Here is a 112,531-nt window from a genome sequence, read left to right on the forward strand (position 1 = left end):
CTCGAAGCTGGCGTCACCGCCGTCGAGGCCCGCCTGATAGATCGCCAGGACCTCGTCGGCGTCCTCGCTCCGCATCGGCCGGACCGTGACCCCCGGCGGAACGGGAGCCCGGCGGCCCGACGGGACGGGCGCCCGGCCGTCCGGCGGTGTCACCGCGCCGAGGAGCTCGTCGAGCAGGGCCCGGACGCGGCGGTCGATCTCCTCGCGGATCGGCCGGATCTCGTCGGCGGACCGCCCCGCCGGATCGGGGAGCCGCCAGTCGAGGTACCGCCGGCCGGGAAGGACCGGGCAGGAGTCACCGCAACCCATGGTGACCACCACGTCGGCCGCCCGGACCGCGTCGCCGCTCAGCGCCTTGGGAGACCGCGCGGACAGGTCGATGCCGAGCTCGCCCATCACCTGGACGACGGCCGGGTTGACCTCCGAAGCCGGCGCGGAGCCGGCGGAGCGGACGCGCACCCGCCCGGCGGCGTGGTGTTCGAGCAGGGCGGCGGCCATCTGGGACCGTCCGGCGTTGTGCACGCAGACGAACAGCACCTCGGGGATCTCGGGCACGTCCGTCACCCCTCCATCGCGCCGAACGCCTGCCGGGGCCGCAGGAGCGCCGACAGCCGTGTCAGCGCGGCCGGGTTGATCCAGTAGTAGACCCAGGTGCCCCGGCGCTCGGAGTCGATCAGACCGGCCTGCTTGAGCACCTTGAGGTGATGCGAGATCGTCGGCGCCGTCAGCTCGAAGGCCGACGTCAGGTCGCAGACGCACGCCTCCCCGCCGTCATGGCAGGCGATCAGCGACAGCAGGCGCAACCGGACCGGGTCGGCGATCGCCTTGAACAGCGGTGCCAGGTCCTCGGCCTCACCGGCGGTCAGCGGCTCGCACGCCAGCGGCGCGCAGCACGCGCCCGCGTCGGCCTCCGTCACGTCGAGCAGCGACAGCCCCTTCTTTGACATGCTTCTAATTTGACATGTGTCTATGCAGCACCGCAAACTGACGGCACGCCACTGATTAGATACCTATCTAATCAGAGCCCCCGTCGCTCCTCCCGACCCGTGGAAGGACCATCCGATGTCCCGTGTCCAGCTCGCCCTGCGCGTCGCCGACCTGGAGGCCTCCGTCGCCTTCTACACCCGGCTCTTCGGCGCCGAGCCCGCCAAGCGCCGGCCCGGTTACGCCAACTTCGCCATCGCCGAGCCCCCGCTCAAACTGGTCCTGATCGAGGGCGAGACGGGCGAGGAGACCCGGATGGATCACCTCGGGGTCGAGGTCGAGCACACCGACCAGGTCGCGGCCGCGGCCGCGCGTCTCAAGGAGGCCGGCCTGGCGACGGTCGAGGAGGCCGGCACGGCCTGCTGCTACGCGGTGCAGGACAAGGTGTGGGTGCGCGGTCCCGGCTCCGAGCCGTGGGAGGTCTACGTCGTCAAGGCCGACGCCGACACCCTCGAGAGGCCCACCGGCTCGGCCTGCTGCCTCCCCGCCACCGGCGAGTCCCGGCCCGCCTCCGGCCGCTGAAGGCCGGAGCGCCGGAACCGATCGTCGCCCCGTCCGTGAAATGGACGAGCGCCCCGCCACCGGAACCGGTGGCGGGGCGCTCGCTCGGCGTCCGTGGGATCAGACGTCGTAGTACAGCTCGAACTCGTGCGGGTGCGGGCGGAGCCGGATCGGGTCCAGCTCGTTCTCGCGCTTGTAGGCGATCCACGTCTCGATGAGGTCCGGCGTGAACACACCGCCCTCGAGGAGGTAGTCGTGGTCGGCCTCGAGCGCGTTCAGAACCGCCTCCAGCGAGCCCGGGACCTGCGGGATGTTGCGCGCCTCCTCGGGCGGCAGCTCGTACAGGTCCTTGTCCACCGGCTCCGCCGGCTCGACCTTGTTCTTGATGCCGTCGAGGCCGGCCATCAGCATGGCCGAGAACGCGAGGTACGGGTTGGCGGACGGGTCCGGAACGCGGAACTCCAGGCGCTTGGCCTTCGGGTTCGACCCGGTGATCGGGATACGGACGCACGCCGAGCGGTTCCGCTGGGAGTACACCAGGTTGACCGGCGCCTCGTAGCCCGGGACCAGGCGGTGGAAGGAGTTCACCGTCGGGTTGGTGAAGGCCAGCAGCGACGGGGCGTGCTTGAGCAGGCCGCCGATGTAGTAGCGCGCGGTGTCGGACAGGCCCGCGTAGCCGACCTCGTCGTAGAAGAGCGGCGAGCCGTCCTTCCACAGCGACTGGTGGCAGTGCATGCCGGAGCCGTTGTCACCGAAGATCGGCTTGGGCATGAAGGTCACGGTCTTGCCGTGCTGCCGGGCGACGCTCTTGATGATGTACTTGTAGAGCATCATCTTGTCGGCCATGGTCAGCAGCGTGTCGAAGCGGATGTCGATCTCCGCCTGACCGGCCGTGCCGACCTCGTGGTGCTGCATCTCGGTCTCGATGCCGCACTCGATGAGCTGCCGGACCATCTCCGAGCGCAGGTCGGTGAAGTGGTCCATCGGCGGCACCGGGAAGTAGCCGCCCTTGAACCGCGGCTTGTAACCGAGGTTGCCGCCGTCCTCCTTGCGGCCGGTGTTCCACGCGCCCTCGATGGAGTCGATGTGGAAGTACGACTCGTGCGCCTTCGTCTCGAAGCGCACGTCGTCGAAGATGTAGAACTCCGCCTCCGGGCCGAAGAACGCCGTGTCCGCGATGCCGGTGCCGCGCAGGTAGTCCTCCGCCTTGCGGGCGACGTTGCGCGGGTCACGGGTGTACGGCTCGCCGGTCAGCGGGTCGTGGACGAAGAAATTGAGGTTCAGCGTCTTGTGCTGGCGGAACGGGTCGACCACAGCCGTCGACGGGTCCGGCAGCAGCAGCATGTCCGACTCGTGGATCTCCTGGAACCCACGGATGGACGAGCCGTCGAACATCAGCCCGTCGGTGAAGACGTTCTCTCCGAAGTTCTCCACCGGGAACGTGAAGTGCTGCGTGGTGCCGGGCAGGTCCGTGAACCTGCAATCGACGAACTGCACCCCTTCGCTCCTGATGAAGTTCAGGACCTCTTCGGCGTTGTTGAACATCCAACCTCCTTGGGGCGTTCTCGTGCGGTTAGAACGTTAGGTACCCGCCGTTTCCAAGCCATGTCCCATGTGTTTCGCGTGTGTTACGGCCACCCTGGAACCGTTCGAACGCGGTTCGGCGGATAGCTTTGAGGGTATGACTGAACGTCGGCGCTCGATCGGATCATGGATCGAAGGGGCTCGCGCGGCAGGCGTGGACCTCGGGTACCCCGGTGAGCGGATGGGCCTCCCGCGCGAGGGGACGGGCTCCGCGGCGGGGTACGGCCGGCGGCTGGGCGCCCTGGTGATCGACTGGCTGATCGCCCTCGCGGTCGCCGCCGTCCTCGCGGGCGCCCTGCACGTGGGCGCGCAGACCCGCAGCCTCCTCACGCTGCTCGTGTTCGGCGTGATGGTGTGGCTGCTCACCGGGTCGATCGGGACGACGGTGGGCAAGCGGCTGTGCGGGCTGCGCGTCGTCCGCGTCGACGGCGGCCCGATCGGGCCGTTGTGGGCCTTCGTGCGCGCGCTGCTGCTGGTGCTGGTCGTGCCCGCCCTCATCTGGGACCGCGACTACCGCGGCCTGCACGACCGCGCCGCGAACAGCATCGTCGTACGGCTCTGAGCCGTATCTCTCCGAGCGGGCCCGCCGTCCCCGGGAGGGCCCGCCCCGCTAACGCGTGCGGGGCTTGGGGCCCTTCGGCATCCGGACGCCCTTCGGGATCGGGCCCTTGGGCATCTGCATCGCCTGCGGCAGCGCGTTGAGCCGGTCGATCAGCTCGCTGACCTGCTCCTTCTTGAGGTTGCGCGGCAGTCTGGTCAGGTGGCGCTGCAGCTTGGCGATCGGGACCTGGCCCTCTTCGGAGCCGACCTGGATGTCGTAGATCGGCACCTCGGAGGCGGCGCGGGAGATGCGCTTCTTCTCGGCGCCGATCAGCTTGCCGACCCGCGAACGCGGGCCCTCCGACAGCAGGATCACGCCGGGCGTGCCGATGACGCGGTGCACGACGTCCATGTTGCGGTTGGCCTGCACGGCGGGGGTGACGACCCAGCGGCCCCGCATGTTCTCCACCAGGGAGGCGGCGGCGCCCGGCCGGCCCTCGAGCATGGAGTACTGCGTGCGCTGCGCCATCTGACCGAACACGATCATGCCGACCAGGATGGCGACCAGGACGCCCAGCGGGATCAGGTAGAGCGCCTGACCGAGCAGCAGCCCGAGGACGACGAAGACGACGAGGACGCCGAGGGCGGACGCGAAGACGATCGGCATCGCCTTCGGGTTGGCCTGGTGGACCAACGAGGCGACCATGCGCAGCTGCTTGACGCGACCGGCGCGCTCGTCCTGCGTGCCTTCCTGGGGCTTCTTTGGCATGGATGGAAGGATACGAGGCTTCGTGACCCTAGTCGAAAGCGGGCCAGCGAGCCGTTAACAAATTTCGATCCAGCCACAGCGGGTGTAAAGCGTTGACATGATCCGGTCCGCCGTCTTAGCGTCCCGAAGCAGGTTTCCGCTGCTCTTGGAGTCGTCATGGCGTGGTCCGATGTACGTGCTTCGGTATGGAAGGTTCCGCTTCTCGTGTCAGCTGGTCTCGCCACCGTGATGGCGACCACGACGCCCGGCTCGGCGGAGGTGACCCCCGCGAACCAGTCCCGCGTCGCCTACCACCAGTGGACGTCGGCGCGCGACTTCGCCGCCGGCTCCTCCGAGGGGGTGCGCCGGCTGGGATCGGGCGCGCTCACGATCGCCCATCCCGTCGGCACCACCACCTACACCGACCCCTACGGCGCCGGCACCAAGACCTGGGACTACGCCCGCTGGACCTCCCCGAGCGTCTCGGTCGGGTTCGGCGCCAGCCAGCTCGTCGCCTCCTGGAACGCCAGCACGCCGCACGGCAGCTGGCTGCAGGTGGAGATGCGCGGGCACACCGGCGCGGGCGCCGAGACGAAGTGGTACGTCATGGGCCGCTGGGCGTCCGACGACCCGGGCGAGGGCGGAGACATCTACCGCACCTCGGTGCCGGGACAGAAGGACGGCGACGGCAACGTCGACATCGACACCTTCGTCGCCGCGAACTCCCTCACGTCCTACCAGCTGCGCGTGACGCTCTACCGCCTCCCCGGCGAGCACGTCCGCCCCGTGCTGCGCTCGGTCGGCGCGATGGCCTCGCTCGTGCCGTCCCGTACGACGGTGCCGGCGAGCCCGCTCGGCGGCGCGGAGGGCATCGAGCTGAAGGTGCCCGCCTACTCCCAGGACATCCACAAGGGCCAGTACCCCCAGTACGACAACGGCGGCGAGGCGTGGTGCAGCCCGACCTCGACCTCGATGGTCGTCGCGTACTGGAAACGCGGGCCGTCCAAGAAGGACCTCGCCTGGGTCGACCCGTCCTACGCCGACCCGCAGGTCGACTACGCCGCCCGTAATGTCTACGACTACAACTACCAGGGCGCGGGCAACTGGCCGTTCAACCCGGCGTACGCCGCCCGCTTCGGCCTGAACGGCTTCATCACCCGGCTGCGGTCCCTCAACGAGCTGGAGCAGTTCATCAAGGCCGGCATCCCGGTCGTGACCTCGCAGTCGTTCAAGGCCTCGGACCTGCCGGGCGCCGGCTACAGCACGAACGGCCACCTGATGGTGGTCGTCGGGTTCACCAAGAGCGGCGACCCGATCATCAACGACCCGGCGTCGCCGTCGGACGCGGCCGTGCGGCACGTCTACCCGCGGGCCAACTTCGAGAACGTCTGGCAGCGCAGCTCCTCCAGCGGCGGCATCGCCTACATCATGTACCCGCCCGGCCACCGGCTCCCGCCGAACGTCCACGGCGTCGAGAAGAACTGGTGACGGCGCTCGCCTGAGACGCGCGGTCCCCGAAGAACTTCTGTCCCCCCGGAAGAGAGGAACGCCCCGGCCCGCGGCCGGGGCGTTCCCCTGTGCTCGTGTCGGTCGGCGGTGTCCGTGTCAGGCCTGGCGGGCGGTGATGGCCTGCTGGTAGAGGCGTCCGGCGCGGTAGCTGGAGCGGACCAGGGGCCCGGACATGACTCCGGCGAAGCCGATGGCCTCGGCTTCGGCCTGTAGTTCGACGAATTCTTCGGGTTTGACCCAGCGTTCGACGGGGTGGTGGCGGGGGGAGGGGCGTAGGTACTGGGTGATGGTGAGCAGTTCGCATCCGGCCTGGTGCAGGTCCTGCATGGCTTCGGTGATCTCGTCGCGGGTTTCGCCCATGCCGAGGATGAGGTTGGACTTGGTGACCAGTCCGGCTTGGCGGGCGGCGGTGAGGACGGCCAGGGAGCGTTCGTAGCGGAAGCCGGGGCGGATGCGTTTGAAGATGCGGGGGACGGTTTCGAGGTTGTGGGCCAGGACTTCGGGGCGTGCGGAGAAGACCTCGGCCAGGAGGTGGGGGACGTTGTTGAAGTCGGGGATGAGCAGTTCGACGCCGCAGCCGGGGATGGCCTGATGGATTTGGCGGACGGTTTCGGCGTACAGCCAGGCGCCGCCGTCGGGCAGGTCGTCGCGGGCGACGCCGGTGACGGTGGCATAACGCAGGCCCATGGTGGCCACGGAGTCGGCGACGCGGCGGGGTTCGTCGGGGTCGTAGGCGGCGGGTTTGCCGGTGTCGATCTGGCAGAAGTCGCAGCGGCGGGTGCATTGGTCGCCGCCGATGAGGAAGGTGGCTTCGCGGTCTTCCCAGCATTCGTAGATGTTGGGGCAGCCGGCTTCCTGGCAGACGGTGTGCAGGCCTTCGGTGCGGACCAGGTCGGTGAGTTCGCGGTATTGCGGGCCCATCGACAGCCGGGTCTTGATCCAGGGCGGTTTGCGCTCGATCGGTGTCGCGGCGTTCCTGGCCTCGACACGCAGCAGCTTCCGGCCCTCAGGGGATACGGCGGTCACCCGTCCAGGGTATGTCCGTATTCACCCGTGTTGCGCAAGGCGGTCCCATAGTGGACGATCTTCCGGGAAAAGCGCGGTCGCGACCCGGAACAGTGCCGGCTCCGTGCTCCACGTCGGCCCGCCGAGGCGCCGGTGGGAGGTTGAGATCGGTGTTTTATCTCGTTCTCACCATACGTAGCTGTCGATCTCTCTAAGGTGACGTGGGTGTCGCGTGCGGATGATGTATGACGGAGGTCAGGCGTGCGAGTGGCCATGACGTACCTCAGGCTTCCGGAGGCCGAGGGCGGAGGCGATCCGGGGGCCCGCGCCCGCGCGGTGTTCGGCAGCGGTAACTGGCGGGAGAAGCACCCCGTGCTCCCCGTCGCCGGTGCGTGGCAGGCCCTGCACTACCTGCTGACCGGCGACCCGTGGGACGGCCCGCACCCGGCCGCGGACGTCGTCTGCGGCGGGCGGCTGCTCACCGAGGACGGCGCGGAGGAACTCGGCGTCGACGTCATCTACCTGACCGCCGAGCGGGTCAAGCTGGCCGCCGACCACCTCACCGCGACCGAGTTCGCGCGGATCGCCGGACGCTACGACGCCGAGCGGATGGCCGAACTCGGCGTCCAGGGCGCGGAGGACTGGGTGGGCGAGCCCGCCGAGGCGATCCGCGACGGGGAACTGCGCGTGGTGTACGAGCGGCTCACCCGCTTCTTCGAGGCCGCCTCGGCCGAGGGACAGGCCATCTTCAAGGCGATGGGCTGACCCCGCCGTGGCCGGTGCCGTCAGGAGGTGACGGGCCGGCCGAGCATCGCGTCGAGCGAACGGTGCGCGGTGCCGGACGCGTCGAGCGCCTCGGCGAGGCGCGTCTCGGTCAGCGCGAGCACCTCGGGCACGGTGACCTCGCGGCCCAGCTCGGCGGAGAGCGACGTCGTGCCCGCGTCGCGGATGCCGCAGGGCACGATCTTGTCGAACCACCCCAGGTCACAGTCGCAGTTGATCTCGAATCCGTGCATCGTGACGCCGCGCGACACCCGGATGCCGATCGCGCCGACCTTGCGGTCGGGAACGCCGGGCACCCACACTCCGCTGCGGCCCTCCACCCGCTTGGTGGCCAGGCCAAGGTCGGCGCACGTGGAGATCAGCGCCGCCTCGATGGTGCGGACGTACGCGACGACGTCGACGGGCTCCCGGAGCTTGACGATCGGGTACCCGACGAGCTGGCCGGGGCCGTGCCAGGTGATCTTTCCGCCGCGGTCCACGTCGATCACGGGCGCGCCCGGATCTCCGATCGGGCGGTCCAGCGGCTCCGTGCGCTTGCCCGCCGTGTAGACCGGCGGGTGTTCCAGCAGGAGACAGACGTCGGGGATCTCGTCGGCGACCCGCCGCTCGTGCAGCCGGCGCTGCAGCTCCCACGCCTCCTCGTACGGGATCGCCCGCTCGCCGAAGCCGGCGTGGATGAAGACCAGGTCGCCGGCGCCGGTGTTCACGGGCCGCTCGCCGAGGACGGTGGTGGATTCTTCGCTGACACTCACGACCATCAGCGTACGTCCTTCTAGAACGACGCCAGCAGCCGAGGCTCGATCCGTGTCTCCTTGACGCCGCCGGAGCCGTCCGCGGCGACCTGGTAGGCGCCCTGGCCCTCGACGTACGACACGGCCTGGACGAACTCGGTGCCGACGTAGTGCAGCGCGACCGCCTCGTCTGCGGCGTACCCGTCGGGCAGCTCGCCCTCGGCGACGAGACGCTGCAGCAGCGGCCGTCGCTGCCGGTCGCTGTCGTAGTGGACGCCGCACGAGTAGGGGAGCAGGCCCAGCCCGTCGGTAAGGGGACGCAGCTGCGGGCCGAAGGAGTCGGTCGTGCCGCCGACGTGCCAGCACAGCGCTCCGGCGCTCTGCCCGCACAGGACGACGCCCGTCCGCCAGGCCTCGGCGAACGCGTCCGCGAGGCCGTGCAGGCGCCACAGGGCCAGCAGGTTGGCGACGCTTCCCCCCGAGACGTAGACGAGGTCCTGGGCCAGCAGGTGCGCCGCCGGGTCCTCGTGGTTCGGCATCGGGAACAGCGCCAGGTGGCTCACCTCGGCGTCGGTCCCGGCGAGCGCGGCGTAGAAACGGGCGATCGCGTCGGCGGCGTCGCCGAGCGCGGTCGCGAGATAGCAGACCCGCGGGCGGTCCTGGCCGGTGAGGTCCAGGGCGTACCGGAGAAGGGGGCTCGGCGTCAGCCCGTAGCGGTCGTTGGGCATGAAGCCGCCACCGCCGATCGCCACGATGTGCGGTTTACCGTCGGTGCTCATCTCTCGCCCTCTCCCTCGCCTCGCGGCCGGATCGTCCCGCGCCGCCGGCCCGCCCGCCGCGCCGGGCCGGGCCGCATCGCCCGCTCGCCCTCCGCGGCACCCGGCCACTCGTCACGGTACGGCCCCCGGGCCGGGCCGTGCAGGCGGAGTGGCGCGTTCGTTGCGACTTCCTGGGAGAGACCCGACCGACCTCCTGCGCTTTCCCCGGCCAACCGACCCCGACCGACCTCCTGCGCTCCCTCCGACCAACCGACCCCGACCGACCTCCTGCGCTCCCCCCGACCAACCGACCCCGACCGACCTCCCGGGTCCCCGGGCGTTCAGGGGAGGATGCCGGCGAGCGCGGACGCCAGGTCCGGATACCGGAAGCCGAAGCCCGCCGCGGTGAGGCGGGCGGGCAGGACGCGCTGGCTCACGAGGACGCCCTCGTCGGCCAGCCCGCCGAGCGCCAGCCGCAGCGCGAAGGGCGGGACGGCGAACGGGGTCGGCCGGTGCAGCGCGCGGCCGAGGGCGGTGGTGTAGGCGGCGTTGGTGACGGGTTCGGGGGCGGTGAGGTTCACCGGTCCCTCCAGCGGGCCGCCGATGAGGAAGCGCAGCGCCGCGACCTCGTCGGCGAGGGTGATCCAGCTGAACCACTGGCGGCCGCTGCCGAGGCGCCCGCCGAGCCCGGCGCGGAACAGGGGGAGCATCCGGCCGAGCGTGCCGCCCTCGCGCGCCAGCACGACGCCCGTGCGCGGGATCACGACGCGGATCCCGGCCTCGGCGGCCGGCGCCGTGGCCGCCTCCCAGTCACGGCAGACGTCGGCGAGGAAGCCCTCGCCCGGAGGACTGTCCTCGTCGACCGTACGGTCGCCGGTGCAGCCGTAGTAGCCGACCGCCGAGGAGGAGACCAGGAGCGAGGGCGGGTCGTCCAGGGCGGCCAGCGCCCGGCAGAGGGTACGGGTGCCCTCGATGCGGCTGTCGCGGATCTCCTGCTTGTAGCAGTCGGTCCAACGGCGATCGCCGATGCCCGCTCCGGCGAGGTGGACGACCACGTCGACGCCCTCCAGAGAGGCCGTGTCCACCTCCCCGAACGGATCCCAGCGGACCTCGTCGTCGGCCGCGGGCCGCCGTCGTACGAGCCTGAGAACGGTCAGGCCCTCGTCGCGCAGCGCGCGGACGAGGGCCTGACCGATGAGTCCGGTCGAACCGGTGATGGCGATCTGCACGATCGCAGCTTAGTTAGCGGACCGAACGAAAGACGGAGCCGACACAGACCTTAAAGGCCGAGTTCGGCCTCGAAGTTGCCCTCCTCGAGGCGGTTCTTCACCGTGGTGAGGAACCGCGCGGCGTCGGCGCCGTCCACCAGGCGGTGGTCGTAGGTCAGCGCGAGGTACACGATCGACCGCACCGCGATGACCTCGCCGAGCTGCGGGTCGTCGATGACCGCCGGACGCTTGACGACGGAACCGGTGCCCAGCATGCCGACCTGCGGCTGGTTGAGGATCGGCGTGTCGAACAGCGCGCCACGGCTGCCGGTGTTGGTGATCGTGAACGTGCCGCCCGTGACCTCGTCGGGGCTGACCCGGTTGGTGCGGGTGCGCTCCGCCAGGTCCGCGATCCGCTGGGCCAGGCCGGCGAGGTTGAGCTGACCGGCGTTGTGGATCACCGGCACCATGAGGCCCTTCTCGGCGTCCACCGCGATGCCGAGGTTCTCGACGTCGTGGTAGGTCACCTCGTTGGTCTCGGAGTTGATGACGGCGTTGAGCTTCGGGTGCACCTTGAGCGCCTCGACGGCCGCCTGCGCGAAGAACGGCAGGAAGCTGAGCTTCACGCCCTCCCGCGCCAGGAAGTCGTCCTTGGCGCGCTCGCGCAGCCGCGCGATCTTGGTGACGTCCGCCTCGACGACCGTGGTCAGCTGCGCCGACACCTGCAGCGACTCGACCATGTGCCGGGCGATCGACTGACGGGTGCGGGACATCTTCTCCGTGGTACCGCGCAGGCGCGACACCTCCGCCGGGACCGGCGCGGCCGGGCGGGCGGCGGGAGCGGCGGGAGCCTGTGCGGCGGCCGGGGCGGGCTGCGCAGGCGCCGGAGCGGCCTGGGGCGCCGGCTCGGGCGCCGGCTGCGGCGGCGCCTGCTTGGCCCGGGCGGCCTCCAGGACGTCCTGCTTGCGGATGCGCCCGCCGACGCCGGTGCCCTTGACGGTGGCCAGGTCCACGTCGTGCTCGGCCGCCAGCTTGCGGACGAGCGGCGTGACGTAGGGGCTCTCACCCGACGGCTGCTCGGCGGCCGTCTCCTGCTGCGGCGCGGGGGCCGGGGCCTCCTGGCGCGGCTCGGGCTGCGGCTGCGGCGCCGCGGCAGCCGGCTGCGCGGCCGGAGCGGGCGGGGCGGCCTGCGGGGCCGGGGCCGGCGGCCAGGACGGCGCGGCCGGCTGCTGCGGCTCCGGCTGCGGCGCCGGGGCGGCCTGCGGGGCCGGGGCGGGCTCGGGCTGGGCCTGCTCCTGCTGCGGGGCGGCGTCGGCGGTCGCCTCGCCCTCCTGGGCGATGACGGCCAGCTCCGCGCCGACCTCCACGGTCTCGTCCTCGGCGACGGTGATGCTGCTCAGGACACCCGCGGCCGGCGACGGAATCTCGGTGTCGACCTTGTCCGTCGACACCTCGAGAAGCGGCTCGTCGGCCTCGACGCGCTCACCCTCCTTCTTGAGCCAGCGGGTGACGGTGCCCTCGGTCACGCTCTCGCCGAGCTGGGGCATGGTTACGGAGACCGGCATGGTTCTCAGCGACTCCTTGTGATACGTCGTGTTCTGGGTACGTGCGGGGTCAGCCGTGGACGTGCAGCGGCTTGCCGGCGAGCGCGAGGTGAGCCTCGCCGATCGCCTCGGACTGGGTCGGGTGCGGGTGGATGAGCTGGGCGACCTCGGACGGCAGGGCCTCCCAGTTGTAGATCAGCTGGCCCTCGGTGATGAGCTCGCCGACGCGGCTGCCGACGATGTGCACGCCCAGCACGGGACCGTCCTTGGCCGCGATCACCTTGACCTCGCCCTGCGTGCCCAGGATCTTGCTCCGGGGGTTGCCGGCCAGGTCGTAGGTGAACTCGATGATGTCGTGACCGCGCTCGCGGGCCACCGCGGAGGTGACGCCCACCGACGCGACCTCGGGCTCGGAGTAGGTGATGCGCGGAACGCCGTCGTAGTCGATCGGCGCCGGGTCCAGACCGCCCAGCCGTTCGGCGACGAGGATGCCCTCGGCGAAGCCGACGTGCGCCAGCTGGAGCGTCGGGATCAGGTCGCCGACCGCCGAGATGGTCGGGACGTTGGTGCGGCAGTACTGGTCGACCTTCACGAAACCGCGCTCGGTCTCGACCCCGACCTCCTCCAGGCCCAGGCCCTCGGAGACCGGGCCGCGTCCGACGGCGACCAGCATGAGGTCGGCGTCGAGGGTCTTGCCGCCCTGGAGGGTGACGATGACGCCCGACTCGGTGTGCTTGACGCTCTCGAACCGCGCGCCGAGCTCGAACTTGATGCCGCGCTTGCGGAAGGCCCGCTCCAGCCGCTTGGAGCTGGACTCCTCCTCCAGCGGCAGCAGGTGCGGCAGCGCCTCGACGATCGTCACCTCGGCGCCGAAGGACCGCCACACGCTCGCGAACTCGACGCCGATGACGCCGCCGCCGAGGACGACCACGGACTGCGGGATCCGGTCGAGCACGAGGGCGTGGTCGCTGGAGATGACGCGCTCGCCGTCGATCTCCAGGCCGGGCAGCGACCGGGGCACCGAGCCGGTGGCCAGCACGATGTGCCGGCCCTCGTACGTCGTGTCGCCGACCTGGACCGTGGTGGGACCGGTCAGCCGGCCCTCGCCCTCGACGATCGTGATGCCCTTGGACTTGATCAGCCCGGTCAGGCCCTTCACGGTCGTGCTGACGACCTTGTCCTTGTAGGCGTGCACGCCCGGCAGGTCGATGCCCTCGAACCGGGCCTTGACCCCGAACGTGGCCGACTCGCGCGTCTGGTCGGCCACCTCGGCCGCGTGCAGCAGCGCCTTGGTCGGGATGCAGCCGCGGTTGAGGCACGTGCCGCCGAGCTTGTCCTTCTCGATCAGTACGACGCTCAGACCCAGCTCGACCGCCCGCAGGGCGCACGCGTATCCGCCGCTGCCGCCACCTAGGACGACGATGTCGTAGGGGCTATTCGACACAGGACGCTCCTTCGATGCCCGCTCGGGCGCCTCCGGCCCGGAGCGATTTCTTTTCCCGCACGCATCTTTCCACTTCCGGCCGCCGGGCCGGGACAGCGCCTCCCATTGGCCGCCGTCCGCCCGTCGGGACGGCGTCTCCCGTCGGCCGCCGTTCGCCCGTCGGGACGGTGCCCCTCACTCGCGCCGTCCGCCTGGCCGGGGCGGTGTCTGCTGCTCGCACCGCCCGCCAAGCCGGGGCGGTGCCCATCGCTCGCGCCGCCCGCCCGGCCGCTGTGCCGCGCGGGGGACGCGCCGTTCCCGCGTGCGGCCTGCCCCGGGAGGCCCGGCGCGCGCCGCGCACCGGGCCTGCCGATTCCACGTCGGTCACAGGGCGCCGGCGGCGACGTCCTCGGCGATCTGGACCAGGGTGCGGACCGCGGACCCGGTGCCGCCCTTCGGCGTGTAGCCGTACGGCTGTCCCTGGTTGAAGGACGGGCCGGCGATGTCGAGGTGCGCCCAGCGCACGCCGTCCGGCACGAACTCCTTGAGGAAGATCCCGGCGACCAGCATGCCGCCCCAGCGCTCGCCGCTGATGTTGGCGATGTCGGCGACGGCCGAGTCCAGGCCCTTGCGCAGCTCCTCGGGCAGCGGCATCGGCCAGGCGGACTCGCCGGCGCGGCCGGCGGCGTCGACGACCTTCTCGCGCACGTCGTCGTCGTTGGCCATGACGCCGGTCGTCCGGGTGCCGAGCGCGACGAGCTGGGCGCCGGTCAGGGTGGCGACGTCGACGATCAGGTCGGGCTCGTCCTCGCCGGCCCGGACGATCGCGTCGGCCATGACGAGGCGGCCCTCGGCGTCGGTGTTGAGCACCTCGACGGTCTTGCCGCCGTAGATGGTCAGCACGTCGGAGGGGCGCTGCGCGGTGCCGCTCGGCATGTTCTCCGCGATGGCGAGGTAGCCGACGACCTTGACCTTCGGGCCGAGCGCGGCGATGGCCTTCAGCGCGCCGAGCACGGCGCCGGCGCCGCCCATGTCGGACTTCATCCAGTCCATGGACTCGCTGGGCTTGAGCGACAGGCCGCCGGAGTCGAACGTGATGCCCTTGCCGACGAACGCGACGGTCTTGGTGGCCTCGGGGTGCTCGTAGGCGAGACGGACGAGGCGCGGCGGGTTGGCCGAGCCCTGGCCGACCCCGACGATCCCGCCGTAACCGCCCTCCACCAGGGCGTGCTCGTCGAGGACCTCGACCGACAGGCCGGCCTCCTCGCCGTGATCGCGCGCGATGGCGGCGAGGTCCTCCGGGTTCAGGTCGGACGGCGGGGCGTTGACCAGGTCGCGGACCAGGGAGACGGCCTCGGCGAGCGTACGGGCACGGTCGAGGGCGCCCTGGACCTCGCCGTTCGTGTCGGCCTCGGTCACCACGGTGATCTCCGCGACCGGCTGCTTGTGACCGTCGCCGGTCCGGTAGCGCAGGTAGGAGTAGTTGCCGAGCAGCGCGCCGGTGGCGACGGCGGCCACCTCGTCCGCGGTGGCGGCGGGCAGCAGGACCGCGACCGAGCCGGAGCCCGCGAGGGAGCGCAGCGCGGCACCGGCCGCCCGGCGCAGCACCTCGGCGTCGTAGGACTCGCCGAGCCCGACGGCCACGACGAGCGGAGCGGCCAGGTTGCCGAACGTCGGCACCTTGGTGACCTCATCCGGCTTGCCCTCCGCGCCCAACCCGCTCAGCGCGTCGACGAGGCGGCCCTGGAAGGCCTCGTCGACCCCTGCGGCACCGGGCGCCAGTGCCGGTCCGGAGTCGTCGGTCACGAGACCGATCACGACGGCGTCGACGTCAAGAGAAGCGGATTGAGCGTTGGCAAGGTTGAGGTTCGTCACACAGCCCGATGGTAGTCCTGCCTCGCAGTTCTTTGTTCGAGTCCACGGACTTGGGCGATCTTCGCCGCGCGTCGTCCGGACCTTCACCCTCGACCGGTCGATTACCATTCCTCGACTGGCCCCGTCGTCCTGGGGCATCCCAGGGCCGCCTCTGGCCGAGGGGAAGCGGGCAGCGGCGGCGCGTCCACGGGGACGGCGGCCCGCGGGACATCACACGCGCCATGGCCAGGGCGCGTTCCGCGACCGGCGCGGGAGCTTCACTCTCGGGACGCTCCCGCGCCTTCTCCGATCCGCGCCGTCCCGCCCCCCGGACGGTCGGCCCACGCCGCGAAGCCTGCGTCGGCATCGGCGCGGCGGTGGGCCCGCGCCGGGGCGTCTACGCCACCGCGAGTACGACGATCGCCGCGGTCGCGGACGTCTCCACGAGCGCGCCCAGGACGTCGCCGGTGACGCCGTCCAGGCGCCGTACGGCGTGCCGGAGCAGCGCGGTGGAGACCAGGAGCCCGGCCGCCACGGCCACCGGGGCGAGGACGGCCGGGCGCGCGCCCCCGGCGAGCAGTCCCGCGACCGACGCGGCGGCCGCGACGACCGCCGTCGCGGCCGCGGCGTCCCGGCGCCGTACGGTCCCGGCGACCAGGGCGCCCAGGCCCTCCGGGCGGGCGGCGGGGATCCCCGCGCGGCAGGCCCACGTCACCGCGAGCCGCCCGGTCACGGCCGCGGCGGTCACCGCGACCGCCCGGTGCGGCGCCTGGGCCAGGGCGGCCACCTGGATCAGCAGCGTGAACACGAGCGTGATGACCCCGAACGGCCCGATGTCGGACCGCTTCATGATCGCCAGGGCGTCCTCGGCCGGGCGCCCGCTGCCGAGCCCGTCGGCGAGGTCGGCCAGCCCGTCCAGGTGCAGACCGCGGGTGAGCAGCGCCGTCGTCCCGACCGCCAGGGCGGCGCCGAGCAGCGGCCCGGCGCCGAGCAGGCCCGCGACCGTGAGCACCACGGCGGCGGCCACGCCGACCAGGAGACCGGCGGCCGGGGCCAGCGTCATCGCCCGCCGGGCGGTCTCCCGGTCCACGCGGCCGCACCGCACCGGGAACACGGTGAGCAGCGACACGGCGAGGCGGAGTCCCTCCGCGCCGAGGATCCGCTCGTTCTCTTCCCTCACGACGTCCTCCGGGGGTCCTCCGCCGGCGCGCGTCTCCCGGCGGTCACGGCAGGTCGAGGACCCGGCCGGCGACGACCAGGGCGGTCTCCTCCGACTCGGCGGCCAGGCGCTGGTTGAGCCGTCCCAGAATGTCACGGAAGGCGCGTCCGCTCGCGGTGCCGGGAACGATGGACAGGCCGACCTCGTCGCCGACCGCGACGACGTGCGCCCGCGTGGACCGCCACGCGCCGACCAGCTCGTCCAGGCGCGGCGTCACCGCCTGGGGACGCTCCCAGGCGCCGAGTTCGTCGAAGACCGCCGTCAGCCAGGTGCCCATCCCGTCGATGAGAAGGGTGCCCCTCGCGTCGCGCAGGAGGCCGGCCAGGTCGATCGTCTCGGTCGTCTCCCACCAGCGGGGGCGGCGCCGCCGGTGCGCGCTGATCCGGTCGCGCCACTCCGGGTCGTCCGCGTGCATGATCCCGGTCGCGACGTACGTCACGTCCGGGTGCGCCATGACCCGGAGCTCGGCCTCTCCGGACTTGCCCGACCGGGCGCCGCCCAGGATCAGCGACCGCCACGGCCCGGACGCGGGGCGGATCCACCGGTCCAGCCGGCGTTCCAGTTCGGCCGGGGAGGCGACGCGGTGGTCGACGTGGACGGCCTCGATCCGCGTCTCCTCGGTCACCGCGCCGGCGCGCCGGAGCCGCCCCAGGTGCGACGGGTCGCCGACGAGGTCGAGGAGCACGGCGTCGTACGGCTCGGGGCCGGCCGGTTCGGGGCGGGCGCCCGGCCCGGCCGCGAGCAGGACCCGGTGCCCGCGCGGCGTACGGAGGTCGTATCCGCCGGGCACCTCGCGCCGGTCGCACTCCTCCGGCGGGACCCCGTCGAGGAGGACACGGGTCGGCTCGACGCGGAGGCGCGCCGCGCGCATCCGGGTGCAGGAGGAGCAGCGGCAGCCGGGCTCGGGCCAGCCGTGCGGCCCGGCCGTGCCGAGCAGGTCGATCTCCATGTTCACCGCCCCTCACCCGCCCGGCCGCCGGCCGGGACCTCGAACCCCGTCCCGTCGCCCCCCGGAGCCTCGAACGCCGCCCGCCGGGCGGCCCGGCGCAGGGCGAGGAGCACCGGGCGGCCGGTGACGGCCACCAGGATCGCCGTGAAGATCGCCCGCGGTACGTCGAACCCGAGGGAGGTGGCGAGGTCGAACGCGACGAACCTCCCGAGATTGTCGGCGAGCGGAGCGCCCGGGTGGAACGAGATCGAGCTCGACATCCCCCCGGCGAAGGGCCACAACCCGAGATTCTGCAGCCACCCGTAGAGGAACCCGGCGACCGCGCCGTACGCCGCGAGCATCGCGATCTCCACCCGGCCCCGTGGCCGTCGCGGCAGGCACCCGGCGAAGAACCCCACCCACGCCGCGCCGAGGATCTGGTACGGCAGCCAGGGGCCCACGCCCGCCGTGATCAGAGCGCTGGCGAACATCGTCACCGACCCCAGCAGGTAGCCGAACCCGCGTCCCAGCACCCGCCCGCCGTGCACGAGCACGAAGAACATCGGCTCGAACCCGGCGACGTTCGTGCCGAGCGGCCGGAGCGCCGCGCCGACCGCGCCGAGCACGCCCAGCAGCGCGATCGCCTTCGCGTCGATGCCGCCCTCGGCGACCTCGGCGAGCGCCACCGCGAGCAGCAGCGGAAGGAGCAGCACGAAGATCCACGGCGCGAAGGTCGACTGGGTGATCCGCGCCCCGGGCGTGACCAGCAGCGGCCAGCAGAACGCGGCCAGCCCCGCCAGCGACACGAGCACGAGCGCCGTCCCGGACCGCGCGCGCAACCGGACCGGGTTCATGCCAGGACCTCACGGGCCTGGTCCACCGTGAGGACCGGCGCCGGAGCGAGGATCTTGCCGACCTGGGGGGCGAACGCCGGCGAGGACACCACCACCTCGGCGGTCGGCCCGTCGGCGACGATCTCGCCCTCGGCGACGACCACGGTGCGGGTCGCGACCTCGGCGACCAGTTCGACGTCGTGGGTGGCCAGGACCACCGCGTGCCCGTCGGCCGCCAGGTCGCGGACGATCTCCACCAGGCGTTCCTTGGCGGTGTAGTCGAGGCCGCGCGTCGGCTCGTCCAGCAGGACCAGCGGCGGCCGTCCGGTCAGGACCACGGCCAGCGCGAGGGACAGCCGCTGCCCCTCCGACAGGTCGCGCGGATGCAGGGCGTCGTCGACGCCGGGCGCGAGCCGCTCGAACAGGGAGCGGCAGGTGCCGCGCTCCGCCGCCATGTCGCGGTCCGCGGCGGCGCACTCGGCCGCGACCGTCTCGGCGTACAGCAGGTCGGCCGCGTCCTGCGGGACCAGGCCGGCGTTCCGGACCATGACGCGCGGCGGCGTCTCGTGCGGCGCGGCGTCGCCGACCCGCACCCGCCCGCCCGCCGGGCGCACGAGGCCGACCAGGGCGCGCAGCAGCGAGGACTTGCCGGCGCCATTCCGTCCCATCAGCGCGATCACCTCGCCGGAGGCGACGGACAGGTCGATGCCGCGCAGCGCCGGCACGGGGCCGTACCGGACCTCCAGGCCGCGCACGGACGCGAGCGTCCGCCCGTCGCCGTTCAGCGAGGGCGGAGCGGGCGGCGGCGCCGCGGCGAGGCGCTCGCGCAGGGGAGCGGCGGCGCGCCGGGCGTCCCGTACGGACAGGGGCAGCGGCGACCAGCCCGCCAGCCGCCCCAGCCGGACCACGGGCGGCGCCACCGGCGAGTCCACCATGATCGCGCCGGTCGGGCCGTACGCGGGCGGCCGCCCGTCGCCGGGCAGCAGCACCATCGTGTCGGCCAGGTGGACGACCCGTTCGAGGCGGTGCTCGGCGAGGACCACGGTGAGGCCGAGGTCGTGCACGAGCCGCTGCAGCGTGGCCAGGACGTCCTCCGCCCCGACCGGGTCCAGCGCGGACGTCGGCTCGTCGAGCACGAGGACCTTCGGGTGCGTGGTCAGCACCGAGCCGATCGCGACCCGCTGCGCCTGCCCGCCGGACAGCGTGCCGAGCGGGCGGTCCCGCAGCCCGGCCAGGCCGAGCAGGTCCAGGGTCTCCTCGACGCGCCGGCGCATGACGTCCGGCGGGACTCCCAGGGACTCCATGCCGTACGCCAGCTCCTCCTCGACCACGTCGGAGACGAACCCGGCCCGCGGGTCCTGGCCGACGTAGCCGACGACGTCGGCGAGGTCGCGCGGCGGATGGTCGCGGGTGTCCCGGCCGGCGACGGTCACCCGTCCGGACAGCACGCCGCCGGTGAAGTGGGGGACCAGGCCGTTCACCGCGCGCAGCAGCGTGGACTTGCCCGTGCCGGTGCGCCCGGCGACCAGGCACAGCTCCCCCTCCTCGATCTCCAAGTCCACGTCCGTGAGCACCGGCGTCCCGCCGTAGCGGAAGCCGACCCGCTCGAAACGGATCATGTCCGGATCCTCCGGAGGAGCACCGGGGCGAGGGCGAGCAACACGCCGGCCGCCGGCAGCGCCGGCAGACCCGGGGCGGACCCCGGCACGGGCCGCAGGCCCTCGGTGCCGGCGAGACCGGCGACGGTCATCGCGGCGGCGGCCAGCACACCCGAGCCGCCCGTGACCCACTCCGGCAGCGCCCACGGATCCGGGCGGTACCGCGTCCGGGGGGAGCGGCGGCCCCCGAGCCACAGGCCGGCCGCGGCGCAGACCGACCCCGCGAGCAGCATCGGCGTCCCCAGCGCCGCCGGCGCCTGCCCGTCGAGAAGCCCGTACAGCCCGGCGCACACCGCGAGGAGCCCGCCGAGGACCAGGGCCGCGGTGGCCCGTCGCCGCGCGCGGGGCACGGCCGCGGTACGGCCGTACCCGCGCGCGTCCATCGCGGCGGCCAACTGCACCGACCGGTCCAGCGCCCCCTCGAGCACCGGCATGGCGAGCCGCCGCAGCGACCGGATCCCCCGGTCGGCGCGGCCGCGCAGGCGCTGCGCGTCGCGGACCCGCCGGACGTGCGCGACCGCCTGCGGCGCGAACGTCATCGCCACGACGACCGCGACGCCCACCTCGTACAGCGCCCCGGGCACCGACTTGAGCAGCCGGCTCGGCGCGGCCAGCGCGTTCGCCGCGCCGACGCAGACGAGGACGGTGGCGAGCCGCAGCGCGTCGTACCCGGCGACGGCCAGGCCCTCGGCGGTCACCGGCCCGCCGACCCGCAGCCCCGCCATCCAGGACGGCAGGGTCACCGACGGCAGCGTGACCAGCGTGGTGCCCGGCGCCTGCGCCGCGAACACCGCCCCGAACACCAGCCGCACCACGACCACGAAGACGCCGATCCGCAGGAACATCCCGTACGCCCGCGCCCAGGGGTCGTCGGTCCGGCGCACCGCGACGACCGTCCCGGTCACCGCCCCGACCAGCAGCAGGAGCAGCGGGTCGGTCGTCCGCGTGGCCGCCGTCGCGAGCCCCAGCGCCCACAGCCACCAGGCCCCGGGATGCAGCCGACGAGTCATGCGTCCTCCTGCGTCGGAGGAGCGACCAGAGGTGCTGCGCGCGCGCTCATCGGCGCGACCGGCGGACCGCGACGAGACCGCCGCCCGCGGCGACGACCACGATCAGGCCGATCCCGGCGTACAGCCCGACCGGCGTCCCGGAGTCCTTCTTCTTCGCGGCGGTCGTCTTCGAGGCCGCGGTCGCGGTCGGGGACGGGGCGATCGGTATGCCGCAGGTGCCGAAGGAGTCGATGGCGCAGATCAGGCCGCTCTTGTCCGCCTGCGGGCTGCCCGCCGCCGCGAGGACGTCGGAGCCGGTGGCGTTCTCCGGAACGGTCGCGCAGTACCGCTTGGAAGCGCGCGGCACCTGGCCCTTCGGGGCGTCGCCCGCCTCGCCGTAGTCGATGACGACGGCGACGCGCTTCTTGCCCGCCGGGGTTCCGCTCCCGGGCCCGCAGATCGCGGCGAAGTCCGGCTTGTCGCGGGGCGGGGTCCCGGTGTTCCCGCTCGACTTCGCGAACCGCCATCCCTCGACCGCGCCGTCCTTGGGATGGGCCTGGGCGGGGCCCGTGCTCGCGAAGGCCCACGTGCCGCCCTTGGCCTGCCAGTATCCCCAGAACGCGACGCCGTCGGCGTGCGCCTCGGACATGGGCGCGAACACCAGGGCGGAGGCGAGGAGGCCCGCCCCGATCTTCGTGGCGGAGCGAGCGGCTGCGATCTTCGGCATGGGCGCCTTTCTGGGGGCAGGGCGGTCCCCGGTGAAGCGGGCGCACCGAATGCCGCACGCGCCCGGACTCCATCCGCAGACCACGACGGAACGACGGAGCCGCTCGCGCCGGCGCGGGCATTCCGGCTCGCCGCCGGGCGGGACGCCCGTACGGCCTACGGTTGCGGGTCAGCGCCGGACTTGGACCGGCTTCCCCCGCGACGGCGCGTGTGCTGCTGCCGATGAGTTGACCACGGGGCGGTGAACGGCGTCAAAACGGCCGGTCCCGGTAACCTGCGGATCATGAGGCGGGTCCGAGCGCGACGCCGACCTCGGAGGCCGCCGCGGCCCATGGCCGGGGCGGCCCGACGAGCCGGACGATCCGGACGGGAATGAGGAGAGCGATGCCCTGGAGCTGGCGGTACGAGAAGTCCGACGGGACGCCGGTGGAGGCCCCCGGCTTCGGCGAGGAGACCTGGACCACCCAGGCCGACGCGGAGTCCTGGGTGGGGGAGAACTGGCGCGGTCTCCTGGAGGCCGGCGTCGACCAGGTGTCCCTCCTGGAGGACGGGCGGGTGGAGTACGGCCCGATGAGCCTCCACCCCGAGGCAGGCTGAGCGCCGCGCCGGCGCGCGGGCGGCGGGTTCCGCCGGGCTCCCGGTGAGGGAGGCCCGGCGGACGCCGGCGCCTACGGGCGGTGCGACGGGCTGACGGTCTTGGCCGGGTCGCGCTCGACGACCGGCGCGAGGATCTCGTCGACGCGCTGCAGCAGGTCGGCCTCGAGCTTGACGCCGGCGGCCTTCACGTTGTCCCGCACCTGCTCCGGGCGGGTGGCGCCGATGATCGCCGAGGAGACGTTGGGGTTCTGCAGGACCCAGGCGACGGCGAGCTGCGCCATCGACAGGCCCGCCTCCTGCGCGAGCGGCTTGAGCCGCTGCACGCGGGTCAGCACCTCGTCGTCCAGGAGCCGCTGGATGAACGCGGCGCCGCTCTTCTCGTCGGTGGCGCGCGAGCCCGCGGGCGGAGCGGCGCCCGGCTCGTACTTGCCGGTCAGCACGCCCTGGGCGATCGGCGACCAGACGATCTGTCCGACGCCCTCCTTCTCGCACAGCGGCACGACCTCGGACTCGATGACCCGCCACAGCATGTTGTACTGCGGCTGGTTCGAGACGATCCGGTCCAGGCCCATCTCGTCGGCGATCTTCAGCGCCCGGGCGATCTCGTCGGCGCGCCACTCCGACACGCCGATGTAGAGCACCTTGCCCTGGCGTACGAGGTCGTCGAACGCCTTGAGGGTCTCCTCGAGCGGGGTCTCGTGGTCGAACCGGTGCGCCTGGTACAGGTCGACGTAGTCGGTCTGCAGGCGGCGCAGCGAGCCGTGGATCGACTCGAAGATGTGCTTGCGGGACAGGCCGCGGTCGTTGGGACCGGAGCCGGTGGGCCAGTAGACCTTGGTGAAGATCTCCAGCGACTCCCGGCGCTGTCCCTTCAGAGCGCGGCCCAGGACCTCCTCCGCGCGGGTGCCGGCGTAGACGTCCGCCGTGTCGAAGGTGGTGATGCCCTCCTCGAGGGCCGCCTGGACGCACGCCTTGGCGGCGTCCTCCTCCACCTGGGAGCCGTGCGTGATCCAGTTGCCGTACGAGATTTCGCTGACCATGAGGCCGCTTCGGCCCAAATGACGGAACTCCATGCTCGGAACCCTAAGCGGCGGAGGTCAGACCTGGTCCTTCTGGCCCGGCTTGAGGCGCGGCTGCGGCATGCGGAACCGGCGGATCTGCATCGACCGGGTCGCGGTGTAGAAGCCGATGCCGCGGAGGTTGTCATCGGGGAAGCGCTCCTGGGCGAGCTTCTTCACCCGCCTGCCCAGGTAGATCGACTCGCCGATGATCAGCACGAGCATGACCGGCCAGCCGAACTGGTAGACGTACGCCTTGACGGTCATCGGCGCGACCATCGCCAGCAGCAGGATCAGCAGGGTGAGGTACATGAAGTACTCGCCGAACGTGCGCCGGGAGTCGACGAAGTCGCGGGCGAGCCGGCGGGCCGGCCCCTGGTCGCGTTTGGGCAGGTAGCGGTCGTCGCCGCGGGCCATGCCCTCCTTGACCTTCTGGCGGTCACGGGACTGGCGCTCGCGGGCCTGCGCGTAGGCCTCCTTGCGCGTCTTGGGCGCGGTGATCGGCTGGCGGTTGCGTCTCTCCGCCTCGCGGCGCTTGGGCGTGGGGCGGCCCTTCCCTCCCGGTTTGACGCTCTCCGGGGTGGCTTCGGGCTCCTGCGTGGCGGTATCGGTACGGCGTCGGAACACGCAGATCAGCCTACCGGCGCTCGCGGCGAACATAATGACTGTCTTGGACGTTAACGCGTAGGGTGGTCAGCGAAACCCCAGCAGCGTTGTTAGGCACCAGCGGAAGGGACCGGCCACGCGCGATGAGCGTGATGAAGCGTATGTCGATGATCTTCAAGTCCAAGGCCAATAAGGCACTGGATCGGATGGAAGATCCTCGGGAGACCCTTGACTATTCCTACCAGCGCCAGCTTGAGATGCTGCAGAAGGTCCGCCGGGGGGTCGCGGACGTCGCGACGTCTCGCAAGCGACTGGAGCTGCAGATCAACCAGCTCGAGCAGCAGCAGAACAAGCTGACCGAGCAGGGCAAGAAGGCTTTGCAGGTCGGGCGGGAGGACCTCGCCCGCGAGGCGCTGACCCGCCGGGCGGGTCTGGACAGCCAGCTGAACGACCTGCGCGCGCAGTACCAGCAGCTGCAGGGCGAGGAGGAGAAGCTCACGCTCGCCTCCCAGCGCCTGCAGGCCAAGGTCGACTCCTTCCGTACGCGCAAGGAGACGATCAAGGCCACCTACACGGCCGCCGAGGCGCAGACCAAGATCAACGAGGCGTTCTCCGGCATCTCCGAGGAGATGGGCGACGTCGGCCTGGCGATCCAGCGCGCCGAGGAGAAGACCGAGAACATGAAGGCGCGCGCCGGCGCCATCGACGAGCTGCTCGCCTCGGGCGCCCTGGAGGACTACTCCGGTCCGCGCGACGACATCCAGGCCGAGCTCGACCGCATGGGCAGCGGCCCGGGCGTCGACCTCGAGCTCGAGCAGATGAAGGCCGAGCTCGGCATGGGCTCGGCGCCGAAGCAGCTCGACGCCGCGCCGGGTCAGGCGCAGGGCCAGCAGGCCGCCCCCCATCAGCAGGCCCAGCAGCAGCCCCAGCGGCCGTACCAGCCGGGGGAGGGCCACCAGTGATCGTCCGGCTGATGGGCGAGGGCCAGCTGAACGTCGCCGACGGCGACCTGGCCGCCCTGAACGACCTCGACGCCGAGCTCGAGAAGGCCATCGAGTCCGGCGACGAGGAGCAGTTCCGCGGCGCGTTGCACGCGCTGCTCGAGCGGGTGCGCACGGTGGGCAGGCCGCTGCCGCCCGAGGACCTCGAGCCGTCGGACCTGATCCTGCCGCCCGCTGACGCGACGATGGATGAGGTCCGCGCGATGTTGGGTGACGAAGGACTCATCCCCGACTGACCCGTAAGGCACAAAGCGGGCCTGTCCGCACGTTCTATCTGAAGAAGCGTCGGACGGGAGGAAGGGGACATGATGGAGCGCTCGCGCTTCGCACCCGACCGAGGGCTCACATCGCGCATGCTGCTGACGATGTTCCTGCTGGGGCTGCTGTACATCGTCTTCGTCGGGTTCTTCTTCGTGTTCGTGCCACGGCTCTGGCTGGTCGTCCTGGTCATCGCCGTGGCCTTCCTCCTGGCCCAGTACTTCTTCTCCGACCGGCTCGCGCTGTTCGCCATGCACGGGCGCGTCGTGTCGGCGGAGGAGGCTCCGGAGCTGCACGGCGTGATCGACCGGATCTGCGCCATGTCGGATATGCCGAAGCCGAAGGTGGCGATCGCCGACACCGACGTGCCGAACGCCTTCGCCACCGGACGCAATCAGCAGAACGCCGTGGTCTGCGTCACCACCGGCCTGCTCCGGCGGCTCGACCCCGTCGAGCTGGAGGCCGTGCTGGCCCACGAGCTGTCCCACGTCGCCCACCGCGACGTCGCGGTGATGACGATCGCGTCCTTCCTCGGCATCCTCGCCGGCCTGCTCACGCGGTTCGGCCTGGAGTGGGGCCTGTGGGGCGGGTTCAACGACCGTGACCGCAACAACAACGACCAGAGCACCGCGATGGTCCTTCTGGTCGTCATCGGCGTCAGCGCCGCGGTCTACGCCATCAGCTTCCTGCTGACCCGCGCCCTGTCGCGCTACCGCGAGCTGTCGGCCGACCGCGCCGCGGCTCTGCTCACCGGACGGCCCTCCGCGCTGGCGGCCGCGCTCACCAAGGTCACCGGCGAGATGTCCCGCATCCCGACCAAGGACCTGCGGGCCGCCGAGCCGTTCAACGCCTTCTACTTCGCGCCCGCCTTCACCAAGGGGATCAGCATCTCGACGCTCTTCTCCACCCACCCGTCGCTGGACCAGCGGCTCGAACAGCTCGCCAAGATCTCCGCCCAGCTCGGCCGGGGAGCCTGATCCGGGCGACACGCCGCTGGTGGACCAGGGAGTCTTACACATGGGGTTCCTCGACACACTGCTGGGCCGGTCGAAGCCCAAGAAACCCGACCTCGACCGGCTGTTCGCGCTGCCGACCGCGGCCGTGACCCTGGAGGCCGCGGCCGGCCTGACGCCCACGGGAGTCGGCGCCGTCTGCTTCCGCGCGGCCGAGGGAGCGGCGTTCGCGCAGATCGAGAAGGACGTGCGCGAGCTCCTGGACGCCGGTGAGGGGCCGAAGGTCGAGCTGAGCACCGACACGTACGGCTACACCTGGCTGGTCGCCCGGCACCCCGCGACCGACCTGGAAGGCCTCGTCACGGACCTGCACGCGGTCAACGCCGCCCTGGAGTCCGGCGGGTTCGGCCCCCAGCTGCTCTGCTCGCTCGTGGCCTTCACCGGCCCGGACGGCAGGCGCTTCGGCCTCGTCTACCTCTACAAGCGCGGCACCTTCTACCCCTTCGCCCCGATGTCGGGCGAGAGGCGGGACAACGCCCTGGAACTGCAGGTACGCGGCGCGGTCGGCGCGGACCTGCCCGTCGAGGGTGACCTGAGCCGGTGGTTCCCGGTATGGGGCGCTCCCGGGCTGTGACCTTCGTCCTCGAGGCCGTCGGCGTACGCCACGGCGATGCCGTCATCCTCGACGGCATCAGCGTCACCCTCCGATCGGGGCACTGCACGGCGATCGCCGGGCCCAGCGGCGCCGGCAAGTCGACGCTGCTGCGCCTGCTCAACCGGATGCTGGAGCCGACCAGCGGCCGCGTCCTGCTCGACGGCACCCCGCTGCCCGCGCTCGACGTCCTCGCGCTGCGCCGCCGCGTCGGCCTCGTCGCGCAGCAGCCGACCCTCCTCACCGACACCGTCCTGGACGATCTGCGGGTCGGCCGTCCCGGCCTGACGGAGGACGAGGCCCGCTCGCTCCTCGCCGAGACCGGCCTGCCGCCCGCCTTCGCCGAACGCCCGACCGCCGGGCTCTCCGGGGGAGAGGCCCAGCGCGTCTGCCTGGCCCGTACGCTGGCGCTCCGCCCCGAGGTGCTCCTCCTCGACGAGCCCACCTCCGCACTGGACCGTGCCAGCGCCGCGGCCATCGAGCAGGTCGTCAAGGACCTGCGCGCGGCCGGCGGCACCGCCGTCCTCGTCAGCCACGACACCGCGCAGGCCCGGCGCCTCGCCGACGACGTGATCGTGCTCCGCGCCGGACGACTGGCCGAACACGGCCCTCCGGACGAGGTGGCCTACCTGCGGACCGCGACCTCGTGAGGACGCGAGCCGAGAGCACGGCTCCGCCGGCCGCCCCTGCGGCGGGAGGCCTCGTGAGTGCTGTCACCCCTACGGCGGAGGAGGTCTCGTGAGTGCGGTCGCACCTGCGGCGGAGGAGGTTTCATGACCCATGAGGTGCACGTCCCGTCGTGGCCGGGCGTCGTGGCCTCGCTCGCGCTGGTCGCCGTCGCGCTCGGGATCGTCGCGCGGGCACGTCTGCGGATCAGCCGCGAACTCATCGTCGCCGCCGTCCGCGCCGGCGTCCAGCTCATCGCCGTCGGCGCGCTGCTGCTCGCCATCTTCAGGTACGCCGGCCTGCCGGGGGCGTTCGCCTGGGCGGCGGTCATGGTGGCGATCGCCGGGCAGGTCGCGGGGCGGCGCGGCTCGGGGGTGCCCCGGTCGCGGGTGGCCGCCACCGCGGGCCTGGCCGCGGGCGGCGGCACGACGCTGCTCGCCCTCGTCCTGCTCGACGTCATCCCCGCTCAGGCGCGCGTCGTCGTCCCAGTGGCCGGAATGATCATAGGTGGCTCGATGCAGGCGGCCGGCCTGGCGCTCCGGCGCGTACGGGACGCGGTGACGTCCGGCCGGGCCGCGATCGAGGCGCGGCTGTCGCTCGGTCTCACCGCCCGCGAGGCGTTCGCGCCGCACACCCGCGACGCGCTCCACACCGCCCTGCTGCCCGTCGTCGACTCGACGAAGGTCGTCGGCCTGATCACCCTGCCCGGCGCCATGACCGGCCTGATCCTCGGCGGTGTCGACCCGCTCACCGCGATCCGCTACCAGATCGTCGTGATGTACATGCTGCTCGCGGCGGCGGCCATCAGCGCGTACGTCACCACCCGCCTCGCCGAGGCCGCCCTCTTCGACGAGGCGCACCGCCTGCGCTGCTAGGGCCCGTCCTCGATCGGACGCGCCCGAATCGGCGCGCGCGACGCTGCTAGGGTGGGTTTCAGCCTGAAATCGCTGGTCAAAGCCGAATACGAGGCTTCAATGACGGTGACCACATTCAGCACCACCGGGCGGAGATCCACTTCCCGGCTCCCCGCGGAGATGACCACATTCGTCGGACGCCGGCGCGAGCTGGCCGAAGTGAAACGCCTGCTGTCGGTGTCCCGCATCGTGACCCTCACCGGGCCGGGCGGGGTCGGCAAGAGCCGGCTGGCCCTGCGGGTGGCCGCCGAACTGCGACGCGCCTACCCGGACGGCGTCTGGCTGGCCGAACTCGCGGAGCTGGACAATCCGAAGCTGCTCGCCCAGACGCTGGTCGCCGCGCTGGGAATCACGGCCCGTTCGGCCGAGCGCCCCGACGAAGTGCTCATCGAGCATCTGGCCGGCAAACGGACGCTGGTGATCCTGGACAACTGCGAGCACCTCCTCCAAGAGTGCGGCCTGCTCGCGCGAACGCTGCTGCGCGAGGTCCCGGAGCTGCACATCCTGGCCACGAGCCTGCAGCCGCTGGGCATCTTCAGCGAGCAGACGTACGTCGTGCCGACGCTGTCCCTGCCCTGCGACGGAGCGCCGCAGGGGGCACAGTCCGCGATGTCCGACGCGGTCCGGCTCTTCACGGAGCGGGCCGAGGCGGTGTTGCCCGGATTCGCCGTCACCGATCGTAATCGTGAGGTCGTCGAGCGGATCTGCAAGCGCCTGGACGGGCTTCCGCTCGCCATCGAACTCGCGGTGGTACGGCTGCGCGCCCTCTCGGTCGAGCAGCTGCTCGACCGGCTCGACGATCGTTTCCGGCTCCTGTCCATGGAGTCGAGAGCCGTCACGTCGCGCCATCAGACACTCCGCGCACTGATCGACTGGAGTTACGCTCTGTGCACGGAGAAGGAGCGTCTGCTGTGGGCGCGCGTCTCGGTGTTCACCGGCAGCCTGGATCTCGAGGCGGCCGAGGAGGTCTGCGCCGGGGACGGCATCGGCCGTGGCGAGATCGTCCAGTTGGTGGTCGGCCTCGTGGAGAAGTCGGTCCTCGTCCGGGAGGAGGGCCCGGGCGGAGTTCGGTTCCGGCTGCTGGAGACCATCCGGCGATACGGCCGGGAGCGGCTCGCCGACTCCGGCGAGAGGTCGACGGTCGAACGCCGGTACCGCGACTACTACCGGAGAGTCGCCCGCGACTCGAAGGCCCGGCTGTTCGGCCCGGCGCAGGTCGAGACGCTCAACCGGCTGAGGGTCGAGTATCCGAACCTGCGTTCCGCTCTGGAGTACTGCTACGCCGAGCGCGCCGGGCTCTGCATCGACATGGCCAGCAACCTGCTGTACCACTGGGTGACCAGCTACCACCTCGGGGAGGGGCGCGACTGGCTGGAGCAGGGCCTCGCCGATCCCGGGATCCACGTCGAGATCAGGGCACGGGCGCTGGCGGCGTGCGGCTGGCTCGCCATCATGCAGGGAGACCCGGCGTCCGCGACCCGGATGCTCGCCGAGAGCAGAGCCCTCGCCGAGCAGAACGGACTGGAGCACATCCTCGGTTACGTCGCGTCGTACTCCGGGACGGTCGCCATGCACCAAGGGGACGGCGAGGCGGCGGTCGGGTTCTACACGGAGGCGGTGACCCGTCACCGCGCCGTCCAGGATCCTCTCGGCGAGGTGCTGGCGCTCACCCGGCTCGCCCTCGCGTACTCCTCGCTGGACGAGTCCGAGCGCGCCGTCGCCGCCGCCGAGGAGGCCATGGCCATCTGCGACGTCCACGGAGAACGCTGGCAGCGGGCGTACGCGATGACGGCGCTCGGCATCGAGACCTGGCGGCAGGGCGATGCGCGGCGCGCCGCGTCTCTGGAACGCGAGAGCCTGCGGTTCAACCGCCTGCTCGGCGACACGCTGGGAACGGGCCTGAACATCGAGGCGCTGGCCTGGATCGCCGCCGCGGAGGGGGACCACGAGCGAGCCGGCCGGCTGCTGGGCATCCTGGGCAATCTCTGGGAGGGAATCGGCGCGCGGATGCCGGGATACGGATACCTCGCGATCCATCACGAGGAATGCGTGGCCCGTACACGTCAGGGGCTCGGTGAGGAGGCGTTCCGGGCGGCCGTCGAACGGGGGACCCGCCTCTCGGAGGACGAGGCGCTCGACTACGCCCTTTCGGAGCGGCGGCCGCCTCCGCCCGGCCCGGCCGCCAAGGTGGTCGGTGACAGATGGGCACCTCTGACGAAGCGGGAGACGGAGATCGCCCGGCTCGTCGCGCGGGGAATGAGCAACAAGGAGATCGCGGCCTCCCTGGTGATCGCCCAGCGCACCGCCGAAGGCCACGTCGAGCACATCCTCGCCAAGCTCGGCTTCACCTCCCGCACCCAGATCGCCGCCTGGGTCTCCGAACAGACCTCCCCCTGATAAACGGCAGGTCGCGGCCAAGATGTACGGGAAGTTGCACACAAGTTCATCGAGTCCGCCTCGGAGGAGATATTCCGCATCCTGGCCCGCGAGGGCCATCTGAGGGGGCTCCGACGAAGCGTGTTCGTCGAGAGGCTCGCCTTCTACTTGGGCGAGATCAACGCCATCCATCCCTTCCGCGAAGGTGCTGGATGAGCTGGTCGAGCCGTTCGACGGGCTTCGCTGAAGCCGGAGCACCGGCGGTCGGCGGAAAAGGGCCGCGGCGACCGCCGGTGCTCCGGCGGAACGACTAGGGGAGCGCGAGCATCTGGTCGAGGGCCACGCGGGCATAGTGGGCGGTCTCGGCGTCGACCGTGATCTGGTTGACCACCTCGCCGCGCGCCAGGGACTCCAGCGACCGGACCAGGTGCGGCAGGTCGATGCGGTTCATCGTCGAGCAGAAGCAGACGGTCTTGTCGAGGAAGACGATCGTCTTGTCGGGGTGACGGTCGGCGAGGCGCTTCACGAGGTTCAGCTCCGTGCCGACGGCCCACGCCGATCCGGCGGGCGCCTCCTCGAGCATCCGGATGATGTACTCCGTCGACCCGATGTGGTCGGCCTCCTTGACGACCTCGTGCCGGCACTCGGGGTGCACGAGCACGTTGACGCCGGGGATGCGGGCCCGTACGTCGTCGACGGACTCCTTGCTGAACCGTCCGTGCACCGAGCAGTGCCCGCGCCACAGGATCATCGTGGCGGCGCGCAGCTCCTCCGTGCCGAGACCGCCGTCCGGCCGGTGAGGGTTGTAGACCACGCAGTCGTCGAGCCCCAGGCCCATCTCGAGCACGGCGGTGTTGCGGCCCAGGTGCTGGTCGGGCAGGAACAGCACCTTCGAGCCCTTGGAGAACGCCCATTCGAGGGCGCGGCGCGCGTTGGAGGACGTGCAGACGGTGCCGCCGTGCCGGCCGACGAACGCCTTGATGTCGGCCGAGGAGTTCATGTACGTGATCGGAACGACGTCGCCGGCGATCCCCGCGTCCTCCAGGACCTCCCAGCACTCCTCGACCTGGTCGTAGGTCGCCATGTCGGCCATCGAACAGCCGGCGGCCAGGTCCGGGAGGACGACGCGCTGGTCCGCACCGGTCAGGATGTCGGCGGACTCGGCCATGAAGTGCACACCGCAGAAGACGACGTACGGCGCCTGCGGCCGGGCCGCGGCCTCCTGGGCGAGCTTGAACGAGTCGCCGGTGACGTCCGCGAACTGGATCACCTCGTCGCGCTGGTAGTGGTGGCCCAGCACGAACAGCCGTTCGCCGAGGGCCGCCTTGGCGGCACGGGCCCGCTCGACCAGGGCGGGGTCGGAGGCGGGCGGCAGATCGCCCGGGCAGGAGACACCGCGCTCGCTCGCCGGGTCGGCACCGCGGCCGAGGAGCAGCAGGGGGCTGCCGATGTCGATCGTCACTGGGAGGCTCCCTTGGCAGACTTATCGTCTTTCTGACGATACGTCATCGTACGCGCGGGCGGTCAAGTGGCCGGGAGCGGGCGTGAAAGAACACGCTCATTGGGGAATGCCCCCCGGCAGCGGGTACGTTGTGCGGAGAGGCAAGCGACAACATCACGGCCGCCGCGAGGCGACCGGGCCAATCGGGAGTCAGCACATGACGGTTCCAGCCGAGACCGGCACGCAGCAGGGCGTCGTCCTTACGGACGCCGCCGCGGAGAAGGCCAAGAGCCTGCTCGAGCAGCAGGGCGAAGAAGGTCTCGCGCTGCGCGTGCAGGTCCAGCCGGGTGGGTGCTCGGGCCTGATCTACCAGCTCTACTTCGACGACCGTGAGGTGGACGGCGACTTCGTCCAGGACTTCAACGGCCTCGCCGTCCGCGTCGACCGGATGAGCGTCCCCTACCTCGCCGGTGCCACGATCGACTTCGTCGACACCATCGAGAAGCAGGGCTTCACGATCGACAACCCGAACGCCAGCGGCTCCTGCGCCTGCGGCGACTCGTTCCACTGAGCCTCCAGGGCTTCACGCGATGATGCCCGTGACCGGGCCTGTCCCGGTCGCGGGCATCCGGCGTGTCAGGACCCGGTGAGGCAGTACCCTTGCCGGGTTTGGAACGCCCTTCGAGACGGCCCCGCGTTCATGACGAGGCCGCCGAACCGACGAGGAGATCGACGTCGTGCGCATCGCTGTAGCCGGCTCCATCGCAACCGACCACCTGATGAGCTTTCCGGGACGGTTCGCTGACCAGCTCATTCCCGACCAGCTGCACACCGTGTCCCTGTCCTTCCTCGTCGACGAGCTGGAGATCCGGCGCGGCGGCGTGGCGGCCAACATCTGCTTCGGCATGGGCCTGCTCGGCCAGCGGCCGATCCTCGTCGGCGCGGTGGGCGACGACTTCGCCGACTACCGGTCCTGGCTGGAGCGGCACAACGTCGACACGTCCTCGGTGCACGTGTCCGACCTCCACCACACCGCGCGGTTCCTGTGCACGACCGACCAGGACCACAACCAGATCGCCTCGTTCTACACGGGCGCGATGAGCGAGGCCCGCCAGATCGAGCTGCAGCCGATCGCCGAGCGGGTCGGCGGCATCGACCTGGTCCTCATCGGCGCCGACGACCCCGACGCGATGATCCGTCACACCGAGGAGTGCCGCGCCCGTGGCATCCCCTTCGCGGCGGACCCCTCCCAGCAGCTCGCCCGGATGGATGACGTGCGGGAGCTGATCGACGGCGCCGCGTACCTGTTCACGAACGAGTACGAGGCGTCGCTGTGCGAGCAGAAGACCGGCTGGTCGAGCGAGGAGATCCTGTCCCGCGTCGGCGTCCGCGTCACCACGCTCGGCCCGAAGGGCGTCCGCGTCGACCGCGCCGGTGAGCCGAGCCTGCACATCGACGCAGCCCCGGAGGTCGCGAAGGTCGAGCCGACGGGCGTCGGCGACGCGTTCCGCGCCGGGTTCCTCACGGCGCTCTCCTGGGGGCTGTCCCTCGAACGCGCCGCGCAGACCGGCAACCTCCTCGCGGCGCACGCGCTGGAGGTCGCCGGCCCGCAGGAGTACACCCTCCACGGCGAGCGCTTCGTCGAGCGGTTCGCCGACGCGTACGGAGCGGACGCCGCCGCCGAGATCGCCCGGCACATCTGACCGTTCTCCGCGCTCGCTCCGCCCTTCGAAGGCCGGAGCGAGCGCTCACCCGTTCAGGCCGTCCAGATCAGCGACCGGAGCGTGAGCGGCGCGCGTCGTCTGGACTGAGGAGCGCAGGGAGCGAAGCGACCGGAGCGACGAGGGAAGACGGCGCGTTGGGCGCCGCGAACCGCGCTCGCGGAGCGAGCGCAATTCAATACGTACGGCGTATGTGGAAGGCCCAGCCGCGGGGGAGGGTCTCCTCGCGGACGAAGTCCTGGGACTTCATCCGGCACCAGGCGGGCACGTCCGTGCGCGCGGCGACGTCGTCCGCCTGCACCGCGATGATCTGGCCGACCGGCACCTCACCGATGCGCTCGGCGAGCATGATGATCGGGATCGGGCACTTGCGGCCCAGCGCGTCGATGGTCAGGACCGGCATGGGCCCGGTGTACGCCGGGGGCGTCGCCTCCCGGGGGATCTCCCGCTCGGCCCGGCGGCGCCTCAGCCCCATCGCATCTCCCTACTCACTGAGTGGTCATCCCCGCCGTACGGCGGAGCCGGGCCACGGCTCCGGGCAGAACCGCGAGGAAACGGTCGACGTCGGTCGCGCTGGTTCCGCGAGGGAGCGATACCCGGACGTTCCCGTGGGTAATCACCCCCATCGCCTCCAAGACGTGGCTGGGACGCAGCGTATCGGCCGTACACGAACTGCCGGAAGACACCGCGAAACCGAGCCGGTCGAGTTCGGTGAGGAGCGCCTCGCCCTCGACGTACAAACAGGAGAACGTCACCAGGTGCGGCAGGCGGCGCACGGGGTCGCCGATGACCTCGACGTCCTCGATGAGGTGGGGCACGCGCTCACGGATCCGGTCGACGAGCGCGGAGAGCCGCGGCCCGTCGCGCTCCATCTCCGCCGCGTACGCCTCCAGGGCCGCCGCCGCGGCGACGGCGCCGGGGACGTTCTCGAACCCGGGGACCCGGCGGCCCTCGCGCTCGTCCTCCGGGAGCGGTGACCGCCACCGGGTGTTCTTCCGGATGACGAGCACGCCGACGCCCGGGGGACCGCCCCACTTGTGCGCGCTGGCGGCCAGCAGCGACCAGCCGGCGGGCACCTCGACCCGGCCGGCGGACTGCGCGGCGTCGACGAACAGCGGGACACGCGCCGCCCGGCACGCCTCGGCCACCTCCGCGACCGGCTGCAGCGTGCCGACCTCGTGGTTCGCGGACTGCAGGCAGGCCAGTGCCGTGTCGGGGCGCAGCGCCGCCGCGAACTCCTCCGGGTCGACCCGCCCCGTACGGTCCACGCCGACCGTGGTCACCCTTCCGCCCTCGCGCTCGTGCAACGCGGCGGTGTGCAGGACGCTGGAGTGCTCGACGGCGCCGACGACCAGGTGGCGGCCGGTCCGGCGGCGGGCCGACAACGCGCCCAGCATCGCCAGATGCACCGCCTGGGTGCCGGAGGAGGTGAAGAACGTCTCGTCGGGCCGTACGCCGAACGCAACGGCGACCTTGGCCCGGGCCTGGTCGAGCAACAGACGGGCGCGTCGCGCGCCGCCGTACAGCCGCTGCGGGTCGGCCCAGCCGCCGTCCAGGGCGGCGACCAGGGCTTCCCGGGCCGCCGGATGCAGGGATTCGGTGGACGCCGCATCGAAGTAGGCCACGGAGAAGACACTAATGGGGGTCCCAAGTGGGTGTCCGCGACCCTCACGCTAATGTTTGGTCGACAAGCGTGAACATCGAACTGATCGCCCGGAGATTCGGGCTTCATCGTGGGAAGGCAATCCGTGAGTCCGACCCGCCGTAGGAAGCGGCACATGCCCGTGCGCCCCGCAGCGCCGAGCCCGCGGCGACGCATGCTGCAGGGCGCCGCGGTGCTCTCCATGCTGGCCCTCGCCACCACGGCGTGCTCCGGCCAAGGCAAGCGTCTCGGCCTGCCGACGCCGGTCACCGAGCAGGCCAAGCGCGTCGTGACCCTGTGGCAGGGGTCATGGATCGCGGCGTTCGTCGTCGGTGCGCTCGTGTGGGGGCTGATCATCTGGGCGGTGCTGTTCCACCGCAAGCGTTCCGACCAGCTGCCGCCGCAGGTCCGGTACAACCTGCCGATCGAGATGCTGTACACCGTCGTGCCGTTCATCATCATCGCGGTGCTGTTCTACTTCACCGCGCGCGACGAGACGTATCTCAACAAGGTCAGCAAGACGAACGATCCGGGTCAGGTCACCCTCGTCAACGTGACCGCCTTCCAGTGGAGCTGGCAGTTCGACTACCCGCAGTACCACACCAAGCCGATCGTCGGTCAGCCCACGAGCCCCGACGGCACGAACAAGCCCGTCCTCGTCATCCCGGTCGGGCAGCGGGTACGCTTCCACCTGGTCTCGACGGACGTCATCCACTCCTTCTGGGTTCCCTCGTTCATCTTCAAGCGGGACATCATCCCCGGTGCCCGCTCCGGGCAGGACTTCGAGGTCACCCCCACCAAGACGGGTACGTTCGAGGGACGCTGCGCTGAGTTCTGTGGCGTGGACCACAGCCGGATGCTCTTCCAGGTGAAGATCGTCACGCCGCAGGAGTTCCAGCAGTTCATCTCGAGCCATCAGGCGAGCGGGAGCGCTCAGTGACCACGACCATCACTCATTCCACCCCCTCCGCGCCGGCGTTCCGGCCGCGGCCGAGCAAGGGCCGCGTCATCGTGTCGTGGCTGTCGTCCACGGACCACAAGGTGATCGGGTACATGTACCTGATCACGTCGTTCGTGTTCTTCGGCGTCGGCGGCATCATGGCGCTGTTCATGCGCGCCGAGCTGGCCAAGCCGGGCCTGCAGATCGTGAGCAACGAGCAGTTCAACCAGCTGTTCACGATGCACGGCACGGTCATGCTGCTCATGTTCGCGACGCCGCTGTTCGTCGGCTTCGGCAACGTGATCATGCCGCTGCAGATCGGGTCGCCGGACGTGGCGTTCCCGCGCATGAACATGCTGAGCTTCTACTTCTTCGTGTTCGGCAGCCTGATCACGCTGGCCGGGTTCCTCACCCCCGGCGGCGCCGCCAGCTTCGGCTGGTACGCCTACACGCCGCTCTCGGACATCGTCCGCTCGCCGGAGATCGGCGGCGACATGTGGATCATGGGCCTGACGCTGTCCGGCCTCGGCACGATCCTCGGTGGCGTCAACTTCATCACGACGATCTTCTGCATGCGGGCGCCGGGCATGACGATGTTCCGGATGCCGATCTTCACGTGGAACATCCTGCTCACGTCGATCCTCGTGCTGATGGCGTTCCCGGTGCTCGCCGCGGCGCTGCTGGCCCTGGAGGCCGACCGTAAGCTCGGCGCGCACGTGTTCGACCCGGCCACCGGCGGTGCGATGCTCTGGCAGCACCTCTTCTGGTTCTTCGGCCACCCAGAGGTCTACATCGTCGCGCTGCCGTTCTTCGGCATCATCACCGAGATCCTGCCGGTGTTCAGCCGCAAGCCGGTGTTCGGTTACATCGGCCTGGTCGGCGCGACCATCGCGATCGCGGGTCTGTCCGTGACGGTGTGGGCGCACCACATGTTCCCCACCGGCCAGGTGCTGCTGCCGTTCTTCTCGTTCATGACGTTCCTGATCGCGGTCCCGACCGGTGTGAAGTTCTTCAACTGGGTCGGCACGATCTGGCGCGGGCACCTGACGTTCGAGACGCCGATGCTCTGGTCGATCGGCTTCCTGGTGACGTTCCTGTTCGGTGGCCTGACCGGCATCATCCTGGCCTCGCCGCCGCTGGACTTCCAGCTCAACGACTCCTACTTCGTCGTCGCGCACTTCCACTACGTGCTGTTCGGCACCGTGGTCTTCGCGATGTTCGCGGGCTTCTACTTCTGGTGGCCCAAGATGACGGGGAAGATGCTCAACGAGACCCTCGGGAAGATCCACTTCTGGCTGCTGTTCATCGGCTTCCACACGACCTTCCTGGTCCAGCACTGGCTCGGCGCGGAGGGCATGCAGCGTCGTGTCCCGGACTACGCCAAGCAGTTCACCTCGCTGAACGTCGTCTCGACCATCGGCGCGTTCATCCTCGCCACCTCGATGATCCCGTTCCTGTGGAACGTCTTCATCACGGCGAGGAGCGGCAAGCGGGTGAACGTCGACGACCCGTGGGGCTTCGGCAACTCGCTCGAGTGGGCGACGTCGTGCCCGCCGCCGCGGCACAACTTCACCTCGATTCCGCGGATCCGGTCGGAGCGTCCGGCCTTCGATCTGCACTACCCGCACCAGGACCAGGCCGCGGTGACGGCCGGCGCCGGGAAGGAGGACTGACATGAAGATCGAGGGTTTCCTGTTCGTCTTCTGCGCCCTGTTCTTCGCGGTGATGGACCTGATCTACTGGTTGTGGTCGCACGACCCGACCGGTACGACGGCCCTGGCGCTGACCATCGGCCTGGCGGGCCTCACCGGCTTCTACCTGCTGTTCACCGGCCGGCGGATCGACCCGCGGCCGGAGGACGACAAGGACGCCGACATCGCCGAGGGCGCCGGTGAGCTCGGGTTCTTCAGCCCGCACAGCTGGTGGCCGCTGTTCACGGCGCTCGCCGCCGCGACGGCCGCGCTCGGCGCCGTGTTCGGCTGGTGGCTGATGCTCATCGGGATGCTCGGGGTCATCCTCGCGGCGATCGGGTTCGTCTTCGAGTACTACCGGGGTCACTTCTCCCACTGAGGCAGACGCACGGAAGGCCGGCACCGCACAGGCGGTGCCGGCCCTTCGGCGTGTCAGAGGCCGTACGAGCGTCTCGGAGACCCCGCAGGGCGCGGCGGGGGTGGAGAGCGTGACGAGGCGCGTCACGGCGGTGCGGCGGCGTCGCGGAGAGCGTGACGAGACGTCAGCCGACGCGGTGGCGGGTTGACCGAGGCGGGAGAAGAGAGAGCGCGGCGCCGCGTCAGGCGGCGCGGTGGTGGGTGACCGGGGTGGAGGAAGAGAGAGCGCGGCGCCGCGTCAGGCGGCGCGGCGGCGGGTGGCGGCGATCCAGCGATCGAGCAGAGCGGTGGCCGCACCGGAGTCGATGGCCTCCAGCGCCCGGGCGTACGCCGCCGCGAGCGTCTCGGTGAGCGCGTCGGTCGGAGGGGCTCCCTCCGCCGCGACGAGCGCCGCGGCGGCGTTGAGGCCCACGATGTCGCGCACCGGGCCCCGCTCGCCGCCCAGGACCGCGCGGGCCACGGCGGCGTTGTGCGCGGCGTCGGCGCCGCGCAGGTCGTCCGGGGTGGCGCGGGGGATGCCGAGGTCGGCCGGGTCGAAGACGGTCTCGGTGGCGGTGCCGTCGCGGACCACCCAGATGACCGAGGTGGACGTCGTCGTCAGCTCGTCGAGCCCGTCGTCGCCGCGGAACACCAGCGACGAGCAGCCGCGCTCGGCGAACACCCCGGCGACGATCCCCGCCATGCGCGGGTGGAACACCCCGACCGCCTGGGCGGAGGGGCGGGCCGGGTTCGTCAGCGGGCCGAGGAAGTTGAACACGGTCGGCACGCGCAGCTCGGCGCGCGTCTTCGCGGCGTACTTCAGCGCGGAGTGGTAGAGCGGCGCGAAGCAGAAGGTGATCCCGACCTCGTCGGCGACCTCGGCGGTCGCCGCCGGCGGCAGGTCGATGACGACGCCGAGCTCCTCGAGCACGTCGGCGGCGCCGCAGGACGACGAAGCCGCCCGGTTGCCGTGCTTGACCATCCGCGCGCCCGCGGACGCGGCGACGATGGCGCCCATGGTGGAGACGTTGACCGTGTGCGCGCGGTCGCCGCCGGTGCCGACGAGGTCGACGGCGGGCCCGGGCAGGCTGATCGGGCGCGCGTGCCCGAGCATCCCCTCCGCGAGGCCCGCGACCTCGGCGACGGTCTCGCCCTTCGCCCGCAGCGCCACGGCGAAGCCGGCGATCTGCACGTCCGTCGCCTGACCGGACATGATCTCGTTCATCGCCCAGGCGGTCTCGTCCGATGACAGCGACTCGCCGTCGATCAGAGCGTTGAGAAGCGCGGGCCACGTCGTGCGCGGATCCATGGGTGCCTCTTCGGGGTACGCCGGCGTCCGCGGCGAGCGGACGGCTACTGGACGGACAGGCGGGGCTCGGAGTCGCCGACGCGCCCTTCCAGGCGGCGGCGCATCAGGTCGGCGACGCCCTCGGCCAGCGCGACCGGGTCGATCGGCTGGGAGGCCACGGCGTCGGCGCGGGACCAGGTCGCCAGCCAGCCGTCGTCGCGGCGGGCGATGATGACCATGATCGGCGGGCAGTGGTAGATCTCGTCCTTGGCCTGCCGGCAGATGCCCATGCCGCCGGCCGGACGGGCCTCGCCGTCGAGGATCACCACGTCGACGTCGCCCTTGTCGAGGTGGACGAAAACCGCGGGCTCCGTCGCGACCTCGACGAACTCGACCTTCGGCAGGCCGGGCGCGGGGCGGCGGCCGATCGCGAGCCGCACCTCGTTGCGGGTGTTCGCGTCGTCGCTGTATACGAGGACCTTCATGGTCTCTTCGGTGCTCATCGGCTCATCCATGGGTTACGTGGTCGCGTGATACGTGCCCGATGCTACCGGGAGATGGTGCGGCGGCGGAGAGGGCCGTCCGCCTCCGGCCCGGCCGACCTGCCGTGAGGAGGCGAATCGCCTCTACAGGGGGGTCCTGCACGGAGCCCGGCGAGGTGCCGCAATAATGCTGCCCGTGGCAACAGCAACCGCGACAGAAACGGCACCCCGGTCCCACGCCAACCGGCCCAACCTCGTAAGCGTGGGCACGATCGTGTGGCTGTCGTCTGAGCTCATGTTCTTCGCGGCGCTGTTCGCGATGTACTTCACCATCCGGTCGGTGACCAAGGGGGACGGCGGCGCGTGGCCCCAGGCCCACTTGGACATCCCGTACGCCTCGGCCAACACCTTCATCCTGCTGATGTCCAGTGTGACCTGCCAGATGGGCGTGTTCGCCGCGGAACGGGGGCAGGTCAGGCGCCTGGGGTCGATCTTCAACCTCAAGCGCTGGGGTCTGCGCGAGTGGTACGTCCTGTCCTTCCTGATGGGCGCGGTCTTCGTGGCCGGCCAGCTGAATGAGTACCGCAACCTCATTCACGAGGGCACGACGATCTCCAGCAGCGCGTACGGCTCGGTCTTCTACCTGACCACGGGCTTCCACGGCCTGCACGTGACCGGTGGACTGATCGCGTTCATCTTCATGCTGGGACGCACGTACGCCGCGAAGCGCTGGACACATGAGCAGGCGACGAGCGCCATCGTCGTGTCCTACTACTGGCACTTTGTCGATGCGGTCTGGGTGGGGCTGTTCTTCACCATCTACGGGATCGACAAGATCTTCACCTGACCCAGAACGAGGGACTCTTCCGTGAAATGGATCACCGCATGGCGACGGCGCCCGTGGGCGGGCTACGCCGTTGTGCTGGCCGCGCTCGCGATCATCGGCGTCGCCTACGCCGGTGTTTCGCCGCGCACTGACCGAGCACAGGCGGCCGCCGCGGCGGCGTCGGACCAGGACGTGGCCAAGGGCAAGCAACTGTTCAACCAGGCCTGCTCGAGCTGCCACGGAGCCAACGCCGAGGGTACGAAGAACGCCCCCAGCCTGCTCGGCGTCGGCGCGGCCTCGGTCGACTTCCAGGTCAGCACCGGGCGCATGCCCGCGATGAACCTCGGCGCGCAGATTCCGCGCAAGAAGCCCGTCTTCAACGAGGAGCAGACCCGCCAGATCGCCGCGTACATCGCCTCTCTCGGCGGCGGCCCCGCGATTCCGTCGAAGGACCAGGTCGACCCGGCCAACGGCGACGCGGCCATGGGCGGCAAGCTCTTCCGGGCGAACTGCGCGCAGTGCCACAACTTCGCCGGTTCCGGCGGGGCGCTGACCGGAGGCAAGTACGCCCCGCCGCTGACCAAGGCGACGCCCGAGCAGATCTACGAGGCCATGCTCACCGGTCCGCAGGCCATGCCGGTCTTCAACGACACCACGCTGACGCCGGCGCAGAAGCGGGCGATCATCGCGTACGTCACCCAGACCCGCAGCGAGCCGAACCCCGGCGGTAACGGTCTCGGCCGGGTCGGCCCCGTGGCCGAGGGCCTGGCCGGCTGGCTGGTCGGACTTGGACTGATCATCATCGCGGCGATGTGGATCACCGCCAGGAAGCCCAAGAAGAAGCACAATGTCTGAGACCAACGAGACCCACGGAGCGTCCTCGGAAGAGGAGCGGGCGCCGAAGCGCGTCATCGGAACTCCACCGCAGGTGCAGGGCCATGACCTGCTGCCCTCCGACGGGGACGGCGGGGAGAGCAGCGGGTACAAGCTCGACCCGGTGAAGGCGCGCAAGGCCGAGCGTGCGGCGGCGTTCTTCTTCTTCCTGACCTTCCTCGCGGGCATCGCGTTCATCGTCTTCTACGCCGTGTGGCCCGGCCACGTCGGCAACGACGACATCGTCCGGGCGATGCACTCGAACTACGCCCTGGGCACCTCGCTCACGGTGATCTTCATCGGCATGGCCGTCGGGATGACGATCTGGGTCCGTCACCTGATGACGACCAAGGAGATCATCCAGGAGCGGCACGAGCTGGCGTCCCCGGCCGAGGACCGCGAGGTCTTCAACGAGTACTTCCTGCAGGGCGCCGAGGAGAGCGGCCTCACGAAGCGGCCGCTGCTGCGCCGCTCGCTGCTGCTGGCCTCCGCGCCGCTGGGCCTGCTGCCGATCCTCCTGCTGCGGGACCTGGGCCCGCTGCCGAAGACGAAGCTTCGCCACACGTCGTGGAAGAAGGGCACCCGGCTCGTCGTCGACGGCACCGGCCAGCCGCTGAAGCCGTCCGACTTCAACTCCCCGGGCGGCATCATCACGGTGATCCCGGAGGGCGCCGAGGACAACCTCGACGAGCTCGCGAAGGCCACGGTGCTGCTGATCAACGTTCCGGAGGACCAGCTCAAGGTCAAGAAGGGCCGGGAGAACTGGAACGTCGGCGGGATCATCGCCTACTCGAAGATCTGCACGCACGTCGGCTGCCCGGCCGCGCTGTACGAGCAGACGACGCACCACATCCTGTGCCCGTGCCACCAGTCGACGTTCGACGCGCTCGACGGCGCCAAGGTGATCTTCGGCCCGGCCGCCCGGCCGCTGCCGCAGCTGCCGCTCGGCGTCGACTCCGAGGGCTACCTCATCGCGACGAGCGACTTCCACGAGCCGGTCGGACCCAGCTTCTGGGAGCGTGGGAGGCCCAAGGTATGAGAACTCTCATCGGCGACCGGTTCGATGAGCGAGGATCGGTGAGCGACCAATGACGACGCAAGCACCCCCGAAGGCCGTCGACGGCGCGATCGGCTTCCTCGACGAGCGCTTCGGGACCGCGGGATTCCTCCGCGGCAAGATGAAGAAGGTCTTCCCCGACCACTGGTCGTTCATGCTGGGGGAGATCGCGCTCTACTCGTTCATCATCCTGCTCGCGACCGGGACGTTCCTGACGCTGTGGTTCAAGCCCAGCATGTCCGAGGTCGTGTACAACGGGCACTACACCAAGCTCTACGGCGTGCACATGAGCGAGGCGTACAACTCGACGCTCCGCATCAGCTTCGACGTGCGCGGCGGCCTGCTCATGCGGCAGATCCACCACTGGGCGGCGGTCATGTTCGTGGCCTCGCTCACGGTGCACATGCTGCGCGTCTTCTTCACCGGCGCGTACCGCAAGCCGCGCGAGGTCAACTGGCTGATCGGCCTGGGCCTGTTCACGCTGGCGCTGCTGGAGGGTCTGTTCGGCTACTCGCTGCCGGACGACCTGCTGTCCGGCACGGGTTTGCGGATCACCCAGGGCGTCATGCAGTCGATCCCGCTGGTCGGCACGTACCTGTTCTACTTCGCGTTCGGCGGGGACTTCCCCGGCCACGACTTCATCCCGCGTCTGTACACGGTGCACGTCCTGCTGATCCCCGGCATCCTGCTGGCGCTGGTCGGCGCGCACTTCATGATCCTGTGGCACCAGGGGCACACCCAGTTCCCGGGCAAGAACCGTGCGCAGAAGAACGTCATCGGCAAGCCGTTCTACCCGGTGTTCATGATCAAGGCCGGCGCCTTCTTCATGTTCACCTTCGCGGTCATCGCGTTCCTCGGGACGTTCGCCCAGATCAACCCGATCTGGCTGTTCGGCCCGTACACGCCCGACTCGATCACGGCGGGTTCGCAGCCGGACTACTACATGGGCTTCCTCGAGGGCGCGCTGCGCATCATGCCCAACTGGGAGACCAACCTGTGGGGTCACACGGTCTCGTGGAACGTCCTCGTTCCCGCGCTCGTGCCGCTGGGGCTCATCATGACCGGCGCGGCCCTGTGGCCGTTCATCGAGCAGTGGGCCACCGGCGACAAGCGGATCCACCACATCGCCGACCGCCCGCGGAACGCCCCGTTCCGTACGGCCGTCGGCATGACCGCGGTCACGTTCTACGGTCTGTTGTGGCTGGCCGGCGGTAACGACGTCATCGCCGACAAGTTCCACGTGTCCCTGTACGCGACGACGTGGTTCTTCCGGTTCGCGATCTTCATCGGACCGGTGATCGCGTACAACGTGACGAAGCGGATCTGCCTCGGCCTGCAGAAGAAGGACGCCGACATCGTCCACCACGGTGTCGAGTCCGGCGTCATCATGCGGCTGCCGAACGGCGAGTTCATCGAGGTGCACGAGCCGGCGAGCGACGAGCAGAAGGCCGTGCTCACCGGCAAGGACCCGCTGCCGGAGCTGGCGATCGAGGACGAGGACGAGAACGGCATCCCGGCTCCGTCCGCGCGTGGCCCGCTGGGCAAGCTGCGCAAGAACCTCAACCGCGCCTTCACCGCCGACGACGTCCCGGCGGACGGTCACGACGAAGGGCACGACGACACCAGCCCGCACGCGGAGGAGGAGCTCCAGCCGGGCGGCGTCGAGCCCGGCGGCACCGGCGGCAGCAGGGCGATCAGCCACCACTGACGCCTCCGCCCGACGCGAGTACGGCCCGCCACCCGATTCCGGGTGGCGGGCCGTCGCGTGTCCAGGGAGTGCCGTGGGTGTGCCCGCGGGGCGCCGTCGCGTGCTCGGGAAGCGGCGGCCGCGGTGCCGAGACCGCCGGTCAGTCCGCGTCGGGCAGGCCGAGGGCGAACGCGGCCTCCAGGTCGTGCTGGGAGTACGTGCGGAAGGCGATGTGGGTCTCGGTGTGCGTCACGCCGGCGACCTTGTTCAGGCCGCCGGGGATGACATCCGCGATCTGCTCGTACTGGCGCACACGCACCAGCGCGACCAGGTCGAACTCCCCGGTCACGGAGTAGACCTCGCTGACCCCGTCCAGACCGGCGATGATCTCGGCGACCTCCGGGATGCGCGAGACGTCGGCCTTGATGAGCACGATGGCGGTGATCACGGAATGCCTCCTGCGTGGGTTGCGCGCGATGTCGGGTCGCCGCCGAAAAGCCTAGTGGAGCGGTCAGTTCCAGGAGAGGGCGGCCGACTTGCGGGCGACGGTGCCGCGCCGGACGAGCAGGCCGACGATCATCCCGGCGACGAAGCCGTAGATGTGCGCGACGTACGCCGTCTGGCTCTGGCTGTCGCCGAGGCTGAGCCACTGGAAGACGAAGAACTGCGCGAGCAGCGTCCAGGAGGGCAGCCGGAACGGGAAGATCGACAGGATCAGCGCGATCGTCCGCGACCGCGGATAGAGGACGAGGTGGGAGCCCAGCACCCCCGCGATCGCCCCCGAGGCGCCGACCAGCGGGGTGTCCGAGCCGGGGTAGGTGATCGCGAAGCCGTACGCCGCGATGAAGCCGACCGCGAGGTAGAAGACCAGGAACCGGAGCCGTCCGAGGCGGTCCTCGGTCGCCGCGCCGAAGATGAACAGGTAGACCATGTTGCCGAGGATGTGGGCGACCCCGCCGTGCAGGAACATCGACGACAGCGCGGACAGCCACGGCCGTTTGTGGAAGGGCTTCGGGTGGCAGGCGTGGTCGATCTCCTCGGGCACCGGGTTCTGCCGGTCGGAGACCAGCTCCTTCGGGACGGCGCCGTACTTCAGCAGGAAGGTCGCCTGCTCGCATCTGCGCTGGTCGATCCCCTCTCCGTGGTGGCCGATCGAGGCGATCGGCGACAGCAGGAAGACGACGACGTTCGCGGCGATGAGGAGGTAGGTGACGAGGGGCGCGCGCCGCGTCGGCTGGTTGTCGTACAGCGGCAGCGCCACACCTGCTCCTATCGCATCGGCCGACCGGCGCGGTCAACCTTACGGGAATCGGGCCGCTGGACGGCGTTCTCGATCCAGTGCCGTACGCTCTCGGCGCCGTGCGGCGGGCACGTCCACGTGCCGTCCACCTCGACCAGGCGCACACCGGGGGAGTCGAGCCACCGCAGCACGCATTCCATCTCCTCGGCGGAGGCTCGTGGCGTGGCCCCGACGCCGGGCCGCACGGTCTCGGCGGTGGCCACGAGGGCCTCGACGTACGGGACGGGGTGGGCGTTCGGCGGAACGGTGCCGGCGGCGGCCAGGCGCCCGTGGCGCACGACGTGCAGCTCCCAGCCGCCGTCGAACGCGGGCTTGGCCGCGACCAGCTGCGCGAGCCCGGCCAGGGCGGACAGGCGCTGACAACGCGCCGCGCCGCGCACGAAGGCGGCCAGCCGGTCGCGCTGCACCGCGGCCTCCTCGTAACGCAGCTCGCCCGCGAGACGGTCGATGCGGGCACGGGCGGCGGCGACCACCGGGCGGACGTCGCCCTCCAGGATGCGGCGGGCCAGGGACGCGTGGCGGGAGTAGTCCTCCGGGGCCTGCCGGCCCTCGCAGGGCGCGCCGCAGCGGCCCAGCTCCGCGAGCGCGCAGGTGCCGGCGCGGCGGGTCTCGATGAGCCGCAGGGTGAGCCGCTGGGTGCACTGGCGCAGGGGGACCGCGTCGTGCACGGCGGCGCGGGCCTCCTCGGCCGTGCGCGTGCTGCCGAACGGGCCGAGATAGGTGGCGCCGTCGTCACGGACCTCCCGGACGATCGACAGCCGGGGGAAGGGCTCGGCGGTGAGCTTCAGCCAGACCGCCCGCTCCGGGTGGCGCGACCGGCGGTTGTAGCGCGGCTTGTGCGCCGCGATGAGCCGCAGCTCGCGGACCTCCGCCTCGAGAGGGCTCGCGCACACGATCGTGCGGACCCGCTCGGCGATCCCGATCATCTCGCGGACGTGCCGCCGGGTCTCCGACGCGGTGAAGTAGGAGGTCACGCGGCTGCGCAGCCGCCCGCTCTTGCCGACGTACAGCACCTCGCCGCGGGCGTCCTCGAAGAGGTAGACGCCCGGCGCGGCGGGCACCCCGTCGGCCAGGTGACGTTTGCTCCGCTGCTCCGGCGTCGGCGCGCGCTGGAAGCCGGTCAGCTCCTCCAGTGTCTCCACGCCGAACGACCCCGCGCGCTCCAGCAGGCCGTGCAGGACGTCGACGGTGGCGCGGGCGTCGGTGAGCGCGCGGTGGCAGGGCTCGATGCGGGCGCGGAAGAAGCGGGCGAGGGTGGCGAGCTTGCAGTTGGGGACCTCGTCGCGGGTGAGGACGCGGCGCGCGAGGTCGGCGGTGTCCACCACCGGCGGCGCGGGCCAGGGACGCTCCTGCGCGGCGCAGGCGGCCTTCAGGAAGCCCATGTCGAACGGCGCGTTGTGCGCGACCAGGACCGCGCCCCGGGCGAACTCCAGGAACGACGGCAGGACCTCGCCGATGCGGGGGGCCGCCACGACCATCTGCTGCGTGATGCCGGTGATCACCGAGATGAACGGGGGGATCGTCCTCCCGGGGTCGACGAGGGTGGCGAACTCGCCCACGATCTCGCCGCCGCGCACCTTGACGGCGCCGATCTCGGTGATGGCGTCCTCCTTCGCCGATCCTCCGGTGGTCTCGAGGTCGACGACGACGAAGGTGACGCCGGCCAGGGGAGTGCCGAGGTCATCGAGGGTGCCCTGCACCGCAGGGCCGACGGAGGCCATGGCGGAACCGTACGCGGGAAGACCGACATTCGTTCCGGCGGCCCGGTGCGCGGCTACCTTGCGGTAACCGGTATCGGCGCGGGTCACCTGGCGGCGGTATCGCGCGATGGCCGGTCATCGGCATCGGCCACCCGGCGCCGGCCCAGGGCGCGGTGACCGGGGTGTCGGCGCCCGTCACCCGACGCGGGGCCGTCGGCGGTGACCGGTACGGTTCCGGTCGCCCGGCCGCGCGGATACCTCGTGGTATTCGTCGGGGGGATTGCGGACCGTGGGTGGCCGGGGCGTCTACGCTGGGCAGCGACGGCGACACGGAGCCCGGTGCACGCGTCACGGCGCACCGCCCGCGACCATGAGGAGCAGACCATCGACACCGGCCCGGCCGAACACCTCGACCAGCCGCTCCCCGAAGCGGTCCGGCAGCGCGTCGTCGAGGCGGCCGCGGGCGTCATCGGCACGCTGCGGCCGGACGAGATTCCGGCGCCGCTCCGGCGGGTGGCCCGCTTCGAGCCCCGCCGCCGCGCCCGGCTGGCCGCGACCCTGATCGCCGCCCAGCTCGAGGACGACGGCGGGTTCCGCGAGCGCGTCGCCGACGTCGTACGGGAGAGCGAGCCGGTGCTGAGCGAGGCGGTCGGCTCCGGCGCGGTGCCGCCCGCCGCCGACCCGGTCACCGTCGCCGCCCTCGCGTACCTGCTGCGCCCGCCGGGCTGGGCCGAACGCGTCGAGACCGCCCGCCGGGAGCTGGAGCGCTCGGCGGCGGCCGCCGAGGAGGCCAAGGTCGTCCGCGAGGTCGCCGAGCTCCGCGAGCAGATCGCCGCGGCCAAGGCCACCCGGTCGGAGGAGACCGAGAAGCTCCGCGCCGAGCTGCGGGAGCTGCGTGCCGAGAACGCCGAGCTGCGCAAACGGCTGCACGAGGCGCGCGGCAAGGCGAAGCGGGAGCACGCGCGGGCGGAGGACCTCGACCGGCGGCTGGGGGAGGAGCGCGCCGCGGCCTCCGTCGCGGCGGCCGGCGCCGAGGCGGAGCTGCGCCGGCTGCGCAGCCGTCTGTCGCACGCCGAGGCGGCCGCGGAGAGCGCCCGGCGCGCCGCCCGCGAGGGCCGCAACGTCGACGAGGCACGCCTGCGCGTCCTCCTCGACGCCCTCACCGACGCCGCCAAGGGGCTCCGCGACGAGATCGCGCTGCCGCCGGGCATCACCCGGCCGGCCGACAGCGTGGGCGGCATCACGCCCAGCCGCCCCGGGCACCGTACGCTGCCGGGCCGGGCGCTGGCCGACAGCGACCCCGCGCTCCTCGACCAGCTGCTCACCCTCCCGCAGGTCCATCTCATCATCGACGGCTACAACGTCACCAAGACCGGGTACGGCGACCTGCCGCTGGCCGACCAGCGGTCACGCCTCGTCTCGGGCCTGGGCGTGCTGCACGCGCAGACCAAGGCCGAGGTGACGGTGGTCTTCGACGGCGCGGAGCTGAACGCCCCCGTCGCCGTGCAGGCGCCGCGCGGCGTGCGCGTGCTGTTCAGCGCGCCCGGGCAGACGGCCGACGAGCTGATCGGCCACCTTGTGCGCGCCGAGCCGAGCGGACGCGCCGTCGTCGTCATCTCCTCCGACCAGGAGGTCTGCGACTCGGCCCGGCGGGCCGACGCCCGGCCGGCCCCCTCGGCGCTCCTCCTCCGCCGCCTCGGCCGCACCTGACCGCCGCCCCTTCCGGGTCACCCGTCGAACGCCGTGCACCCGGCCGCCGCCCCTTCCGGGTCACCCTCGAACGGCGGTCCCGCGGCGGTCCCGACCGCCGCCTCTTCCTCGTTTCCGCCTGGGATCGCCGAGCGGAATTGTCGGTGGGTCCTCGTAACGTCTGGCGATGACGACGACACGAGGAGGAATTCGTGCTCATCGACTGCGACAAGTGTGAGCTACGCAACGTCGCCTGCGCCGACTGCCTCGTTCCCACCATGCCCGTGATTCCGGAGTCCGGCCTGGATCTCGGGCCGCTCGAGCGCCGCGCGCTGGGCATTCTCGCCGCAGAGGGCCTGATTCCTCCTCTGTGGATGACGATCTCCGTTGACCGCGCATCGTGACGAATCACGCGCACGCTGTTGCTTAAATGACGTGAATTGCTGCATTTCCCGGAGAAGCGGTTGTTACCAGCGTGAGACTTGACTAGTCTCACGCGCTGAGCCGGTCGCTGGTTCGTCGCCCCCCAGGCGACGGCGCCGGCTTCCGCCGAGTCGTCACGTTCGGTGAGGCCGCCCGAGGTCCGGGCCGTACGATCCTCACCGGCACGACGAGCCGGGGAACCAGGTTTCCGGGGTGAATCGGAGCAGCGCATGCTCCGTAGGGCGCCTTCCACGCCCGAATCCGTCAGCTAACCCGGTAGGCGGACATTGGGAGAGGGGCGTGCCGCGAATCGTGGCAACACAGCGCAGTGCCGACGGTACGGCCGTCGGACGGCCGACGAGCGGCTGGATCAGCAGCCGGGTGTTGGCCACCCTGTGCGTCGCCGCCTCAGCGGCGCTGGCTCTGCCGGCCGGTACGGCCGACGCGAAGCCGAAGCAGACGCTGAGCCAGGCGAAGGCCAAGCTGGCCAAGCTGAACTCACAGGCCGACAAGCAGGACAACGAGTACAACAAGGCCAAGGAGCAGTGGGCTGCGGCCGACAAGAAAGTGAAGGCGCTGAACGCCTCGGTCAAGCAGCAGCGCCAGTCCTGGGCCTCGCTCCGCGTCCGTGTCGCGCAGATGGCCGCGTCCGCGTACAAGAACGGCTCGGACGGCACCGACATCCCCACGCTGCTCTCGGCCAAGGACCCGCAGACGGTGCTCGACCAGATGTCGGCCTTCACGGCGCTGTCGAAGAACCGCTCCACCGAGCTCACCCAGTTCCTCAACGTCTCCCAGCTGCTGCAGCGGCAGCAGGCGCAGGCGCAGCAGGCGGCCACCGACCTGGCGCAGAAGAAGAAGGACCTCCTCGCCAAGAAGAAGAACATCGAGAAGTCCGTCGAGCAGCAGAAGGCCCTGGTCAAGAAGCTGGGCCCGGCGGCGGACTCCGGCGGTGGCGGCGGTGACGACAGCGGTCCCGTGGCGAGCAACTGCAGCGGCGGTTACCAGGGCTCGGCGACCGGCAAGGCGCGCGTCGTGCTCGAGTGGGCGTACAGCAAGTGCGGTACCCCCTACCTCTACGGCGGCACCGGCCCGCGGTACGACTGCTCCGGTTTCACGATGAAGGCCTACGCGGCGGCCGGGGTGAGCATCCCCCGCGTCGTCCCGGACCAGTACAACGCCACGAGCCGGGTGCAGCGAAGCAACCTGTCCCCAGGCGACCTCGTCTTCTTCGACGACCTCGGGCACGTCGGCATCTACGTCGGCGGCGGCAAGTTCATCCACTCGCCGCACACGGGCTCGTACGTCAAGATCGACAGTCTGAGCAACGTCTGGTACAGCTCGCACTACGTCGGTGCGGGCGCGCTCTAGGGACGGATCATCATGGCCAAGGAGCGTACGCACATGCCCAGGACCGGCCGTCGGTTCATGACGACCGTGGGGTTCCTCGCCGTCGCCGGGCTCGCCCTTCCCGCGGTGCCCGCGCACGCCGACCCCGGCGCCTCGCTGAGCGCGGCGAAGAAGCAGCTGGCGCAGCTGAACGACAAGGTCGACCAGCTGAGTAACCAGTACAACCAGACCAAGGCCGACTGGAAGGCCGCCCAGAGCCGGGTGAACGCGCTGAGCAAGTCGGTCCAGGCCGAGCGCAAGACCTTCCAGCAGCTGCGGCTGCGGGTCGCCCAGCTCGCCGCCGAGGCCTACAAGACCGGGGACAACGGCTCGATCCCCACGCTGGTCGGCTCCAACAACCCGGACGCCGTGCTCTCGCAGATGTCGGCGTTCACCGAGCTCGCGCACAACCGTACGGCCGAGTTCCAGCAGTACCTCGCCTCCGCGCAGCGGCTGGAGCGTGAGCAGGCGCTGCGCGTCCAGGCCGCCCAGCAGCTATCGGCGAAGAAGACCCAGCTCGACGCGCAGCGCAAGCAGGCCAACGCGGCCATCCAGAGGCAGCTCAAGCTGGTCCACCGGCTCGGCGCGGGCATCGACCCGGGCAGTTCCAAGGAGAACTGCTCCGTCCTGGCGTCGGGCAAGGCGGAGATCGTGCTGCAGTTCGCCTGCGCCCAGCTCGGCAAGCCGTACGTCTTCGGCGGCGCGGGCCCGAGCACCTGGGACTGCTCCGGGATCACGATGGTCGCCTACCGCAAGGTGGGCATCAAGCTCAACCACTGGGTGCCGGACCAGTGGGACGCCAGCCGCCGGGTCTCCAAGGCCGACCTGCAGCCCGGTGACCTGGTGTTCTTCCACGACCTGGGGCACGTCGGCTTCTACCTGGGCAACGGCAAGTTCCTGCACGCCCCGCACACCGGCGACGTCGTGAAGATCTCCAACCTCAGCGACTCCTGGTACGCCTCCACCTTCATGGGCGGCGGCCGGCTGCTCTGAGACCAGGCGGCAAGGTCGCTCTGAGAGCGGCCGGTACGGTCGCCGCGCGACCGGACGACAACTGAACAAAGGACGCCGACAGGCCGGGGGGACGGACTCCCGGCCGGCGCACCGAGGCGCGGACCGGATCCGGTCGGCCTGCCGGCGTCAGACCTTTCGAATCTTCCGCACCGATGGTGCGGATCGCGGCGCACGCCATGTGCCGCTCGGCCGGGGCCTCCGTCAGCGAGGCGCGTAGTGGTACGCGCCGCGTGGGCGTGCCGCTCCCGGTCTGTCAGAGATGCAGAGAAACGGTCATCACCGAAGTGGCCCGACCGGGCCGACGATGGCCGTGAGCGCCTAATCCGTGGGCACACGGAGCCGGGGAACCGAGCGCGCCTGACGGCGCGGGTCTTCACGGGGGTGAATCGGGGCGCCTGTTCTCCCACAGGCATGCCGTAGGGCGTCTTCCAGCCCGAACCCGACAGCTAACCCGGTAGGCGTAGTGGAAGGAGAGACCTCTGTCTCGCAACCCCTCGACCGCTTCGTCCCTGCGCCTCCGCCTCGCCGGAGGCATGGTCGCCGCGGGTGCGGTCCTCGCACCCGTCGCCCTGACGGCCACCGCCGCGCACGCCGCGGCCCCCCAGACGGCCGTCACCGTCGCCAAGGCGCAGCCGAAGCACAAGTCCTGGAGCCAGCGGCACAAGGTCGGTCTGAAGGCGGTCGCCATCGCCCGCAAGCAGATCGGCAAGTGGTACCGCTACGGGGGCGCCGGGCCCAGGACGTTCGACTGCTCCGGTCTGGTGCAGTACTCCTACCGCAAGGCCGGTATCCGGCTGCCGCGCACCGCGGGCCAGCAGCACCGCCACATCAAGCGGCACGTGCGGTGGAAGAACCTCGCGGCGGGTGACCTGGTGTACTTCAACGGGAACCAGCACACCGGGATCATCTCCAAGGTCGTCGGCCACAAGATCTACATGATTCACGCGTCGCACACGGGCACGCGGATCAAGCAGGTCCGGATCGACAACAACAGTTACTACCGCCACGCGTTCTATGGCGCCGCCCGCCCCTACTGAGCCGGGCTGAACGCCGCGCCGGCGCCGCGATGGCACGCCATCCGGGGCCGAACCGGCTGATCATCGCCGGGGCCGTCCACACGGACGGCCCCGGCGTTCTCAGTTTCGCCCGCTACCATCACGCCCATGTCGTCGGCGGGCACCTGGCAGGGTCGGGTCGCCGCGCTGACCGGAGCGGCGATCGCGCTGCAGCTGGTCACCGCGGTCGGCTACGCCACCCTGCACCGCGAGACGGGGCATGCGGCCGCGTCGCTGCGGAGCGCGACCACGGCGCCCGCGCCCACTCCGGCCGTGGTGGCGTCCCTCCTGCAGCGCCGTTCCCGCGCCGTCCTCGGCCATGACCGCGCCGCCTTCCTCGCCACCGTCGACCCGTCGGCGCAGGCGTTCCGCGCCGGGCAGCAGACGCTGTTCGACAACCTGGCGAAGGTGCCCCTGGCGGCCTGGCGTGAGTCGCTCGCGGACACGCGTGCCGCCGCGGCCGCCGACGACGGCTGGACGGCGCGGCTGACCCTCACCTACCGGCTGCGCGGCTTCGACTCGAGAGACGTCGCCTACACGCAGTACCTCACCTTCGAGCGGCGCGGGGACACCGGCTGGGTCGTGTCCGGCGACGGCTCCGCGCACGGTCTGCGCGACGACCCGCAGATCTGGGACGGACCGGACCTGACCGTCATCAAGGGCCGGTACAGCCTGGTGCTCGCCGAAGGGGGCTCGGCGGTCGGTGACGGCTCCCCGGCCGGCGACGGCTCGGCGGCCGGGGACGGGACGGGAGCCGGGGACGGCACCGGAGCCGCCGGCGGGGCGGAGACGCGGACCGCCGACCTCCGCGACATCGCCCGCCGGCTCGACACGGGCGTCGGTCTCGTCTCCAAGGTCGTGGGCGACCACTGGTCACGGCGGGTCGTGGCGCTCGCGCCCGCGACGGAGCAGCAGGCCGAGGAGCTCGCCGGGGACGTCCGCAACCTCGGCGACATCGCCGCGCTCGCGACCGTCAGCGGCGGCGGCGGAGACCCGGACGGCGGCGCGGATCGCGTCGTCATCAGCCCCACCGCGTTCGGCCGGCTGAACGGGCTCGGCCGGCACGTCGTGCTCACCCACGAGCTCGTCCACGTCGCGATGGGCGGCGCCCGTGACAGCCGCACTCCGATGTGGCTGGTCGAAGGGCTCGCGGACTACGTCGGCTACAAGGACTCCGGCGTCTCGACCCGCGCGGCGGGGCGCGAGCTGGCCGGTCTGATCTCCTCCGGCGGCCTGCCGTCGTCGCCGCCGGGCCGGAGCGCGTTCACCGGATCGGGCGAGCGCCTGTCGGCCGCGTACGAGGAGGCGTGGCTGGCCTGCCGGATGATCGCGGAACGCTACGGTGAGGGCAGGCTGGTGCGGCTCTACCGCACCGCCGAGGCCGAACCCGGCAGCGCCGGAGACCCGCGGATCGAGGACCGGGCCCTGCGCGCCGTCCTCGGCGTCGATTCGAGCCGGTTCGCCGCACAGTGGCGCGCCTACCTGCGAAAGGAGCTGACGTGACGGAGGCCGGTGGCCTGGAGGACGCCGGGCCGCCCCTGCGCGCGGAGGCCGAGCACCGGTCCGCCACGCGGGTGGCGTCGCACGGGGCGTCCCGCCGCGCCGCGGCCGTCGCCGCCGTGGTCCTGGGCGCGTTGCTGGTCGTCGTGGTGGCGCTGGTGACCCCCTGGCATCCCCTCGCCGGAGGCCGGGCCGCCCCGGACCCGGCGCTGGACTTCACGCGAGATCAGCTCGCCCACAGCGAGAGCTTCAGCGCCGCGCTGAACGGCCCCGCGTACGGCGGACTCCTCGCCGGACTGCTCGTGGTCCTCGTCCTCGGCCTGACGCCCTGGGGCGCCCGGCTGCTCGGCGCGGCCATCCGGTGGCGGTCCCCTTCGGAGACGAGGCCGCGGCTCTGGCGGCACGGCCTGCGGCTGCTCGCCGTCGCGGTGGTGCTGTCCGCGCTCACCCAGCTGGTCGCGCTGCCGTTCGGCGCGTGGTCGGAGTCGGTGCTGCGGCGGTACGGCCTGTCCACCCAGGGCTGGGGCTCGTGGCTCGGCGACCGGCTCACCGGATTCGGCGTGAGCCTGGTGATCTGGGTCGTCGCGCTGCTCGGCCTGCATCTGCTCATCCGCCGGTTCCCCCGCCACTGGTGGGCGGGCGCGGCCGTCGGCGGCTTCCTGCTGGTCACCGCGGTCTCGTACGCCTACCCGGTGGTCGTGGAGCCGCTGTTCAACGACTTCACCTCGATGCCCGCCGGGCCGCTGCGCACGGACCTGCTCCGGATGGCGCGCGCGGACGGCGTGCCGGTGCGCGACGTCCTCGTCGCCGACGCGTCCAAGCGCACGACGGAGCTGAACGCCTACGTCTCGGGGTTCGGCTCGACCCGGCGGATCGTGGTGTACGACACGCTTCTCGCGTCCCAGTCGCCGCAGGAGGTCGAACTCGTCGTCGCGCACGAACTCGGCCACGCCAAGCGGAACGACGTGCTGACCGGCACCCTCGTCGGCGGGCTGGGGGTCGCGACCGGCGCCTGCGTCCTCTACCTGGTGATGACCTCGCCGCGCCTGCTGCGCCGGGCCGGGGTCCGGTCGGCGGCCGACCCGCGGTCGACCGCGCTGCTGCTCGCCGCCGTGACCGTCCTCGCCCAGGCGGCCGGGCCCGTGCAGAACCTCGTCAGCCGCCACATCGAGGCACGGGCCGACGCGCACTCCCTCGCGCTCACCCGCGACCCGGCGACGTTCATCGCGATGCAGCGGTCGCTCAGCCTCCGCAACCTCGACGACCTGTCCCCGGGGCCGTTCGCCTACGCGCTGTGGAACACCCACCCCTCCGGGCCGGAGCGCATCGCCATGGGGCGTGCGTGGGCCCGCCTGCACCACGTGCCGGTGCCCCCGGCGAGCGTACGCCCCTGACCGCGGTCGCGATCAGGGGCGTACCCGGGGTGCGGGCGGCGGCTACTGCGGGACCGGGCTGGCCTCGACGGAGCGCCGGGCTCCGAACGGGGAGCCGACCGGCAGGGAGTACCGGCCGTCCATCCCGTTGACCACGCCGGCCGCCGACGTGTACCAGGCGACCGCGGCGGTGAGGACGCCCACCCAGCCGCCGAACTTGATCGTGCCGCTGCTGTGCGAGAAGTTGCCGATGAACAGGATGATCTCGGTGAGCTCCAGCGTGAGGAACACTCCGAAGACCGCCGCCGTCACCTGCGTGCTCCACAGGAGCATGTACGTGTTGAAGATCGCGAAGGCGAGGAGGATCCAGCCGAGGTCGTTCTGGATCAGATCCTCCGGGTTCGCCTTCGTGGCCGCCGCCGTCGCCGCGGCCGTGGGCGCGACCCACCGGACGTACAGCCCGAGGCCGATCCAGAACCCGCCGTACGTCGCGAACGCGGTCGCGCCGAAGACGTTGCGGTTGCGGAACTCCCACATGCCGGCCAGCAGCTGGACCAGGCCGCCGTACGCGAACGCGTATCCGAGCCAGGCGTCCGTGCCGTCGGTCCACCCGGCGTTCTTTGCGGAGAGAAGGAAGGTGGTCAGCGCGAACGCCGCCAGCCCGAGGGGGGCGGGATCGGCTATCGCGGAGACCGGAGTCGGGGGTCGGGGGCTTTCGGTCATGGGTGGCTCCTCCTCGTCGTGAAGCTCACCGCCGTACCTCGTCAGGTCCGCTTCGCATGCTTCGCAGGCCGGGCGGGGGCCGGGCGGCCAGGACGCGCGTAACCACATTAACTCCCTGTTTCGCTCTGGTCACGGGGCCGCGTAAGAGTGATCGTGAAACACGCGCGATCCTGCGTAAGAGGGATCGCGGAACACGCGCGATCCTGCGTAAGAGGGATCGCGGAACACGTGCGATCCTGGCAGCGATGAGGAAGACGCTCGTCGTGACCAACGACTTCCCGCCCAGGCCGGGCGGCATCCAGGCGTTCGTGCACAACCTGGCGGTCCGCCGGCCGCCGGGCTCCCTCGTCGTGTACGCCCCCGCGTGGGAGGGCGCCGCCGAGTTCGACGCCGCGCAGCCGTTCCCAGTGGTCCGCCACCCCAGGCCGCTCATGCTCCCGGTCCCGCCGGTGCTCCGGCGCGCCACCGAGATCGTCCGCGCGGAGGGCTGCGACTCGGTGGTCTTCGGTGCGGCGGCGCCGCTCGGGCTGCTGGCGCCGCGGCTGCGGCGGGCCGGCGTCGAGCGGTTCGTCGGGATCACGCACGGCCACGAGGCGGGCTGGGCGGCACTGCCCGGGTCGCGGCGGCTGCTGCGCCGCATCGGGGACGAGGTCGACGTGCTCACCTACCTGGGGGAGTACACCCGCAGCCGGATGGCCCGCGCGCTGTCGCCCGCGGCGGTGGCGCGGATGCGGCGGCTGGCCCCCGGCGTCGACGAGACGGTGTTCCATCCCGGAGCCGGGGGAGAGGAGATCCGGGCCCGGCACGGCCTGGCGGACCGCCCGGTCGTCGTCTGCGTCTCCCGCCTGGTGCCCCGCAAGGGGCAGGACGCGCTGATCCGCGCCTGGCCGCGGGTGCGGCGCGTCGTCCCGGACGCCGCCCTCCTGATCGTCGGCGGCGGCCCGTACCGCTCGGCGCTCGAACGGCTCCGCGCCGACCTGGGCGTCGCCGACGCCGTGCGCCTGACCGGCACGGTCCCGTGGGAGGAGTTGCCGGCGCACTACGACGCCGGCGACGTGTTCGCCATGCCCTGCCGGACCCGCCGTCGCGGCCTCGACGTCGAGGGACTGGGCATCGTGTACCTCGAGGCGTCCGCCACCGGCCTCCCGGTGGTGGCGGGGGCCTCCGGCGGTGCCCCCGACGCCGTTCTCGACGGTGAGACCGGCGTCGTGGTCGACGGCGACTCGGTCGACGCGGTCGCCGACGCGGTGATCGGCCTGCTGCGCGACCCGTCCGCGGCCCAGGCGATGGGCAAGCGCGGGCGCTCGTGGGTCGAGCGCGAGTGGCGCTGGGAGGTCCAGGCCGCCCGCTTCGCCGCCCTTCTTGGCCCCTGATCCGGGCCGCGCGCGAACGCCGATCAGCAGCACGCGCGCGGACTCGGCTCAGGTTCCGCAGACCGCGCGGCCTTGGATCAGCAGCCGCGAAATGGGGGCAGATCCGGTCAGCAGCCGCAGAACGCGCTCGACACCGGTGCGGTGAGGGGATCGGCGGGCGTGCCGACGCGCCCGGTCGCGGTCTCCACGATGAACCCCTCGCGCACCCAGTACTCGTAGCCGCCGATCATCTCCTTCACCCGGTAGCCCAGCCGTGCGAAGGCCAGCGCGGCCCGGGTGGCGCCGTTGCACCCGGGACCCCAGCAGTAGGTGACGACGGCCGTTCCGGGAGGGATCAGGGCGGGAGCCCGCTCGGCGATCAGCGCGGTCGGCAGGTGCAGGGCACCGGGAAGGTGGCCCTGATCCCACGCCTCGACGCCGCGGGAGTCGACGACGACCAGGCCGGGAACGCCGGCCTCCAGGTCGGCGTGGACGTCGGACACGTCGGTCTCGAAGGCCAGGCGGGCGGCGAAGTGGCGGGCGGCCTCCTCGGGGGAGGCCGGCGCGGTGCTGAGAACACTGGACATACCGCTGATCGTGGCCGACGGCGCCTCCGGCCGGACAGCGGCGTGAACGTCACCTATCGCTAGGATCCCGCCATGCGTACGAGGCCGGGACCGACGGTGGCGGTGCTCGCCTACGAGGGGATGTCGCCGTTCGAGACGGGCATCGTCACGGAGGTCTTCGGGCTGCCGAGGCCGGAGCTGAACGTGCCGTGGTACGACCTGACCGTGTGCGCCGAGCGGCCGGGCCCGGTGCCCATCATCGGCGGCGCCACCCTCCACACCGAGCACGGCCTGGACACCTTCGCCTCGGCCGGGACCGTCATCGTCCCCGGCGTCCCCGACGTACGGCGCGAGTGCTCCCCGGAGCTGGTCGCGGCCCTGCGCCTGGCCCGTGAGCGGGGCGCCCGCGTCATGTCGATCTGCTCCGGCGCGTTCGCGCTGGCCGCCGCCGGGCTGCTGGACCACCGCCCGGCGACCACCCACTGGCAGTACGCCGACCTGCTGCGCCGGCGCTTCCCCCTCGTCCAGGTGAACCCCGACGTCCTCTACATCGACGACGGCGACATCCTCACGAGCGCCGGCAGCGCGGCGGGCCTGGACCTGTGCCTGCATCTGGTCCGCCGTGACCACGGGCGGAGCATCGCCAACGCGGTGGCACGGCGGCTGGTGATCCCGCCCCACCGTGACGGCGGTCAGGCGCAGTTCATCGAGGCGCCCGTGCCCGTCGACGCCGACGACGACCGGATCGCCCAGGTGACGACCTGGGCGCTGGCCAACCTGCGGGAGGAGATCACCGTGGACGTTCTCGCCCGCCGCGCGCACATGTCCGCCCGCACGTTCCTGCGCCACTTCGCGCGCTGCATGGGAACGAGCCCCACCCGATGGCTGATCGGTCAGCGGATCCAGGCCAGCCTGCCGCTCCTGGAGAGGACCTCCACGCCCGTCGAGGAGGTCGCTCGTGCGGTCGGATTCGCCAGTCCCGTCACCTACCGCTCGCACTTCGCGCGGGTGATGCGCACGTCGCCGTCCGCGTACCGCCGGGCCTTCACCACCGAGTCCTGATGGCGCCGATTGCGGCCGGAAACTGGCCGCTTTGCCGCCTAGTGTCGGCGACAACGGATCTTCACGGACCACGGATCTTACCGACGACGGAGGCGACTTTCATGACGACGAGCGGCGACACCGCCACCCTTACCGGCGAGCGCGCGGATCTGCTGGCGGGACTGCGCAAGGCCCGGCACTTCCTGCGGTTCACCGTCCGGGACCTGACCGACGAGCAGGCCGCCCGCCGTACCACGGTCAGCGAACTGTGCCTCGGCGGTCTGATCAAGCACGTCACCGCGGTCGAGTGCCGGTGGACGGGCTTCATCCTCGACGGGCCCGCCGCCATGGAGGAGGACGCCGACTGGGCGGCCCTTTTCCGCATGGAGAGGGGGAGACCCTCGCCGGGCTGCTCGACGCCTACGAGGAGACGGCGCGGCGTACGGACGAGCTGCTCGCGACACTGCCCGACCTCGACGCCTCGCAGCCGCTGCCCGAGAAGCCCTGGTTCGAGCCGGGGGCCCGCTGGTCGGCGCGCCAGGCCCTGCTGCACGTGATCGCCGAGACCGCGCAGCACGCCGGCCACGCCGACATCATCCGTGAGGCCCTCGACGGCGCCAGGACCATGGGCTGACCCGCGGCGAGAGGACGACCGCCGCCCCGGGTCCCCAGGGGCGGCGGTCGTCCGTGACGCGTACGGGGCGGTCAGCGGCGGGCGGTGAGGGTGAGCGCCGCGCCCGCGGCGAGCAGGGCCGCGAGGACGTACGCCAGCGTGGGCAGGCCGTGCGCGCTCAGCGCCCCGGCGACCTGCGGGCCGACGCTGGCCCCGACGAACAGGATGAAGGTGAACAGGGAGACCGCCGTGCCCCGCGCGGCGCCGGCGCGGCCGCCGATGGTCTCGATCAGGGCCGGGGCCGTGAGGCCGATGCCGGCGACGAAGACGTTCAGCAGGATCGCCAGCCCGAGGGTGCCCGGGTGGGCCAGTCCGATCAGCGCGGCCGACAGGACGGACAGCGTCAGCGCTCCGGTGGCGCGCCGGGCGCCGGGGACACGCTGCAGGGCGGGCGTCACGAAGGGGATCGCGAGGATCGCGGGCAGCGCCGCCGCCCGCAGCGTGAGCAGGGCGGCCGCCCCGCCCGCCGCGCCGGTGAGGGCGAGACCGGTGTAGAGGGCGACGAACGATCCGAGGACGACCGGGGTCGCCAGGTACAGCGGAATCAGCCGGCGGTCGGCCAGGAGGCCCGGCATGGCGCGGTACGCGTCGAGCGGAGAGCCCGCCGCGCCGGGACCGCCGGGCAGCATCACCCGCCGCAGCGCGGCGGCGACGAGGGCGAAGGCCACCGCGAACACGGCGAACACCGCACGCCAGCCGGCCACCGCCGCGATGCCCTGCGCGGCGAGCTGGCCGAACACCGCGGAGGCGAGGAACGCGCCGATCACCGCGGACAGCAGGGTCGGGCGGTGCCGTGGCTCCGCGCGCTCGGCGATGTAGGTGAACGCGACGGGGGCGAACGCGGCGGTGGTGACGCCCTGCAGGACCCGCAGGGCGATCGCCGCGCCGAGTCCGGGGGCCAGGCCCACCAGCGCGGTCGTCACCGCGGTGGCGGAGATGCCCGTCACGATGATCCGGCGCCGGCCGAACCGGTCCGACAGCGGGCCGAACACCAGGAACCCGGCCGCGTACCCGAAGCCGAACGCACTGGCCATCCACGTCAGCGCGGAGGCCGGCGCGTGCCACTCCCGGCCCATCGCGCCCAGCAGGGGGATCACGCCGTACAACTGGCCGGTGGCCAGCAGGGCCGTCGCCACGAACGTCACCAGGGTCGCCGCGAAGGGCGCGTGCGCGGGCTTCGCCTCCGGGGCGGAGACCGCCGCTGCACGACCGGAGAAGATCATCGTCGTCATGGCCGGAACAGTAGCCAACCAACTGGTTGGATGTCAACCAACTAGTTGGATTGAGCTTCGGGTAAGCTCGTCGCATGCCAAGAGACACCGCCGCCGCCACGAAGGAAGCCCTGCTCGGCGCCGCGCGGGAGGAGTTCGCCGCGTACGGGATCGCCGGAGCGCGGGTCGACCGCATCGCCGAGCGCGCGGGCGTCAACAAGGAGCGCATCTACGGCCACTTCGGCAACAAGGAGAAGCTGTTCGACGCCGTCATGAGCCAGGTGCTCGACGAGGTCGTGGAGATGGTCTCCCAGGAGGTCGACGACGTCGGCGACTACGTCGCCCGCCTGTACGACTACCACCGAGAGCACCCCGACCTGCAGCGGCTGTTGCTGTGGGAGGCGCTGCACTACGGCGGTAAGCGTGAGTTCGATGAGGGCAGGCGCGCCCACTATCGCCGGAAGATCGAGAGGCTCGCCAGGGGACTCGGCGCCGAGCCCTCGGTGGACGTCGGCCGCACCCTCCTGACGGTCTGCGGCATGGCGGCATGGCCCACGGCCGTACCGCAGATGGCGCGGCTCATCCTCGGACCGGACGCCGACGATCAGGGCGCGATGCGCGCCCACCTGATCGAGTTCGCCCGGTCCGCCGTCGCCCGCAAGGCACCGGCCTGACCGGCCCTCGCGGGAGCCCGAAGGTCAGGCGTACAGGGCCTCGATCTCGTCGGCGAAGTCCTTCTCGACGAGGTTCCGCTTGACCTTCAGGGTCGGGGTGAGGTGACCGGACTCCTCGGTGAAGTCCACCTCGAGGATCCGGTACTTCTTGATCGCCTCGGCCCGGGACACCGTGGTGTTGGCGTCGGCCACCGCCGCGTCGATCTCCTTGACCAGGTCCGGGTCCTTGACCAGCTCGGCCGTGGACAGCCCCGTCTTGCCGTGCTCTTCCTTCCACGGCTCGAGCGCCTCGGGGTCGAGGGTGATCAGGCAGCCGATGAACTTCCGCGCGTCGCCGACCACCATGCACTGGCTGATCAGCGGGTGCGCGCGCAGCCGGTCCTCCAGGGGCGCCGGCGCGACGTTCTTCCCGCCCGCGGTGACGATGATCTCCTTCTTGCGGCCGGTGATCCGGAGGTACCCGCCCTCGTCGAGCTCGCCCACGTCGCCGGTGTGGAACCAGCCCTCGTCGAGGGCGCCCTTGGTGGCCTCCTCGTTGTGCCAGTAGCCGGCGAAGACGTTCGGCCCCTTGACGAGGACCTCGCCGTCGTCACCGATGCGGACCGTGGTGCCGGGGATCGGCTTGCCGACGGTGCCGATGCGGTTCTCGCTGGGCAGGTTCACCGCCGCCGGGGCGGTCGTCTCGGTGAGGCCGTACCCCTCGAGGATCGTGATGCCGACGCCGTCGAAGAAGTGGCCGAGCCGCTCGCCGAGCGCCGCGCCGCCCGAGACGGCGTGGGTGACGCGGCCGCCGATCGCGGCGCGCAGCTTGCCGTACACGAGCTTGTCGAACAGGGCGTGCTTGAGCCGCAGCCCGAGCCCGGGGGAGCCGGCGCGGCTGTAGGCGATCGCGGTGTCCGCCGCGACGCGGAAGATCCTGCCCTTGCCGTCGGCGTTGGCCTTCTGCTCGGCGCCGATGTAGACCTTCTCGAAGACGCGGGGCACCGCGAGCAGGAAGGTCGGCTCGAAGGACGCGAGGTCGTCGACGATGTGCGCCATGTCGGCGGTGTGCCCGAGCGTCACGCCGGCCTCGACGCAGCCGACCTGGATGAGCCGCGCGAAGACGTGGGCGAGCGGCAGGAACAGCAGCGTCGAGCCGCTCTTCAGGCCGAACACCTCCGTCAGCGCGCCCTCGGTGACGTTCCGCGCGGTCGCGAGCAGGTTGGAGTGGGTGATCTCGCAGCCCTTCGGGCGGCCGGTCGTGCCCGAGGTGTAGATGATCGTGGCCAGGTCCGCGGCGGCCCGCGACTCCCGCCGCTCCGTCAGGTCCTCGTCGGAGCCGGCGCCGCTCGGCAGGTCGTCCATCCGCCAGACGTTCGCCAGCTCGGGCAGGCGGTCCCGGACCGTCTCGACCGCCTTGGCGTGCTCGTCCGTCTCGACGAAGACGCCCTTGGCCCCGGAGTCGCCGACGATCCACTCGATCTGTGAGGCCGAGGACGTCTCGTAGATCGGCACGGTGATGCCGCCGGCCGCCCAGATGGCGTAGTCGGCGACGGTCCACTCGTACCGGGTGCGGGACATGAGCGCGACGCGGTCGCCCGGCTCGATGCCGGCCGCGACCAGGCCCCGGGCGACCTCGCCGACCGCGTCGGCGAACTCGCGCGCGGTGACGTCCCGCCACCCCGATCCGGACTTGCGCCGGATGACGACGCGATCCGGCTCTTCGGCGGCCCGGGAGAAGATCGTGTCGGTGAGATTGGCCGAGTCGGCGATCGTCACCTGTGCGGGAACGCTGTACTCGCGCACGACTACTCCTCAGCTGGTACGGCGGGCATTCGCACGGACGCTACCGCTTCAAGATACTGGTCGGTAGCCTTCGGCGCGGTGACACGTCTCGCATTTCTTCTTACCACGCGTGTAACGACCGCGTTGATGCGCGTTCGCGTCCGGTCTCGCGCACGCGATAGGGGAAGGAATCGGTAACGACATCGTCCCTTCGGTGCAAACGCGGGCCGGACCGGGGGCGTCGGCGCACGGGCCGGGTCAGAATACGCCTCACCGCGGGTGTCGCGGCGCCGACGCGGGGGGAGGCGAGGTCGTTGCTCGAAGTGGTCGCGATGAACGAGGTGGACGCCGAGGCCGCCGAGACGGGCGGCGCCGACCGCATCATGGCCGTCGCCGACCGGCAGTCCGGCGGCCTGACCCCGGACCCCAAGACCGTCGCCGCGATGCGCAAGACGACGTCCCTGCCGATTCGGGTCGTGCTCCGGGCCAAGAGCGGCTTCTGCACGACCGAGCCGGAACTCGGCCGGCTCTGCCGGACCGCGGACGCCCACGCCGACGCCGGAGCCGACGGCTTCGTGTTCGGCTTCCTGCACGCCGACCACACCGTCGACCTGTCCGCGACCGCCCGGCTCGCCGACGCGGTGCTGCCGTTGCCGTGGACGTTCCACCGTGCGATCGACCACGCCGCCGAGCCGGAGACCGCCTGGCGCACACTCCGCCTGCTGCGCGGCCTCGACTCCGTGCTGTGCGCCGGGGCGGCGGGCGGCGTGGGCGCCGGCATGGAGGCGCTGCTGCGCCGGGCCGCCCGGGACGCGCGCCTCATGCTCGTCGGGGGCGGCCTGCGGCGCCGGCACGTCCCGGCCCTCGCCGCGGCCGGAGTACGGGCCTTCCAGGTCGGCGACGCCGTACGGCCGGTGGGCGGCGGGCCCCAGGCGCCGGTCGACGCGGCCCGCGTCCGCGAGTGGCGCACCCTCATCGACGCCGCGGCCGACCACTGACCGCAGCCGCCGGACCACGGGGACCTGCCGTACGGCCGGTGGGTCTTACAGTTGGCGCATGCGGGTTCATGTGGTCAGCGACGTGCACGGGCGGGCCGACGCGCTCGCCCTGGCGGGTGACGGCGCCGACGCGTTCGTCTGTCTCGGCGACCTCGTCCTGTTCATCGACTACGACGACCACGCCAAGGGCATCTTCGCCGAGCTGTTCGGCGCGGAGCACGCCTCGACGTTCATCGAACTCCGCACCCAGAAGCGCTTCGACGAGGCACGGGAGTTCTCCCGCTCGATGTGGGCGACGCTGGAGGGCGACGCCGGGCCGTACATCGAGGCCGCCGTGCGCCGGCAGTACAAGGAGCTGTTCGGCGCGATGCCGACGCCCGCGTACCTCACCTACGGCAACGTCGACATCCCCCGGCTGTGGGCGGAGAGCCTGCGGCCCGGCCAGCGGGTCCTCGACGGCGAGACCGTCGAGATCGGCGGCCTGCGCTTCGGGTTCGTCGGCGGCGGGCTGCGCACGGAGTACCGCACTCCCTACGAACTCGACGACGAGGTCTTCGCCGCCAAGGTCGCGGCGGTCGGCGCGGTCGACGTGCTGTGCTGCCACATCCCACCGGCCGTTCCCGAACTGCTGTACGACACCGTCGCCCGGCGGTTCGAACGCGGCAGCGAGGCGGTCCTGCGCGCGATCCGGGAAACGCAGCCGAGGTACGCGCTGTTCGGCCACGTCCATCAACCGCTCGTCCGCCGCACCCGCATCGGCCGCACCGAATGCGTCAACGTCGGGCACTTCCGTGCACGCGGGGTTCCGTACGTATTGGAGTTCTAGCGACTACGCTCCGCTCAAGGCGAAGCGCCGCGCCCAATTCTCGCCCGGAAGAAAGTCGAAAGAAGGAAACGCCGATGGCGGACCGTACCAGCTCCAGCATCACCATCAAGGCGGAAAAGCCAGAGATCATGGCGGTCATAGCCGATTTCGCGGAATACCCTGAATGGGCGGAAGGGATCACCGCGGCCGAGGTCGTCGCCACCGGAGACGACGGCCGCCCCGAACACGTGCGGATCACGCTGGAGGCTGGGCCGATCAAGGACACCTACGTCCTGGCCTACGACTGGGACGACGATGAAGCGGTGCACTGGCACCTCGCGGAGCGCGGCACCATGCTGACCGGCATGACCGGCGCCTACCGCCTCGCCGAGCACGACGGCGCGACCGAGGTGACGTACGAACTCGCGGTCGACGTGCGCCTTCCCATGATCGGCATGGTCAAGCGCAAGGCGGAGAAGCGCATCATCGACACGGCCCTCAAAGGGCTGAAGCGGCGCGTCGAGGGATAGGCATGCGACGGGCACCGAAGGCAGGCGCGGCCCCGGCCGCCGCGGGCACCCCGTGGCGCGCGCGACCCCTCCGAGACGGTACGGTTTCACGCCGAACGATAGGTAGATGATGACCAATGAGTGAGCAGCCACCATCCGTGCTGTACGAGGCCGTGCGTCTCGTCGACACGATCCGCCGGCGCTTCAACGCCGGCGGCGCGTCAAAGGACGACGTGTGGAGCGAGGCCACGAGCGAGGCGTGGGGCGACCACTTCGCGACCGGCGCGCCGGAGTGCCGCTACTGCCCGGTGTGCCGGGCGATCGCGGCGTCCCGGGAGTCCGGGCCGGAGGTCCTCTCCCACGTGATGGCGGCGGGTGAGCAGCTCTACTCGGCGGTCCGTGAGGCGATGGCAGGGTTCGAGCGCACGCGGCCGCGCCCCGACGCGGCGGGCGACGACCCGGCGAGCGCCGGCACGGCGACGGGTTGACGGAGGAGAAGCGTCCATGACGCTGACCATTGGTGTGGATGTCGGTGGTACGAAGGTCGCCGCCGGCGTGGTCGACGACCGTGGGCGAATCCTGGACAAGGTACGTCGCCCGACGCCCTCGACCAGCCCGCACGAGACGGCGCGGGTGATCGCGGAGGTCGTCGAGCTCCTCAAGAGCCGCTTCGGCGAGGTCGAGGCGGTCGGTCTCGGTGCCGCCGGGTTCGTGGACGAGAGCCGCGCGACCGTGCTCTTCGCCCCGAATCTCGCCTGGCGCGACGAGCCCATCAAGAAGAAGGTCGAGGGCGAGGTCGGCCTGCCCGTCGTCGTGGAGAACGACGGGAACGCCATCGCCTGGGGCGAGGCGAAGTTCGGCGCCGGTCGCGGCGAGGACCACATGATCCTCGTCGCCCTCGGCACCGGCATCGGCGGCGGGCTGGTCCTCGGCGGCGAGCTGTACCGCGGCCGCTTCGGCATCGGCGCCGAGTTCGGCCACTACCGGGTCGTCCCCGACGGCCGGCGCTGCGGGTGCGGCAACCGCGGCTGCTGGGAGCAGTACGCCTCCGGCAACGCCCTGGTCGCCGAGGCCCGTGAGATCGCCCGGGTGTCCCCGGCGCTCGCCGGCCGGCTGCTCGAACTGGGCGACGGCAGGCCCGAGGGGATCAGCGGCCCGGAGATCACCGAGGCGGCACGCGAGGGCGACAGCGCGGCGCTGGAGTGCTTCCGCACGATCGCCCACTGGGTCGGGCAGGGGCTCGCCGACCTCGCGGCCATCCTCGACCCCGGGGCGTTCGTCATCGGCGGCGGCCTGTCGGAGGCCGGCGACCTGCTGCTCGAACCGACGCGGGCGGCCTTCGAGAACGCCCTGACCGGCCGGGGCCACCGCACGTTCGCCGACATCAGGATCGCCGAGCTCGGCCCGGACGCCGGCATCGTGGGCGCCGCCGACCTGGCCCGCTCCCGTTAGCGGCGTGGTCGTCAGGCTCGTCAGCTACAACATCCGGTCGATGCGGGACGACCGGGCGGCGCTCGTCCGCGTCGTCCGGCGGCTGCGGCCGGACATCCTGTGCGTGCAGGAGGCCCCGCGCTTCCAGTTCTGGCGGCACCGGCGGATCTGGCTCGCCCGGCGTGCGGCGCTCGTCCCGGTGGCACTGCGGCGCGGTCGCGTCGCCGGGCTGCAGCTGTACGCCGGGGCGCGGGCCACCGCGCTCGACGGGCGGCACCGCCTGCTGTCGCCCGTGCCGGACATGCACCAGCGCGGCCTCGCGGTCGCGCTGTTCGACGTCCGCGGCGTCCGCCTGGTCGCCGCGAGCGTCCACCTCGACCTCGCCGCCGAGCCGCGCCGCCGCCACGCCGAGGAGATCATCGAGGAGCTCGACCGCGTCCGTGCGGAGACCGGCGCGCCGGTGGTCGTGGCCGGGGACGTCAACGAGGAGGCCGGGGAGGCGGCCTGGGACCTCCTCGCCGGGCGCTTCCAGGACGCGGGCGCCGTCGCGCCGTACGGACTCCGGGAGACCTTCAGCGCGGCGAACCCGGCGCGCCGGATCGACGGCGTGTTCGCGGACGAGGGCATCGAGGTCCTCCGGTGCGGGGTGCCCGACGACCCCGAGCTCCTCGCCGACTACCCGGCGGCCACCGACCACCGCCCCGTCCTCGCCGAACTGAGGCTCTGAGCGCGGTTCAGACGACGGCGCCGTCGTCGTCCGGGGGATCGTCGCCCATGCGGAGGACGAGTGCGACGAAGCCGCCGATGAAGGCCGCGACCGCGACGAACGCCGCCCAGCTCGGGACGCTCCAGCCGAGGAACACCGACAGCACCAGGTACACCGGCCCGCCGAGCAGCGCGATCCACGCGAACCGCGTCATCGGGTCCGCCTTCGGGAGCGGCGGCGGGGGAGGCGGGACGAAGTGCTCCTCCTCGTCCTCGGACGCGGGCTTGACGACCCGGGCCGTGGCGGTGCGCTCCGACCCGGAGTCCTCCAGCGCCGGTCCGGCGGTGTCCTCGGGACCGTCGTCGAGGTTCTCCTCGGCGGGCCACGGGGTCTCGCCGTCGATCGCCGGCAGGTCGAAGCCCGCCACGATCTCGGCGAAGATCTCGTCCTCGTCGCGCGAGGCCGCGTAGTCGGCGCGCAGCTCGGGGAGGCGTCTCTCCAGGATGTCCTCGGCCGCCTGCCTGGCGTCCGCGTCGGCGTACAGCCGGTCGGTGGGCTCCTCGGGCAGCCGCACGTCGAGGTAGCCGCCGGTCGTGCCCGGCGCCGGGGCGGCGTAGGCAGCGATGCCGGCCTCCCGGAGGGCGGACAGCATCGCGTCGGCGAGCTGCGGAGTCAGGTCGGCGAGCGGAACGTACGCGTCCGCCGTGAGCCCGTTTCCCCGTCGGCTCATACCCCGGTCTCCCGTCGCATCCTGGCCAGGCCGTCGTGCGGCACGTCGGTCGCGTGCGACCGGACGTCCGGCCTCAACGCCATGGCGCCTCCCCTCGAAACTGCCATCGGCCGACGCTTCAAAGATGAGCCTACGGCCCCCGCGCCGCGCAAGGACGAAAACGTGCCGTGTGTGGATGTGGGTGTGTCCGGCGTGAGATGGGAAGATGATTATCATCCCACGGACGGGTGAACGGCAGGGGGTAAGGAAAGGCGGGGCGTTGTTCTACTGGGTCGTCAAGGCCATCTTGGGTCCCATTCTCTACCTGGTCTGGCGGCCGCGCGCGTACGGGACACGGCACGTTCCGCGGCAGGGTCCGGCCATCCTGGCCGGCAACCACCTCTCCTTCGCCGACCACTTCTTCGGGCCGCTGCCGCTGCCGCGCAAGGTGACGTTCCTGGCCAAGGCCGAGTACTTCACCGGAACGGGCCTGAAGGGCCTCATCAGCCGGTTGTTCTTCAGCGGCGTCGGGCAGGTGCCCATCGACCGTACGGGCGGCCGGGCGAGCGAGGCGGCGCTGCGGACCGGGCTGCGGGTCCTGGGCGAGGGGAAGCTGCTCGGCATCTACCCGGAGGGCACGCGCGCGCCGGACAACCGGCTCTACCGCGGCAAGACGGGCGTGGCCCGGCTGGCCCTCGAGTCCCGGGCGCCGGTCATCCCGATGGCCATGGTCAACACGTTCGAGCTGATGCCCGCCGGGCGGCCGCTGCCCAAGCTGCGCCCGCGCCCGGAGGTGCGGTTCGGCGAGCCGCTGGACTTCTCCCGGTACTACGGCATGGCCCACGACAGGGTGGTGCTGCGCGCGGTCACCGACGAGATCATGCAGGCGATCATGAAGCTGTCCGGCCAGGAGTACGTCGACCGGTACGCCGCGGACGTCAAGGAGGACGCCGTGGCCGGTGGCGAGGCCGCGGCGGAGGTTCCGGGCGGCGACCTCACCCCGGCGGAAGAGCAGGGTGCCGAGCGCGCATCAAACGGCTCGAAGGGCTGATCAGAGGGGCGGCTTTCCGATATGGTCTAGACCAATCGGGAGGGTGTGCCCACGGGCGCGCCGCCTTCGAAAAGGTCCTACCCGCGCCGCTAGGCTGGCGGGTGAACTCAGGGTTACACAGAGGAGTTGGGCATGCGTGTCGGAGTGCTGACCGGCGGCGGCGACTGCCCCGGGCTGAACGCCGTCATCCGCGCCGTTGTCCGCAAGGGCATCCAGGTCTACGGATACGAGTTCGTCGGCTTCCGCGACGGCTGGCGTGGTCCGCTCGAGGGCGACACGACGCCGCTCGACGTCCAGGCGGTCCGCGGCATCCTGCCGCGCGGCGGCACCATCCTCGGCTCGTCCCGGACGAACCCGATCAAGATCGAGGGCGGGGTCGAGCGGATCAAGGACAACCTCGCCGGGCTGGGCGTCGACGCGCTCATCGCCATCGGCGGCGAGGACACGCTCGGCGTGGCGCGTCAGCTGCACGACCGGGGCGTCAAGGTGGTCGGCGTTCCCAAGACCATCGACAACGACCTCAACGCCACCGACTACACGTTCGGGTTCGACACCGCGGTGAACATCGCGATGGAGGCCATCGACCGGCTGCACACCACGGCCGAGTCGCACCACCGCGCGCTGATCTGCGAGGTCATGGGCCGGCACGCGGGCTGGATCGCGCTGCACGCCGGCATGGCGTCCGGGGCGAACGTCATCCTCATCCCGGAGAAGCCCTTCGACATCGAGAAGGTCTGCGGGTACGTCGAGAGCCGCTTCAAGACGAAGTACGCCCCGATCATCGTGGTCGCCGAGGGCGCGCACCCGGTGGACGGCCAGATGGACGTGCAGACGCAGGAGCTCGACGCGTTCGGTCACGTGCGCCTCGGCGGCATCGGCGAGCGTCTCGCCGCGGAGATCGAGAAGCGCACCGGCAAGGAGGCCCGCACGACGGTCCTCGGCCACATCCAGCGCGGCGGCACCCCGACCGCGTTCGACCGCGTCCTCGCCACCCGGTTCGGCGTGCACGCCATCGACGCGGTGCACGACGGCGCGTACGGCAAGATGGTCGGCCTGCAGGGCACCGAGATCGTCCGTGTCGACCTGAGCGCCGCCACCGACGAGCTCAAGACCGTCCCGGTCCAGCGCTACGAAGAGGCCGAAGTCTTCTTCGGCTGATCGCCGCGACTCCGTACGACCGTGAGGGCACCGCACGCGCGTGCGGTGCCCTCGCTCATTCGGTGAAACTGGAAGGGAACAGGGACCGCCGGACGGGCGTTCGGTCCAGACAGTCGCGTTCGTGCGCGACACTGGATGTTCGCACCCCGTCAGTGTCCGCTGGAGGTTGGACGCATGCCCACGCTCGAAACCGCGACGCAGCCCCAGAACGCCGAGCGGCCCGCCGTCGTCGGCGAGCCCTGCGTTCTCCTCAAGCTGGGCGAGATCGTCCTCAAGGGCAAGAACCGCGAGCTGTTCGAGCGGCGCCTGCAGAACAACATCCGGGCCGCCGTGAAGGGGCTCGGCATCAAGATCAACATTTGGCAGCGCGAGGGCGTCATCGTCGTCCGCGCCGAGAGCGGCGAGCTCGCCGACGTCGACGCCGTGGCCCGGCGGCTCACCGACGTGATGGGCATCGTGTGGGTGCACCGCGCCTGGCGGGTGGCCAAGGACGTCGACGCGACCGTCCAGGCCGCCCTCGACCTCGTCGCGCAGCACCCCGCGCTGGCCCGCAAGGGCGCGTTCGCCATCCGCGCGCGCCGCCGCGACAAGCGCTTCCCGATCACCTCCTCCGACCTCAACGCCCTGGTCGGCGCGAAGGTCAAGGAGCGCTACGACCTGCCGGTCAACCTCAAGCACCCCGACCTGGCGGTGTTCATCGAGGTCGACCAGCGCGAGGTTTTCGTCTTCACCGACGGCATGCCCGGCGCCGGCGGTCTGCCGGTCGGCATGAGCGGCCGGGCGCTGGTGCTGATGTCGGGCGGCATCGACTCGCCCGTCGCCGCGTACCGCATGATGCGCCGTGGGCTGCGGGTCGACTTCCTGCACTTCTCCGGGATGCCGTTCACCGGCCCGGAGTCGATCTACAAGGCGTACGCCCTGGTGCGCGAGTTGGACAAGTTCCAGGGCGGGTCGCGCCTGTTCGTCTCGGCGTTCGGCAAGGCGCAGCAGCAGATCAAGTCCTCCGGGGCCGACCGGCTGCAGATCATCGCGCAGCGCCGCCTGATGCTGAAGACGGCCGAGGTCGTCGCGCACAACCTGGGCGGCGCCGCGCTCATCACCGGCGACTCGCTCGGCCAGGTGAGCAGCCAGACCATGCAGAACATCACGGCCCTCGACGACGCCGTGGAGCTGCCGATCCTGCGCCCGCTCATCGGCATGGACAAGACCGAGATCATGGCCGAGGCACGGAAGATCCACACGCTGAGCATCTCGGAGCTGCCCGACGAGGACTGCTGCACCGTCCTCACCCCCCGCCGCGCCGAGACCCGCGCCAAGATCGACGACCTGCGCCAGATCGAGAAGCGCCTCGACGCGGGCGAGCTCGCCGAGCAGCTCGCCGCCAACCTCCAGGAACACCGCCCGTCCTACGGAGACCCGGCCGCCTGATGCCTCAGCCGACCGCTCGCCGCCAGGGACGCGGCTCACTACAGGACGCGCTCGTCCTTGCACCGGACTGGGATTCGGACGAGACCAACGCCGCAGTCACTGCGGACTTCGAGGCGACGGCCGGCGAGTCGGCGGAGCAGTATTCATCCGCTGTTCAGCCCGACACCACGGAAAAACGATGAGTGAGGCCCCCGGCAGAGCCGGGGGCCTCACTTTCGTTCGGCTACTTGATCGAGTCGAGGTCCAACTCGGCGACTTCGACGCAGGTCGCGTTCCCGCTCCCGCTTCGGCTGCTCTTCCGCCAGGACAGGCTGCGCACGGCGCTCTCGGGGATCACCATGGACCGGCTCACTCCTTGATCACGGCGGCGATGAACTCCATCGACTCCTCCGGAGTCAGCGCCGCAGCTGAGATGTTCCCGAAATCCACCCTAAACCGGCGGACATCGGCAGCGCTTTCCGCATAGATGTCCCCGCCCTTCGTCTCGACGTACGCCACGTCCGGCGCCAGCTGCTCAGGGAAGCTGAGGATGATGAAAGGCCCGTCGAGGCCGGGATGTGCGCCGGCCGCGTACGGCAACACGCGCAAGCTGACGTTCGGCCGCCGCGCGGCATCCAGAAGCGCGCGGAGTTGGCTGCGCATCACCTCGGGCCCGCCGATCGGCCGCCGCAGCGCGGACTCATCGATGATCGCTATAAAGGTCGGCGCGATCCGGTCGGTACGGCCCAGCAAGGTCCGGCGCGCGGACCGTGCCTGCACCCGCCGCTGCACCACCGCCTCGTCCCCAGGCAGTGACGCGCGGATGACCGCGCGGGCGTAGTCGTCGGTTTGCAGCAGCCCGGGGATCAGCTGCGGGCTCCACTCCTCGATCGTGGCGGCGTCGTCCTCCAACGCCACGTACGAGCCGCGGAACACATCGGAGTAGTCCGTCCACCAGCCGCGCCGCCAGGAATTTTTATGGAGCTCGATGAGGGCCGCATGGTTCGCGTTGTCGACGCCGTAGAGATCGAGCATGGCACGCAGGTCGGCGACCGTCGGTTTCGTCTGGGCCTTCTCGATCCGACTGACCTTGAAGCGGCTCCAGCCGAGTTGGGCGGCGGCCTCCTCGACGGCGAGGTCGACATCCTTGCGCAATCGGCGCAGTTCGCTCGCCAGCTTGCGTCCGCGCACGGTGGGGCTGTGGGGCTCGGTCATGACTGAGGCTATCCAATCGCTACATACGGCCATCGCCTGGTGGCCGACTGTGGTCGAACCCACACGACCCGTACGAGATCGGCCTCATCACCAGCGAGCTCGTCACCAATGCGATCGTCGCCACTGCGGCTCTGCGCTCGTGGCCGGAGGACGTGCATCCGATCCGGGTGTCGATCAAGGTCACCGGGCGATACGTGCATCTGGCCGTCACCGACCCCGATCACCGACCGATCGCCGGCCGTGATCAGGGCGGCCAACTCGTGGAACACGGTCGCGGCCTCGCAATCGTCGACCAGGGGGCCGTCGCGCGCTGGGTCACGTACGCGGAGCATGGGAAAACCGTGCACGTCATCATCGTCGCGCCAGGGGTCACTCTGACGGCAGAGGAGATCGCGCAGATCGGCGCGCCGAAGTGACGGAGCGACCGTCCGCCGCACGGAGTCCGCGGGCTCGGGGCATGCATTGCCGCATGACGGTGAAACCGGGCGATACCGGCTTCGGGGTGAAGGGGTGCCTTCCGCGGCTGTCCCCTCAGACGCGCACTTGTGCCGCCTGAGGGGACAGCCTGGAAAGGGAAGGTGGCCGCCCCCCGCTTGGAGTGGCCTTGCGGGCTCAGTGGGAGCGGGACGGCAGGGTGAGGATCAGCAGGCTGGCGGCGAGGAGGGCCAGGCCGGCGAGGGCGAGGGCGCCCAGGTGCTCGCCGAGGACGAACAGGCCCAGGACCGCCGCGACCGCCGGTTCGGCCAGGGTGAGCGTCGTGGCGGCGGCGACCGGGGTCGTCCGCAGGCCCCGCCCGTAGAACAGGTAGCCGAGCCCGGTGGTGATCACGCCCAGGTAGAGCGCCGCCGCCGCGCCGGTCCCGGTGAACAGCCAGCCGGCGCCCATGACGAGGAGCACCGGCAGCAGCAGCACCCCGGACCCGCCGAACAGCGTGCCGAGCACCGCGCGGCTGTCCTCGCCGCGGGTGATGAGGTACGACGCGACGGTGGCGTACGCCGCGTAGCCGCACCCGGAGATCAGGGCCAGCGCCACGCCCAGGGGCTCCACGCCGGCCGCCTGGCCGCCCAGGGTGAGCGCGGCGCACCCGGCGACCGCCCCCGCCGTGGAGAGCAGCCAGCGCGGGGTCAGCGCGCCCATCCGCAGGAGCCGGGACAGCAGGCCGGCGAAGACGGGACCGCTGCCGATCGTGACGACGGTGCCCGTCGCGACGCCGGTGCGGGCGACCGCGCAGAAGAACGCCACCTGGTACACGGCGACGAGCGCCGCGCCGAGGAGCAGGATCAGGCGCGTGCGGGCGCCGCGGGCGAGCAAGGGCCGCAGCCCGCCGCAGCGGACGGCCACGGCGAACAGGAAGGCGCCGCCGATGAGGAGGCGGGCGGCGCCCACCGCGACCGGACTGGCGTGGACGAAACTGCGGACGGTGCCGGTCGTGCCCCACAGGGAGGCGGCCAGGACGATGTCGGCGGACCCGCCGAGCCGCCGGTGCGCGGGCGCGGCGGAGGAGACCTCAGTGGTGGTCAAGGAGAACGCTCCAGATGTCGAACGGTTCGAAGGAACGCGAGATCCGGGGCGCGCCGAAGAGCCGCTCGGCGGCGGCGTCAGGAAAGGCGCCCGGCGACGCCGAGCGCGTAGGTGTGGTGGCCCCGGTCAGAACCGGGGCGGCCCCAGCTGGGCGGTGTAGTACGCCATGTCGGGAAGACTACCGTCCGCGTGCCCGCTCCGTACGGTCCGGGCTGCGGACACCGGGCGGGGCGCGCCGCGCACGGCGGCGCGCCCTCGCAGGTCAGACGGTGGTGAGGGTGCGGCCGACCACGGGCGGCAGGTCGCGGGCGGTGGCGGCGAGCTCGCGCACGTCCTCGTCGACGAGCGCCTGCGGGCCGTCGCACAGGGCGGTCTCCGGGCTCGGGTGCACGTCGATGATGACCCCGTCGGCGCCGACGGCGATGGCCGCGCGGGTGAGCGGCAGCACGAGGTCGCGCCGGCCGCCGGAGTGGGACGGGTCGACGATGACGGGCAGGTGCGACAGCCGCTGTGCGACCGGAACGGCCGAGATGTCCAGGGTGTTGCGGGTGGCCTTCTCGAAGGTGCGGATGCCGCGCTCGCACAGGACGATGTCGAGGTTGCCGCGCTGGGCGATGTACTCGGCCGCCATCAGCCACTCCTCGATGGTGGCGTTCATGCCGCGCTTGAGCATGACGGGTTTGCCGATGCCGCCGACGGCCTGCAGCAGCGCGAAGTTCTGCATGTTGCGGGTGCCGACCTGGAGCATGTCGGCGTACGAGGCGACGAGCTCGACGTCGTTCGCGTCCACCACCTCGGTGACGATGGGCAGGCCGGTCTCCTCGCGCACGTCGGCGAGGATGCGCAGGCCCTTCTCGCCGAGCCCCTGGAAGGCGTACGGGGAGCTGCGCGGCTTGAACGCGCCGCCGCGCAGCAGGGTCGCGCCCGCGGCCTGGGCCATCCGCGCGGCCTGGAGGGTCTGCTCCGGCGTCTCGACCGCGCACGGGCCGGCGATGAGCGTCATGGTTCCGGGGCCGATCGGCACGCCGCCGACGCGCACCACCGAGCGGTCGGGGTGGTTCTCGCGGCTGACCAGCTTGTACGGCACCGAGATCCGGATGACGTCGCTGACACCGCGCAGCGCGTGGAGGTTCAGCGTGCCGAACTGCTCGACGTCGCCGACCAGGCCGATGATCGTACGGTTGACGCCCCGGCTGACGAACGCCTCGCCGCCCGCGCCCTCGACGACCGCGACGACGGCCTTGATATCGGCTTCCTCCGCATCGGCGGACATGACTACGACCATGGTGCTTCCTCTTCCCGCAACAGTCGGTTCTTGGCCGGAAACGACAGATGCCCCGGACCCATCGGGCCCGGGGCATCTGTCGGTGGTTGCCTTCTAGCGCAGCGTCCTTCCGGCAGTCACCCGTGTCCCGGGCCCGCCATAGGTAAAGACGAAGACGTTGCGCATGCGGTCAGCCTAGCCGATGTCCCGGGCGCCGTGCTCGGAGGGGTTCGGCACGGCCCGTGCGCGGGGGATGGCAGGATGGCCGATGACCATGAGCGGGCATTCGGAGAGTCGAGGACGACGCGGTGGGGCCTGACGACCGGCTCCCGCCGGGACAGTACGTTCCGCGCGGCTGGCCCGTTCTGCACTACGGCCCGGTGCCGAAGTTCCGTCCCGAACGCTGGGACCTGCGCGTGTACGGCGCCACCGAGGCGGGGCGGGAGTACCGCTGGACCTGGCCGCAGGTCCAGGCGATGCCGCGCGGGAAGGTCACCGCCGACTTCCACTGCGTCACGAAGTTCACCGTGCCCGACGTCGGCTGGGAGGGCATCCTCACGGCCACGCTCGTCGGGCTGGCACCTCCGGCCGACGAGGCGACCCACGTCATGGTGTGGGCCGACTACGGCTACAGCGCCAATCTGCGGATGACCGACTTCCTCGAGGAGACGACGCTGCTGGCGACCCATCAGGGCGGTGAGCCGCTCACTCCCGACCACGGCGCGCCGCTGCGGATGGTGGTGCCGCACCTGTACGGGTGGAAGAGCGTGAAGTGGGTGCGCGCCATCGAGTACCTCACCGCGAACCGCCGGGGCTTCTGGGAGGAGCGGGGCTACCACAACATCGCGGACCCCTGGCGGGAGCAGCGCTACTCGTACCAGGAGGACGAGCCTCCGGCGTAGGGGGACTTGCCGAAATACCGGCGTTTCCGTGACGATGGCATTACGGTCTGTGGTCATGGTGGGGATTTCGGCCGAGGCCGTGCTGGCCGCGACGGCGGCGCTGATGGCGGCCGCCGCCGGCTGGTCGCTGGGTTCGGCGCGCCGGCGCGCCGAACCGAGCGCGCCGGGCGGGGAGGCGCTGTTCGCGGTCCTGCACACGATCTCCCTCGCGTCGGCCTCCCTGCGGACCGGCCTGACCGAGGAGTCGGCGCGGCGGGCGGCCCGTCACCTGCGGGAGCTCCTCGACGTGCCGGCCGTCGCCGTCGCCGACACCGGCCGCCTGCTCGCCTGGGACGGCGCCGGGGACGCCCACGCCGCGACCGTGGTGCCGCTCGCCGCCCAGGTGCTCGGCGCCGGGCGGCCGCGTGTGGTCGTCTCCGAGCTCGTCGGGTGCGGCGACCCCGGCTGCCCCGTACGGGCCGTGGTGATCGCGCCGCTGACCATCGAGGGCCGCGTCGCCGGGGCCCTGGCCGCGTACGGCGCGGGGGTCCGCGACGAGCGCCTGCAGACGCTCGGAGAGGTCGCCCGGTGGGCCTCCGGGCAGCTGGAGCTCGCCGAGCTGGAGACGTCGAAGACGCGCCTGGAGGAGGCGGAGATGCGGGCCCTGCGCGCCCAGATCTCCCCGCACTTCGTCTACAACTCGCTGAGCACGATCGCGTCCTTCGTCCGGACGGATCCCGAGCGCGCCCGCGAGCTGCTGCTCGACTTCGCCGACTTCGCGCGGTACTCCTTCCGCGACCGGCGCGACTTCACGACCCTGGCCGAGGAGCTGCGGTCGATCGACCGGTACCTCCTCCTCGAACGGGCGCGCTTCGGTGACGAGCGCCTGCGGTTCAGTGTCGAGATCGCGCCCGAGGTGCTCCCGGTGTCGGTGCCGTTCCTGTCCTTGCAGCCGCTCGTGGAGAACGCCATCCGGCACGGCATGCAGTGCGGCGGCACCCAGCGGCTCCACGTACGGATCCTGGCGCGGGACGCCGGCGCGGAGGCGGCGATCAGCGTGGAGGACGACGGAGTCGGCATGGATCCCGGAAGGCTCCGGGCCCTCCTCGAGGAGGGGCGGGAGGACGCGCCGCACGGCGGCATCGGCCTGGTGAACGTCGACCGCCGCCTGCGTCAGGTCTACGGAGAGGAGTACGGCCTGGTCATCGAGACGGCGGTCGGCGCGGGGATGAAGGTCAGCCTGCGCGTGCCGAAGAGCAGTACGGCCGTCGAGTCTCGGTATTGAAACCAACTACTTGGTGAAATGAGTTGCATACTCTGCGTAAAAGAGGGAGTCTCCTGCCATGCTTCGCGTCCTCGCCGCCGACGATGAGGCCCCCGCGCTGGAGGAGCTCACCTACCTGCTCCGTCGGCATCCGCGGATCGAGCACGTCAAGCCCGCCCGCGACGCCGCCGAGGCGCTGCGCGAGATCGGCAGGATGATCAAGAGCGGGGAGCGGCTCGACGCGGTCTTCCTCGACATCTGCATGCCGGCGCTCGACGGCTTCGACTTCGCCCGCCTCGTCGCCGGCTTCGCCGCCCCGCCCGCCATCGTCTTCGTCACCGCGCACGACGAGTTCGCCGTCACCGCCTTCGAGTTCGGCGCCGTCGACTACCTCCTGAAGCCCATCGACCCGGACCGCCTCGGCGAGGCCGTACGGCGCGTCGACGCGATCGTCCACCGCGACACCGCGCCGTACGACGAGCCGGGGACGGACGAGGTGATCCCGGTGGAGCTGGGCGGGCGCACCCGGCTGATCTCCCGTGCCGACGTCACGCACGCGGAGACGCACGGCGACTACATCCGCCTGCACACCGCCGAGGGCGGCTACCTCCTGCGGATGCCGCTCTCCGTGCTCGCCGAGCGCTGGCGGGACGCCGGCTTCATCCGCATCCACCGCAAGACGCTCGTCTCCGCCGCGCACATCACCGAACTCCGCTTCGACGAGGGCCGCGTCCTCGTGCAGATCGGGGACCTGCAGTTGCCGGTGAGCCGACGCCACACGCGCGAGGTGCGCGACCTGCTGATCCGCCGCTTCCGGCAGCGGCCGCCGTCCCCGGATGAGCCGCCATCGCATGATGAGTGAACGCGTCACCGTCACCGGCCCGCCGAGCGCCGCGGCGCGGCCCCCGCACCGTGCGGCCGAGGACCCGGAGGGGACGAGCGCGGCGCCCGTCCGGTCGCTCATGCGCGTCCAGGCGGCGCACGCCGCGCTGACGTGCGCGATCGTCGCGCTGGTCGGCGGTGGCCTGCCGCTGCTGTTCGCGTGGGAGCCCGCGCTCTCGCGGATCCGGATCCTCGGCGTACGCCTGCCCTGGCTCGTGCTCTCGGTGGTCGTCCCCGTCGTGTGGGTCGCCGTCGCGCGCCGTCACGTACGCCTCGCCGAGCGGGCCGAGCGTGACTTCGCGGCCATGACCCGGCACGAGTGAGCGGCGCCTGCGCCGAGGAGAACACATGATCACGATGCTCGCGATGGCCCTGCTCATCGCCTCACTGGCGATCGTGCCCGCGCGGGGCCGGCCCGCGCAGGCGTCCGGCCTCTACACCGCCGCCCGCGAGGTGTCGCCCTGGTGGAACGCCTCGGCGATCAGCGGCGAGTACGTCTCCGCCGCGGCCTTCCTCGGCATGGCCGGTCTCGTCCTCGCGTACGGCGCCGACATGCTGTGGCTGCCGATCGGGGCCGCCGCCGGCCACGTCGTGCTGCTCGCGCTCGTCACGGCCCCGCTGCGGCGCTCCGGCGCGTACACCGTGTCGGACTTCGCCGAATGGCGGCTCGGCTCGCGGCGGGCCCGTCGCGCCGTCAGCACGTGCGTGCTCGTCATCGGCTGGTTCTACCTGCTGCCCCAGTTCCAGGGTGCCGGGGTGACGCTGTCGGTGATCAGCGGGCTGCCCGTGTGGACGGGCTGGCTCGTCGTGGTCGCGGCGGTCGTCGTGCTCGTCCTGCCGGGCGGGGTGCGCAGCATCACCGGCGTGCAGGCCGTGCAGTTCTGGCTGAAGCTGACGGCCGTGACCATCCCCGCGCTGGTCTTCATCGCCGTCTGGCGGCTGCAGAACGACGCCGACGCCGCCCGGCCGCCGTACTTCCACCGCGACACGACCGTCACCGCCGACACGTCCGCCGGCATCCACCTGACGACGCCGGTCGCGGTCGCGGTCACCGGTGTCCTCGACGACCGCCGCCACCACGGCGAACGGCTGCGCCTCACGGCGGGCCGGCACCGGGTGCGCGCCGGCACCCGGATCCGGTTCCCGGCCGGGGCGCCGGTGCCGCACACCTCGCGGATCGCGCTCCTGCGCGGCGACCGCTGGGCGACGCCCTTCGCGGGCGGCCGCGAGCACCCGCTGGCCGCGACGTACTCCGTGCTCCTCGCGACGATCCTCGGGACGATGGGCTTACCGCAGATCACGGTGCGCTTCTACACCAACGCGTGCGGCCGGACCGCCCGGCGCACGGCCGGGCTCGTCGTCCTCATGCTGGCGGTGTTCTCGCTGTTCCCCGCGCTGTTCGGCACCCTCGGCCGGCTCTACACGCCGGAACTGCTGATGACCGGTGAGACCGACGCGACGCTGCTCCTGCTGCCGCACCGGATCGTCCCCGGCGTCACCGGGGACCTGCTCACCGCCCTCGTCGCGACCGGCGCGTTCGCCGCCTTCACCTCCACCTCCTGCGGCGTGGTGGTCGCCGTGTCCGGCAGCATCGCGCAGGGACTCGGCGGGGGAGCGCGCGGCTTCCGCACCGCCGTCCTGGTCGCGGTGGCCGTGCCCCTCCTGGTGGCGCCCTGGGCCTGCAGCCCGCAGTCGGCGGCCCTGGTGACCGTCGCGTTCGCCGTCGCGGCCTCGTCGCTGTCGCCGCTGCTCGTCCTGGGGGTGTGGTGGCGGCGCCTCACCCCGGCCGCCGCGACGGCCGGGATCCTCGCGGGAGGCGTGCCGGCGACCGCCGCCGGGCTGGCCCGAGTGCTCGGCGACCCCGGGCCCGGCTCCGGCTGGCTCGGGACCCTCGTCGAGCAGCCGGCGATCGTCACGGTCCCGCTGGCCTTCGCGGTGACCGTCGCGGTGTCGCTGCTCACCCCCGGCCGGGTCCCCGAGCGCACCGAGCGCGCGATGGCCCGCATGCACCTGCCCGAGGGGCTGGGGCCGGACGGCCCGGGCTGAGGCCGTTCGTCGCGTCGCAGCGACCGCTCGGCCGACGCTTACCGAACGTATACCGCTCACTACTGACCGTTTGCCGAGGCAAGGCCGGAATGGGTTTCGCGGCCGGGCGTGCGGACCCTAGGGTTTCGGACACAGCAACGTTCTCGGGACGGCCGCCAGGCTCCGACTCGGGGGGGTGGACGCCAGGCGGCGCGCCTGGGTGCTGCTGAACGGTCGGGGGGTTGTTCAGCGGCACCCAGGCCTTTTTCGTTCTCCGGAACGAAGGCCGGGCGGGCGGCGGTCGGCCGTGGCAGAGCCTGTCGCGGGCGGTCGGCCGTCACGGAGTCTCTTGCGGGTGGTAGAAGCCTCTTGCGGGCGGTCGGCCGTCGTGGAGCCTCTCGCGGGCGGTCAGCCGTCGCGGAGCTTCTTGAGGGTCTCGATGTCGGCGCGGTGCGGCTCGGCGCTGCGGCCCGGGGTCTCGATGACGAGGGGCACCCCGCGGCTGACCGGATGACGGAACAACTCGCCGAAGGGCGCCGCGCCGATCAGTCCGGCGCCGATGTTCTCGTGGCGGTCGCGGCAGGAACCGCACGGGTCCTTGCTGTCGTTCGCGTGGATGAGCCGGAGCCGGTCTGCCCCGACGGTCTCGGCCAGCGCCTCCAGCATCGCGGCGACGCCTCCGGGCGCCGTGAGGTCGTGCCCGGCGCTGAAGGCGTGGCAGGTGTCGAGGCAGACCCCGGCGCGCGGATGCCGGTCCACGGCGTCGAGGTAGGGCCCCAGGTCGGTCACGGTGGCGCAGAGCATCTTCCCCTGGCCGGCCATCGGCTCCAGGAGCAGGTCGGGGCCGTCGGCGGGGATCTCGTCCAGGAGCGGCAGCAGGTGCTCGCGGATCTGCCGCATCGCGTCCTCACGCGGCTGGGACACCGCAGAGCCGGTGTGCACGACGACGCCCCGCGCGCCGATCACGGCGCCGCGCTGGAGGGCGTGCCGGATCGAGGCGACCGAGTTGGCGATCGTCTCGGGGCTCGGCGAACCCAGGTTGATGAGGTACGGCGCGTGCACGAACACCGGAAGGCCGTGCTCCTCGGCGTGCTCTCGCAGCAGCCGGTCCTCGGCGGGCTTCCCGGCCGCCCGCGCCCAGCCGCGTGGATTGCTGACGAAGACCTGAACGGTTTCGGCCCCGATCTCGGCGGCGTAGCGGAGGCCACCGGTCGCGAGGCCGCCCGACACCGGGACGTGCGCGCCGATCGCGTTGATTTCTGCTCTGACCATGACCGATCCAGCCTAGTCGAGCGTACGGGCGGGACGCTCAGTGCCAGATCTTGACGACCGATCCCCTCGGCAGCGGGGTGTTGGGCGGCGGGTCCTGACCGGTGACCGGGTCACCGGCCTGGCCGCCCGTCACCTGGACCTGGAAACCGCTCTGCATGAGCGCCTGGGCGGCCTGCGCGATCGGCTGGCCCAGCACCCCGGGGACGGGCGCCGGCTGGCCGTTCTGCTGGTCGTCCCCCTTGCCGTGACCGTGCATGCGCTGCCACATGCAGCCGAAGTCCAGCGGCGCGCAGTCCTTCTGCGCCTTGGTCACGGTGACGGTGACGGTCTGACCGGGGGTGAGCTGCTGCCCGACCGGCGGGTCCTGGTTGATGACGGTGTTCGGCTGCTGCCCGTCGCCCGGGTCCTGCTCCTGCCACTGCACGTTGAGGCCGAGCCTGCTCAGCTTCTGGGCGGCGGCGTCGCGCTTGAGACCGACGAGCTTGGGCATCTGGATGCCGCTGCTGACCACGAGCGTGATGGGGTCGTCCGGGCTCTGCTTCGTGCCCGCGGCGGGCCTCGTCTTGATCACCGAGCCGTTCGCCACGGCGACGCTGGCCTGCTTGACCACGTCACCGGGGGTGAGCCCCGCCTGCTGCAGCGCCTGCTTGGCCTGGTCGAGCGGCTTGTTCCTGACGTCCGGGATCTCGACCGGCTGCTTGCCCTTGGACAGGATCAGCGTGAGCAGGGTGCCCTTGTCGACCTTGGTGCCCGCCTGTGGCTGGACCTCGGCGACCCTGTCCTTCGGGATCTTCGCGTCGTACCGCGAGGAGCCGACCTTGACCTTCAGCCCGACCTTCTCGGCGGCGACCCGCGCCTGCTCCTCGGTCAGCCCGGCCAGCTTCGGCACGGCCTCCTTGTTGCCCACCGTCTGGAACCAGACGATCCCGCCGAGCAGCAGCACGAGGGCGAGAACCCCGGCGATGAGCCCGTACACGCCCGGCGGCCGCAGCAGCCGGTCGCGCATGGTCGGCGGAGACGGCGGCTCGTGATGGACCGCCATCGTGTGGGGGCTGAGCATCTGCGTGCCCGAGTGCGGCGGCGCGTAGCCGCCGGGGTGCGGGCCGAACATCTGCGTCGAGCCGTCGGCGACCGTCGCGCCGACGGGCGCGGGAAGCGGGGGAGCCGGGGGAGGCGGCGGCGCCGCCGCGACTCCGGCCAGCGTCGCGTCGACGTCCGGCGGCAGCTGGCGGTACACCTCGCCCGCCGCGGCGTGGAAGTGGTCCGCGTCGGAGGGCCGGCGCGCCGGGTCGCGGTTGGTGGCACTGGCCACCAGCGCGTCGATCTGCGGCGGGAGGCCGGGGACGACGCTGGAGGGCAGCGGCACCGTCTCGTTGACGTGCTTGTAGGCGACGGCCAGCGGCGTGCCGCCGTCGTACGGCTGACGGCCGGTCAGCAGCTCGAACAGCATGATGCCGGCGGCGTACACGTCCGTACGGGCGTCGGCGTCGCCGGAGATGACCTGCTCGGGCGCGAGGTAGCCGACGGTGCCGATGATCATGCCGGTCTTCGTCTGCTTGCTCGCGGTCTCGGCGCGGGCCAGGCCGAAGTCGGCGACCTTCACCTGCCCGTCGGCGGTGAGCAGGACGTTCTCCGGCTTCACGTCGCGGTGGATCAGCCCGGCGCGGTGCGCGGCGCCCAGCGCGGACAGCACCGGCTGCATCACCTGCAGCGCCTCGCGCGGGCCCAATCGGCCGCGCTCGGTCAGCAGGTCGCGCAGTGTGCGCCCGGGGACGTACTCCATCGCGAGGAACACGTAGCCCTTGTCGGTGCCCTGGTCATAGACCGCGACCACGTTGGGGTGGGAGAGGGCGGCCGCGCTCTTCGCCTCGCCGATGAAACGCCGGACGAACTCCTCGTCCATGGCGAGGTTCGCGTGCATGACCTTAAGCGCCACCGTACGGTCCAGCTTGGTGTCGTGACCGGCGTAAACGGTGGCCATGCCACCCCGGGCGACGCGTGACCGTACGAGGTAGCGCCCGTCAAGCACCTGCCCGACGAGGGGGTCCGCAACCGTCGTATCCATCAGGGGGAGTGTATTAGGGATTCGGGGGCATACTCGTCCTGACTCAGGATCAAAGCATCAATCCTTGCGGGATCGATACCGTCCGCGAGAAGAACGACCTGCTCGGCGGCGTGGCGCCGAACGGCCGACCCGCGAAGGTCGGCGCGCCCGGACATGCGGGCCGGCCGGCCCGGGCGGCTCGGCGTCGCACCGGCCCGCCCGCGACGGGCGGCATGGCCCGGACGGTCAGCCCGCGGAGCTCAGACCCTCCCACGGCGAGGACGCCTGCGCGTACCGGCGCTTGGGGATCCGGCCGGCGAGGCGGGCCAGCCGGCCGCCCTCCACCGCGTGCCGCATCGCCGCGGCCATCAGGGCCGGCGACTGGGCGCGGGTGACGGCCGTGGCGAGCAGGACGGCGCCGCAGCCGAGCTCCATGGCGAGGGCGGCGTCGCTGGCCGTCCCCAGGCCCGCGTCCAGGATCACCGGCACCCCGGCCTGCTCCACGATCAGCTCGATGTTGTGCGGGTTGCGGATGCCCAGACCCGAGCCGATGGGGGAGCCGAGGGGCATCACCGCGGCGCAGCCGGCCTGTTCGAGGCGCCGGGCCAGCACCGGGTCGTCGTTGGTGTACGGCAGCACCACGAACCCGTCGTCGACGAGCCGCTCCGCGGCGTCGGCCAGCTCGATCGGGTCCGGCAGCAGGGTCCGCTCGTCGGCGATGACCTCCAGCTTGATCCAGTTGGTTCCGAGCGCCTCGCGGGCGAGCTTGGCGGTGAGGACGGCCTCGCCCGCCGTGAAGCATCCCGCGGTGTTCGGCAGCACCCGGATGCCGCACCGGCGGAGCACGTCGAGGACGGACCCCGGGGTGTCGGCGCCGACGCGGCGCATCGCCACGGTGGTCAGCTCGGTCCCGGACGCGGTCAGCGCCTCCTCCAGGACATGCATGCTCGGCGCGCCGCCCGTCCCCATGATCAGGCGGGACCCGAAGCGCTCGCCCGCGATGACGAGCGGGTCCGGACCGCCCGCGGGCCGATCCGCCGTAAGGGTCTCTTCGGCCTGTTCCTGCATGGTCAACCTCCCTGGACGGCGGTCAGCACCTCGATGCGGTCCGCCTCGCGCAGAATCGTGGTCTTCCAGTCGGCGCGCGGCACGACCTCGTCGTTGAGCGCGACGGCGACCCCGGTGGGGCGTTCGGTCAGCGACGCGACGACGCCCGCGACGGACGAACCCTCGGGGGTGTCGCGCTCCGCGCCGTTGACGGTGATCTTCAATCTCGGAACCTTCCGGGTGCGAACGGCCGGATGACCTCGGGCGGCTCTCCGGTCGCGATGGTGTCCGCCATGGCGTCGGCGGTGACCGGGGTGAGGAGGATGCCGTTGCGGAAGTGGCCGGTGGCGAGCAGCAGGCCGGGCAGCGCCGACGGCCCGAGGATCGGGGCGTTGTCCGGGGAGCCCGGCCGCAGGCCCGCGATCACCTCCGCGAAGGCCAGCTCGGTGACGCCGGGGACCAGCTCATGGGCGTCGCGCAGCAGCTCCCACACCCCGCCCGCGGTGACCGTCGTGTCGTAGCCCATCTCCTCCTGGGTCGCGCCGACGACGAGCTCCCCGTCGGCGCGGGGCACCAGGTAGACCGAGGAACCGCGGACGAGGCCGCGGACGGTGCCGCCGAGGAGGGGGAACGGGCCGCGCAGGCGCACGACCTGGCCCTTCACCGGGCGGACCGGGGGGACGGCGTCCGGCGGGAGGCCCTTGAGCTCGTGGCTCCACGGCCCGGCGGCCAGCACGACCTGGTCGGCGTGGACGGCCTCGCCGCCGGCGAGACGCACCCCGACGGCCCGGTCGCGGTCGGTGAGGACCTCGGCCGCGCGGTCCCGGATCAGGGTGCCGCCGAGCCGGTCCACGGCGGCCAGCAGCGCCGCCGACAGGCGACGCGGGTCGACCGAGCCGTCGTCGGGAGCGAACAGACCGCCGCGCGCCGACGGCGCCAGCATGGGCTCACGGCGGCGGCACTCCCGGCCGGTGAGCGCCTCGGCGGTGAGGCCGAGCGACTCCTGGAACCGGCGCAGCTCGTCCAGCACGGCCAGGTCGTCGGAGTCGAGGGCGACCTGCAGCACCCCGTCCCGCCGGTACGCGGTGTCGCGGCCGGAGACCTCCTCCAGCTCGGCGACGAAGGAGGGGTACCGGTCGCGGGACGTGATGCCGAGCCGCAGCAGCGCGTCCTCGCCGTAGTTCGCCTCGGTGACGGGGGTCAGCATGCCGGCGGCGACGCGCGACGCCTTGCTCGCCGGATCCGGATCGACGACCGTGACCTCGATGCCACGGGCCAGGGACCGCCACGCGATCCCGAGGCCGATCACTCCGCCGCCGACAATGATCACGTGCACGCGTGTGCTCCCTTCGCCGGCATGATCCGGATCAGGTCCAGAGCCGCGTCGGCGGACGCCGATGCGCGCTCATGCGGTCGGCGGCCGCTGTGCCGCCCTCTCAGCCCGGTGCGCCGGACTCCCGCGCCTACGTCAACAGACTATAAGGTCACGAACATGAGACGGGTGATCGTCGCAGGTGGAGGGCTCTCGGGCCTCCGGACCGTCGAGGCGCTCCGGGCCCAGGGGTACACCGGCACGCTGACGCTGGTCGGGGCGGAGCCCCACCGCCCGTACGACAGGCCACCGCTGTCCAAGGGCGTCCTGCGCGGGGACGTCGACGACACGACCCTCGACGCCGACTGGGCGGCGCTCGACTGCGAGCTGCTCCTCGGGCACCGCGCGACCGGCCTCACCGACGTCCTGGAGACGACGGCGGGCCCTCTCGGCTTCGACGGCCTGGTGATCGCCACGGGAGCCTCCCCGATCCGGCTGCCGGGCGACGGGCCGCAGCACGTGCTGCGCACCGTCGACGACGCCCGGGCGCTCCGCGCGGGGCTGCGCCCCGGAGCCCGGGTCGCGATCGTCGGCGCCGGCTGGATCGGCGCGGAGGTCGCGACGGCGGCGGCCGCGGCCGGCTGCCGCGTCACGGTGGTCGAGGCCGCCGACGCGCCGCTCGCCGGCGCCGTCGCCGCCGAGGTCGGCGCGAAGACGGCGGGCTGGTACGCCGAGGCGGGGATTGAGCTGCGCACCGGCGTCAAGGTCGCCTCCGTCGAGCGCGGCGGCCTCGACCTGGCGGGCGGCGGTTCGGTCGAGGCGGACGTCGTCCTGACGGGCGTGGGCGTGCGCCCCGAGACGGCCTGGCTCGAAGGCTCGGGCCTCGCCCTCGACAACGGCGTCGTGGTCGACGAACGCCTTCGCACCGAACGCCCGGGGGTGTACGCGGTCGGCGACTGCGCCGCGTGGTGGTCGCCGACGTTCTCGCGGCGCCTGCGCGTCGAACACTGGGACACCGCGCTCAACGCCCCGGAGGTCGCGGCCGCGGGCCTGCTGGGCGGCGACCGCGTCTACGACCCCGTGCCGTACTTCTGGTCCGAGCAGTTCGGGCACATGGTGCAGTACGCCGGGCATCACCCGGTGGCCGACGCGATGCTCTGGCGCGGCGACCCGTCGGCCGCCGGGGGGTGGTCGGCCTGCTGGCTGAGCGGCGATCGGCTTGTGGCGATCCTCACGGTCGACCGGCCACGCGACCTGCTGCAGGGGCGGCGTATCATCGCAGGTCACAAGCGCGTCGACCGGTCAGTGCTGGCGGATCCCGCCATTCCGGTCAAGGAGACCGCTCGTGAGTGAGGTTTCAGAAGATGCCGAAGGTGGTAGGCAGGGTTCCGTGACGCACACCGTTGCCGAAATCGAGATCGACCGACAGACCGACGCACTGGTGGGCGAATGGCTCACCCTTCGCGAAGTGGCCGACAAGCTCGGCCTCGATCTCAAGCGAGTGAAGCAGCTTCTCCGCGACCACAAGCTCCTGGGAGTGCAGCGCGCCGAAGGCCTCTGCGTCCCGGCGGCCTTCATCTCCGGCGATCAGCCCCTCAAGGGACTCCAGAGCACCCTGACGGTCCTCGCCGACTCCGGCTTCGACAACGCCGAGGCGTTGCGCTGGCTGTTCACCGAGGACGAGTCCCTCCCGGGCACCCCGATCGAGGCGCTCGGCCGGCACCGCGTCAAGGAGATCAACCGGCGCGCCCAGGCGCTGGCCCTTTGATCCGCGGAGCACATCCGGCGGGCCCTCTCACCACCGGCACCATCGGCGGAAGGGCCCGCGGTGGCCAGGCACCTGCCCTCTGAACGCGCAGTGACCCTGCGGGCCCGGCTCGGCCGGGCCCGCCTGTACCTCTGCACCGACGCCCGCGAGGCGCAGGGCGACCTCGAGGTGTTCCTCGACGCGGCGCTGGCGGGCGGGGTCGACATCGTGCAGCTCCGGCAGAAGGGCCTCGAGGCGCGGCAGGAGATCGAGTACCTCTCGGTGTTCCGCGCCGCCTGCGACAAGCACGGCGCCCTGCTGGCGGTGAACGACCGCGCCGACATCGCCCACACCGTACGCGCGGACGTCCTCCACCTGGGCCAGGACGACCTTCCGGTCGCGGCGGCGCGGGCCATCGTCGGCCAGGACATCCTCATCGGCCGGTCGACGCACTCGGAGGCGCAGGCCGCCGCCGCGGCGGCCGAACCCGGCGTCGACTACTTCTGCGTCGGCCCGACCTGGCCGACGCCCACCAAGCCCGGCCGCCCGGCCCCCGGGCTCGGGCTCCTCAGGTACGTCGCCGGGCGCGGGTTCAGCCGGCCGTGGTTCGCCATCGGCGGCATCGACGCGGGCAACCTCGACCAGGTGCTGGCCGCGGGCGCCGACCGTGTCGTCGTCGTACGGGCGATCACCGAGGCCGACGACCCGCGCGCCGCCGCCGCCGAACTCGCCCGCCCCCTCCGCGCCGCCGACCAGGCGTTCTGACGGGCCCGCGCGGCGCCTCGCCGGGGGTGCCCGGCTCCGCTCTCGCCGTACCGCGGACCAGGCGTTCTGACGGGCCCGCGCGGCGCCTCGCCGGGGGTGCCCGGCTCCGCTCTCGCCGTACCGCGGACCAGGCGTTCTGACGGGCCCGTACGCCCGCCTCACCGAGGGGCCCCGACTCGGCCTCCGCCGTAGCGGGGACCGGGCGTTCTGACGGGCCCGCGCGGCGCCTCGCCGGGGGGCGCCGGCCCGGCGCTCACCGCGGCCGCCGGTCCCGCGCCGGCGGCACGCGCCGGCCGCGAGACTTCACCGGACCCGGGACCCGGGACCCGGACGCCGAGCCGATGCGCGACAATGGGACACGTGATCGGCAACCCTGACGACGAGCGCCCGGTGGAGCTGGCCGACGACGACGATCTGGTGGTGCTGCCCGACCAGACGCGCGACGAGTCCGAGCTCGGCTGGGGTGGTTACCCCTCATACGACGACGATGACGCCCGCTTCCTGGAGGACCGGCCGCCGCACTGGTGACGGTTTCGGCCGGGACGGGCGGCCCCGGCACGACAGGAGCCCTTGGCCCGCTGCGGGCCAAGGGCTCTTCATTCGGGTCGGGACGGTGGCCGGCTCTCGGCCGGCGCTGCTCGGGGGAACGCCCCGTCGCGTCGGGCGTGCTTCAGGGATGGACCGGCAGGCCCAGGCCCATCAGGAACCCGGCGATGGCCACGAGCGTCAGCGCGAGCATCAGTCTGCGGCTGCGCGGGGCCCGTCGCGGCGCGGGCGCGGAGACGCGCACTCGGGCCACGGGTTCGGCGATACGCGGCGGGTACGGCGTTTCGAGCTTCATGCGGTCAATCGATCGGTCATGCCCCCATTGTTAACCAGCGAAACGCCTTTTGTCCGGCGAATGTGGTTTCCCGATGATGCCGGGGGAGACGCGGCGTACGGTCAGCGGCGCTGCGCGGTCAGACGCGCCGCGCGGTGGCGGCGATCGTCAGGTCCGAGAGCGCCTCGCGGGCCTCCGCCGTGAGCGGAGCGCTCGTGAGCGCGCCGGACGCCTCGTCGGCGTACCGGTCGATCATCCGCTCGCAGGCGTCCAGCGCGCCGGTCTCCACGATGATCGCCCGGAGCCGCTCGACCCCGTCCGCGTCGAGCCCGGGGTCGCCGAGCAGCCGTTCCACGGTCTCGGCCTGGGCCGGGGACGAGTGTTCGAGGGTCAGCGCGATCAGGACGGTGCGCTTGCCCTCGCGCAGGTCGTCTCCCGCGGGCTTGCCGGTCTCGGCCGGGTCGCCGAAGACTCCCAGGACGTCGTCGCGCAGCTGGAAGGCGATGCCCAGCGGCATGCCGTACGCCGACAGCGCCGCCATCTCCCCGGACCCGGCCAGCGCCGCGCCGAGCTGCAGGGGCCGCTCGATCGTGTACTTGGCGGCCTTGAAGCGAACGACCCGGAGGGCCGCCTCGACCATGGCGTGGCCGTCGACGCCGCCCCCGCGCGCCTGCCCGACCAGGTCGAGGTACTGCCCGCACATGACCTCGGTGCGCATGATGTCGAAGACGGGCCGCCCGCGCCGCAGCGCGTCCTGTGGGAGGCCGCTGCCCTGGAACATCTCGTCGCTCCAGGACAGGCACACGTCGCCGAGGAGGATCGCCGCGCCCGCGCCGAACGCCTCCGCCGAGCCACGCCACCCCGACGCGGCGTGCAGGGCCTCGAGTCGGCGGTGCGCCGAGGGCTGGCCGCGCCGGGTGTCGCTGCCGTCCATCACGTCGTCGTGGATCAGCGCGCTGGCCTGCAGCAGCTCCAGGGAGGCCGCGGCGGTGAAGATCTCCGGGCAGTCCCCGCCCCCCGAGCCGCGCCAGCCCCAGTAGCAGAACGCGGGGCGCAGTCGCTTGCCTCCCGCCAGCAGCGCGTCGAGCGCCGTCACCATGGGGGCCATGTCGTCACCGACGGCGCTCAGCACCGGGCGCTGCCGGTCGACGAAGGCGCGCAGCGCCTCGTCGACCTCCTTACGTACGCGACTGGGGGTCATGAGGTCGAGACTAGTGGTCCTCCGGGGTCGTCCCGTTACGCTGGTCTGCATGACCTTCGCTCGCCCCACGATCCGGGAAGTGCTCGCCGCGGGCGAGCCGACGTTCTCCTTCGAGTTCCTTCCCCCCAAGACCGAGCAGGGCGCCCGCAACCTGTGGCAGGCGATCCGCCGACTCGAGGTGCTGCGCCCCACGTTCGTCTCGGTGACGTACGGCGCCGGCGGCGGCACCCGTGACCGGACCGTCGAGATCGTCGAGCGGATCGCGACCGACACGACCCTCACCCCCGTCGCGCACTTCACGGCCGTGAACCACTCGATCCGCGAGCTGCGGCAGCTGATCGGCCAGTTCGCCGCCGTCGGTGTCCGGGATCTGCTGGCGCTGCGGGGCGACCCGCCCGGCGACCCGATGGGGGAGTGGGTCAAGCACCCCGACGGCGTCGAGTACGCCGAGGACGTCGTACGGCTGATCAAGTCGTCGGGGGACTTCAGCGTCGGGGTGGCCGCCTTCCCGTACAAGCACCCGCGGTCACCGGACATCGAGAGCGACACCCGGCACTTCGTGCGCAAGTGCCAGGCCGGCGCCGACTACGCGATCACGCAGATGTTCTTCCGGGCCGAGGACTACCTGCGGCTGCGCGACCGGGTCGCCGCGCAGGGCTGTGACGTGCCGATCCTTGCCGGCATCATGCCGGTGACCCAGCTGAGCACGATCGAGCGGTCCGAGCAGCTGTCCGGCGCGCCCTTCCCGCCGGAGCTGGCCGAGCGGTTCGAGGCCGTCGGCGACGACCCGGAGGCGGTGCGCCGGCTCGGCATCGAACAGGCGGCGGAGCTGTGCCGGCGCCTGCTGGACGAGGGTGTGCCGGGCATCCACTTCATCACGTTCAACAAGTCGACCGCGACGCGGGAGGTCTACGACCGCTTGGAACTCAGCGGGAGCCGGGCGCCCATCACCGCGTAGAGCGGTCCCCCGCCCGGAAACCGGAAACCGGTGAGCAGATCCGTCAGGCCGAGCGAGCGGTACAGGTTCCGGGCGGGGGTCTCGGCGTCGAGCGTGGACAGCACGACGGTGCGCTCCGGGCGGTCCGCGCACAGCGTGGTGATCAGTTTGCGGCCGAGCCCCTGACCCTGGCTGTCGGGGTGAACGTGCAGTTCGGCGACCTCGAACGTGTCGCCCATCCACGCCTGGGCGTGCTCCCGGCCGCCCTTGTCGGCGAGCGCGGCGTGGACCACGTCGTGCCACCACTGTCCGGGCTCACCGCGGAAGCCGTACGCGAAGCCGCTCACGTCGCGCCGGCGTCCGGCGACGAACGCCCGGAAACCGGGATACGCGGCGTGGCGCTCCATGATCGTGCGCCGGCCCGGCATCTGGTCGGCGGGCGGCTCTATCGCTGCGGCGTAGGTCGCCAGCATCGCGTCGAGCCGCCGGAAGAAGCCGCGCCGGTCGATCTCCCGTATCTGCGGGGTGGTCTCCCGCCGGGCTCCGAAAGCTGATTTCACGTAGCTCACTTTGGTAGGTAAGGCGGGACTTTCGACAGTGCGTCGTAAATGTCCCACAGAATCTGGGCGGCCGCCTTCTTGAGCCGGCCGCGCTCCGTCTCCAGCTCACGCTCCCAGCCGCGCGCGGCGGGCCCGACCCAGGCGTCTCCGACCGTGCGGATCGGCGGGTCCAGCGCGCCCTCCAGCGAGTGGGCGCTCGCGTACGCGCGCTCGTACGCGGCGAACAACTCGATGTAGGCCGGATTCGGCTGCTGCGCGGGCACGCCCTGCCCCGGGGACGGCGCCGTCGGCGGCCGTACGGTGGCCGGCGCGGGCGGATAGGCGGTCATGAGGCCTCCTCCGTCGGCGAGGCGACCGGAGGGGCTGCGTTCATGATTCGCTCGCTGCGCTCGCTCATGAGGCCTCCTCCGTCGGAGAGGCGACCGGAGGGGCTGTGCTCATGATTCGCTCGCCGCGCTCGCTCATGAGGCCTCCTCGGTCGGTGAGGCGACCAGGCGTGCGGTGTCGTCGCCCTGCGCGCTGAGGCGCTGGAGCGCCGGGGATGTCGGGAAGGCCGCCAGCGCCCCGCGTACGGCCTCGGAGTGGCGCGCGTGCAGCTCGGCCGCGGCCTCGGGGTCCGCCGCGGCGGGGCGGAGCATCGCCTCGTGCGGAGGATCCGGCACGGGGATGCGATGGCCTGGCGGCACCGCGCCCAGGTGCGTCAGGCCGATGTGCGCCAGGGCGACCTTCGCGCGCCGGTCGAGCCCGGCGTGCTCCAGCACGCCCACCGCGTCGTCGTGCACGCCCTTGCGGCTCGCCTCCCCGAGGAGGTCGCGCAGCCACGTCTCGGACATCCGCAGGTGATGGCTGGCCAGGCCCAGCGACTCCCTGACGGCCGCCACGCGCACCTCGTGGCCCAGCGCGGCCCCGATCAGGTCCGCGGCGCCGGCCGGGCCGAGCCGTGCGTACAGGCCCTTGACGTAGTCCGGGTCGTCCGCGTCGGTGGCCAGCCGTTTCCAGACGGCCGCCGGGATGGGATGGCCGGCCGTCACCGCGGCGTGGATCGCTGCCGCGTCGGCGGATCCCGCTCTGGTCGCTGCGTGCGCGTCGGGGAAGTGCCCGACCGTGTGGCCCGCCCCGGCCGACGTCGTACCACCCGTCCGGGCGCCGAGGTGGCCGGTGCCGACCCGCGGCATGTCGGCGGCGCCCTTGCTCAAATGGGCGATCGCGTAGCTCCGCCGCCGGCTGAGCATCCCCGGCTGGGCGCGGGCCCAGCTCTCCACGGCCGCGGCCTGGTGCAGGCCGGTTCGCGGAACGCTCGGGGGCAGCGCGGCGTTCGTACGCAGCCAGGCGGTGATGGCGTCCGACGCGCTCGTCATCTGCTGGATGAGCCGAGCCATCGCGGCGGTGTCGATGCCGACGAAATCCTTGTCACGCGCCGCACTGGCGCGCAGACCGTCCTGTCCAGCCATGGGGCACCCGCTCCGGAGAGTGCGGCTTGAGCCTCAGGTGACCGTTGTATCACCGCCTTTCGGCGGTTGTCCCCGGCGACCCGGACCCGATCGGGTCACGGACCGTCCAGGTCCGGTCACGGGAGGGGCGCGACAGGGCAAGGGGACGCGATCGGCCGGTACGTCGCGGGACGGGCGGCGGCGATCAGGGGAACGGCGGCGGCGATCAGTCGACGTCGGTCGGCGTGCCGCCGGTGAGGCGGAGCAGCTCCTCGTACGAGGTGGGGAAGACCGTGTGCGGGTGCCCGGCCGCCGCCCATACGACGTCGTGTTTGGCCAGCCACGTGTCGACGAGGGTCCGGATCGGGCTCGGGTGCCCGAGGGGGGCCACCCCGCCGATGGGCTGGCCCGTCGCCGCCCGTACGAACTCCGCGTCCGCCCGCTTGATCTTCTCCACGCCGATCCGCTCGGCCAGCGCGGCAGTGTCGACGCGGTGCGCGCCGCTGGTGAGGACGAGGAGGGGGTCGCCGTCGGCGGCGAAGATCAGGCTGTTGGCGATGGCGCCGACGTCGCAGCCGAGTTGGGCCGCGGCCGCCACCGCGGTGGGCGCCGCCTCGGGCAGCTCCCGGACCTGTCCGGTGGCGCCCAGCTCGCGCAGGCGGGCGGCGACGCGTTCAACGTTGGGATGCATGGGAGCACCCTACGGCCCGCGGCGAGGAGCGGGGTAAGGGGTTTCGAACTGCGAAGACACACCTATTCGAACACGTTGACGAATGGGGTCGTGGCCGCTTTACTGAGATGCATGCTCGAACCTGTGTTCGAGTACGGCGTGGGACTCGCGGCCCGCGCCGAGGGGAACGTCTCGCGGGCAGCGCGATGCCGAGCGGGATGCGACGGCCGGGCGGGGCGAGGGGAAGCGCTTCGCCCGGCCTCCCCTGGGCCCTCGGGCCCGCCCAGCGGAAGGAGGCATGTCATGTCCGCAAGGTCGTCAACTTCCGTCCCTCTGCGACCGGCACCCCGGCGCAGGCCCGCCGCATCGGCGATGTCACTCCTCCAGACGGCACGGCGCGGGCTGATCGAGGCCGCCGAGTCGGCCGCCCCGGCGCTGCGCTACGTCGCGGCGCACCTCGCGGCGCTGCGCGCCGCCGCCGCCGTGCTCGCCGAGCGCGCCGACCCCGGCTCCCGGACGCGCGGCCGGCCGCGCAGCGTCTGGGTGCTGCTGCCGGAGGCCGAGCCGGCCCTGCGCGAGTGGGCGGCGTTCTTCGCCGCCGGCGCCGACAAGCGCGCCGCTGCGGAGGCCGGCCTGCCGCGCGCGGTCACCGCGGACGAGGCCGACGAGTTGCTGCACGACGCGGAGATCTTCGTGTCGCTCGTCGAGACCACCCTCGGCGTGCCGGGCCAGCCCATGCTGCCCGCCGCCGGCTGAGACCCCTCTGAGAACGGGCTCCGCAGGCGCGGGAGCCCGATCGACGCCCGCGGGTCCCGCCGTCGACCTCCCCCCGAGACGGCGGGCCCCGCGCGGCGCCGTCTCCCGCGAGGGCGGCCTCACGGTGCCCTTCGCCACCGTGCCGGTCAGACCGCCGCCGTAATGCCCACGTCGCCGCCATCATTGACGTGCGATGACCGGTTCGCCGGTCCTGGCAGGTCCACGCCGACGTCGACGCGGCTGATCGATCGGCTCGCAGTCCGGATCGGGCGGCCGATCGGTTCATGAAGCGTCGCCGCGTGGCCAGGCGGTCCCGCCTCGATCAGTACGAATGAGCTTGCGTCTGAGGCATCTTCCCTGCTTGAGCCATGTGTGGATGCCGTCCGGCGGGATCGATCAGCCACATCGACGTCGGCGTCGACCCGCCGAATTCAGGCGATCCAGTCATGTCGCGTCAACGACGGCGGGCGACGTGGGCATTACGGCGGCGACGTGGGCGACGTGGCCATTACGGCGGCGACGTGGCCGCCACGGCGGGGGTGTGGCCGCTAGGGCGGGGGTGTGGCCGGCTGCGCGGTGTCCTGCCGCGCTCTGCTGGGCGGGCGTCGCGTCACACTGGATGCCTTCGCCGCCGCGGTGGTCGCGTTGCCGCCGTCGTTGTCGCGGCGATGACCGGTTCGCCGGTCCTGGTGGTCCATGCCGACGTCAGGATGGCCGCCACGGCGGCGACGTTGGCGCGGGACCGGATGCGTAGGCGGGTGCCGGGCGTGACCGCGCGGTTGGTGGCGGTCGAGGGGCGAGCCGGGCCGGGTCGCCCGGGCTGTGCCGCCCGGGGCGTTTCGCCTGGGCCGCTCGCCTGGGCCGTGTCGCCCGGGGGTGTCGTCTGGGCCGGGTGCCTGGGCCGGGTTCCTCTCCGCGGCATGAAGAAACCCGTCCGGTGGGGTTCCGGACGGGCTCCGTCACGAGCATCGGTCATGCGGCGGCCCAGGGGAGGGCCGCGTTCGGACCGGGAGGTGGATCAGAACGCTTCGACCGCGCGGCGTGCCTCGGGGTCGAGGACGCCCCAGCCGATGAGTTCTTCGGTGAGCTCCGTCGGTGACTTGTCGTAGATCACCGCGAGCGAACGCAGATCCTCCTGCCGGATGGACAGGACCTTTCCGTTGTAGTCGCCCCGCTGGCTCTGGATCGTCGCGGCGTAACGGGCGAGTGGACCGGCCTTGTCCTTCGGAAGCTGCTGGAGTCGCTCGAGGTCGATCACGAGCTTCGGCGTCGGGCCCAGCGGGCTCGGCGCGGCTCCACCGGGGAGCAACTCGGACACCGGCACGCCGTAGAACTCGGCGAGCTCGGCCAGCTTCTGAACGGTGACGGCGCGGTCGCCCCGCTCGTACGAACCCACGACGACGGCCTTCCAGCGGCCACGGGATTTCTCCTCCACGCCATGCAGGGACAGGCCCTGCTGGGTGCGGATGGCGCGAAGCCTCGCGCCGAGAGCCTTAGCGTATTCAGACGGCATCGTGCGGCCCCCAGGCTCACTTTCTCGTCGTCGATAGTGGCCCCGGGAGGGGGACCCGGACGGGTGGCTCCCGCCTGCCCCGAGACGGGTGTGCCGTGGGGCGCACTCTCAGCCGGCCGGGGGCCGACTGCCCGAGGGGTCCATCTCCTGGGATGGTTACGGACAGTGACGGTAAAACGGGTAGCGCCCCAGGTCAAGCCGATTGGAAAAAAGCGGCGAAACAGTCGGCGTCCGCGAGGGCTCCGGAGAGGGGTCCGGAGAGGGCGGAAACCCTTGTGCGGCGGGGCTCGCGCGGTCCGGCGACCACGCGCCGCACAGGTCGCCGAGCGCCGGGTAAAAGCTTGCCACACCCGCGGCCCGGCGTCCGGCGCCTCGCTTGCGCAGCGTCGTCACCAGCGGAAACGTGCCGGTCCCGGTGTCGGGGGCAGACTACCCGGGCTGCTAACGTGATAGCGCCCAACGTCCTTTAAGGCCCGTCCCGTGAGGCGGGAAAGGAGGTTATCGAGGTGAGTGCTGCCTCCGTGCCTGCGCACGGACCGTCACCCGATAGTGATGTGAGTCACAAAACCGTTCTGGAGGCCCCCGACATCCGGCGGGCGCTCACCCGGATCGCCCACGAGATCCTCGAACGCACCAAGGGCGGCCGCGACATCGTCCTGCTCGGGATCCCGACACGCGGGGTCACCCTGGCCGCCCGCCTGGCCGGGCGGATCGCCGAGGTCGAGGGCGAGCCCGTTCCGCGGGGCTCCCTCGACGTGACGATGTACCGCGACGACCTGCGCATGCGCCCCGCCCGCGCGCTCGGCCGCACCGAGCTCCCGCCCGAGGGCGTCGACGACCGCGTCGTCGTCCTGGTCGACGACGTCCTGTTCTCCGGCCGCACCGTACGGGCGGCCCTCGACGCGCTGAACGACCTCGGGCGCCCGCGCGCCGTGCAGCTCGCCACCCTGGTCGACCGGGGCCACCGGGAGCTGCCCATCCGCGCCGACTACGTCGGCAAGAACCTTCCGACCAGCGCCCGCGAGAAGGTCAAGGTGCTGCTCGCCGAGACCGACGGCCGGGACGCCGTCGTGCTGGAGGTCCCCAAGTGAAACGCCACCTGATCTCGGCGGCCGATCTCACCCGGGACGACGCGCTGCTCATCCTCGACACCGCCGAAGAGCTCTCGCGGATCGCCGACCGCCCGATCAAGAAGCTGCCCACGCTGCGCGGGCGCACCGTCGTCAACCTCTTCTTCGAGGACTCCACGCGCACCCGGATCTCGTTCGAGGCGGCCGCCAAGCGGCTGTCGGCGGATGTGATCAACTTCTCCGCCAAGGGCTCCAGCGTGTCCAAGGGGGAGAGCCTCAAGGACACCGCGCTGACTCTGGAGGCGATGGGCGCCGACGGCGTCGTCATCCGCCACAACGCCTCCGGCGCGCCGCACCGGCTCGCCGGCTGGGTGCGCGGCAGCGTCGTGAACGCCGGGGACGGCACGCACGAGCACCCGACCCAGGCACTGCTCGACGCCTACACCATGCGGCGGCGGCTCGGCGACCTCGACGGCCGCCGCGTCACGATCGTCGGCGACATCCTGCACAGCCGGGTGGCGCGTTCCAACGTGCTGCTGCTGAACACGCTCGGCGCGGAGGTCACGCTGGTCGCGCCGCCGACGCTGTTCCCGGTGTCGGTGGACACCTGGCCGTGCGAGGTCGCGTACGACTTCGACGCGGTGCTGCCCAAGAGCGACGTCGTGATGATGCTGCGGGTCCAGCAGGAGCGGATGACCGCCGCGTACTTCCCGACCGTCCGCGAGTACAGCCGCCGGTACGGCCTGGACGCCCGCCGCCTGGCCGCGCTGCAGGACCACGCGATCGTGATGCACCCCGGTCCGATGAACCGCGGCGTCGAGATCGCCGCGGAGGTGGCCGACTCGCCGCGCTCGACCATCGTCGAGCAGGTCGCCAACGGTGTGACGGTCCGGATGGCGGTGCTCTACCTCCTCCTGGGCGGCTCGGAGCCGGCGATCGGCGGCGACGTGACCCCCGCCGGCGCCGTCTCGCCGAACGGGGACGCCAAACGCGGCGGCGACGCTTCGAGAAGGGAAGACGCGTGATGCACCTCATCAAGGGCGCGCGGATCCTCGGTGGCGCGCCCGCCGACATCCTGCTCCGCGACGGCGTCATCGCCGAGGTCGGCGCCGGCCTCACGGCCGCGGACGCCACGGTCGTCGACGCCGACGGCCTGGTCGCGCTGCCGGGCCTGGTCGACCTGCACACCCACCTGCGCGAGCCCGGCCGTGAGGACGCCGAGACGGTCGAGAGCGGCACCCGCGCCGCGGCGGCCGGCGGATACACGGCCGTGCACGCCATGGCCAACACCGAGCCGGTGGCCGACACGGCCGGCGTCGTCGAGCAGGTCTGGCGGCTCGGCCGGGAGGCCGGTCACTGCGACGTCCACCCGGTCGGCGCGGTCACCCGCGGCCTGGAGGGCGAGCGTCTCGCCGAGCTCGGCGCGATGGCCGACTCGGCCGCGCGCGTGCGGGTGTTCTCCGACGACGGGCACTGCGTGTCCGACGCGGTGCTGATGCGCCGCGCGCTGGAGTACGTCAAGGCGTTCGACGGCGTGGTCGCCCAGCACGCGCAGGAGCCCCGGCTCACCGAGCACGCGCAGATGAACGAGGGCGAGGTCTCCGGGCGGCTCGGCCTGGCCGGCTGGCCCGCCGTCGCCGAAGAGGCGATCATCTCCCGGGACTGCCTGCTCGCCGCGCACGTCGGGTCCCGGCTGCACGTCTGCCACGTGTCCACCGCCGGCTCGGTCGAGATCATCCGGTGGGCCAAGAGCAAGGGCTGGCAGGTCACCGCCGAGGTCACCCCGCACCACCTGCTGCTGACCGACGAGCTCGCCGAGACGTACGACCCCGTCTACAAGGTGAACCCGCCGCTGCGCACCAAGACCGACGTCGACGCGCTGCGCGAGGCCCTCGCCGACGGCACGATCGACTGCGTCGCCACCGACCACGCCCCGCACCCGGCCGAGGCCAAGGAGACCGAGTGGGCCCCGGCGGCGATGGGCATGATCGGGCTGGAGACCGCCCTGTCGGTCGTGCAGGAGGCGATGGTCGAGACCGGCCTGCTCGACTGGGCCGGCGTCGCGGACCGCATGGCGGTCCGCCCGGCGCGCATCGGCCGCCTCAACGGCCAGGGCCGCCCGATCGAGGTCGGCGCCCCGGCCAACGTGACGTTGTACGACCCGTCCGTGCGTACGGCCGTCGACCCGAGGGGCTTCGTGTCGAAGAGCCGGAACACGCCGTTCGCCGGGCTGGAGTTGCCGGGCCGGGTGCAGGCGACGTTCCTGCGCGGCCGTCCCACCGTTCTGGAAGGGAAACCGATTTGAATCGCGCGACCAAGCCGGCGCTGCTCGTCCTGGAGGACGGCCGGACCTTCCACGGCACCGCGTACGGGGCCGAGGGAGAGGCGTTCGGGGAGATCGTCTTCAACACCGGCATGACGGGGTACCAGGAGACGCTGACCGACCCGTCGTACCACCGGCAGATCGTCACGATGACCGCGCCGCACATCGGCAACACCGGCGTCAACGACGAGGACCCCGAGTCCGACCGCGTCCAGGTCGCCGGGTACGTCGTCCGCGAGCCGTCCCGCGTCGTCTCGAACTGGCGGGCCCGCCGCTCGCTCGACGACGAGCTGCGCGACTACGGCGTCGTCGGCATCGCGATCAACGGCACCCGCGCGCTCACCCGGCACCTGCGGGACAAGGGCGCCATGCGGGCCGGTGTGAGCACGACCGAGACCGACCCGCAGGCGCTCCTGGAGCGCGTGCTGGAAAGCCCCGACATGATCGGCGCCGACCTGGCCCGCGTCGTGTCCACGCCCGAGCCGTACGTCGTGCGGCCCGAGGGCGAGGTGCGGCACCGGGTCGCGGCGATCGACCTGGGCATCAAGGCGATGACGCCCCGGCGCATGGCCGAGCGCGGCTGCGAGGTGCACGTCCTGCCCGCGACCGTGACCGCCGAGGAGATCCTCGCCCTCGAGCCGGACGGGGTCTTCTACAGCAACGGGCCCGGCGACCCGGCCGCCTGCGGCTACGCGGTCGAGTCCATGCGCGGGGTGCTCGACACCGGAACGCCGGTGTTCGGCATCTGCCTCGGCAACCAGATGCTCGGCCGCGCGCTGGGGCTCGGCACGTACAAGCTGCGCTTCGGCCACCGCGGCGTGAACCAGCCGGTGCAGGACCGCGCGAACGGCCGGGTGCACATCACCAGCCACAACCACGGCTTCGCGGTGGAGGCGCCGCTGGACGGCCCGTTCGACACGCCGTTCGGCCGGGCCGAGGTCAGCCACGTCGACCTGAACGACGGCGTCGTCGAGGGGCTGCGGCTGCTCGACCGGCCCGCGTTCAGCGTGCAGTACCACCCCGAGGCCGCCCCGGGCCCGCACGACGCGACGGGCCTGTTCGACCGCTTCTGCGACCTCATGGACCGGTCATGAGCGAGCGCAGCCAGCGGATCATGAGCACAGCACCTCTGGTCGCCTCTCCGGCGAAGGAGGGCCCATGACCGACGCATCCGGCCACGAGGCGGACCACGCCTCCGACACCGCCTCCCACGGCCACGTGCCGGTCGACCCGAACGACGCCGTCGTACGGGCCCGGCCCCCGGCACCGCTGGCCCTCATCCTCTCCACCGTCGCCGCCGCCCTGACCGTGCTGGCCCTCGTGGCCGTCGCGGTCGCCTCCGGACAGGGAACCTGATGCCGCGCCGTACCGACCTCAAATCCGTTCTCGTCATCGGCTCGGGCCCGATCGTCATCGGCCAGGCCGCCGAGTTCGACTACTCCGGCACGCAGGCGTGCCGGGTCCTGAAGTCCGAGGGCCTGCGCGTGGCCCTCGTCAACAGCAACCCCGCGACGATCATGACCGACCCGGAGATCGCCGACGCGACGTACGTCGAGCCGATCACCCCGGACACCGTCGAGAAGGTCATCGCCAAGGAGCGTCCCGACGCGCTGCTGCCCACCCTGGGCGGCCAGACCGCGCTGAACACCGCCGTGGCCCTGCACGAGTCCGGCGTCCTGGAGCGGTACGGCGTCGAGCTGATCGGCGCCAAGGTCGACGCCATCCAGGCGGGGGAGAACCGCGAGCGGTTCAAGAAGATCGTCGCCGACATCGGCGGCGAGTCCGCAGCCAGCGTGATCTGCCACTCGATGGACGACTGCCTCGCCGCGGCCGGCACGCTCGGCTACCCGATGGTCGTGCGACCGTCGTTCACGATGGGCGGCGCCGGGTCCGGCATGGCCTACGACGAGGACGACCTGCGCCGCATCGCCGGCGCGGGCCTGGCCGCCAGCCCGACCAGCGAGGTGCTCCTGGAGGAGTCGATCCTCGGTTGGAAGGAGTTCGAGCTGGAGCTGATGCGCGACCGCAACGACAACGTCGTGGTCGTCTGCTCCATCGAGAACCTCGACCCGATGGGCGTGCACACCGGCGACTCGATCACCGTCGCGCCGGCGATGACGCTGACCGACCGGGAGTACCAGCGGATGCGGGACGTCGCCATCGACGTCATCCGCGCCGTCGGCGTCGACACCGGAGGGTGCAACATCCAGTTCGCGATCGACCCGGCCACCGGCCGGATGATCGTGATCGAGATGAACCCGCGCGTGTCGCGCTCCAGCGCGCTGGCGTCGAAGGCGACCGGCTTCCCGATCGCCAAGATCGCGGCGAAGCTCGCCGTCGGGTACACCCTCGACGAGATCCGCAACGACATCACCCGGGAGACCCCGGCCAGCTTCGAGCCGAGCCTGGACTACGTCGTGGTGAAGGCGCCGCGGTTCGCCTTCGAGAAGTTCCCCGCGGCCGACAAGACGCTCACGACCCACATGAAGTCGGTCGGCGAGGCCATGGCGATCGGCCGGTCCTTCCCCGAGGCGCTGCAGAAGGCCCTCAGGTCGCTGGAGAAGGCCGGCAGCTCCTTCTCCTGGGCTCCGGGCCCCGAGGCGCTCTCCGAGGACGAGCGGGCCGTACGGAAGGCCGAGCTGATCGAGGAGGCCCGCCGGCCGCACGACGGGCGGCTGCGCGCCGTCCAGCAGGCGATGCGGCTGGGCGCGACCGTCGAGGAGCTGTACGAGTCGACCCGCATCGACCCGTGGTTCCTCGACCAGATCGCGGCCCTCGACGAGGTCGCCGCGCCGCTCGCCGAGGACCAGCTCGACCCGGAGGCGCTGCGCGAGGCGAAGCGGCACGGCTTCTCCGACGAGCAGATCGCCGAGATCCGCGGCACCTCCGCCGAGGTCGTCCGCGAACTGCGGCAGGCCCTGGGCATCCGGCCCGTCTACCTGACCGTCGACACCTGCGCCGCCGAGTTCGAGGCCCGCACGCCGTACCTCTACTCGACCTATGACGAGGAGACCGAGGTGCCCGTGGGCGACAAGCCCAAGGTGATCATCCTCGGCAGCGGCCCGAACCGCATCGGGCAGGGCATCGAGTTCGACTACAGCTGCGTGCACGCCTCGTTCACGCTGGCCGAGGCCGGCTACGAGACGGTCATGGTCAACTGCAACCCCGAGACGGTCTCGACCGACTACGACACCTCCGGCCGGCTGTACTTCGAGCCGCTCACCCTGGAGGACGTCCTGGAGGTCGTGCACGCCGAGCAGGAGACCGGCGAGGTCGCGGGCGTGATCGTGCAGCTCGGCGGGCAGACGCCGCTGGGCCTGGCGCAGAAGCTCAAGGACGCCGGGGTGCCGGTCGTCGGCACCCCGCCGGAGAGCATCCACCTCGCCGAGGAGCGCGGCGCGTTCGGCCAGGTCCTCGCCCGCGCGGACCTGCCCGCGCCCAAGCACGGCACCGCCACCACGTACGAGGAGGCGGCGGCCATCGCCGCCGAGATCGGCTACCCGGTGCTCGTCCGGCCGTCGTACGTCCTCGGCGGGCGCGGCATGGAGATCGTCTACGACGAGGACACGCTCAAGGACTACATCGAGCGCGCCGGCGGCGGGCAGTGGAACCCCGAGCACCCCGTGCTCGTCGACCGGTTCCTCGACGAGGCCATCGAGATCGACGTCGACGCGCTGTACGACGGCGAGGAGCTCTACCTCGGCGGCGTCATGGAGCACATCGAGGAGGCCGGCATCCACTCCGGCGACTCGGCGTGCGCGCTGCCGCCGATCACCCTCGGCCGCGAGGACATCGACCGCATCCGCACCTCCACCGAGGCCCTCGCCCGCGAGATCGGCGTGCGCGGCCTCATGAACGTCCAGTACGCCCTCTCGGCGGGCGTCCTGTACGTCCTGGAGGCCAACCCGCGCGCCTCCCGCACGGTGCCGTTCGTGTCCAAGGCCACGGCCGTGCCGCTGGCCAAGGCGGCGGCCCGCGTGATGATGGGCGAGAGCATCGCCCGGCTGCGCGCCGAGGGCGTGCTGCCCGCGACCGGTGACGGCGGGCACCTGCCGCTCGACGCGCCGATCTCGGTCAAGGAGGCGGTGCTGCCGTTCGACCGGTTCCGCACCCCGGAGGGCGTCGGCGTCGACACCATCCTCGGCCCGGAGATGCGCTCCACCGGCGAGGTCATGGGCATCGACACGGTCTTCGGCACGGCGTACGCCAAGTCGCAGATCTCGGTGTACGGCTCGCTGCCGACGAAGGGCCGGGCGTTCGTCTCCGTCGCGAACCGCGACAAACGAGCCATGATCTTCCCGGTGAAGCGGCTCGCGGACCTCGGCTTCGAGATCCTGGCCACCGAGGGGACGGCGGAAGTCCTGCGCCGCAACGGCGTGCGTGCCAAGATCGTGCGTAAGCACAGCGCCGGCCCCGGGCCGGACGGCGAGCCGACGATCGTGCGGCGCATCCTCGACGGCGAGGTCGACCTCATCGTGAACACCCCGTTCGGCAGCCCGGGGCAGTCCGGGCCGCGGCTCGACGGGTACGAGATCCGCACCGCCGCGGTGCTCCGCGGCGTGCCCTGCCTCACCACGGTGCAGGGGCTCAGCGCGGCCGTCCAGGGCATCGAGGCGACCGCCGCGGGCGTCATCGGGGTCCGGTCGCTGCAGGAGCACGCCCAGCACCTCTGGGGTGGCGAGGAGGACAGTTGACCGACTCACCGGTCGCACCGGTACAGGTGCCCGGAACGGTCCTGACGATCCGGCGGACCGGGGCCTACCACGCGATGACGCTGGTGGCCCCGGGCATCGCCGAACGCTTCCGGCCGGGGCAGTTCGTCGCCCTGGCCGTCGGCGGTGAACGATCGAGCATGCTGACGAGGCGCTGCTTCTTCGTCCGGGAGGTCAAGCCCGACTACGGCGGCACCGTCGAGGTCGTCTTCGCGGTGCGCGGCGCCGGCACGCAGTGGCTGGCCGCGCTCCGGCCGCGCGACATCCTCGACGTCGCCGGCCCGCTCGGCCGCCCCTTCCCGCTGCCGCGCCACCCCGTGCGCTGCGTCCTCGTCGGCGAGGGGCACTCCGGGGCGGCGCTGTTCCCGCTCGCCGCCGTGCTCCGCCAGCGCGAGTGCGCGGTCCACTTCGTGCTCGGCGGCGCCGAGTCCGACCACGTGTACGGCACCCGCGCGGCGCGCCGGGCGGGCGACTCCACCTCCGTCGTCACCGAGGACGGCTCGCTCGGCCACCGGGGGCGTCCCGAGGACCTCCTGGCGGCCGTCGTCGAGGAGGTCGGCGCCGAGGTGCTCTACGCCTGCGGCCCGACCGAGACGCTGCGGGCGGTGTCCCGGATCGCCGTCCGCTACGACCTGCCCGTGCAGGTGGCGGTCGAGGAGCCGATGTCCTGCGGCACCGGCGTCTGCCAGGCGTGCGTGCTCCCGGTCATCGACGACGAGGGCGTGACCCACATGGCGCGCTCGTGCGTGGAAGGCCCGGTGTTCCGCGGCGAGCGGGTCCGCTGGGACGACCTCGGCACGATCCCGTTCGACGCCTACGGCGCCCCCCGCTCGCTGCTCCCCGGAAGCCTCACATGACCGAGCGAAGCGAGGGAATCAGCGGGCGCAGCACCTTGGTCATGAGGCCGACGAAGGAGGTCTCATGACCGAGCGGAGCGAGGGCATCGACAGGCACGGCACCTTGGTCATGAGGCCGACGAAGGAGGTCTCATGACGACCGATCTGGAGACGCGTCTCGGCGGCCTGACCCTCCCGAACCCGGTCCTGACGGCGGCCGGCTGCGGCGGGACCGGCCGGGAGCTCGGCCGCTTCTTCGACGTCGGCCGGCTCGGCGCGCTCGTGACGCCGTCGATCACCCCGCGGCCGCGGGCCGGCCGGCCCGCGCCCCGGCTCGCCGAGACCCCCTCCGGCGTCCTGAACGCCGCCGGGCTGCAGGGCCCGGGGATCGAGACGTTCCTGAGCCGCGACCTGCCCTGGCTGGCCGAGCGGGACGCCCGCGTCATCGTCTCGATCGCCGGCGGCAGCGTGGGGGAGTACGCCGAGGTGGCCCGCCTGCTCGGCGACGCGCCCGGCGTCGTCGCCGTGGAGATCAACCTCTCCTGCCCCGACGTCGAGAACCGTGGTTCGACCTTCGCGGCCCACCCGTCGGCCGCCGCCCGTCTCGTACGCGCCGTGCGCGCGAGCGCGCCGCGCCGGCTGCCCGTGCTCGCCAAGCTGTCCGCCGACGTCACCGACATCGTCGGCGTCGCCATGGCGTGCGCCGACGCCGGAGCGGACGGCCTGTCGATGATCAACACGTTGCACGGCATGGCCATCGACACGACCACGTTCCGTCCCGCGCTCGCCGGCGTCACCGGCGAGCTGTCCGGACCGGCGATCCGCCCCGTGGCCGTCCGCTGCGTCTACCAGGTGCACGCCGCGCTGCCGGAGGTGCCCATCATCGGGATCGGGGGGATCCGGACCGGTCTGGACGCCCTGGAGTTCGTCCTGGCGGGCGCGTCGGCCGTCGCCGTGGGCACGGCCACCCTGCACGACCCGTCCGCGTGCGTACGGGTCCTGCGCGAGCTCGACGGGGCGTTGAAGGAGCGCGGCATCGACCGGCTCGCCGACGTCGTAGGGCTCGCACACAAACCGGCGGGGAGCGTCCACCGCCGCATCGACCCCAACGTCGGCCTGGCGGTCGCCGGGGACACCGCCGGCGCGGGCTCGACCGAGCCGATCGAACAGGAGACCACCCAGTGAACACCGCTCCCATCGCCGTCGCGCTCGACGCGGCGGACCTCGAGACCGCCGCGCGCTGGGCCGCGCTGGTCACCCCGCACGTCAGCACCGTCAAGGTCGGCCTGGAGCTGTACCTGCGGTACGGCCCCGACGTCGTCGCCAGCGTCCGCGGCGCGAGCGGCGTCAAGGTCTTCCTCGACCTGAAGCTCCACGACATCCCGGCGACCGTCGCGGGCGCCGCCCACGCGGTGTCCCGGCTCAAGCCGGCGTACCTCACCGTGCACGCCGGCGGAGGCACCGCCATGATCCGCGCGGCCGTCGAGGCGGCCCCGCAGACCAAGATCGCGGCCGTCACGGTCCTCACGTCGCTCTCAGAGGCCGATCTGGCCGGGATGGGACTTGGAGGGTCGGCCGCGGACGTCGTGCGCCGTATGGCGGCTCTGGCGGTCGGAGCGGGGGCCCAGGCGCTCGTGTGCTCCCCCCGTGAGGTCGCGGACGTACGGGCGGAGGTCGGGCCGGACATCACGCTCATCACGCCGGGCGTGCGGCCCGCGGGCGCCGCGACCCAGGACCAGGCGCGGGTCGCCACCCCGGAGGAGGCCCTCGCGGCCGGCGCCGACCTCCTCGTCATCGGCCGGCCCATCACCGGCGCTCCGGACCCCGGCGCGGCGGCGGCGGGCATCGCGGCGGCGCTCCGCCGCACCGGGGTCGCCTGACCCATCCGGGGACACTCCGGCGGACCGGGTCGCGTGCCCCGTCCGACCCGGGTCCGGGGGGCGCCGGACCGGGGTCGCCCGGCCGGCCCGGACACGGGGTGTCGGGACCGCTTGACTGACCCGTTTTCCCCTCGCAAGAAACGCCAGGCCGTCGTACGGTTCGGGGTGTAAGAACCCCCTACTTTCAATACAGTGAGTGATGAGGACGCCGCATAGAGTGACATCGGTAACTTAAAACAGGGCTATATGGCCTTTCACGTTGCTTTATGGGCCCTGAACTCGCTAGGTTCCCAAGCCGTCCGACTCAATCGAGTGGAAACACGAGGTGACCCGGCGTGGCGCTTCCGCCCCTAACCCCTGAACAGCGCGCCGCAGCCCTGGAAAAGGCTGCAAAGGCTCGCAAAGAGCGTGCCGAGGTCAAAGACCGGCTCAAGCACGGGGGTACCTCCCTCGCTGAGGTTCTGAAGGATGGGCAGGCCGACGACGTCATCGGCAAGATGAAGGTGTCGGCTCTGCTGGAGTCCCTGCCTGGCGTCGGCAAGGTCCGTGCCAAGCAGATCATGGAGCGGCTCGGTATCGCCGAGTCCCGCCGCGTGCGGGGTCTCGGCGCCAACCAGCGCGCCGCTCTCGAGCGTGAGTTCGGCGGCGGTGGAAATCGCTGATCGACTCGCCTCGGACGGGCGCGGCGGGCGGACCGCCGCGGCCGGTTCCGCCACCCCCGTGGCGGGCGGCTCCATCCCGTCCAGGCGCCTGACGGTCCTCTCCGGGCCGTCCGGCGTCGGCAAGAGCACGGTCGTCGCCGAGATCCGGCGTGCCCACCCGGAGGTGTGGCTGTCGGTCTCGGTGACAACTCGTGCCCCTCGTCCTGGCGAGGTCCACGGTGTGCACTACTTCTTCGTCGACGGCGCCGAGTTCGATCGGCTCGTCGCGGAGGAGGAGCTGCTCGAGTGGGCCGAGTTCGCGGGCAATCGTTACGGCACGCCGCGCCGCGCGGTGCTGGAGCACCTCGAAGCCGGCGTGCCGGTCCTGCTCGAGATCGACCTGCAGGGCGCCCGCCAGGTGCATGCGGCCATGCCGGAGGCGCTGTTCGTGTTCCTCGCGCCGCCGTCGTGGGACGAACTCGTCCGGCGGCTCGTCGGCCGTGGCACCGAGCCGCCGGACGTGATCGAACGCCGGCTCGACGCCGCCCGTACCGAACTGGCGGCCGAGAAGGAGTTCGACATCACGCTGGTCAACACGTCGGTCCAGGACGTCTGCGCCGAGCTGGTAGCCTTGCTGGCTGCACAACCACCGAACTCCGACTAGCGGAAGGCGCAGGAGTGGCATCGAATGCCCCTGGTGCCGAAGGCATCACCAACCCGCCGATCGACGACCTGCTGAAGATCGTCGACAGCAAGTACAGCCTCGTGATCATGGGGGCCAAGCGGGCCCGCCAGATCAACGCCTACTACGCCCAGCTCGGCGAGGGCCTCCTGGAGTACGTCGGTCCCCTGGTGGAGACCCAGGTCCAGGAGAAGCCGCTGTCGATCGCGCTGCGCGAGGTCCGCGAGGGCCTGCTTCACTCCGAGGCCATCGAAGGCGCCTGAGTTGTCTCCGGCGGCCCCGGGGCGCGTCGCGCCCCCGATGCGCGGGCGTCGTCCCACGGGCGCCGCGCCGCGCCCGGTGAGAGGGCTCGCCGGTGAGTGAGGTCCCGGCGTCCTCCGGACGGCCCCGGGTGCTCCTCGGGGTGGGCGGCGGCATCGCCGCGTACAAGGTCTGTGAGCTGCTCCGGCGGCTGACCGAGTCCGGCCATGACGTCCGGGTCATCCCCACGCGTGACGCGCTGCGCTTCGTCGGCGAGCCGACGTGGGCGGCGCTGTCCGGCGAGCCGGTGACGACCGAGGTCTGGTCGGGCGTCGCCGAGGTGCCGCACGTCCGCCTCGGGCAGGGCGCGGACCTGGTCTTCGTCGCCCCGGCCACCGCCGACCTGCTCGCCAGGGCGGCGCACGGCCTCGCCGACGACCTGCTGACCAACACCCTGCTGACGGCGCGCTGCCCGGTCGTGTTCGCGCCCGCGATGCACACCGAGATGTGGGAGCACCCCGCGACCCAGGCCAACGTCGCGACGCTGCGCTCACGCGGCTGTGTCGTGATCGAGCCGGCCGTGGGCCGGCTGACCGGCGCCGACTCCGGCAAGGGCCGGCTGCCCGATCCGGACGCGCTGTTCGACGTCGCCCGACTGGTCCTGGCCCGGGGAGACCTGCCGGCCGACCTCGCCGGCCGCCACGTCGTCGTGTCGTCGGGCGGCACCCGCGAGCCCATCGACCCGGTGCGGTTCATCGGGAACCGCTCGTCCGGCCTGCAGGGCCACGCGCTGGCGCGGACCGCGCTCGCGCGCGGCGCCCGCGTCACGCTGGTCGCCGCGAACGTCGCGCTGCCGGACCCGGCGGGCGCGGAGGTCGTGCGCGTCGGCTCGGCGCTCGAGCTCCGCGACGCGGTGCTCAAGGCGGCCGACGAGGCCGACGCCGTCGTGATGGCCGCCGCGGTGGCCGACTTCCGGCCGGACGACTACCGCGACATGAAGATAAAGAAGACGGACGGTGCCGAGCCGGACCCGATCCGCCTGGTCAAGAACCCCGACGTCCTCGTCGAGCTGGTCACCGCGCGCCGTCCCGGGCAGGTGATCGTCGGGTTCGCCGCCGAGACGAACGACGTGCTGCGCAACGGCCGGGAGAAACTCGTCCGCAAGGGCTGTGACCTGCTCGTCGTCAACGAGGTGGGGGAGCGGCTGACCTTCGGCGCCCCCGACAACGCGGCCGTGATCCTCGCGGCCGACGGCGCGTCCGTCGACGTGCCGCGCGGCTCGAAAGAGGCACTCGCCGACGTCGTATGGGATCAGGTGGCCGGACGGCTACAGTAAAACCACCGGCCCTCCCACGCCTCAAGCGTCGCTGGAGCGGGCCGGGCTAGACTTCGCCACCGGAAACCAGACAATCCTGCTACGTCAGTCAGCAGCCGCTGCAAGGAGTACACCTACGTGTCTCGTCGCCTGTTCACCTCCGAGTCCGTGACGGAAGGTCACCCGGACAAGATCGCCGACCAGATCAGTGACGCGATCCTCGACGCGATGCTGAAGGACGACGCGCGTAGCCGCGTCGCCGTCGAGACGCTGATCACGACCGGGCAGGTTCACGTCGCGGGTGAGGTGACCACCGAGACGTACGTGGACATCCCCGGCGTCATCCGGGAGAAGATCCTCGAGATCGGCTACGACTCCTCCAGCAAGGGCTTCGACGGCCACTCCTGCGGCGTGTCGGTGTCCATCGGCGCCCAGTCGCCCGACATCGCGCAGGGCGTCGACGACGCGTACGAGACCCGCGAGGGCGAGGGCGCGGACGAGCTCGACCGGCAGGGCGCCGGCGACCAGGGCCTGATGTTCGGCTACGCCTGCCGCGAGACCCCCGAGCTCATGCCGCTGCCGATCACCCTCGCGCACCGGCTGGCCCGGCGCCTGTCCGCCGTCCGCAACAGCGGCGTGGTGCCCTACCTCCGCCCGGACGGCAAGACCCAGGTCACGATCGAGTACGACGGCGACCGCGCGGTCCGGCTCGACACGGTCGTCGTGTCCTCCCAGCACGCTCCCGACATCAGCCTCAGCGACCTGCTGACCCCTGACATCAAGGAGCACGTCGTCGACCCGGTCGTCGCCGAGCTCGACATCGACACCGAGGGCT

General features: G+C 72.0%; 113 protein-coding genes, 2 pseudogenes and 2 riboswitches (2 of these 117 only partly in view). Of the genes and pseudogenes, 67 read left to right on the top strand and 48 right to left on the bottom strand.

Annotation, left to right across the window (positions count from 1 at the left end):
- Both NE234_RS46050 and NE234_RS24105 read right to left on the bottom strand, forming a co-directional pair.
- A protein-coding gene (locus tag NE234_RS46050) for a GNAT family N-acetyltransferase (RefSeq protein WP_406567060.1) crosses the window boundary here: on the bottom strand, positions 1-564 show its 5' portion. It extends 408 nt beyond the left edge of the window; 564 of the gene's 972 nt are visible here — the first part of the coding sequence; the start codon lies at positions 562-564; its stop codon lies beyond the left edge, outside the window.
- On the bottom strand, positions 561-947 hold the full coding sequence (locus tag NE234_RS24105) for an ArsR/SmtB family transcription factor (protein WP_252782790.1): 387 nt from the start codon (positions 945-947) through the stop codon (positions 561-563). Before NE234_RS24105 ends, NE234_RS46050 begins: the two co-directional genes overlap by 4 nt.
- 115 nt (positions 948-1,062) lie before the next feature.
- On the opposite strand from NE234_RS24105, the gene NE234_RS24110 reads away from it, so the two are divergent.
- Positions 1,063-1,506: an ArsI/CadI family heavy metal resistance metalloenzyme gene (locus NE234_RS24110; protein WP_252782793.1), complete on the top strand. Its 444-nt coding sequence runs from the start codon at positions 1,063-1,065 to the stop codon at positions 1,504-1,506.
- Between the two features lie 99 nt (positions 1,507-1,605).
- Here NE234_RS24110 and glnA read toward each other — a convergent pair whose 3' ends face one another.
- On the bottom strand, positions 1,606-3,030 hold the full coding sequence (gene glnA, locus NE234_RS24115) for a type I glutamate--ammonia ligase (RefSeq protein WP_252782794.1): 1,425 nt from the start codon (positions 3,028-3,030) through the stop codon (positions 1,606-1,608).
- A 136-nt stretch (positions 3,031-3,166) separates the two neighbouring features.
- Here glnA and NE234_RS24120 point away from each other — a divergent pair, with 136 nt between their 5' ends.
- The gene (locus NE234_RS24120; RefSeq protein WP_252782795.1) at positions 3,167-3,631 is read left to right on the top strand and encodes an RDD family protein; all 465 of its coding nucleotides are present in this window, start codon (positions 3,167-3,169) and stop codon (positions 3,629-3,631) included.
- Between the two features lie 48 nt (positions 3,632-3,679).
- Here NE234_RS24120 and NE234_RS24125 read toward each other — a convergent pair whose 3' ends face one another.
- The gene (locus NE234_RS24125) at positions 3,680-4,378 is read right to left on the bottom strand and encodes a DUF4191 domain-containing protein (RefSeq protein ID WP_252782796.1); all 699 of its coding nucleotides are present in this window, start codon (positions 4,376-4,378) and stop codon (positions 3,680-3,682) included.
- A 204-nt stretch (positions 4,379-4,582) separates the two neighbouring features.
- Between NE234_RS24125 and NE234_RS24130 the strand changes: the two genes are divergently transcribed.
- A complete protein-coding gene (locus NE234_RS24130; protein WP_252782797.1) occupies positions 4,583-5,845 on the top strand; it encodes a C39 family peptidase in 1,263 nt (420 codons plus the stop codon).
- Between the two features lie 117 nt (positions 5,846-5,962).
- Here NE234_RS24130 and lipA read toward each other — a convergent pair whose 3' ends face one another.
- On the bottom strand, positions 5,963-6,892 hold the full coding sequence (gene lipA, locus NE234_RS24135; RefSeq protein ID WP_252782798.1) for a lipoyl synthase: 930 nt from the start codon (positions 6,890-6,892) through the stop codon (positions 5,963-5,965).
- A gap of 240 nt (positions 6,893-7,132) precedes the next feature.
- On the opposite strand from lipA, the gene NE234_RS24140 reads away from it, so the two are divergent.
- Positions 7,133-7,636 carry a DUF1877 family protein gene (locus NE234_RS24140; RefSeq protein WP_252782799.1) on the top strand — a complete coding sequence of 168 codons (504 nt, stop codon included), beginning with the start codon at positions 7,133-7,135 and terminating at the stop codon, positions 7,634-7,636.
- 20 nt (positions 7,637-7,656) lie between these two features.
- Here NE234_RS24140 and lipB read toward each other — a convergent pair whose 3' ends face one another.
- The 12 genes from lipB to NE234_RS24200 form a co-directional block, all read right to left on the bottom strand.
- Positions 7,657-8,361, bottom strand: a complete 705-nt coding sequence (gene lipB, locus NE234_RS24145; protein WP_252783091.1) for a lipoyl(octanoyl) transferase LipB — start codon at positions 8,359-8,361, stop codon at positions 7,657-7,659.
- A 65-nt stretch (positions 8,362-8,426) separates the two neighbouring features.
- Entirely contained in the window at positions 8,427-9,164 is a 738-nt protein-coding gene (locus tag NE234_RS24150) for a Type 1 glutamine amidotransferase-like domain-containing protein (protein WP_252782800.1), read from the bottom strand.
- Between the two features lie 320 nt (positions 9,165-9,484).
- Positions 9,485-10,372: a TIGR01777 family oxidoreductase gene (locus NE234_RS24155; protein WP_252782802.1), complete on the bottom strand. Its 888-nt coding sequence runs from the start codon at positions 10,370-10,372 to the stop codon at positions 9,485-9,487.
- Between the two features lie 50 nt (positions 10,373-10,422).
- Entirely contained in the window at positions 10,423-11,916 is a 1,494-nt protein-coding gene (gene sucB, locus NE234_RS24160; RefSeq protein ID WP_252782803.1) for a 2-oxoglutarate dehydrogenase, E2 component, dihydrolipoamide succinyltransferase, read from the bottom strand.
- A gap of 49 nt (positions 11,917-11,965) precedes the next feature.
- A complete protein-coding gene (lpdA, locus tag NE234_RS24165) occupies positions 11,966-13,339 on the bottom strand; it encodes a dihydrolipoyl dehydrogenase (RefSeq protein WP_252782804.1) in 1,374 nt (457 codons plus the stop codon).
- 363 nt (positions 13,340-13,702) lie between these two features.
- Positions 13,703-15,193: a leucyl aminopeptidase gene (locus NE234_RS24170; protein WP_252782806.1), complete on the bottom strand. Its 1,491-nt coding sequence runs from the start codon at positions 15,191-15,193 to the stop codon at positions 13,703-13,705.
- A gap of 376 nt (positions 15,194-15,569) precedes the next feature.
- Positions 15,570-16,352, bottom strand: a complete 783-nt coding sequence (cobS, locus tag NE234_RS24175; protein WP_252782807.1) for an adenosylcobinamide-GDP ribazoletransferase — start codon at positions 16,350-16,352, stop codon at positions 15,570-15,572.
- 43 nt (positions 16,353-16,395) lie between these two features.
- Complete coding sequence (locus tag NE234_RS24180; protein ID WP_252782808.1) at positions 16,396-17,340, bottom strand: bifunctional adenosylcobinamide kinase/adenosylcobinamide-phosphate guanylyltransferase; 945 nt, start codon at positions 17,338-17,340, stop codon at positions 16,396-16,398.
- A gap of 2 nt (positions 17,341-17,342) precedes the next feature.
- Positions 17,343-18,173, bottom strand: coding sequence for an ECF transporter S component (locus NE234_RS24185; RefSeq protein ID WP_252782809.1), 831 nt, complete (start codon positions 18,171-18,173; stop codon positions 17,343-17,345).
- On the bottom strand, positions 18,170-19,771 hold the full coding sequence (locus NE234_RS24190) for an ABC transporter ATP-binding protein (protein WP_252782811.1): 1,602 nt from the start codon (positions 19,769-19,771) through the stop codon (positions 18,170-18,172). The genes NE234_RS24185 and NE234_RS24190 overlap by 4 nt, the downstream gene beginning before the upstream one ends.
- Positions 19,768-20,820 (bottom strand): energy-coupling factor transporter transmembrane component T, encoded by a 1,053-nt coding sequence (locus NE234_RS24195; RefSeq protein ID WP_252782812.1) that lies wholly within the window; start codon positions 20,818-20,820, stop codon positions 19,768-19,770. The genes NE234_RS24190 and NE234_RS24195 overlap by 4 nt, the downstream gene beginning before the upstream one ends.
- A 46-nt stretch (positions 20,821-20,866) precedes the next feature.
- Entirely contained in the window at positions 20,867-21,526 is a 660-nt protein-coding gene (locus NE234_RS24200; RefSeq protein ID WP_252782813.1) for an SCO2322 family protein, read from the bottom strand.
- A 383-nt stretch (positions 21,527-21,909) separates the two neighbouring features.
- Here NE234_RS24200 and NE234_RS24205 point away from each other — a divergent pair, with 383 nt between their 5' ends.
- On the top strand, positions 21,910-22,122 hold the full coding sequence (locus tag NE234_RS24205) for a hypothetical protein (RefSeq protein WP_252782815.1): 213 nt from the start codon (positions 21,910-21,912) through the stop codon (positions 22,120-22,122).
- 71 nt (positions 22,123-22,193) lie between these two features.
- On the opposite strand, the gene NE234_RS24210 is transcribed toward NE234_RS24205, so the two are convergent.
- Positions 22,194-23,195 (bottom strand): aldo/keto reductase family protein, encoded by a 1,002-nt coding sequence (locus NE234_RS24210; RefSeq protein WP_252782816.1) that lies wholly within the window; start codon positions 23,193-23,195, stop codon positions 22,194-22,196.
- Between the two features lie 24 nt (positions 23,196-23,219).
- Positions 23,220-23,807, bottom strand: a complete 588-nt coding sequence (locus NE234_RS24215; RefSeq protein WP_252782817.1) for a DUF3043 domain-containing protein — start codon at positions 23,805-23,807, stop codon at positions 23,220-23,222.
- 122 nt (positions 23,808-23,929) lie between these two features.
- On the opposite strand from NE234_RS24215, the gene NE234_RS24220 reads away from it, so the two are divergent.
- From NE234_RS24220 to NE234_RS24250, 7 genes are all read left to right on the top strand, one after another.
- Positions 23,930-24,748 carry a PspA/IM30 family protein gene (locus tag NE234_RS24220; RefSeq protein ID WP_252782818.1) on the top strand — a complete coding sequence of 273 codons (819 nt, stop codon included), beginning with the start codon at positions 23,930-23,932 and terminating at the stop codon, positions 24,746-24,748.
- Positions 24,745-25,023: a PspA-associated protein PspAA gene (gene pspAA / locus NE234_RS24225; RefSeq protein WP_252782820.1), complete on the top strand. Its 279-nt coding sequence runs from the start codon at positions 24,745-24,747 to the stop codon at positions 25,021-25,023. The genes NE234_RS24220 and pspAA overlap by 4 nt, the downstream gene beginning before the upstream one ends.
- Positions 25,024-25,095: 72 nt before the next feature.
- A complete protein-coding gene (gene htpX / locus NE234_RS24230; RefSeq protein ID WP_252783092.1) occupies positions 25,096-26,022 on the top strand; it encodes a zinc metalloprotease HtpX in 927 nt (308 codons plus the stop codon).
- 40 nt (positions 26,023-26,062) lie between these two features.
- The gene (gene pspAB, locus NE234_RS24235) at positions 26,063-26,632 is read left to right on the top strand and encodes a PspA-associated protein PspAB (RefSeq protein ID WP_252782821.1); all 570 of its coding nucleotides are present in this window, start codon (positions 26,063-26,065) and stop codon (positions 26,630-26,632) included.
- On the top strand, positions 26,629-27,300 hold the full coding sequence (locus tag NE234_RS24240) for an ABC transporter ATP-binding protein (RefSeq protein ID WP_252782822.1): 672 nt from the start codon (positions 26,629-26,631) through the stop codon (positions 27,298-27,300). Before pspAB ends, NE234_RS24240 begins: the two co-directional genes overlap by 4 nt.
- A gap of 123 nt (positions 27,301-27,423) precedes the next feature.
- Positions 27,424-28,191 (top strand): ABC transporter permease, encoded by a 768-nt coding sequence (locus NE234_RS24245; RefSeq protein WP_252782823.1) that lies wholly within the window; start codon positions 27,424-27,426, stop codon positions 28,189-28,191.
- A gap of 159 nt (positions 28,192-28,350) precedes the next feature.
- Positions 28,351-30,627 (top strand): ATP-binding protein, encoded by a 2,277-nt coding sequence (locus NE234_RS24250; protein ID WP_252782824.1) that lies wholly within the window; start codon positions 28,351-28,353, stop codon positions 30,625-30,627.
- A 289-nt stretch (positions 30,628-30,916) separates the two neighbouring features.
- On the opposite strand, the gene nadA is transcribed toward NE234_RS24250, so the two are convergent.
- Entirely contained in the window at positions 30,917-32,068 is a 1,152-nt protein-coding gene (nadA, locus tag NE234_RS24255; RefSeq protein WP_252782825.1) for a quinolinate synthase NadA, read from the bottom strand.
- 196 nt (positions 32,069-32,264) lie between these two features.
- On the opposite strand from nadA, the gene NE234_RS24260 reads away from it, so the two are divergent.
- Together NE234_RS24260 and NE234_RS24265 are read left to right on the top strand one after the other, a co-directional pair.
- Entirely contained in the window at positions 32,265-32,618 is a 354-nt protein-coding gene (locus tag NE234_RS24260; protein ID WP_252782826.1) for a HesB/IscA family protein, read from the top strand.
- A gap of 166 nt (positions 32,619-32,784) precedes the next feature.
- Positions 32,785-33,750, top strand: coding sequence for a carbohydrate kinase family protein (locus tag NE234_RS24265; RefSeq protein ID WP_252782827.1), 966 nt, complete (start codon positions 32,785-32,787; stop codon positions 33,748-33,750).
- 193 nt (positions 33,751-33,943) lie between these two features.
- On the opposite strand, the gene NE234_RS24270 is transcribed toward NE234_RS24265, so the two are convergent.
- On the bottom strand, positions 33,944-34,171 hold the full coding sequence (locus NE234_RS24270; RefSeq protein WP_252810881.1) for a sulfurtransferase TusA family protein: 228 nt from the start codon (positions 34,169-34,171) through the stop codon (positions 33,944-33,946).
- Between the two features lie 85 nt (positions 34,172-34,256).
- On the bottom strand, positions 34,257-35,393 hold the full coding sequence (locus tag NE234_RS24275; RefSeq protein WP_252782828.1) for a cysteine desulfurase family protein: 1,137 nt from the start codon (positions 35,391-35,393) through the stop codon (positions 34,257-34,259).
- A 153-nt stretch (positions 35,394-35,546) separates the two neighbouring features.
- Between NE234_RS24275 and ctaC the strand changes: the two genes are divergently transcribed.
- From ctaC to NE234_RS24290, 3 genes are read left to right on the top strand one after another with little or no spacing between them, the layout of a single operon-like run.
- On the top strand, positions 35,547-36,350 hold the full coding sequence (ctaC, locus tag NE234_RS24280) for an aa3-type cytochrome oxidase subunit II (protein WP_252782829.1): 804 nt from the start codon (positions 35,547-35,549) through the stop codon (positions 36,348-36,350).
- Complete coding sequence (ctaD, locus tag NE234_RS24285; RefSeq protein ID WP_406567061.1) at positions 36,347-38,023, top strand: aa3-type cytochrome oxidase subunit I; 1,677 nt, start codon at positions 36,347-36,349, stop codon at positions 38,021-38,023. Before ctaC ends, ctaD begins: the two co-directional genes overlap by 4 nt.
- A gap of 1 nt (position 38,024) precedes the next feature.
- On the top strand, positions 38,025-38,420 hold the full coding sequence (locus NE234_RS24290; protein ID WP_252782830.1) for a cytochrome c oxidase subunit 4: 396 nt from the start codon (positions 38,025-38,027) through the stop codon (positions 38,418-38,420).
- Positions 38,421-38,696: 276 nt separating this feature from the next.
- Here NE234_RS24290 and trpD read toward each other — a convergent pair whose 3' ends face one another.
- Together trpD and NE234_RS24300 are read right to left on the bottom strand one after the other, a co-directional pair.
- Positions 38,697-39,746 (bottom strand): anthranilate phosphoribosyltransferase, encoded by a 1,050-nt coding sequence (gene trpD / locus NE234_RS24295; RefSeq protein WP_252782831.1) that lies wholly within the window; start codon positions 39,744-39,746, stop codon positions 38,697-38,699.
- 44 nt (positions 39,747-39,790) lie between these two features.
- Positions 39,791-40,228 (bottom strand): response regulator, encoded by a 438-nt coding sequence (locus tag NE234_RS24300; protein ID WP_252782833.1) that lies wholly within the window; start codon positions 40,226-40,228, stop codon positions 39,791-39,793.
- 166 nt (positions 40,229-40,394) lie between these two features.
- Here NE234_RS24300 and ctaE point away from each other — a divergent pair, with 166 nt between their 5' ends.
- From ctaE to qcrB, 4 genes are read left to right on the top strand one after another with little or no spacing between them, the layout of a single operon-like run.
- Positions 40,395-41,054 (top strand): aa3-type cytochrome oxidase subunit III, encoded by a 660-nt coding sequence (gene ctaE / locus NE234_RS24305; protein ID WP_256510830.1) that lies wholly within the window; start codon positions 40,395-40,397, stop codon positions 41,052-41,054.
- Between the two features lie 21 nt (positions 41,055-41,075).
- Entirely contained in the window at positions 41,076-41,888 is an 813-nt protein-coding gene (qcrC, locus tag NE234_RS24310; protein ID WP_252782838.1) for a cytochrome bc1 complex diheme cytochrome c subunit, read from the top strand.
- Positions 41,881-42,945 carry a cytochrome bc1 complex Rieske iron-sulfur subunit gene (gene qcrA / locus NE234_RS24315; protein WP_252782841.1) on the top strand — a complete coding sequence of 355 codons (1,065 nt, stop codon included), beginning with the start codon at positions 41,881-41,883 and terminating at the stop codon, positions 42,943-42,945. The genes qcrC and qcrA overlap by 8 nt, the downstream gene beginning before the upstream one ends.
- A gap of 49 nt (positions 42,946-42,994) precedes the next feature.
- Positions 42,995-44,671, top strand: coding sequence for a cytochrome bc1 complex cytochrome b subunit (gene qcrB / locus NE234_RS24320; protein ID WP_252782843.1), 1,677 nt, complete (start codon positions 42,995-42,997; stop codon positions 44,669-44,671).
- Between the two features lie 139 nt (positions 44,672-44,810).
- Here qcrB and NE234_RS24325 read toward each other — a convergent pair whose 3' ends face one another.
- The 3 genes from NE234_RS24325 to NE234_RS24335 all read right to left on the bottom strand — a co-directional run bounded on the left by NE234_RS24325 (position 44,811) and on the right by NE234_RS24335 (position 47,671).
- Complete coding sequence (locus NE234_RS24325; protein WP_252782845.1) at positions 44,811-45,098, bottom strand: Lrp/AsnC family transcriptional regulator; 288 nt, start codon at positions 45,096-45,098, stop codon at positions 44,811-44,813.
- A gap of 63 nt (positions 45,099-45,161) precedes the next feature.
- Positions 45,162-45,911: a rhomboid family intramembrane serine protease gene (locus NE234_RS24330; RefSeq protein ID WP_252782847.1), complete on the bottom strand. Its 750-nt coding sequence runs from the start codon at positions 45,909-45,911 to the stop codon at positions 45,162-45,164.
- Positions 45,912-45,919: 8 nt separating this feature from the next.
- Positions 45,920-47,671 carry a DEDD exonuclease domain-containing protein gene (locus NE234_RS24335; RefSeq protein WP_252782849.1) on the bottom strand — a complete coding sequence of 584 codons (1,752 nt, stop codon included), beginning with the start codon at positions 47,669-47,671 and terminating at the stop codon, positions 45,920-45,922.
- Between the two features lie 318 nt (positions 47,672-47,989).
- Here NE234_RS24335 and NE234_RS24340 point away from each other — a divergent pair, with 318 nt between their 5' ends.
- The 7 genes from NE234_RS24340 to NE234_RS24370 all read left to right on the top strand — a co-directional run bounded on the left by NE234_RS24340 (position 47,990) and on the right by NE234_RS24370 (position 56,114).
- Positions 47,990-49,360, top strand: a complete 1,371-nt coding sequence (locus NE234_RS24340) for an NYN domain-containing protein (protein ID WP_252782850.1) — start codon at positions 47,990-47,992, stop codon at positions 49,358-49,360.
- A gap of 191 nt (positions 49,361-49,551) precedes the next feature.
- The gene (locus NE234_RS24345) at positions 49,552-49,743 is read left to right on the top strand and encodes a hypothetical protein (RefSeq protein ID WP_252782852.1); all 192 of its coding nucleotides are present in this window, start codon (positions 49,552-49,554) and stop codon (positions 49,741-49,743) included.
- A gap of 186 nt (positions 49,744-49,929) precedes the next feature.
- Positions 49,930-50,061: riboswitch (cyclic di-AMP (ydaO/yuaA leader) on the top strand.
- A 1-nt stretch (position 50,062) separates the two neighbouring features.
- Entirely contained in the window at positions 50,063-51,133 is a 1,071-nt protein-coding gene (locus NE234_RS45460) for a C40 family peptidase (RefSeq protein WP_252782853.1), read from the top strand.
- Between the two features lie 33 nt (positions 51,134-51,166).
- A complete protein-coding gene (locus NE234_RS24355; RefSeq protein WP_252782855.1) occupies positions 51,167-52,144 on the top strand; it encodes a C40 family peptidase in 978 nt (325 codons plus the stop codon).
- 326 nt (positions 52,145-52,470) lie between these two features.
- Positions 52,471-52,641, top strand: a riboswitch (cyclic di-AMP (ydaO/yuaA leader).
- Between the two features lie 57 nt (positions 52,642-52,698).
- Positions 52,699-53,202, top strand: a complete 504-nt coding sequence (locus NE234_RS24360) for a C40 family peptidase (protein ID WP_252782857.1) — start codon at positions 52,699-52,701, stop codon at positions 53,200-53,202.
- Between the two features lie 126 nt (positions 53,203-53,328).
- The gene (locus NE234_RS24365; RefSeq protein WP_252782859.1) at positions 53,329-54,723 is read left to right on the top strand and encodes a gluzincin family metallopeptidase; all 1,395 of its coding nucleotides are present in this window, start codon (positions 53,329-53,331) and stop codon (positions 54,721-54,723) included.
- On the top strand, positions 54,720-56,114 hold the full coding sequence (locus NE234_RS24370) for a M48 family metallopeptidase (RefSeq protein ID WP_252782860.1): 1,395 nt from the start codon (positions 54,720-54,722) through the stop codon (positions 56,112-56,114). The genes NE234_RS24365 and NE234_RS24370 overlap by 4 nt, the downstream gene beginning before the upstream one ends.
- Positions 56,115-56,156: 42 nt before the next feature.
- Here NE234_RS24370 and NE234_RS24375 read toward each other — a convergent pair whose 3' ends face one another.
- On the bottom strand, positions 56,157-56,816 hold the full coding sequence (locus tag NE234_RS24375) for an acetate uptake transporter (protein WP_252782862.1): 660 nt from the start codon (positions 56,814-56,816) through the stop codon (positions 56,157-56,159).
- Between the two features lie 245 nt (positions 56,817-57,061).
- Here NE234_RS24375 and NE234_RS24380 point away from each other — a divergent pair, with 245 nt between their 5' ends.
- Entirely contained in the window at positions 57,062-58,189 is a 1,128-nt protein-coding gene (locus tag NE234_RS24380; RefSeq protein WP_252782864.1) for a glycosyltransferase family 4 protein, read from the top strand.
- A gap of 107 nt (positions 58,190-58,296) precedes the next feature.
- On the opposite strand, the gene NE234_RS24385 is transcribed toward NE234_RS24380, so the two are convergent.
- A complete protein-coding gene (locus tag NE234_RS24385) occupies positions 58,297-58,755 on the bottom strand; it encodes a rhodanese-like domain-containing protein (protein WP_252782866.1) in 459 nt (152 codons plus the stop codon).
- A gap of 72 nt (positions 58,756-58,827) precedes the next feature.
- On the opposite strand from NE234_RS24385, the gene NE234_RS24390 reads away from it, so the two are divergent.
- On the top strand, positions 58,828-59,796 hold the full coding sequence (locus tag NE234_RS24390) for a helix-turn-helix domain-containing protein (RefSeq protein ID WP_252782867.1): 969 nt from the start codon (positions 58,828-58,830) through the stop codon (positions 59,794-59,796).
- A 101-nt stretch (positions 59,797-59,897) separates the two neighbouring features.
- Positions 59,898-60,409, top strand: a pseudogene (locus NE234_RS24395) (DinB family protein).
- 71 nt (positions 60,410-60,480) lie between these two features.
- Here NE234_RS24395 and NE234_RS24400 read toward each other — a convergent pair.
- Positions 60,481-61,680, bottom strand: a complete 1,200-nt coding sequence (locus tag NE234_RS24400) for an MFS transporter (protein ID WP_252782869.1) — start codon at positions 61,678-61,680, stop codon at positions 60,481-60,483.
- 74 nt (positions 61,681-61,754) lie between these two features.
- Here NE234_RS24400 and NE234_RS24405 point away from each other — a divergent pair, with 74 nt between their 5' ends.
- Positions 61,755-62,333, top strand: coding sequence for a TetR/AcrR family transcriptional regulator (locus NE234_RS24405; RefSeq protein ID WP_252782871.1), 579 nt, complete (start codon positions 61,755-61,757; stop codon positions 62,331-62,333).
- 24 nt (positions 62,334-62,357) lie between these two features.
- On the opposite strand, the gene NE234_RS24410 is transcribed toward NE234_RS24405, so the two are convergent.
- Positions 62,358-64,118, bottom strand: coding sequence for an AMP-dependent synthetase/ligase (locus NE234_RS24410; RefSeq protein ID WP_252782874.1), 1,761 nt, complete (start codon positions 64,116-64,118; stop codon positions 62,358-62,360).
- A gap of 302 nt (positions 64,119-64,420) precedes the next feature.
- On the opposite strand from NE234_RS24410, the gene NE234_RS24415 reads away from it, so the two are divergent.
- From NE234_RS24415 to NE234_RS24440, 6 genes are all read left to right on the top strand, one after another.
- Positions 64,421-65,095: a copper homeostasis protein CutC gene (locus NE234_RS24415; protein WP_252783095.1), complete on the top strand. Its 675-nt coding sequence runs from the start codon at positions 64,421-64,423 to the stop codon at positions 65,093-65,095.
- Positions 65,096-65,153: 58 nt separating this feature from the next.
- Positions 65,154-65,921: a metallophosphoesterase family protein gene (locus NE234_RS24420; protein WP_252782876.1), complete on the top strand. Its 768-nt coding sequence runs from the start codon at positions 65,154-65,156 to the stop codon at positions 65,919-65,921.
- A 74-nt stretch (positions 65,922-65,995) separates the two neighbouring features.
- Complete coding sequence (locus NE234_RS24425; protein ID WP_252782877.1) at positions 65,996-66,430, top strand: SRPBCC family protein; 435 nt, start codon at positions 65,996-65,998, stop codon at positions 66,428-66,430.
- Between the two features lie 116 nt (positions 66,431-66,546).
- Positions 66,547-66,897, top strand: a complete 351-nt coding sequence (locus NE234_RS24430) for a hypothetical protein (RefSeq protein WP_252782879.1) — start codon at positions 66,547-66,549, stop codon at positions 66,895-66,897.
- 16 nt (positions 66,898-66,913) lie between these two features.
- Positions 66,914-67,861, top strand: a complete 948-nt coding sequence (locus NE234_RS24435; protein ID WP_252782881.1) for an ROK family glucokinase — start codon at positions 66,914-66,916, stop codon at positions 67,859-67,861.
- A 4-nt stretch (positions 67,862-67,865) separates the two neighbouring features.
- Positions 67,866-68,567, top strand: coding sequence for an endonuclease/exonuclease/phosphatase family protein (locus NE234_RS24440; protein ID WP_252782882.1), 702 nt, complete (start codon positions 67,866-67,868; stop codon positions 68,565-68,567).
- Positions 68,568-68,574: 7 nt separating this feature from the next.
- On the opposite strand, the gene NE234_RS24445 is transcribed toward NE234_RS24440, so the two are convergent.
- Complete coding sequence (locus tag NE234_RS24445) at positions 68,575-69,276, bottom strand: hypothetical protein (protein ID WP_252782884.1); 702 nt, start codon at positions 69,274-69,276, stop codon at positions 68,575-68,577.
- Positions 69,277-69,535: 259 nt separating this feature from the next.
- On the opposite strand from NE234_RS24445, the gene NE234_RS24450 reads away from it, so the two are divergent.
- From NE234_RS24450 to thiI, 3 genes are all read left to right on the top strand, one after another.
- Positions 69,536-70,306: a lysophospholipid acyltransferase family protein gene (locus tag NE234_RS24450; protein WP_252782886.1), complete on the top strand. Its 771-nt coding sequence runs from the start codon at positions 69,536-69,538 to the stop codon at positions 70,304-70,306.
- A 132-nt stretch (positions 70,307-70,438) separates the two neighbouring features.
- On the top strand, positions 70,439-71,464 hold the full coding sequence (locus tag NE234_RS24455; protein WP_252782888.1) for a 6-phosphofructokinase: 1,026 nt from the start codon (positions 70,439-70,441) through the stop codon (positions 71,462-71,464).
- A gap of 174 nt (positions 71,465-71,638) precedes the next feature.
- Positions 71,639-72,892, top strand: a complete 1,254-nt coding sequence (gene thiI / locus NE234_RS24460) for a tRNA uracil 4-sulfurtransferase ThiI (protein ID WP_252782890.1) — start codon at positions 71,639-71,641, stop codon at positions 72,890-72,892.
- 223 nt (positions 72,893-73,115) lie between these two features.
- Here the strand turns inward: thiI and NE234_RS24465 are convergent, their stop codons facing one another.
- Positions 73,116-73,232 carry a DUF397 domain-containing protein gene (locus NE234_RS24465; RefSeq protein WP_252782893.1) on the bottom strand — a complete coding sequence of 39 codons (117 nt, stop codon included), beginning with the start codon at positions 73,230-73,232 and terminating at the stop codon, positions 73,116-73,118.
- A gap of 8 nt (positions 73,233-73,240) precedes the next feature.
- On the bottom strand, positions 73,241-74,086 hold the full coding sequence (locus NE234_RS24470; protein ID WP_252782895.1) for a helix-turn-helix domain-containing protein: 846 nt from the start codon (positions 74,084-74,086) through the stop codon (positions 73,241-73,243).
- Between the two features lie 152 nt (positions 74,087-74,238).
- Here NE234_RS24470 and NE234_RS24475 point away from each other — a divergent pair, with 152 nt between their 5' ends.
- On the top strand, positions 74,239-74,502 hold the full coding sequence (locus NE234_RS24475; protein ID WP_252782896.1) for an ATP-binding protein: 264 nt from the start codon (positions 74,239-74,241) through the stop codon (positions 74,500-74,502).
- A gap of 196 nt (positions 74,503-74,698) precedes the next feature.
- Here NE234_RS24475 and NE234_RS24480 read toward each other — a convergent pair whose 3' ends face one another.
- Together NE234_RS24480 and aroF are read right to left on the bottom strand one after the other, a co-directional pair.
- Positions 74,699-75,607 (bottom strand): DMT family transporter, encoded by a 909-nt coding sequence (locus tag NE234_RS24480; protein WP_252782898.1) that lies wholly within the window; start codon positions 75,605-75,607, stop codon positions 74,699-74,701.
- Positions 75,608-75,869: 262 nt separating this feature from the next.
- Entirely contained in the window at positions 75,870-76,892 is a 1,023-nt protein-coding gene (gene aroF / locus NE234_RS24485; RefSeq protein ID WP_252782900.1) for a 3-deoxy-7-phosphoheptulonate synthase, read from the bottom strand.
- A 287-nt stretch (positions 76,893-77,179) separates the two neighbouring features.
- On the opposite strand from aroF, the gene NE234_RS24490 reads away from it, so the two are divergent.
- From NE234_RS24490 to NE234_RS24510, 5 genes are read left to right on the top strand one after another with little or no spacing between them, the layout of a single operon-like run.
- Positions 77,180-77,773, top strand: coding sequence for a sulfite oxidase-like oxidoreductase (locus NE234_RS24490; RefSeq protein WP_252782903.1), 594 nt, complete (start codon positions 77,180-77,182; stop codon positions 77,771-77,773).
- Positions 77,774-77,828: 55 nt separating this feature from the next.
- The gene (locus tag NE234_RS24495) at positions 77,829-79,037 is read left to right on the top strand and encodes a sensor histidine kinase (RefSeq protein ID WP_252782905.1); all 1,209 of its coding nucleotides are present in this window, start codon (positions 77,829-77,831) and stop codon (positions 79,035-79,037) included.
- 58 nt (positions 79,038-79,095) lie between these two features.
- The gene (locus tag NE234_RS24500) at positions 79,096-79,878 is read left to right on the top strand and encodes a LytR/AlgR family response regulator transcription factor (RefSeq protein ID WP_252782906.1); all 783 of its coding nucleotides are present in this window, start codon (positions 79,096-79,098) and stop codon (positions 79,876-79,878) included.
- Entirely contained in the window at positions 79,868-80,221 is a 354-nt protein-coding gene (locus NE234_RS24505; protein ID WP_252782908.1) for a hypothetical protein, read from the top strand. Before NE234_RS24500 ends, NE234_RS24505 begins: the two co-directional genes overlap by 11 nt.
- Before the next feature lie 25 nt (positions 80,222-80,246).
- Positions 80,247-81,944: a sodium/solute symporter gene (locus tag NE234_RS24510; RefSeq protein WP_252782910.1), complete on the top strand. Its 1,698-nt coding sequence runs from the start codon at positions 80,247-80,249 to the stop codon at positions 81,942-81,944.
- Positions 81,945-82,331: 387 nt separating this feature from the next.
- On the opposite strand, the gene NE234_RS24515 is transcribed toward NE234_RS24510, so the two are convergent.
- The 5 genes from NE234_RS24515 to thiO form a co-directional block, all read right to left on the bottom strand.
- On the bottom strand, positions 82,332-83,195 hold the full coding sequence (locus NE234_RS24515) for a deoxyribonuclease IV (RefSeq protein ID WP_252782911.1): 864 nt from the start codon (positions 83,193-83,195) through the stop codon (positions 82,332-82,334).
- Between the two features lie 37 nt (positions 83,196-83,232).
- Positions 83,233-85,260: a Stk1 family PASTA domain-containing Ser/Thr kinase gene (gene pknB, locus NE234_RS24520; protein WP_252782912.1), complete on the bottom strand. Its 2,028-nt coding sequence runs from the start codon at positions 85,258-85,260 to the stop codon at positions 83,233-83,235.
- A 225-nt stretch (positions 85,261-85,485) separates the two neighbouring features.
- Positions 85,486-86,307, bottom strand: a complete 822-nt coding sequence (locus NE234_RS24525) for a thiazole synthase (RefSeq protein ID WP_256529275.1) — start codon at positions 86,305-86,307, stop codon at positions 85,486-85,488.
- A gap of 2 nt (positions 86,308-86,309) precedes the next feature.
- Positions 86,310-86,510, bottom strand: coding sequence for a sulfur carrier protein ThiS (gene thiS / locus NE234_RS24530; RefSeq protein ID WP_252782913.1), 201 nt, complete (start codon positions 86,508-86,510; stop codon positions 86,310-86,312).
- Entirely contained in the window at positions 86,507-87,622 is a 1,116-nt protein-coding gene (gene thiO / locus NE234_RS24535) for a glycine oxidase ThiO (RefSeq protein WP_252782914.1), read from the bottom strand. Before thiO ends, thiS begins: the two co-directional genes overlap by 4 nt.
- 156 nt (positions 87,623-87,778) lie before the next feature.
- Between thiO and NE234_RS24540 the strand changes: the two genes are divergently transcribed.
- The 4 genes from NE234_RS24540 to NE234_RS24555 all read left to right on the top strand — a co-directional run bounded on the left by NE234_RS24540 (position 87,779) and on the right by NE234_RS24555 (position 90,638).
- A complete protein-coding gene (locus NE234_RS24540) occupies positions 87,779-88,951 on the top strand; it encodes an NAD(P)/FAD-dependent oxidoreductase (RefSeq protein WP_252782915.1) in 1,173 nt (390 codons plus the stop codon).
- Between the two features lie 37 nt (positions 88,952-88,988).
- The gene (locus tag NE234_RS24545; protein ID WP_252782916.1) at positions 88,989-89,366 is read left to right on the top strand and encodes an Rv2175c family DNA-binding protein; all 378 of its coding nucleotides are present in this window, start codon (positions 88,989-88,991) and stop codon (positions 89,364-89,366) included.
- A gap of 96 nt (positions 89,367-89,462) precedes the next feature.
- Positions 89,463-90,110, top strand: a complete 648-nt coding sequence (thiE, locus tag NE234_RS24550) for a thiamine phosphate synthase (RefSeq protein WP_252783097.1) — start codon at positions 89,463-89,465, stop codon at positions 90,108-90,110.
- Positions 90,111-90,470: 360 nt separating this feature from the next.
- Positions 90,471-90,638: a hypothetical protein gene (locus NE234_RS24555; protein ID WP_252783104.1), complete on the top strand. Its 168-nt coding sequence runs from the start codon at positions 90,471-90,473 to the stop codon at positions 90,636-90,638.
- Between the two features lie 142 nt (positions 90,639-90,780).
- Here the strand turns inward: NE234_RS24555 and NE234_RS24560 are convergent, their stop codons facing one another.
- Both NE234_RS24560 and NE234_RS24565 read right to left on the bottom strand, forming a co-directional pair.
- Positions 90,781-90,951 (bottom strand): hypothetical protein, encoded by a 171-nt coding sequence (locus NE234_RS24560; protein WP_252782917.1) that lies wholly within the window; start codon positions 90,949-90,951, stop codon positions 90,781-90,783.
- Positions 90,952-91,069: 118 nt separating this feature from the next.
- Positions 91,070-92,131 (bottom strand): polyprenyl synthetase family protein, encoded by a 1,062-nt coding sequence (locus NE234_RS24565; protein ID WP_252782918.1) that lies wholly within the window; start codon positions 92,129-92,131, stop codon positions 91,070-91,072.
- Positions 92,132-92,180: 49 nt separating this feature from the next.
- Between NE234_RS24565 and metF the strand changes: the two genes are divergently transcribed.
- The gene (metF, locus tag NE234_RS24570; RefSeq protein ID WP_252782920.1) at positions 92,181-93,089 is read left to right on the top strand and encodes a methylenetetrahydrofolate reductase [NAD(P)H]; all 909 of its coding nucleotides are present in this window, start codon (positions 92,181-92,183) and stop codon (positions 93,087-93,089) included.
- On the opposite strand, the gene NE234_RS24575 is transcribed toward metF, so the two are convergent.
- From NE234_RS24575 to NE234_RS24590, 4 genes are all read right to left on the bottom strand, one after another.
- Complete coding sequence (locus NE234_RS24575; RefSeq protein ID WP_252782921.1) at positions 93,041-93,628, bottom strand: GNAT family N-acetyltransferase; 588 nt, start codon at positions 93,626-93,628, stop codon at positions 93,041-93,043. The two genes, metF and NE234_RS24575, sit on opposite strands and share 49 nt — an antisense overlap.
- Before the next feature lie 5 nt (positions 93,629-93,633).
- On the bottom strand, positions 93,634-93,957 hold the full coding sequence (locus NE234_RS24580; RefSeq protein ID WP_252782927.1) for a hypothetical protein: 324 nt from the start codon (positions 93,955-93,957) through the stop codon (positions 93,634-93,636).
- A 132-nt stretch (positions 93,958-94,089) separates the two neighbouring features.
- Positions 94,090-95,079, bottom strand: a complete 990-nt coding sequence (locus NE234_RS24585; protein ID WP_252782928.1) for a hypothetical protein — start codon at positions 95,077-95,079, stop codon at positions 94,090-94,092.
- 205 nt (positions 95,080-95,284) lie between these two features.
- Positions 95,285-95,749 (bottom strand): YbaK/EbsC family protein, encoded by a 465-nt coding sequence (locus NE234_RS24590; protein WP_252782929.1) that lies wholly within the window; start codon positions 95,747-95,749, stop codon positions 95,285-95,287.
- A 351-nt stretch (positions 95,750-96,100) separates the two neighbouring features.
- Here NE234_RS24590 and NE234_RS24595 point away from each other — a divergent pair, with 351 nt between their 5' ends.
- Complete coding sequence (locus NE234_RS24595; RefSeq protein WP_252782931.1) at positions 96,101-96,484, top strand: SAV_6107 family HEPN domain-containing protein; 384 nt, start codon at positions 96,101-96,103, stop codon at positions 96,482-96,484.
- A 1,018-nt stretch (positions 96,485-97,502) separates the two neighbouring features.
- On the opposite strand, the gene bldD is transcribed toward NE234_RS24595, so the two are convergent.
- Positions 97,503-97,997: a transcriptional regulator BldD gene (gene bldD / locus NE234_RS24600; RefSeq protein WP_252782932.1), complete on the bottom strand. Its 495-nt coding sequence runs from the start codon at positions 97,995-97,997 to the stop codon at positions 97,503-97,505.
- A gap of 554 nt (positions 97,998-98,551) precedes the next feature.
- Between bldD and pyrR the strand changes: the two genes are divergently transcribed.
- The 14 genes and pseudogenes from pyrR to metK all read left to right on the top strand — a co-directional run.
- Positions 98,552-99,088, top strand: a complete 537-nt coding sequence (gene pyrR, locus NE234_RS24605) for a bifunctional pyr operon transcriptional regulator/uracil phosphoribosyltransferase PyrR (protein ID WP_252782933.1) — start codon at positions 98,552-98,554, stop codon at positions 99,086-99,088.
- A pseudogene (locus NE234_RS24610) lies at positions 99,085-99,993 on the top strand (aspartate carbamoyltransferase catalytic subunit); the annotation flags it as partial. The gene pyrR and the pseudogene NE234_RS24610, both read left to right, overlap by 4 nt.
- A gap of 98 nt (positions 99,994-100,091) precedes the next feature.
- Entirely contained in the window at positions 100,092-101,372 is a 1,281-nt protein-coding gene (locus NE234_RS24615; RefSeq protein WP_252783098.1) for a dihydroorotase, read from the top strand.
- A complete protein-coding gene (gene carA, locus NE234_RS24620) occupies positions 101,369-102,484 on the top strand; it encodes a glutamine-hydrolyzing carbamoyl-phosphate synthase small subunit (protein WP_252782934.1) in 1,116 nt (371 codons plus the stop codon). The genes NE234_RS24615 and carA overlap by 4 nt, the downstream gene beginning before the upstream one ends.
- A gap of 64 nt (positions 102,485-102,548) precedes the next feature.
- The gene (locus NE234_RS24625) at positions 102,549-102,746 is read left to right on the top strand and encodes a hypothetical protein (protein ID WP_252782935.1); all 198 of its coding nucleotides are present in this window, start codon (positions 102,549-102,551) and stop codon (positions 102,744-102,746) included.
- Positions 102,746-106,084, top strand: a complete 3,339-nt coding sequence (gene carB, locus NE234_RS24630; protein WP_252782938.1) for a carbamoyl-phosphate synthase large subunit — start codon at positions 102,746-102,748, stop codon at positions 106,082-106,084. The genes NE234_RS24625 and carB overlap by 1 nt, the downstream gene beginning before the upstream one ends.
- A gap of 74 nt (positions 106,085-106,158) precedes the next feature.
- Positions 106,159-106,959, top strand: coding sequence for a dihydroorotate dehydrogenase electron transfer subunit (locus tag NE234_RS24635; RefSeq protein ID WP_406567065.1), 801 nt, complete (start codon positions 106,159-106,161; stop codon positions 106,957-106,959).
- A 132-nt stretch (positions 106,960-107,091) separates the two neighbouring features.
- A complete protein-coding gene (locus tag NE234_RS24640; protein WP_252782940.1) occupies positions 107,092-108,123 on the top strand; it encodes a dihydroorotate dehydrogenase in 1,032 nt (343 codons plus the stop codon).
- Entirely contained in the window at positions 108,120-108,818 is a 699-nt protein-coding gene (pyrF, locus tag NE234_RS24645; RefSeq protein WP_252782941.1) for an orotidine-5'-phosphate decarboxylase, read from the top strand. Before NE234_RS24640 ends, pyrF begins: the two co-directional genes overlap by 4 nt.
- A 335-nt stretch (positions 108,819-109,153) precedes the next feature.
- Entirely contained in the window at positions 109,154-109,480 is a 327-nt protein-coding gene (gene mihF / locus NE234_RS24650; protein WP_252782942.1) for an integration host factor, actinobacterial type, read from the top strand.
- Between the two features lie 58 nt (positions 109,481-109,538).
- Positions 109,539-110,123: a guanylate kinase gene (gmk, locus tag NE234_RS24655; RefSeq protein WP_252783099.1), complete on the top strand. Its 585-nt coding sequence runs from the start codon at positions 109,539-109,541 to the stop codon at positions 110,121-110,123.
- A gap of 14 nt (positions 110,124-110,137) precedes the next feature.
- Positions 110,138-110,404, top strand: a complete 267-nt coding sequence (gene rpoZ, locus NE234_RS24660) for a DNA-directed RNA polymerase subunit omega (RefSeq protein ID WP_252782944.1) — start codon at positions 110,138-110,140, stop codon at positions 110,402-110,404.
- Positions 110,405-110,496: 92 nt separating this feature from the next.
- Complete coding sequence (gene coaBC, locus NE234_RS24665; protein ID WP_252782945.1) at positions 110,497-111,717, top strand: bifunctional phosphopantothenoylcysteine decarboxylase/phosphopantothenate--cysteine ligase CoaBC; 1,221 nt, start codon at positions 110,497-110,499, stop codon at positions 111,715-111,717.
- A gap of 117 nt (positions 111,718-111,834) precedes the next feature.
- Positions 111,835-112,531: the 5' portion of a methionine adenosyltransferase gene (gene metK, locus NE234_RS24670; protein WP_252782946.1), read on the top strand. 497 nt of this gene lie beyond the right edge of the window; 697 of the gene's 1,194 nt are visible here — the first part of the coding sequence; the start codon lies at positions 111,835-111,837; its stop codon lies off the right edge, out of view.

The organism is Actinoallomurus rhizosphaericola (genome assembly GCF_024055675.1).
GTDB classification, from domain to species: domain Bacteria; phylum Actinomycetota; class Actinomycetes; order Streptosporangiales; family Streptosporangiaceae; genus Actinoallomurus; species Actinoallomurus soli.

Bases quoted from the DNA above. Each gene is read 5' to 3' on its own strand.
- NE234_RS24110 (WP_252782793.1), top strand. From the start codon at position 1,063: ATGTCCCGTGTCCAGCTCGCCCTGCGCGTCGCCGACCTGGAGGCCTCC.
- NE234_RS24470 (WP_252782895.1), bottom strand. From the start codon at position 74,086: ATGACCGAGCCCCACAGCCCCACCGTGCGCGGACGCAAGCTGGCGAGC.
- pknB (WP_252782912.1), bottom strand. From the start codon at position 85,260: ATGGATACGACGGTTGCGGACCCCCTCGTCGGGCAGGTGCTTGACGGG.
- NE234_RS24300 (WP_252782833.1), bottom strand. From the start codon at position 40,228: ATGAGCACCGAAGAGACCATGAAGGTCCTCGTATACAGCGACGACGCG.
- trpD (WP_252782831.1), bottom strand. From the start codon at position 39,746: ATGGATCCGCGCACGACGTGGCCCGCGCTTCTCAACGCTCTGATCGAC.
- aroF (WP_252782900.1), bottom strand. From the start codon at position 76,892: ATGGTCGTAGTCATGTCCGCCGATGCGGAGGAAGCCGATATCAAGGCC.
- NE234_RS24125 (WP_252782796.1), bottom strand. From the start codon at position 4,378: ATGCCAAAGAAGCCCCAGGAAGGCACGCAGGACGAGCGCGCCGGTCGC.
- NE234_RS24375 (WP_252782862.1), bottom strand. From the start codon at position 56,816: ATGACCGAAAGCCCCCGACCCCCGACTCCGGTCTCCGCGATAGCCGAT.
- NE234_RS24270 (WP_252810881.1), bottom strand. From the start codon at position 34,171: ATGCCGGTCCTGACCATCGACGCGCTGGGCCGCAAGTGCCCGATCCCG.
- NE234_RS24580 (WP_252782927.1), bottom strand. From the start codon at position 93,957: ATGACCGCCTATCCGCCCGCGCCGGCCACCGTACGGCCGCCGACGGCG.
- NE234_RS24595 (WP_252782931.1), top strand. From the start codon at position 96,101: ATGTCACTCCTCCAGACGGCACGGCGCGGGCTGATCGAGGCCGCCGAG.
- NE234_RS24195 (WP_252782812.1), bottom strand. From the start codon at position 20,820: ATGACTCGTCGGCTGCATCCCGGGGCCTGGTGGCTGTGGGCGCTGGGG.
- NE234_RS24500 (WP_252782906.1), top strand. From the start codon at position 79,096: ATGCTTCGCGTCCTCGCCGCCGACGATGAGGCCCCCGCGCTGGAGGAG.
- ctaE (WP_256510830.1), top strand. From the start codon at position 40,395: ATGCTGCCCGTGGCAACAGCAACCGCGACAGAAACGGCACCCCGGTCC.
- NE234_RS24150 (WP_252782800.1), bottom strand. From the start codon at position 9,164: ATGAGCACCGACGGTAAACCGCACATCGTGGCGATCGGCGGTGGCGGC.
- NE234_RS24380 (WP_252782864.1), top strand. From the start codon at position 57,062: ATGAGGAAGACGCTCGTCGTGACCAACGACTTCCCGCCCAGGCCGGGC.
- NE234_RS24615 (WP_252783098.1), top strand. From the start codon at position 100,092: ATGCACCTCATCAAGGGCGCGCGGATCCTCGGTGGCGCGCCCGCCGAC.
- NE234_RS24205 (WP_252782815.1), top strand. From the start codon at position 21,910: ATGCCCTGGAGCTGGCGGTACGAGAAGTCCGACGGGACGCCGGTGGAG.
- NE234_RS24385 (WP_252782866.1), bottom strand. From the start codon at position 58,755: ATGTCCAGTGTTCTCAGCACCGCGCCGGCCTCCCCCGAGGAGGCCGCC.
- NE234_RS24425 (WP_252782877.1), top strand. From the start codon at position 65,996: ATGGCGGACCGTACCAGCTCCAGCATCACCATCAAGGCGGAAAAGCCA.
- NE234_RS24185 (WP_252782809.1), bottom strand. From the start codon at position 18,173: ATGAACCCGGTCCGGTTGCGCGCGCGGTCCGGGACGGCGCTCGTGCTC.
- qcrB (WP_252782843.1), top strand. From the start codon at position 42,995: ATGACGACGCAAGCACCCCCGAAGGCCGTCGACGGCGCGATCGGCTTC.
- NE234_RS24420 (WP_252782876.1), top strand. From the start codon at position 65,154: ATGCGGGTTCATGTGGTCAGCGACGTGCACGGGCGGGCCGACGCGCTC.
- NE234_RS24210 (WP_252782816.1), bottom strand. From the start codon at position 23,195: ATGGAGTTCCGTCATTTGGGCCGAAGCGGCCTCATGGTCAGCGAAATC.
- metF (WP_252782920.1), top strand. From the start codon at position 92,181: ATGACCTTCGCTCGCCCCACGATCCGGGAAGTGCTCGCCGCGGGCGAG.
- NE234_RS24640 (WP_252782940.1), top strand. From the start codon at position 107,092: ATGACGACCGATCTGGAGACGCGTCTCGGCGGCCTGACCCTCCCGAAC.
- NE234_RS24200 (WP_252782813.1), bottom strand. From the start codon at position 21,526: ATGCCGAAGATCGCAGCCGCTCGCTCCGCCACGAAGATCGGGGCGGGC.
- NE234_RS24590 (WP_252782929.1), bottom strand. From the start codon at position 95,749: ATGCATCCCAACGTTGAACGCGTCGCCGCCCGCCTGCGCGAGCTGGGC.
- NE234_RS24220 (WP_252782818.1), top strand. From the start codon at position 23,930: ATGAGCGTGATGAAGCGTATGTCGATGATCTTCAAGTCCAAGGCCAAT.
- NE234_RS24455 (WP_252782888.1), top strand. From the start codon at position 70,439: ATGCGTGTCGGAGTGCTGACCGGCGGCGGCGACTGCCCCGGGCTGAAC.
- NE234_RS24560 (WP_252782917.1), bottom strand. From the start codon at position 90,951: ATGAAGCTCGAAACGCCGTACCCGCCGCGTATCGCCGAACCCGTGGCC.
- NE234_RS24390 (WP_252782867.1), top strand. From the start codon at position 58,828: ATGCGTACGAGGCCGGGACCGACGGTGGCGGTGCTCGCCTACGAGGGG.
- NE234_RS24430 (WP_252782879.1), top strand. From the start codon at position 66,547: ATGAGTGAGCAGCCACCATCCGTGCTGTACGAGGCCGTGCGTCTCGTC.
- sucB (WP_252782803.1), bottom strand. From the start codon at position 11,916: ATGCCGGTCTCCGTAACCATGCCCCAGCTCGGCGAGAGCGTGACCGAG.
- NE234_RS24585 (WP_252782928.1), bottom strand. From the start codon at position 95,079: ATGGCTGGACAGGACGGTCTGCGCGCCAGTGCGGCGCGTGACAAGGAT.
- thiI (WP_252782890.1), top strand. From the start codon at position 71,639: ATGCCCACGCTCGAAACCGCGACGCAGCCCCAGAACGCCGAGCGGCCC.
- NE234_RS24120 (WP_252782795.1), top strand. From the start codon at position 3,167: ATGACTGAACGTCGGCGCTCGATCGGATCATGGATCGAAGGGGCTCGC.
- bldD (WP_252782932.1), bottom strand. From the start codon at position 97,997: ATGCCGTCTGAATACGCTAAGGCTCTCGGCGCGAGGCTTCGCGCCATC.
- NE234_RS24445 (WP_252782884.1), bottom strand. From the start codon at position 69,276: ATGAGCCGACGGGGAAACGGGCTCACGGCGGACGCGTACGTTCCGCTC.
- NE234_RS24505 (WP_252782908.1), top strand. From the start codon at position 79,868: ATGATGAGTGAACGCGTCACCGTCACCGGCCCGCCGAGCGCCGCGGCG.
- htpX (WP_252783092.1), top strand. From the start codon at position 25,096: ATGGAGCGCTCGCGCTTCGCACCCGACCGAGGGCTCACATCGCGCATG.
- NE234_RS24355 (WP_252782855.1), top strand. From the start codon at position 51,167: ATGCCCAGGACCGGCCGTCGGTTCATGACGACCGTGGGGTTCCTCGCC.
- NE234_RS24290 (WP_252782830.1), top strand. From the start codon at position 38,025: ATGAAGATCGAGGGTTTCCTGTTCGTCTTCTGCGCCCTGTTCTTCGCG.
- pspAB (WP_252782821.1), top strand. From the start codon at position 26,063: ATGGGGTTCCTCGACACACTGCTGGGCCGGTCGAAGCCCAAGAAACCC.
- NE234_RS24335 (WP_252782849.1), bottom strand. From the start codon at position 47,671: ATGGCCTCCGTCGGCCCTGCGGTGCAGGGCACCCTCGATGACCTCGGC.
- NE234_RS24400 (WP_252782869.1), bottom strand. From the start codon at position 61,680: ATGACGACGATGATCTTCTCCGGTCGTGCAGCGGCGGTCTCCGCCCCG.
- NE234_RS24495 (WP_252782905.1), top strand. From the start codon at position 77,829: ATGGTGGGGATTTCGGCCGAGGCCGTGCTGGCCGCGACGGCGGCGCTG.
- NE234_RS24510 (WP_252782910.1), top strand. From the start codon at position 80,247: ATGATCACGATGCTCGCGATGGCCCTGCTCATCGCCTCACTGGCGATC.
- NE234_RS24245 (WP_252782823.1), top strand. From the start codon at position 27,424: ATGACCCATGAGGTGCACGTCCCGTCGTGGCCGGGCGTCGTGGCCTCG.
- NE234_RS24515 (WP_252782911.1), bottom strand. From the start codon at position 83,195: ATGGTCAGAGCAGAAATCAACGCGATCGGCGCGCACGTCCCGGTGTCG.
- NE234_RS24625 (WP_252782935.1), top strand. From the start codon at position 102,549: ATGACCGACGCATCCGGCCACGAGGCGGACCACGCCTCCGACACCGCC.
- NE234_RS24105 (WP_252782790.1), bottom strand. From the start codon at position 947: ATGTCAAAGAAGGGGCTGTCGCTGCTCGACGTGACGGAGGCCGACGCG.
- NE234_RS24405 (WP_252782871.1), top strand. From the start codon at position 61,755: ATGCCAAGAGACACCGCCGCCGCCACGAAGGAAGCCCTGCTCGGCGCC.
- NE234_RS24360 (WP_252782857.1), top strand. From the start codon at position 52,699: ATGGTCGCCGCGGGTGCGGTCCTCGCACCCGTCGCCCTGACGGCCACC.
- NE234_RS24180 (WP_252782808.1), bottom strand. From the start codon at position 17,340: ATGGAGATCGACCTGCTCGGCACGGCCGGGCCGCACGGCTGGCCCGAG.
- NE234_RS24540 (WP_252782915.1), top strand. From the start codon at position 87,779: ATGAGACGGGTGATCGTCGCAGGTGGAGGGCTCTCGGGCCTCCGGACC.
- NE234_RS24365 (WP_252782859.1), top strand. From the start codon at position 53,329: ATGTCGTCGGCGGGCACCTGGCAGGGTCGGGTCGCCGCGCTGACCGGA.
- glnA (WP_252782794.1), bottom strand. From the start codon at position 3,030: ATGTTCAACAACGCCGAAGAGGTCCTGAACTTCATCAGGAGCGAAGGG.
- qcrA (WP_252782841.1), top strand. From the start codon at position 41,881: ATGTCTGAGACCAACGAGACCCACGGAGCGTCCTCGGAAGAGGAGCGG.
- NE234_RS24565 (WP_252782918.1), bottom strand. From the start codon at position 92,131: ATGACCCCCAGTCGCGTACGTAAGGAGGTCGACGAGGCGCTGCGCGCC.
- carB (WP_252782938.1), top strand. From the start codon at position 102,746: ATGCCGCGCCGTACCGACCTCAAATCCGTTCTCGTCATCGGCTCGGGC.
- NE234_RS24525 (WP_256529275.1), bottom strand. From the start codon at position 86,307: ATGCAGGAACAGGCCGAAGAGACCCTTACGGCGGATCGGCCCGCGGGC.
- NE234_RS24635 (WP_406567065.1), top strand. From the start codon at position 106,159: ATGACGCTGGTGGCCCCGGGCATCGCCGAACGCTTCCGGCCGGGGCAG.
- ctaC (WP_252782829.1), top strand. From the start codon at position 35,547: ATGCCCGTGCGCCCCGCAGCGCCGAGCCCGCGGCGACGCATGCTGCAG.
- NE234_RS24250 (WP_252782824.1), top strand. From the start codon at position 28,351: ATGACCACATTCGTCGGACGCCGGCGCGAGCTGGCCGAAGTGAAACGC.
- NE234_RS24465 (WP_252782893.1), bottom strand. From the start codon at position 73,232: ATGGTGATCCCCGAGAGCGCCGTGCGCAGCCTGTCCTGGCGGAAGAGC.
- NE234_RS24435 (WP_252782881.1), top strand. From the start codon at position 66,914: ATGACGCTGACCATTGGTGTGGATGTCGGTGGTACGAAGGTCGCCGCC.
- NE234_RS24260 (WP_252782826.1), top strand. From the start codon at position 32,265: ATGACGGTTCCAGCCGAGACCGGCACGCAGCAGGGCGTCGTCCTTACG.
- NE234_RS24190 (WP_252782811.1), bottom strand. From the start codon at position 19,771: ATGATCCGTTTCGAGCGGGTCGGCTTCCGCTACGGCGGGACGCCGGTG.